Genomic DNA, 111,719 nt, shown 5'->3' on the forward strand with positions numbered 1-111,719 from the left:
CCCGACATCGGGTCCTGCTGATGGATCACGACAAGATCGGTCGCTCGGCCCTGTACCGGATGGGCAGCGTGACCCTGTTCGACACGATCATCACCGACAACCCCCTGCAGCCCGACGAGATCGAGACGGCAGAGAAACTGGGCGTCGAGATCGTGGTGGCTTGATCGCGGCGGCGCGGCAACGTCAGCCGAGGGCACGCCAGAACAGGCCTTATGGCACCGGTCTGGCCGGTGCCGGCGGGCGGGCACCACAATGGCACGCCAGAACCTCCGCCAGCCGAAGCGTCAGGTGCGATACCGGACCACGTAGCCTTTGCAGCCGCTCGGCAGCACGCGCAGCCCGAAGCCAGGGATCTCGCTGTCCCAGATTAAGTATTCGGCGGGGCGTTTGGTAATCTTCGGCATGGCGCTCTTCGGTGGTTCTGTCGAAGTTCCACAGTACCGAAGTGTGGGCGGCAGTCAGCTAACAAATTGAAAATGCAAGTAAAAATAAAATTTCGCGCGTTCCCGCGCAAGGCGTTTCGGCGCGCTGGATGGTCGCTCACCGCCGCCTGATGGTCGTGTGACGGGAAAATCGGGTCTCGGCCCTTTGGAAACACTATGGAAGCACGAGGCCAAAAAACGCTGCGCAATGCCGACAGATCGTGCGCAGCGGGGTCGCTTCGCCGGGATCGGCAAGTGTCTGAAACTGCGCAAGAACTCGCGTTACGGCGCAATCGTTCATGGTTCGCTCGGCGCAACTCAAAACCTGAAGGTCACAGGTTCAAATCCTGTCCCCGCAACCAAATTCATACAGTAACAAAAAATACTTACCTCCCGCCAAAAGTGGGGCATTTCTTTACCTGACGGTTGACTCAACACCGACTCAACAAAACCAGGCTGCGTCGGTGATCCGGGTCCTAGGCCGAGGCGCAGCCGGCGATTGACCTGACTGCCCGAAATCCCAGAATGGAACGGAACCGATAAGCCGGGGTTCCACCGTGTCCGGTGCAGCATTTTGGCGGTGGAGTGACCGCAGTGCGGGACAAAGGTTGGACTGCACTTCGAGGTTGTCGCCTGCGCCGGAACAGAGGCGGGCATCGAACGTGTTAACAGGCATCCCTGCCAACCAAAGGTCTTCGTCCGGATGCGCTGCCCGACGATCCGGACCTCGTTCCCACCCGGAGAAGCTGCGCGCATGGACGATCTTTGCATCCGCCACGCGCCAATAGATTCGAACCCTCTTGGCTTCAATAATATCGGCGCGCTCATCGCGTTTGGCCCGATCCTATGAAGAGCGTCATCCGCCGTTCGCTAGCAACCGCAAGGCAGCGACAACAGGAACGGTGAAGACGATTACGTTTGCGATCTTCACCAATTCAAATGTCACGATCCTCGCGCCAAGCTTTGCGCCAACAAAGTTGCCGATTGATAGCAGGACGGCTATAGGCCAGTTTAAGAAACCCATACTCACGAGTATGGAGAGCGAAACAACGTTGACCGCCAACATGATCGGCTTGGTCCTGACAATCGCGTCGCGAAGCTCTGAGCGATAAAAGAAGCGATCCAGCGCGATCAAAAACGGGCCGGTGCCGATGCTGATCGAGCCGCCATACACACCTGCCACTGCCCAGATGGGTGCACCAACACGCCACTTGGAACTTGAGACTTCGCATGATTGAGACCGTTGCGGCAATATGGAATAGACGGCCACTGCGATCAGCACATAGGGCAGGATGGCCATCAGCAGACCTGTTTCGGCCATGTCCTTCAGAGCAAAGACGCCAAAAGCAGCTCCAATGCCCGCGAGGATCAAAAAGGGAAGGAGAATTCTCCAATCCAGCTTTTGGCTTGCGTTGAAGTAGCTGATCGCGGCAACGGTGCCGACGGTATTCTGGAATTTGTTGATCGCGATGGCGTTGATGGGAGGTACACCGGTCAAAACCATCATTGGGATCAGAACCATCCCTCCGCCACCTGAGATCGCATTTAGTATTCCTGCGATAAACGAGCCGCCCAGGAGGATACCCAATTGGACGGCGGAGAAATCATCAAAAAGAAGCATCAACGGTGGGCCGTATTCGTTGGAAACGTGTCTGCGATGCTCAGGCGCAGCAGCAGTCGGTTCGGATCGTTGAACGCCTTTCTGGAATGCAGCGCCCGCCAATTGTTCACGATCAGGATTTGACCGCGTCCCAGGCGTACACCGCGCCCGTTCAAGTGTTGTTGGATAAAGTCGTTCAGCGCTTCGACCGCTTCAATCTTCTCTGGTGACGCAAGGTCCGGGCGGCGGCGGAAGCCTTCGCGGAGGGCCTTGATTTGAAACCGGACAATGCCACCGTCCAACAATACCGGGCCGCATTCCAAGGGAAGGTCCTTTTGCTCGTCTTTGTTGTGGAATGTCGGGGGCATGCCGAATGGGAACGTTTCCCGTTTCAGAACTTCAATAGCCGCACAGCCTGCTGCGCCGTTTGAAAATTCCGGCAACCTGTCAGGTATGCTGAACACCTGGTTTTCTCCGCCAATCTCAGCTGGTCGCACGGCAAGAAAGACCAGGTACTTCATCGGATTCGGATAATAGCTCGCGTCGGTGTGGAAAGGGGCGACATCATTGCTTTCGGAGTATGACTTGGGTGAGCCATCCGATTTCTTCGGCTCTACGTGCCATATTGGTGAGGAGCCGCCGCCTCGAATCTGAACTTCGCCAAGACGACGCCCGAACGCGATAAATTTCTCGTATCTATCACCGTTACGCTCATTCAAGATGCTACCGTCACGAAAGGTGACAGCCCCGCAACCCGCGTCAAGCTCATGGCGGATCGCTTGGTATTTGATGTTGTTGATCGTTTCCCAGCCACCACTCAAGGGTGACGGCATTTGACGTACATCAAAAATCGTTTCCGACGCGCTTTTTGCGCCTAGTGTCGCTTGGTTCAGCATTTTGGGTTTTCTTTCTCGACATGGCTACGGACTCGCGGCTCCGTTGTTTGTTCGATTTGGCGCAGCATGGTTAGAGCGTTGCCGACCCGCTCTTGGTAAGCCCGCAAGTTCTCGAAGGTATCCGCGTTGCCGCTGGTCTCTTGGAGGGCAACAAGCGCTCTTTCGATCTTTGAGAATCCGACGGTGAGTTCGGCCTCACCCAATACGATGCACTCGGCGATGTCCTTCAAGTCGGGATCGGTCGACGTCAAAGACCTTTCAATGAATGGATCTCTGGCACACTTTAGGCCCACGGCATCTTTGCGATGGGCGGCCAATCGGTCGCGTGAGAAACGAGTTAAGTTCCGAGGTTTTCCTGCCTGAGCACTTGCTGATTTCATAACGCTGCTTTCGTTGCACGGGGGGCGCGAATGCAAATTTATCGCTCGGCCTGCATATTCACTATTCCCTTTGAGGTGCATTTGTCATATCTTTTAGGTATGGCTGACGTCAGGCTGATCAGATACTTCATAGCTGTTGTGGAAGAACGCAACATTACCCGCGCGGCGGAACGCTTGGGCATCCAACAACCACCGCTCAGCGTTCAATTGAAAAAGCTGGAGCAGATTGTTGGGGCACAGTTGCTTAAACGCATCCCTGGAGGTGTCGAGCCGACGGCTGCCGGGTTGGTCCTCTACTCTGACTATCGTGTAATTCTCGAACAGCTTCAGGTGGCCGAACAAAATGCCAGGCGTGTTGATCGAGGGTTATCTGGGAGACTCGTCCTGGGGGTAACTCACTCAACAATAAGCCATCCGCTGGTCAAGGAGCCCATCCGGAAATTCCTTGAACAGTACAGCGATGTGACGCTCGAAATCAAAACAGCTGGATCGCGCGAAGTATATCTCGGCATTGCCGAAAATCAGTTGGATCTTGGTTTTGTAAGACCTTTGAATTGGCATAGCGCGGAGGTTCGGGAAGATCATATCGTGTCTGAGCCAATGGTTGTTGCTTTGCCTCAATCGGCACCTCACGAACCCAGGTGGGCGACTGACGGGCTTAGCTTGCAGGAGGTCTTGCAGTTCAAGCTGATTATGTATCGCGACTCCGCTGAACCTATGCTTTTTAATGCGACCACGGAGGCATTTTCGAAACAAGGTCTTAACTTGGACGATGTTCAACTATGTCCAACTGTGAACGCCAGCCTGGAACTGGTCTCAACCGGATTGGGGGCGGCAATCGTTCCGTCCTCCATGGCCGCTCGCATAATTCCGGAAGTCAGTTTCTTTAAGTTGAACGAGGTCGACCATGTGCCTTCAGAAATAGCCTTGGTGCGCCACAAAGCAGCATCGAGTATTGTGGCTAAAAATTTCCGAAGAATGGTCTTGGACCGCGTGAGCAGTTGAAAATTCTTAGGGTGGCGTTGTTTTACAACTCTGACCCCGGACGATTCACATCGTGAAGCCATGCGGTTAGACGGGGCACATGAGCAAGCCTACACCCGCCCGCTACCGCACGACGAACTGGTCCGGCTACACCGCCTCGCTTGGCAAGCGAGGTCCGCTGTCGATCTGGTTGGACAAGGACATGACCTTGCTTGCGCCGCATGACGGTGGCCCCGGTCGCCCTGCGGTCTACTCTGATGCGGCAAGGCGAAGACATCGGCACGGTGACTGCCGACGGCGCCTACGACACGCGCCGCTGCCATACACGATCGCGAGGCTACTCCGATCATCCCCATCTGCAAAAACGGCCGACCGTGGAAAGAGGACTGCCAAGCAGCGATTGCCCGAAACCAAACCCTGCGCGCCACCGGGCACTATGGCAGAGCGTTCTGGAAGCGCTCGACCGGATACCACCTCCGAAGCCGGATCGAGGCGAAGATGCGTTGCCTCAAGGCCTTTGGCGAACGCATCGCCGCAAGAGACCCGGATCGCCAGACCGCTGAAATCCAGATCCGCATCGCGCTGATGAACCGCTTTGCGGCCCTCGGAGCAGCCGAGATCGTTCGCGTTGCCTGAAATCGCCTGTTCTCCAGACACGGTGTTGCCGAATGAACCATGGGTCTAGCATAGCAAGTGCCGACCCAGTGAAACCCTGCTCATTCTACCGGTTCTCGCTTGGGTGACGGGTCAGTTCGTGACTAGAAGGCGCCGTGGATACGTGGTGATCCGTTCCACGCCAGTCTTCGAGACGAGGATGGTTTCAGACATTCCGAATCCACGCGCCAGCACATAAGTGTGGAAAACCATGCCCTCCTCGAATGTCCACTCGGCTCCCGGGTGCGCCTCAAGCGGTTCGCCTCCATTCGGCTGAAGGATCAAGCCGACCGAATAAAACGTCTTGTTGGTGTAGGTTTCACGCAGTCCAGCGGAAAGCACGCCGTCGCGATAAATTGCATCGGGCACTGTGGCTGGGACGCCCGGTGCGACTTCCGCAATGGCGCGGTCCTGGATCTCGATGAGTGTTTCTGCCAGCCGATAGTCCTCGTCCTGTGCTTCGGCCACCCGGATCGGCCGCATGAAACGGGCGTGGTAGTGATGGTTATTCGGCGTGACTTCCAATTGAACGATGTCGCCTCGCTCCAGAACTCGGTTCGAATATCCGCCGTGGAGGTGATAGGCCCGCTCCCCCGACGAGAGGACGCCTGGGCCGGGAAGATCGGATCCCGAACGGATCATCGCTGCGCAGATCTCGGCAGCCATCTCACGCTCACTGACGCCCACACCAGCGGCATCCAGACCGGCCTGCATGCCTGCCTCGGCGGCACGGGCAGCGACGCGCTGATAGGCAATCTCGGCATCCGACTTGATCAATCGCATCCCTGCGACGAGGTCGGTCTCGTCTGAAAACATGCAGTTGGGCATCGCAGTGCGGATCGCTTCCCAGCGGAGAGCGTTCAGCACCCAGGACCCCATCTCGACTCCAATGGCCGAGGCTTTGCCGATGCGGGACGTGATCGCCTGTACCGCTACTGCGGTTCGGTTGTCGCTGTCGGTCCACATGACCCGATCCGAAAAGACGCAGGTGCTGTCGAGGTAATATTCTTCTACATCGCGACAAAAGAGGGTCGGTTCGCCCTCGGCGGGAATGATGGCAAACTGGAAAGTGCCGTAGGCGCGGGTGAAATAACCGGTAACCCAGGTCACCGTCTCCGGTTGGAAAGCCAATAGCGCATCCAGGCCCCGAGCCCGCAGCTTTTCTTGCACACGCGCCAGCCGGGCGCGGTATTCCGCTGGCTTGAACCAATATTTCGTCTCGACCATGGGGAATCCTTTCTGCGTCAGCCTTGCCGAACCATCTCGGCAAAGCGGGTGAGCATTGACTTGGCCTCTTGGGCCTCGTGGGCGCTGGCGATCAGATCGGATATCTCGGCGCCGTCCTTCTCCATCCGCTCCCGGTTCTGTTCAAACCAAACCGGCGCTTGTTCCTTCGTCACTTCGGGGTGCCCCTGGATACCCCAGGCCGGCGCCTTGGCGTAGCGCCATACCTGGTTCGGGCAGAGATCAGAGGAGGCCAGGATCACCATGTCGGGATGCTCGGCGCGCACCTCGTCATTGTGCCAGACGAACATGCTCACTGTGTCCTTCCATTCCGCGGCCAACGGGTCCGTGGCGCAAGCATCGGTGACCGCGAGATCCTTGTAGCCGATTTCACAGAAAGACCGCCGGAAGACCTGATCCCGTCCGCAAAGTGCCGAGGCAAGGATTTGGCTGCCGAAGCAGATCCCGAGCATCGGGATTTCCCTTTCCGCCGCTTCCCTGATCAGATCGTGCTCGCGATCGATGAAGGGGATGTCTTCGTAGGCGCCATGCGGGCTGCCTGAGAGGAATATTCCATCATAGCCATCGAGGTTTTCGGGGAACTGCATGTCGTATGCCCAGTAACGATCGACGGCGAGTCCCCAGCCTTCGAAGCGCTCGTCGAGCTTTGCCACCGTTTGAAGACTGCGGCCATTGCCAAGGTAAAGAAGACGTTTGGGGGACATTTGGTTTCCTTGAAATTCTGGTCATTTTCGGTTTGACCACCCCATTTTCGGGGCAGCGTCGCGCGTCTGTGAGGAACGCACGGGTATCAGTCAGGTTCAGGAGGACCCGACCAGCTTTCGCACAGAGCGCAGAGCAGGCGCGCCGCCTGTGCGAAATCATCAATATCCATGGACTCATCCGGGTTGTGGCTGCCGTTGCGGTTGCGAATGAAAAGCATCGCGGTTGGAATTCCTTGCCGCGCAAAGACGGCGGCGTCGTGGCCCGCGCCACTGGCCATGCGCCGAGCCGGGATGGCGAGCGCATCAGCGAGTTGCTCCATCTGGGCGAGAATGGCTTTGTTCATACGCGCGGGGTCGGATCCGGTTTCGTCTCCGAGATCAAAATTCGTGCCAGTTCGGAGTTCGATCTGTGCGACTACCCGGCGGAGTTCTGCGCGCATCATGTCCAGGGTGGTGTCACATTCGCTGCGGATGTCGAGAGCGAAATCGACCCTACCGGCTACCTTGGAAAAGGCCGCTTCCTCGGCAACGGTATTGACCTGCCCAAAGGTTACGGAAAGATCGTGTCCTTCTGTCTCCAACCGGGCCCAAAGCTCGTCGAGTATCGAGACAAGTTCAGCCGTCGCCCGAACGGCGTCGCGCCGAGTTTTGCGCGGTGTCGCACCGGAATGAGCGTATTCGCCGAAGCAGGCGGCATGACGGTGGCGAAAACTTCCGCGGATTCCTGTCACGAGGCCGACCGGCAGCCTTTCGTCAATCAGCACCGGGCCCTGTTCGATATGGGTCTCGACAAAGAGGGCGACGCGCGCGGGATCGAGCGCTCTGTCACCGCGCCGCAGCGCATTTGGATCGCCGCCTGCCTGCTCTATCGCTGCTCCGAGTGGAATTCCGGTATCGGACCGGCAAACGCCGTCGAGTTCCTCATCTGTAAGTGTGCCGAATGCAGCGCGGCTCCCGATATAGGACGCTCCGAACCAAGTGCTTTCTTCCGCTCGGATGGCTGTTACGACCAGGTCAACCGGTGGGCGCTGCCCAGCACGGTGAAAGCCGGAAGCGACCGCCAAACCGGCCAATACCCCGGCAGCACCATCGAAGTTCCCGCCTGAAGGCACGGAATCCAGATGCGAACCGATCATGATTGCAGGGCCGTCGCCGCGCCCCCTCATCACCATATAGAGGTTGCAGGCCGCATCGGTATGACATTCCATACCGATCTTCTCTGCTTCCATGCGAACAAGGTCATGGGCGAATTGCTCGCCCATGCCATAGGAATCCCGGGTAATTCCAGAGGAGTCGCCGGTCTTTGCGCCCAGTTCGTCGAAAAGACGTTCTGTAAGGGCGATGTCCGGCACTATTTGGAAAGCAATGCAGGTCATCGGCGCGTCAGCCTCTGAATAATACTGTCGCGCACCTTGTCGAGGTGGTCGCGCATGGCGTCACGGGCGGCATCGACATCGCTGGAGGAAAGCGCCTCGACAATGCGGAGATGCTCGTCACAGGTGTCCGCCAACCGCTCCGGCATTGCGCGCAGGTCGAACATCTGGGTCTGCCGGCGCAGGTTCCGAATGATCTGACCCAACTGCGGGTTTCCGGCGGCCTCCGCGATCATGTCGTGCAAATCTTCGTCGACGCTGCGGACAGTGGCGCGGTCGGCCCGTGCGCCGAGTTCTGTCGCACGCAGCGACTCGAGCCGGGCGCGGATACTCGCAAGTTCCTCGGTTCGAATCCGACCTGCAGCCATTCGGGCCATTTCCGGTTCGAGCAGCGACCGGATCTGGAGCGCATCCATGTAATCTTCTATGTGCATCTGCCGGACTTGGAGCCCACGACCGTGGCGCATGAGCAACCCTTCGCCTTCTAGAATGAGCAGGGCATCCCTCACTGGCGTTCGCGTCATCTCCAGCAATTCGGCCAGGCGGCGTTCGTTTACGAACTCACCGGGGCGAATCTCTCCCTTCTGAATCAGTTCGAGAATCTGCTCGTAGGCTTGCAAAGCGAGCCGTTTGTCCGGGATATTCAGCAATTTTCCGTCTCCCCGCTGCAACTGTTGCTCAAGTTTTGAGCGTTCACTCCGGATCTTCGCTCAGGAGGCAATCAAAATCCAAAAATGTCGACGCTTGGCATTTATTGGGTTGATGGCTGGTATACTGAAATCTAACGTAAATTCAAATCGAGATTTCATCCATTTCCGCCACGTCGAACGGCGCGCGGAAAACCGAATGAGGAACGCCGGTGAGCATCACAGCCGAAGCCCTTCTGCCATTCCCGCGCGAGGAACATCTTGCCCGGCAGGAGCGGCTGCGTGCCGCCCTGCGCGAGCGTGGCGTCGACGCGATGCTGGTTTTCTCCCAGGAAAGCCTGTTCTGGCTCACCGGTTACGATTCCGGCGGCTTTGTGTTTTTTCAATGCGCGGTGGTCACAGCTGGCGATCGCCCTATCGTCCTGCTGACGCGAAAGCCGGACCTGCTGCAGGCGCAGATGACCTCCACCATCCGCGATATCCGGATCTGGTGGGATAGCGACGACGCGAACCCGGCAGCCGATTTAAAGGATATCCTCTCCGAACTCGGCCTTGCCGGTGGGCGTGTCGCCATCGAACTCAATACCCACGGGCTCACCGGCTGGAACCTCTGGCGTTGCCAGCAGACTTTTGGCGACTGGTGCCAGCTCGAGGATGATGGCCATCTTATCCGCAAATTGCGGGTGGTGAAATCTTCTGCCGAACTGGACATCATGCGGGAGGCGGGCAAGATCCTCGACCGTTCTCTCGAAGCAGTGATCGCCGCCGCCGCGCCCGGTCGGCTCGACAGCGACCTAAAGGCTGCCTACCTCACCTCGATCCTTGGCGACGGGGCGGACATGCCGCCCAACGCCCCGATCTTCAATTCTGGCGAGCGCGCGGTCTTCGGGCGCGGGGTCACCAAGCCCCGCAGGCTGGAGGCGATCGACCAGGTGCTCGTCGAGTACCCGGTGGCCTTCCGGCACTACAACGTGAAGACCGAGTGGACGATCCTGCTTGGAAACGTTCCCGACCAGCAGCGCCGCATGTACGACGTCGCGCGCGAGACACTGACCCGGATGACCGACCTTGCGCGCCCCGGCATATCGCTCGGCGAGATTTTCGATGCCTATGCCGATGGGCTCGACCGGGCCGGCTTTGCGAAATCGCGATATGGCGCAACGGGTTACTCGGTGGGAATTTCCTATGCGCCGACCTCGATGGACGTACCGCCCATGATCTACGCCGGAAATGCTACAATCTGCGAACCGGGAATGACCTTGTTCTATCATGTGATGAACGGGGACGGAGACAGCGGCCTAACCATGGGGGTAGGGCATACGCTCGTCGTCACCGAGGGGGCGCCGGAGATCCTGACCGGACTTCCGGACGAACTGACCGTCATCACCTGAGCCACTCCATCCATACCCTACACGACCGCGTTCATCGCAAGCCCAACCGCCCGCCGCAGCGAACAGCGGCGACATCCAGCAAGGAATTGACCAAATGTCCTATTTCACCCTGACACGCCGCCACGTCCTCATGGGCATGGCCGCAGCTGCGACGCTCCCGTCCGTGTCCTTCGGCCAGAGTGGAACGCCGATCTCCGGCGGCACGCTCAAGATCAGCCATTCCACCCGGATCGCCACGCTGAACGTGCTCTCGCTCTCGGGCCCGGCGGAATACCCCTGTATCGACATGCTCTATTCCGGTCTCACCCGGACCGGTCTGGACAACCAGCCGCATCCCGATCTCGCCACCTCCTGGGAGGCCAACGAGGATGCAACCGAATTCACCTTCTACCTGCGTGATGGCGTGACCTTCCATGACGGCACCCCATTCACCTCCGCGGATGTCGTTGCCACTTTCGAGGCGATCCTGAACCCCGACATCGCCTCCTCGGCCCGCTCGGTGCTGACCATGGTGGACAAGATCGAGGCGGTGGACGACCTGACGGTGAAGTTCATCCTTTCCGCGCCTTTTGCCGACCTGCCGTACTCCACCTCGCATGCCAACGCGCGCATCCTGTCCAAGGCCGCGCTCGAGGGCGATCTGTCCGCGCTCGATACCACTGCCAACGGCACTGGCCCGTTCAAGCTGGAAACCTATGACAGCGCGCGGATTGTTCGTCTGGTGAAGAACGAGAACTACTACAAGCCCGGCCAGCCCTATCTGGACGCGGTGGAGATGATGCTCTTCCCCGATCTCGCCGCCGAGACTGCGAATTTCCTCTCCGGCACAACCGACGTGATGCTTACGGTGCAGCAGGCCGCCTATGCACGTATCGCCGAAAGCGCGGGGATCGAGGCGCAGCGCGTGAGTTCCGGCCGCTATGTCTGCATCGTGATGCGCCAGGATCAGGAACCCTGGAGCGACGTCCGCGTGCGCCAGGCTCTTGGGCTTGCCATCGACCGTCAGCTTCTGGTGGACATCATCCTCGAAGGTCTCGGGCGTCCGGCCTACGACTCGATCGTCGCGCCGGAAATCGAGTACTACACCGACAAGCCCGAGATCATGTACGATCCCGAAGGCGCCAAGGCACTGCTGGCCGAAGCTGGTTATCCCGACGGGATCAAGGCCACGATTGTCGCCTCGGACCGCCCCGCGATCCGTGCCCAGACCGCCATCGCACTTCAGCAGACCGCGGCCGCAGCCGGCTTCGATCTCGAGATCAAGACCATGCCGCATGACACCTACCTCGCCGAGGAATGGATGAAGGGCGATTTCTACATCGGCTACTGGGGCATGCAGCCGACGATCGACGCGACCTACAACCTTCTTCTCACCTCGGAGGCGTCCTACCAGGACACCGAATGGAAGAATGCCGAGTTCGACTCGCTCGTTGCCGAAGGCCGCGCCACCATCGACCCGGCCAAGCGGGCCGAAATCTATGCCAAGGCGCAGGAGCTGGAGCTGGCTGACAAGCCCTATATCGTTCCGTTCTTCGAGGATGTCCTGACAGCCTCCAGTGAAGCGACGAAGGAGTGGAAGATCGCGCCGATCTCGCGCTTCTACTTCGTCGAAGACGTCTGGCTGGACAAAGCCTGAGGTCCTGACCAGTGAGCCTCGCCTATCTTCTTCGCCGCCTCGGAGCGGTCCTGATCGTGCTTTGCGTCGTGTCTGTCACGGTGTTCGCGATCACCGCCGTGCTGCCGGGGAATGCCGCCCTGATGATCCTTGGCGAAAACGCCTCCGCCGAGAACCTCGCTGCAATGGAACGGCAGCTCGGTCTCGACCGGCCTGTGGTCGTCCAATATTTCGACTGGATCTCAGGTGTGGTTCAGGGAGATTTCGGCACGTCGCTGCGTTTGCAGCTGCCGGTTTCCCAAGTGGTGGGCGAGGCTTTCTGGAACTCCATGTCCCTTGCGGTCATCGCCCTTGTGGCGGTGACCCTCATCGCCATTCCGATGGGCACCTTTGCCGCGCTCAAGCGCGGCTCTATCTGGGACCTGTTCATCGGGCTCTTTTCCTATGTGGGAACGGCCTTGCCGGAGTTCGTGACCGCGACTCTGCTGCTCGTCTTCTTCGCCGCGCCGTCGCGGCAATACCTGCCGGCGGGCGGCTTCGTCGCTCCGGGCGAGGACCTTTCGGGCTTTTTCGTTCACGCGATCCTTCCCGCTACCACGCTCGGTCTGATCTTGATGGCGCATATCTCGCGGCAGGTCCGTAGCGAACTGGCGGACGTCCTGTCCTCGGATTTCGTTCGCGCAGCGCGTCTCAAGGGCATTCCCGAAGGCCGGGTAATCCGGCGCCATGCTCTGCCCAACTCCCTTACTCCGGCCATTGCCGTCATCTCGCTCGATATCGGCTACCTGCTCGGAGGCATCATCGTGGTCGAAGAGATCTTCGCCTGGCCCGGTCTCGGGCGGTTACTGATCTATGCGCTTCAGAACCGAGACCTGCCCGTGATCCAGGCCGTGACCCTGTTGTTGGCCGTCGTCTATGCGTTGTCGAACCTCGTTGCCGACATCGTTATCGCCAAACTCGACCCGCGGGTGCGTTATGCCTAGAGCCCTGAAATCTCCGACCGGGCTTATCGGCACGGTCCTGCTTCTCATCGTCTTTACCGCAGCCCTGTTCGGGCCGCTCATCGCCCCCTACGATCCACAGTTGTTTCATGTCCAGGCCCGCCTTCAGGGGCCGAGCAGGGAATTTTGGCTCGGCACCGACCAATATGGCCGCGACCTGCTTTCGCGTTTGCTGAACGGCGCCCCGGCGACGGTTCTTTTCGGCCTCGGCGCGACGGTTCTCGGTGTCGGTGCGGGCTCGATCATCGGCGTGATCGCGGGCGTTGCCGGCGGCCGGACGGACAGCATCGTCATGCGCATCCTTGACGGGATGCTGGCGATGCCGGAGCTACTATTCACGCTGTTGATCGTAAGTTTTCTAGGTGGCGGTACAGCCCAAGCCATGCTCGCGGTCGCAGTGACCTTCACGCCGGGCATGGCACGGATTTCCCGCTCGGCGGTCCTATCGGTGCGCACGCGCGAATACGTACTTGCCGCGCAAGCCCGGGGCGAGAGCCAAGCCTGGATCGTCGGTCGCGAAGTGCTTCCGAATGCTGTCGCTCCAATAATCGTCGAGGCAACGATCCGGGTGAGCTTTGCGATCATGATCGGCGCAACCCTCGGCTTTCTTGGCCTCGGTGCACAGCCGCCCTCCACCGAGTGGGGGCTGATGGTGGCGGAGGCACGCCAGTTCATGTTCCGAAATCCCTGGTGCGTTGCGGTGCCCGGCCTTGCCATCGCCATCACTGCGATGGGCTTCAACCTGTTCGGCGACGCCTTGCGCGACGTCTTCGACCCGAAGAGGAACCACTGATGAGCGCCCTCATCCGGCCTGTCCTCGAGATCCATAAGTATTCACTCTCCTATCGCACGGATGCCGGCGAGGTCATGGCGCTCAAGGACGTCGACCTGAAAATTCAGAAGGGAGAGACGCACGCCCTCGTCGGTGAAAGCGGCTCAGGGAAATCATCGCTCGCTTGGGCAGTCACGCGCTACTTGGCCGAGAATGCAAGAGATGCCGGCGGCGCAATCCTGCTCTCGGGCGAGGACATGATCGGCAAGTCCCGGGCCGAACTGGAAGCTCTGCGCGGAAAGCGTATCGCGATGGTGTTTCAGGATCCGGCCTCTTCACTAAACCCCACAATGCGGCTCGGCGAGCAGCTTGCCGAAGTGCTGATCCGCCACCGTGGTCTGTCCAAGGCCGAGGCATGGAAGGAAGGCGAGGCCGCGCTCTCGCGAACCGGCATCGCCAAGCCCGCGCAGATGATGCAGCGGTTCCCGCACGAAGCCTCGGGCGGCGAGAAACAGCGGGTCGTCATTGCGGCGGCCTATGCCTGCAACCCGGAACTGATCATCTTCGACGAGCCCACGACTGCGCTCGACATCCTCACCGCGAACCAGATCCTAGACCTTTTCGTCAAGCTGCGGGAGGAAACCGGCGTCGCCGCGCTCTACATCTCCCACGATCTCGGGCTTGTCTCCCGGATCGCGGATCGGGTCTCGGTCATTCACAAGGGAAAGATCGTGGAAACCGGCCCCGTCGAGGAGGTGTTCCACCGCCCGCAGGATCCCTATACCCGTCGTCTGCTGGCGGCCCTGCCGCGCCCCGAGGACCGGCTTGCGGTGTCGGCGCCGAGCACCGATGCCGCGATATTCAGGGCTGAGGGTATCACTGTCGAATACGGCAAGCCCGGTTTCCTGACCCGGTTGCTGGACAAGAATGCCGCCGCTCATGTCGGCGCACGGGATATCTCACTGAAAGTGCGGCCCGGTGAATTGCTGGGGATTGTCGGCGAAAGCGGCTCGGGCAAGTCGACCATTGCCAAGGCTGCCACGGGGCTCCACCCCTTCGCTGGCGCGGTGGAGTTCGATGGCCGTCGCTTCAATCGACGCGAGGATTTCGACCGGGCCTACCGGCGGGACGTGCAGATTGTTTTTCAGCACCCGGATGCGAGTCTCAACCCGCGCGAGACCATCGGCGGCATCCTTTCGAGACCTCTCAAGCTCTACAACATCGTACCGCGCGCGGAAGTCGCCAAGAGGGTGGCGGAACTGCTCGAGATGGTGCTGTTGCCACGGGAATTTGCGCAGCGCTATCCGCACCAGCTCTCAGGCGGCGAGAAGCAGCGCGTTGCCATCGCCAGGGCCTTTGCTGCCGAACCGAAACTGGTGATCTGCGACGAGATCACGGCGGCGCTCGACGTTTCCGTTCAGGCCGCGGTGGCGCGGCTACTCGTCGATCTGCAGGAACGGTCCGGCGCCGCCTGTATCTTCATCACCCATGACCTGAACCTGATCCGCCAGCTTGCCCACCGTATCGTGGTCATGCAGCGCGGTGAACTGGTCGATACCTTCGACGTCGAAGAGGCCGAAAGCCCGGAACGCGCACCCTATACCCGCGCGTTGCTCGACGCCTTGCCCGTTCCCCATGACGTGACCGAAGTGGATCACCAGGCACGTGATTTCCTTACTGAAGGCCCAACCGCATGACCGACACCCTTTCGCTCGCCCGTTCCATCGACGAGGCGGCTTGCTTGGAAACTCTGGCCGACATGGTCCAGCACAAGAGCTACAGCGAGACGCCGGGCGAGCGGGCGCTGGCCGAGCATATGGTCGAGATCATGCGGGATATCGGTCTCGATGAGGCGTATTTGATGCCGGTCGAAGGAGACCGCGTGAACGCCATCGGCGTCTGGCGCGGCACGGGCGGCGGTAAGAGCCTGCTCTTCAATGGCCATCTCGATACCAACCCCGTGACCGAGGGGTGGACGGTGGACCCCTGGGCGGGGCTCATCGACGAGGAATTCATTTACGGTATCGGCGTGTCCAACATGAAAGCCGGCGATGCCGCCTATCTGTGTGCGGTCCGTGAATTGATCCGGAAGGGCGTCCGGCTCAAGGGCGATGTGATCCTTACCTTCGTCATAGGTGAGTTGCAGGGAGGCGTCGGTACGCTCGCGGCGGTGAAATCGGGCCTGCGGGCGGATTACTTCATCAATTCTGAGCCATCGGACCTTCAGGCCATCACCATGCATGCCGCGGCCTTCACCTTCGTGATCGAACTGGAGGGCATCACGCGCCATCTGTCGAAACGCGAGGAAGCGGTGGACGCGATCCGCGCGGCCTGCGACCTGATCCCGGAACTGACCGACCTCACATTCTCGGACGCCCCGACCGAAGAACACCGCTCGATCAACCGCGTCCATGTCGGCGTCATCAAGGGCGCACTTGGACGTGAGCTGCACGATTGGCGCCCGCCGCAGGTGGCTGATTTCGCGGAGTTGAAGGGGTCGGGGCGCTACGGTCCCGGTCAGACCGAAGAAAACGCCCTGGCGGATCTGCGCGTCGTCCTTGACCGGTTGATGAAACGCTGGCCCGGGCTCAAGGCAACAATCCGGACAGAAAAGGCCGCAGGCCGCCCGATCATGCCGGCCTTCGAAGTTTCGAAGGAGAGCCGTATTGTTAGCTCGATCAACGCTGCCTACAAGGCGCTGCGCGGCGTGGATCAGCCCACCGGGGCGATCCCGCCGCCCGGCTATTTCGGCACCGATGCCGGCCATCTCTATGCCGAGGGCGGCATGGAGGGCGTTGTCTGCGGGCCGGGCGGAAAATTCAACACCATGCCCGATGAACGGGTGGAGATCACCGATTACCTCGATTGCGTCCGGCTCTACCTCATGACCATCTGCGATATCTGCGAGGCGCAATGATCGACCTGGCCCAGGAGTATTCTGGCGCGACGCGCTCGGGGCGGACCGTCGCGCTCCGCTTTCCGGAGAGCGAGTATCGTGCGCGCCTTGCCAGGACCCGTACGCTAATGGTCGAACGCGGGCTCGATGCGCTTCTCGTTTTCGCGCAGGAGAGCCATTTCTACCTGACCGGTTTCGATACGGCGGGATACGTTTTCTTCCAGGTTGGCATTGTAACGGCAGACGACAGCCCGACGACAGTCCTGACGCGGACGCCCGACAAGCGGCAGGCCGAGACCAACTCGCTCTACGATGATGTGCGGATCTGGCTGAACACCGAGGATGCGAACCCGGCGGAGGATCTGCGCGGGATCTTGGCTGAAAAGGGTCTTGCGGGTGCGAAGATCGGCGTGGAATTCGCCACTTATGGCCTGACAGCCGCCAATGGACGGATGGTCGAGGCGGCGATGGTCGGGTTCTGCCAACTGGAGGATGCCTCGGACATCGTGCGTGGCCAGCGGCTGGTGAAATCCCCGCTGGAACTGGACTACACGCGCGCCGCGGGGGACCTCGCTGATGTCGCGACAATGGCCGCGATCGAGGCGGCGAAGCCCGGCGTCTACGATACCGCCCTGTCGGGAGCCGCCGTGACGGCGATGCTGTCGAAAGGGGCCGACATGCCCTCCGGCGGGCCGCTGGTCAACGTCGGCCCCCGAGCGCTCTACGGACGTGGCATCGGGGGCGCGCGGGCCATCGAACCCGACGATCAGGTACTGATCGAGCTCGCGGGCTCTGCCTGCCGGTATCACGTGGTGATCGAGCACACCGTTTCGATTGGCCGCACCGACCCGCGGCAACTTAGCCAGATGGGTGTCGCCATCGAGGCGCTGGAACGGATCAAGGAGGCCGCCGTGCCGGGCGAGCGGCTTGGTACGCTCGACGACATTCACCGCAAGGTGCTCGACGATGCCGGTTTCGCCAAGGCGCGCTACGCGGCCTGCGGCTATGCGCTTGGCTGTACCTTCAAGCCGACATGGATGGACGTGCCTCCGATGATCTACACAGGGAACCCACTGGTTCTCGCACCCGGCATGGTCTTCTTCGTCCACATCATGATTCCGGATGGAGATACCGGTCTGGTCGCTGGCGTTGGGCAGACCTTCGCCATCGGCGAAGCGGGCAGGGGGGTAGAGACCTTCAGCGCTCTGCCACTGCAACTTTGGACCGTGTGATCGGGGTTTACGCTCCCGTGATTCCCACGCCGCGTCGTTACGATGCGAATGCGTGAGACACGGGAGCCCGCGCCTGCGACAGAGCCTCAGGCGCGGTATCTGTCCAGAAGCGTCGTCAAACGATCGACCGCAGCCACGGCGGCGTCGTGGTCTTGCGAGAAGTTGAGGCGAATGCTGTCGCCCGTATGAGGGCTGAACTCGGTTCCCGGCGTTACGATGACCCCGGCTTGCAGCCTCAGTGCCCGAACGAAGTCGGTAGGGTCTATGGTCAATGGAGGCAGTTGCGGGAACAGGTAGCTGCCTGCTTCCGGCATGCGCGCAGCGCAACCTCCAATTGTCCGAAAGCGAGTCAGAAGTTCATCCCGGATCGTTTGATGCTGGCGCGTCCTTTCGGTCATCCAGCCGTCGGGCTCATTGAACCATGTGTGCAGGACTGCCTGGGAATATCCGCTCGCGCGGAGCGAGACGATGGCCTGAAGCTGCTCCATGCGGGAGATGATGGCACTCGAACCGAAAGCGACGCCGAGGCGAAAGCCGCTCAGCGATTCCGTTTTCGACGGACCCATGATCGTCACGACCTTCTCGGGATCCACGTCCGACGCTCGCAAATGCGTGTAGCGTACGCCCTCGTAGCAGAGGCGGGAATAGAGCTGGTCCACGATCACTGTCGCCCCGTAGCGCGTGGCGAGCGCCGCGATCTGGCCGATCTCCTCCGGCGAATAGACAACTCCAGTCGGATTGTTCGGGTTGGAGAAAAGGAAGGTCTTCACGCCGGCGCGAAAGACATTCTGCAGTTCATCGAGGTCGATCCCCGCCGTCCCGGATGCCTGTTCGCCATAGCGCAGCTGAACTGGATGGATCTCGGCGCCAAGGAATACCGCGAGTTTTCGGTTGGCGAAGTAATCCGGCTGCACGATGGCAATCTTGTCGCCCGCGCCCACGGTGGCGGCAACTGCCAGGAACAGGGCTCCCTGCGTTCCGGGGGTGACGATCAGCCCGTCGCCGGCATCGACTGTTGCTCCGGTGAATTCCGCCAGACGGACGGCAAGCGCGTCACGAATGCCCGCATCGCCCCGGTATTCCGTGTAGGCTTGCGCGCCGCCGCGTTCAAAACCGTTCACGAACGCACCAAGCGCGCCCGGTGTCGGCGCATGCGCATCGACGTCGCCATGCGAGAAATCGACCGGCCTCCCGGGAAGGGGGGGACCCTTGAGAAACGAACTGGCGTCCGCTGATGTCTGGCGGCTTTCCTGCCCCGGTGCGTTGTCCGTCGCAAGCTCTGCGAATTTCTCCAGGATCGACATGTTTTTCCCGTCCTTTGTCCCGACTGTCTCGACAACGGTCCTAGAACTGCTGAACCCAAAAAAAAACTGTTTTTATGCTTCTTCAGACAGTAGAGAATCTATCTTATGGAGATCCGGAATCTCGAAACATTCCTGGAAGTCGTCGAGCGTGGCTCGGTCGCCGAGGCTGCCCGAAGGATGAACCTGACACCGGCCGCGCTCTCGCAGCGTCTGCTCGTTCTGGAACAGGAGTTGGGCCAAACGCTCGTGACGCGTGTCGGGCGCACGATGCAGCCAACCGAGGAAGGCCTCGCCATGCTTGCCGCTGCGCGCAGGGTCGTTTCCGGTGCGCGGGACCTTCGCGCTATCGCCGCCAATGGGGAACCAGCGGGACAACTTCGGCTGGGCGCCATCGCGACTTCAGTCACCGGCCTGCTGCCGGAGGTGATCGTCAACCTGAGCCAGGCGCATCCGTCCATCGAATACTTTGTTCAGCCCGGTTCTTCTGCGGATCTCTACCAATTCGTCATGGACGGCGATCTCGATGCTGCGATCATCGTCCGGCCCAACTTTGCGCTGCATAAGTCGTTGCACTGGCAGCGGCTGCGTACCGAACCGCTCGTCTTCCTTTCTCCCGAAGAGAGCGCTCCGGCGGACCCGCACGACCTGATGCGCGCAAAGCCTTTCATTCGGTATGATCGAAATTCGTGGGGTGGGAGGATCATTGACCGTTACCTGCGCGCGCATGGCCTGGTCGTTAAGGAGTTCCTGGAACTCGACGGTCTCGAAGCGATTGCGGCCATGGTCAACCGTGGTGTGGGCGTCGCGCTCGTGCCGGATTGGATGCCGCCGTGGCCGGCGGGATTGCGTCTGCGCAAGACCATTGTGTCGGTCAGCGACAGTCGGGAAATTGGCGTTGTCTGGCGATCTGCTGGTGCCCGGAATGCCGCTGTCGGTGTATTCGTCGAAGCCTGCACGGCAGTAGTTGCTGATGCGACCTCACGCCTCTAGGAACGTGTCTGTGTTGACCATTTCGCAGTGAGAACAAACCGCCTCAGCGCGGATGAAGATACAAGGGGGCAATCATGAGTGCGGATCTGAAAGTCGGCATCGCCGGGCTTGGCGCAATTGGCCTGCCGGTGGCGCGTTGGCTCGACGCGGGAGTGCCCGGGCTCAGGCTCGCTGTCGTTTCTTCCTCCTCGATCGACAAGGCGCGGTCGCTGACGGAAAGTTTCACCAATCCACCCGAGGTCGTTGCGCTCGAGGAATTGCCCCGTCACGCAGACGTCGTGATCGAGGCACTGCCGCCGGATCGTTTCCGATCATTGGCAGTTCCGGCGATCGAGGCCGGGTCCACACTTGTCGTGGTCTCGCTCACGCAACTCCTTGCGAACATGGATCTCGTAGACCGGGCGCGTCAGACAGGCGGCCGGATCATCGCCGCCACCGGCGCCATCGCGGGACTGGACGCGGTCCGCGCCGCTGCGAAGAGCAACCTCATCCGCGCCGTGATGCGCACCCGAAAGCCTCCGGCGAGCCTCGCGGGGGCAGCATTTGTCCGGGAAGCGAATATCGATCTTTCGGAATTGACCGAACCGCTTTGCCTTTATAGCGGAACCGTCACTGAAGCGGCGCAGAAATTCCCGGCAAATGTGAACGTTGCGGTCGCCCTATCGCTGGCCGGATGGGGGCCTGAACGCACGGATTACGAAGTCTGGGCCGATCCGGGCATTGACCGCAACACCCACGGCATCCTGATCGAAACGGATGCGATAAAGCTGGAGATTTCCGTCGCCAATGTGCCGAGTTCAGAGAACCCGGCGACTGGCAGGATTACACCGCTTTCCGTGATGGCTGCGCTCGAGCGTCTGGTGTCGCCTCTTACAGTCGGCTCCTGAGTCAAGGGCCGCCCCGACGTGAGCGGGGGCGGCCGCATTCTTCATCGACTGTGGGCATGCGTTCATGCCCTGCCTGCTATAGGCTGCGGACCAGTCCGCCATCGACCCGAAGGCTGGTGCCGGTGATGTAGCCTGCTTTGCTGGAGCAAAGGAAGGCCGCGGCATCAGCGAATTCCTGTGGATCGCCGTAACGCCCGGCCGGGATCGTCGCCAGTGAGGCCGCGGCGACTTGCTGCGGTGTCTTTCCGGTCCGCTTTGCCGCCGCAAGGTCGAGTTGATCCACTCGGGCGGTATGAATGCGACCGGGGATCAGGCCGTTGACGGTAACGCCGTCGCCTGCGACTTCGGCCGAAAGCGTCTTCATCCATCCGACCAACGACAGGCGAAGCGTGTTGGAGAGCCCGAGGTTCGGTATCGGCTGTACGACTCCAGAAGAAAGAAGCGTCAGGATACGCCCCCATTTCCGTTCGCGCATGCCGGCCAGGAGAGCCGTGGCAATACGGATTGGCGATTCGACCATCGGACGCACCAGTGAAACGAGATCGTCCGTTTCGAGCTGTGCCATCGGCCCAGGCTTTGGCCCGCCGCCGTTCAGGACAACGATATCAACCTGATGATCCGCTTTCAGCGCGATGATCGCCCGGTCCACGGAAGCTGCATCCGCGAGGTCGACAGGCATCGCGGTAAGGTTGCCGTCGCTCTGCGGCTGCAGGCGGGCAACCGTTGCCTCAAGAGCATCGCTATTGCGCGCAGCCAGGATGACATTCGCGCCCTCTCTCGCAAGGGTTTCGGCGATTGCTTCGCCCAGCCCACTGGAGGCGCCGAGAACGAAAGCTGTTCGCCCTTTCAGTCCAAGATCCATTTTCTTCTACCTTTCCGTAGGTTAGGCGGCCAGCTTGGCTTCGAGGCGACGCATCAGGCGATCGATCTCTGCAGCGTCGATGGATGAGAGGCGTGGGCCGGGCGCGCGAGCGCCGGCATGGGCGATGGCCCCACGCTTCATCAGGATGTATTTACGGATCGCGAGGCCGAGGCCGATCTGTTGCTCGTGCCGAAGGATCGGGATGTAGCGGTCGAAGAGATCTTCAGCGGCGTCCGGATTACCTTGTTGATGCATCGCCACGGTCTGAACAAGTGCTTCCGGATACGCAAAACCTGTCATGGCTCCGTCCGCTCCACGCTGAAGTTCTTGTGGAAGGTAGAGGCCGCCATTTCCGCAAAGAATCGAAAGGCGTGGCGTCTCCCGTTCGGCCTCGTCCTGACGAAGCCGCGTAAGCTTCGGCATCCCTGGCCAGTCCTCATGTTTCAGCATAACGATTTGGGTCAGATCCTCGGTCAGTTTTCGGATCAATGCGGGAGAAACCGGAACGCCAGTTGACAGGGGGAAATCCTGGAAGACGACAGGAACGTTCGTTCCGATCTGGTCGCAGACGGCATGGAAATAGCCTTCCACGCGATCCTCCCGCGCAGGACCGCGGGTTGGCGCGATCATAACGCCCGCGGCACCCTTGTCCATGGCGTAGGAGGTGAGTGCGGACAGGCCAGTCAATCCAGGGTTGGAAACGCCGACGACGACCGGGAGGTCGCCCGTGTGTGCGAGAACCGTGTCGATCACACCGCGCTGTTCATCGGCATCGAGCTTGTCGGCTTCGCCCATCATGCCGAGAATGGTCATGCCAGTGACTCCGTGCCCGATATAAAAGGCGACGAGGCGAGCCAGGCTGTCGTGGTCCACTGTGCCATCTTCTTTGAACGGCGTTGCGCAAATGACGAAAACGCCGTTGGTCTGTCTATCGATTGGCCGTGACAAGGCTGATCTCCTGTTGGTCATGAGCTGATTCCGCTTCGGTGCCGCCGCTCTCAATTGGCGTTCCCGCGATGCCCGCTCCGATTTCTCTCAAATGGCGCCTGCCGAGTGTGCCAAGCCCGGTATTTTGTGCATAAAAAATGTGCAAAGTGATGGACGGACCGCAAATTTCTCGGCTAAGCTTACATATGGGATACTGTTGGTATACTGAAAATGCAAGCGACAACGGGCTTCCAAAGCACACCAACCAGAAAGAGATCTGCGATGAAACAGAACTTGAAATTTGCAGCGGCGACGGCGGTCGCGTTCGCCATCGGAGCGACCGCGGTGTCGGCCCAGGTCAGCTGGGACATGTCTGTTGTCTGGCCAGAAGGCAATTTCCACACCAAGAACGCGATCCAATTTGCTGAAAAGGTGCGCGAGGTGACGGATGGCGAGGTGAACATCACCGTGCATTCCGGCGGTGCGCTTGGCATCAAGGGGCCCGAGGGTATGGCGGCCGTGCGCGACGGTTTGGTTCCGATCGCCGATATCCTGATGAGCCAGCAGGTCGGTGAGAACCCGGCCTTCGGCGTCGAGACGCTGCCGTATCTCGCGCCGACGCTTCCCGATCTTGCGCTTCTGCACAAGTTCTATCGCCCGATGATCGAATCCATCGCCGAGGAGATGAACCAGAAGCTGCTCTACATGGTGCCATGGCCGGGACAGGCTGTCTATTCGCCAAACAAGATCGAGACCCTTGCCGACCTTGATGGTCTGACGATCCGTGTGGTCGATGCCAATGGCAACGCCTTCTTCGACGCTCTTTCCGCTGCTCCGCTGCAAATGCCCTGGGGCGAGGTGGTGCCTTCGCTGGCGGCCGGCACGATCAAGGCTGTGACAACCTCGTCTTCCTCTGGTGTGGACGGTGCCTTCTGGGAGTTCATGGACAACATTAGCACCTTCAACTGGCAGGCTTCTTCCAACATCGTGACCGTGAACCTGGACGCTTGGAACGCACTGTCCCCGGAAGATCAGATGGCAATCGAGAATGCCGCGGCCTCCCTCGAGGGGCAGTTCTGGCTGAATTCCGCCAATGAGGATTCGGCCAAGATCGCCACGCTGGAAGAGAATGGCATGACCGTTTCCGTGCCCTCGCCGGAACTCAAGGCAGAACTGATCGAAAAGGCCATGCCGCTTTGGGAAGCGTTCAAGGAACGTGTTCCGGAAACTGCGCCGGTCATCGACTCCTACCTCGCGGTACGCGGCAAGTGAGTGTTCGTGGTGCGTGAGAGTTGGTCGTCACGCACCAATCCCGACCGGCATCGCACAGCTTCCTTTTTCTCCCGGGGACGCGGTGCCGGTCATCTCCAAGGAGACGGCAATGGTCAAAGTGAACGAAGAATACGGCCCCTACCAGCGCCTGATCGCGGCAATCGACAGGTTGTCGGCCTTTGGAAACTACGTCGCTGGCCTGTCGTTGCTGGCGATATTGGTGATGATGTCTGGCGAGGTCCTGTCGCGAAATATCCTCGGGGTGTCGCTTGCCTTTTCATGGGAGTTCTCGGCCTATGCCATGGGGGCTGCCTTCATGCTGGCATCTGCCGGAGCAATGCGCGCGGGCGCCCATGTTCGGGTGACCGCAGTTCTCGAGGCGGTGCCCACGCCGGTCGCGCGACTTTTGGAATTCGCTGCCTGCATTGCCGGCGGGCTGGCTTGCCTGGCTCTGGCCTGGTCACTGTGCGAAATGACCTGGCTTTCCTTCCAGCGCGGCTCGACATCTTCGACAGTTATGCGCACGCCACTTGTCTGGCCTCAAGGCGTCGCTGCGTTCGGAGCTATTGTGCTCGTGTTGCAATGTCTCGCGCAATTCCTGCGACTGCTCCGCGGCGAAAGAATTGCCGTCGGCGTGGCGCTTGAATGATTGCCGGTCAAACCCGGCAATCAAAGCAATGAAAGACAATAGATGACAAAGACCGCACTAACCCTCGTCGGCCTGATGGTGTTGCTGCTCGGTTCCGGCGTCTGGATCGGTGCCGGCCTGATTGGCAGCGGTGCCGGGATTCTGGCAATATTCCGCCCGCAAATGCCTTTCCTGAAGCTTCTGGCGCAGCAGGCGTGGAACGTGCTCTCCAGTCCGGAATTGCTGGCACTGCCGCTTTTCATCCTGATGGCCGAGGTCTTGTTCCGGACCGACATCGCCAAGTCGCTCTTCACCGGCTTGTCGCCCTGGTTGCGGCGTGTGCCCGGACGGCTCTGCCATATCAACGTGCTCGGGTGTACGCTTTTCGCGTCCGTATGCGGCTCGTCGGCGGCGACGACGGTGACCGTCGGCCGGATCACCGCTGGTGAATTGCTGAAGCGCGGCTACGACCGGAAACTGGTCATCGGATCGCTTGCCGGGGCAGGGACGCTCGGTTTCCTGATCCCGCCTTCGACCATCATGATCATCTACGGCGTCATGGCGGAGGAATCGATCCTGCGGCTTTTCATCGCCGGCATCCTGCCCGGCCTGCTGCTCGCCGGGGCCTATATGGGCTATATCGGCGTTCGTGCCCTGATGGAACCCGATCACGTGGGAACCGCACCAGCTTCGACGACGCTGCGCGAGAAGATGGCCGCACTCGTAGGCCTCGGACCGCTGATACTGCTGATCCTTTTCGTTATCGGTTCCATGTATGGAGGGATTGCCTCGCCCACGGAAGCGGCCGCGGCGGGCGTTCTCGGTTCCATCGTCATCGGCGTCGCTCAACGCAAGCTCGATCTTCAGGGCTTGATCCTCGCGGCGCGTCAGGCCGCGGAAAACTGTGCCATGATCGGGCTTATCATCATCGGCGCGATGTTTCTTTCTACGGCCATCGGATATCTCGGACTGCCGCGCCACATCGCGCAGGTTATCGAGGGGTGGGGCCTCACGCCGCTGATGCTGATCGCGGTCCTGCTAGTGTTTTATATCCTGCTGGGGATGGTGATGGAAGGGATGGCGATCATCGTCATGACGCTGCCCATCACGTTGCCACTGGCGCAGGCCGCGGGTTACGACAAGATATGGTTCGGTATCTTCATCGTTATCGTGGTGGAAATGGCTCAGATCTCGCCACCGGTGGGGTTCAATCTGACGGTTATTCAGCGCCTGACAGGGGAGAGCATTGGGAGCGTGACCCGCGCTACGATGCCGTTCTTCCTGATCATGGCCGCATTCGTTCTGTTGATTGCAGTCTTTCCGGGTATTGTGAGCATCGTGCCCGATCTGATGCGCAACTGATCGGCTGAGAAAACGAAACGAAAGACGCCCGCCCTTCGAAGGGCGGGCGTCTTTCGTCGCGCCTCCAGAAAACTCCAAAAAAAACGCCCGGTCGGTATGGCAGTTCCTCGGACTCGAAACCCCATGGGTTCCCGGTCGCGGTCAGCGAAGAGTCATCTGACGGGGAAGACTGGACAGGGTTTCTGCACCCGACGGCGTCACGATGACCGTCTCCGAAACGCCCACGGTGAACTGGCCGTAATCTCGTAATGTTACTGGCAGGTGGAATACCATGCCCGGCTCCAGGCGCCGCGTGACGTCGGAGAAGAGAGACAGGATTGCACCCTCTCCCCAGTCGGGGGCGAAAGCGACCCCCATGGAATAGCCGACGCGTTTGCGGAAGGCAGCGGTATACCCATCGGAATCGATCACGGCCTGGGCCGTGTTGTGGATTTCCGCACAGGGCACATCGGGTTTCATTGCGGCGAGTGCCGCATCCAGGGCCCTTTCGGCGCAACTCATCATGCGCCGGGCAGCTTTGGGCGGTTGCCCGATCCAGGCCGAGCGCATCAATGCGGCGTGATAGCGGTCGTGGCTCGCGGCCAGTTCGAGGAAGATGCCGTCGCCGTCCACGAGTTCGCGACGTCGCCACGTGGCGTGGGGTATGCCCGAACGCGGACCGGAGGACACCAACGGTTCCATCGCCATTGCCTCGGAGCCGGCCGCGATCGCACCCGCCATCATTGCGGCTGCGACGTCGTTCTCCGAAACACCGGATGCGCAGACAGCTATGGCTGCTTCCATCCCTGACTGTGCGTAGGATGCCGCCTTTCGGATTGCGTCGAGTTCGCGTGGCGATTTCACTGCTCGCAGATCTTCCACCCAGCCGGAGCCATCCACCAGCGCGATGCCGGAGAGTCCCCGGGAGAGACGTTCCGACATTTCCGGGCTGACGAACCAGCCCTGTCGTTCCAAAGCGAGACGCTTCGGTGCCAAGCTGCGCAACAGGGCGGATAGTGCCGTGGCGGGGTGTTCGCCATCTTGGTAGGCGCGGATATCTGTCAGCCAGGTCGATGCGCGGGCGCCGGTGGTCTCAAGCTGGCGAACCAGCAAGACCGGTTCGCCGCCGGAGGGCACGACCAGTGCCTGGAATGCGAAATAGCCGGCGGTCTGGCGACCGCACGCCCAGAAGATGTTTTCCGGGCCAGTAAGCAGAAGGGCGTCGGCCCCCTCGGCCACGATCCGTTTCTGCAGAGCTGCAATTCGGGCTGCGAATTCGGCCTGGGGAAAGACGGCTTCGCGGCCCGCTCCAAGAAAAGCGCCGCTTTCGATCAAATCTGACATGGGCCTGTCAACCTCTGGAAAACGTACTGAGGAAGCGTTGCTTCACATGGTCGAAGTGGCGCGACATGGCATCCCGTGCGGCGTCCGGATCATGGCGTTCGATTGCGTCGATGATCTCGACATGTTCGCGTGCCTGGTCGGTGAAGGTGTCGTATGTCCGGGTGAGGGTGCATCGCCGCGCAATGGCCCGTTGTTCTTCGAGGATCCGTGGGAGCAGGGTGAGCCTCGCGGCGAGCGCGACCTCCATGTGAAAGCGCTCGTCGGCCTTCCAGAATGCATCGAAGGTGGTATCACTTGCCTTGACGATTTCCTTCATTTCGGAGCGGATCGCCTCCAGTTCTTCGGTCAGGCCGAATTCCGCCGCCCGCGCCGCGGCGGCGCTCTCGAGCTTCTGGCGGAGCTTCACGATTTCCAGCAATTGTTCGATATTCACCGACCGCACGAGGATGACTCCATTCTGGAGCCGGTCGATCAGCCCTTCCTGTTCAAGACGTGAAATGGCCGTGCGCAGGGGCGTTCTGGAAATGCCCAGATCTTCGGACAGGCCGCGTTCGGAAAGCACGGATTCCGCTGTGACGCGGCCATCGAGGATCTGTTCCTTGAGTTGGCGGTAGGCCGAATTCGAGAGGGTTTCCCCGGTCATGAAGTCGCTCCTGCGGCTATGGACAAGAAGACCGCCTCGGCAGCGGCCGCGAGGTCGGCCTCATTCATGGCTTCATCCGGGCAATGACTGCCGTTCCAGTTGCGGATGAAAACCATCACGCTCTTCCAGTCGGCCGTGGCAAAAGCGGCTGCGTCGTGCCCGCCGCCCGAGAGCATGCGTCTCGGCTTGTCGCCCCGCAGTCCCGCGCCGCGATCAACGAAATCGGCCATCTCTGATGAGAGCTTCGCAGGTTTCGAGCGGCTTTGCGTGCCAAGTGCGAACCTTATGCCTCGATGAGCCTCCTCGATCTTCGCGATCTCGGTCTTGAGTTCGCGATCCGCATGTTCGAGCACGGCTTCGTCGTCGGAGCGCATATCGAGGCAGAAGCCCGCTTCCCCAGCGACCTTGGCCATGGCGTGCTGGGGAGAGGCTGCGTCCACCTTGCCGAAGGTCACGGTGAGATCCGCGCCTGTGGAACGGATGCGATCCCAAACCTTGTTCATGGCGACGATCAGTTCGGCCAGCGCAACGACCGCATCGGCCCGGCCTTCTCGTGGCGCCGCGCCGGAATGCGCCCAGGTGCCGTGAACTTGCGCCGCGCGGTACCGCATTCCACCGCGTATTGCCGTGACGATGCCGTAGGGCTCGCCGGCTTCGTACAGCATCGGTCCCTGTTCGATATGGAATTCGAGAAATCTTGCCGGGGAAGGTGGCGTCTGCGCGAGAACCTCATCGGCCCGGTAACCTTGTTGCGCCATGTGCTCGGCCAGCGTGAGACCGGTATCCGCACGCTTCGCCTGAAATTCCTCGGCCGTCAGTAGCCCTAGCGCAGAGCGCGAGCCGACATAGGAGACAGGAAACCAGACGCTCTCTTCGGCGCGGGTCACCGTGAGCACGATATCCGTCGCCGGGGTGATTCCTTCTGCACGGATAGCAGCCAGAATGGCGAGCGCCCCGGCCACGCCGGCCTGTCCGTCATAGGCGCCGCCCTGGCTCACCGTGTCCAGGTGCGATCCCATGTAGAGGGCGGGGGCGGTGCGATCGGAGCCTGCCATGCGGGCAAACAGATTGCCCGCAGCGTCGCGACTGATCTCAAGCCCAAGCTCAAGGGCCTCGTCCTCAATTATCAGGTGTGCCTCGGACTCCAGGTTGCTGTAGGAAGGACGGGTCCAGCCCGGTCCATCCTCCGAAAGCGTGTTCACCCGGGAAATGACACGAGCGATAGTTTCCCGGATTGTCGCTGCGGCATGGTCGCTTACGCGAACTGCGCAAGGGGACAGCGTTTTCATGCTGGCGTCCTTCGAATTTCGGGGTTGAGCGTGGTATCGGGCAGTCTGCCCGCAAGCGCCGTAAGAACGTGGCCTGCGGCCCCCAGAGCTACTCGGCTCAGCGCCTCCTCGGTGGTGGCTCCGAGATGTGGAGTAAAGATCACATTCGGGAATTTCGCCAGCGGACCCATCGGTGCCTCAGGGCTGTAGACATCCAACGCAGCGCCGCCGAGATGACCGCTTTCCAGAGCGCCGAGCAGCGCGGTCTCGTCGACAAGCCCGGCGCGGGCAACATTGATCAGGAACGCGCCGGGTTTCATCGCTGCAAAGCGCTCGGCGTTCATCATGTGCCGGGTTTCGGGACGCATCGGCGTGTGAAGAGTTACGAAGTCCGCTTCGGCCAGCCCAGATTCCAACGAAGCTACGCGCTCGAAACCATTCAGGTCCGGCGCGTTCGGTGAATGGACGAGCACATTCATGCCAAATGCGGAATCTGCCATCCGTCCGAATTGGCCACCGATCGCGCCCCAACCGACGACCAGCGCGGTTTTTCCGTCAAGTTCATGAAATGATGCGGATTCGCGAAAGTTCGGCCGGCCGGACCGTTCGGCCCGATCGGCCGCAGGGATGCCACGGCCGAGCGCCAATGCCAGCCCGAGTGTCAACTCGGCGACCGAACGCGCATTGGCTCGGGGCGTGTTCGCAACCAGCACACCTTTTGCGGCCGCGGCTTCCTTGTCGACTGCGTCATGCCCGGTGCCATGAACGACCACAATCTGAAGTCCGGCGGCGGCCGCGAACGCAGCCGCGGGAAAACCGGCATCCCGGGTGATGACGGCATCGCAACCGGGGATCATGCGGACCATCGTCTCCACATCAGGGCTTGGGCACAGGATGGGCTCAACCCCCTTGCTTCTCAGCAACGCGTAGCCGTCCTCATGCATCGGTTGGACGATCAGACATTTCATCTGTCTTGTTCCTCCACAGTCTGAAAACCGTCCAGGCGCTTGAGGATTGCATCCCGCGCATTCTCCAGATGGTCGCGCATCTTTTCCGAAGCAGCTGCCGTGTCGTTCCGGCGCAATGCATCAATGATCTCCAGATGCTCTTCGCAGCCTTTCAGAAACCGCTCCGGGACCACCCGATGGTCGAAAATGCAGGTCCGCCTGTGCAGGTCCGAGATGACCTTCGCGACCGTTCGATTGCCAGCGGCGTCCGCGATCATGGCGTGGAACTTGCCGTCAATATGCCATTGTCTGTCGCTCTCGCCGGGCCCTTCGCGCATTATCGCGCGGGTGAGAGCTTCTATCTCGTCGAGTGCTTCCGGCGGGACCGCACTTGCCGCGTTGGCACAGTCCGGCTCGAGCGAGAGACGAATGAAGAAGATTTCTTCCACCTCTTCGGGTTCAACGCGTCGCAACCGGGTAAAACGCCCTTGCAGTTCCGCCAGACCCTCACTTTCGATCCGCTTGATTGCCTCGCGAACCGGCGTGCGCGACACGTCCAGAAGGTTGCCCAAAGCCGCCTCCTGCAGGATCTCGCCGGGTTTGAGTCTCCCGTCGATGATCATGTCGAGTATCTTGGAATAGGCCTCTCTGGCCAGGTTGGAAGAGGTCATATCGTTGAAAATCCATTCATCGATTAGTCGTCACCGATTATTTGTTCAGGAGTTGAGAAGCCACCGATCAGATCGCAGGAGAGCAGGTAGTCCGCAGACAGCGCACAATCCGATTTGATCACCAGGTTGCCGAGCATCCGATTGAGCCGGGCCGCTTCCTCAATTGCGATCTCTTCGGCCGTGTCGCGGTCCACCACGGCGAAACGGAACTGCGTTCCTGTGACCATTTGGGCCAGGCGGGGTAGGTCGGCCGAAATGACTGTCGCGATCTTGGGGTAACCTCCGGTCGTCTGCGCTTCGGCCATTAACACCATGGGCTGTCCCGAACCCGGAACCTGGATCGCCCCGGCGATTGTCCCGTCGGAGACGATGTCGTGGCCACGTTCAGCGGGCAGGGGCGGGCCTTCGAGCACGGTTGCCATTCGGTCCCGCTTCGGAGTGATCGAGAATGCTTCTTCTGTCAGGCGCGCCTTCACTTCGTCGCTGAAGTATCCGTCCTGTGGGCCCAAAACAATGCGGATGGGACGGTCACTGCACGACGAATCCACCATTGGCGCGTTCAAACGCAGGCAAATCTGTTTCCTTGGCGGCGGTCCCAACGGAAGGCGGTCTCCTGCCCTGAGCCTACGACCTTCGTGCCCACCCAATCCGAAACGCAGGTGGGTGGCGCGCGCATTCAGAACTTCCGGCACGTCGATCCCGCCGGAAATAGCCAGGTAGCCCCAGGTTGCGCCGCGAAGGAAACCTAGCCGCAAATCCTCGCCTGGTTCCAGGCGGTGGCATTCTCCGGTCGGACGATACCGGTTGCCCACCTTGATCTCGCAATCGCCGCCAGTGACTGCGAAGTGGATCGGGCGGTTGGCACGAAAGCTTCCCCCGGCGCCTGCGAATTCCAGCCCCGCAGCTGCGGTCGGGTTGCCGCAGAGCGCATTGGCCAGAGCAAGCGAGGGGGCATCCATCGGTCCCGCGGCGGACACGCCAAAATGCCGCAAACCGGACCGGCCCTGGTCCTGGACAGAAAGCATCGGGCCTGTGTCGATCACTTCAAGCGTCATGGCGTGTCATCTGGCCTTGCTATGTCTTCGCCCGCAGCGATGCGCCCGGCCATCTCCTGAGCCTCTTCGATCGAGACCGGGGTGAATTGCACGCGATCTCCAGCCTCAAACAGGAACGGGCGAGGGCGATTGGGGTCGAAAGCGCGCCACGGTGTCCAGCCGAGGAAACGCCAACCGGAAGGGCCGGGAACCGAGTTGATGCTAGCCTGCTGACCACCCAGGCCAATTGCCCCGGCGGGAATCGCCTGGCGCGGCTGCGGCAGGCGCGGCGTGTGCAACGCTCTGGGGACCCCGCCCAGATAGGCAAAACCCGGCGCAAAGCCGATCATGTAAACTCGGTATTCGGCGCTTGAATGGAGCATGATCAACTCGGCTGTCGTCATGCCCTTCGTCTCGGCAAGTTCCTCCAGATCCTGTCCAATCTCGCCCCCGTAGGCAACCGGCACCCGCCAGCGCCGCGCAGGCCGTTCCGCCAGTTCGATGCTGGTCAGTCTCGCCAGGACTTCGCCTTCCAGCACCAACCCTCGCAGTCGCGTTGGGTCGTACAGGATTTGCAGCGAGCGGTAAGTCGGCACGACTTCCGTCACCCCAGATACCGGCATGGCTTGGAAACTGGCGCCGAGGGCGATGACGTGATCATTCGCGGTTGCGTCAACTTCTTCGCTGAACTCAACCACGAGCGCTCGGTCGCCAAGAGGATGAAAGGTCGGCTTCATTTTTTTTTAGCTTCCCGGCGCGCACTGCCCGTTCATGGGCGGTCGTTGATCGCGGAGAAATTCCTTTCTGTCTGTTCGTCCTGCGTCCATCAATTGGATCTGCGAGCGATCGTGTTCGAGAGGCCGCTTGCCATTTCAGTATACCACCTGTATTCGGAAGTGAAGCGTCAAGGTGGCAGATTCCGAAACTGGCTGACTCTGAAGACGAGAAAACAAGCGACTACAGACTTCTGCCGCACCCTCTTAAGCATCTTCTTGAAAGGATCGAGTTGATGACCCGAACACTGGATTTCAATTGCGACATGGGCGAGAGCTTCGGTGCATGGACGATCGGCGATGACGCAGCCATGCTAGAGCTTGTCAGCACGGCAAACATTGCCTGCGGTTTCCATGCCGGCGATCCGGCGGTGATGCGCCGGACGATCCGCATGGCAAAGGCCAATGGCGTCTCAGTCGGGGCGCATCCCTCTTTCAACGATTTGTACGGCTTCGGCCGCCGCCGCATCTCTGGCGAACGCCCGGAGGATCTGGAAGCACAACTGATTTACCAGATTGCTGCTGTGCAGGGGATGTGTGCTGCCGAAGGGCACACCATGACCCACGTCAAGACCCACGGCTCGCTCGGCAATATGGCGGCCGTGGATCCGGACCTTGCCAGGCTCTGCGCGCGAGCCGTCAAGCTGGTTGACCCGTCGTTGGTATACGTGTCGCTTCCCTATTCGGAGACCTATGCTGCTGCAGAAAAGGCGGGCTTGCGCGTGGCCTGCGAAATCTATGCCGACCGCAGCTATACGGACGCGGGCGAGTTGACCCCAAGGAACGAACCCGACGCGGTGATTCACGATCCACAGGAAAGCTTGGATCAGGTGTTGGAGATGGTGGTCAACGGTGTGATACCCACCACCGGCGGGAAGCGTCTGCCGGTAGAACCGGCAACCCTCTGTGTTCATGGCGACACGCCCGGTGCCGCCATCATTGCTACCCGCCTGCGCAAGGCACTGGAAGAAAACGGTGTGGTTATCGCGCCCTTTGCGAAAAGTTGAACATCTGATGTCACGCATTGTCTATCTGAACGGCGAGTGGCTGCCGGAGGCCGAGGCCAAGGTTTCCGTCTTCGACCGCGGGTTCCTGATGGCGGACGCCATCTATGAAGTAACCTGCGTGCTCGACGGAAAACTGGTTGAATACGCCGGGCACGCCGCCCGACTGCAGCGTTCGGCACGCGAACTTAAACTCGCACTGCCTCTGGATGATGACGAACTTCTCTCTGTTCACCGTGAAATCGTCGCGCGCAACAGCGTCGATCAGGGAATGATCTACCTCCAACTAACGCGCGGTGTTGCTGAGCGGGACTTTGTGTTTCCACCTGAAGGCACGCCGACGACACTGGTACTGTTCACGCAAACCAAGAACGTGCTCGTGAACCGCGCGGCGGAGACAGGCATCTCGGTGGCGCTCCTCCCCGATCTTCGTTGGGCGCGTCGTGACATCAAGACGGTGCAGCTTCTCTATCCGTCCATGGCGAAGATGGAAGCAAAGGCCCGAGGCGCCGATGATGCGTGGCTCTACGAAGATGGCATGGTCACCGAAGGAAGCGCAGCGACCGCACATATCGTTACTTCCGACGGTCGGCTAGTAACACGGGATCTGTCTCGCGCGTTGTTGGCTGGTGTTACCCGCGCATCCATTCTGGAGCTCGCAAAGGCCCACGGAATGATTGTCGAGGAACGGGCGTTCTCTCCCCAGGAAGCTCTTCAGGCGAGGGAGGCATTTATCACGTCTGCCACGAATTTCGTGGTGTCAGTCGTGAAGGTCGACGATGCAACCATTGGCGATGGCACTCCGGGGGAATTCGCGCGGGTACTTCGAAATCACTACGTGGAAACTCGCCGGGCGGCGGCGATCTGAGATAGGGAACATCCGGTCTGGCTCAGACCCCTGCCGCTTCCACAGCGGCCGGATCCTGCAGCGAGTTGGGTGTTCCGAAAATCCAGAGCCGGGCGCTGCTCACTGCTGGGGATCTGCAACCCAAGGCGCGGACCCGCGGACCCAAAGTGCGGACCCAAAGTGCGGACCCAAATTGCTTCTCTGTCACTGGCGGACTTGAGGGCAAAAGCCCCCCGCATAGCGTGACCGGCCGCGAAGGACCCAAGCACGGAGAGGGGATCGGGCGCCGGGAGCCTCGCATCGGCCTCCCTCCCGATCATGCCATGAATATGCCCGCAATATGCATGAGCGTACCTGACAGAGACGCATCTCTGCCGTTCGCCGCGAGAGCACGATCTAGGTGCGAACTCAGTGTTCGCGTGCGGTCTGAGCGACTTGCAGCGATGGCCAAATGTTCAAAGCCCTATCCGCTAGCGCCTCGCCTCTCTCCCTGATTTGGTCCTCGTTCCAGTCGTCCCTCTTCAGGAACCATTTGTTCAGAAACAGGCCTGTGTGCTCTTCCAGCTTGCCACGCTTTTCGATGAAACCTTTGTTTCCAGAAGAGATATTCAGGCTACCCGTCAAAAGGGTAAGGTTCCCGAGGGTGTGAAGAACCCTGTTTCGGGTTTCAGATTTGGCGTCGTTCGACCAACGTTCGACGAACTCGCCATCCGCAAAAGGCCACTCCTCAGTCCAAGAAACCGGCAAGACATGCTCGGTCCACAAGCCTGAAGGCATGGCGGTCTTCTCCGAAAACTTCGTCCGGCTGGCTTCTTCCAGTTCCCACAAGACGTCCTTGATCCTCGTCTGCGGTGCCAGTGTGTAGGCCGGCTTGGATAGTATCCCCTGACGGAATTCTTCGTTGCCAGGAAAGCGGGTACTATCGCCTGTGCGCTGCGCAAAATAGCTTTCCATCGCTTCGACTGAGGGGCCGGTCTCTAGGAAGACCTGCGAAAGGCTCTGAAAGACTCGGTTGAGGTTCTTGGCGGTCAATCCTGACAACGCCCGGCGCACGACGTAGGAATAGACAAGCCTGTAAAGCTTTCTTTTTGCGTCCGCATTCATCTCGGCTGCGTTGATTTGCATGGCGACGGGATATGCAGTCGTGACTTGCCAAGCCGCCAACTTGCGCCCGAGCCAGTGCAGATCAGGATCTTCTTCCAAGCGGCCTTCGAGCGTCTCGTAGAACGGTGAGTACTTGCCGAGCAGTTGAAGCTCATCTTCGACCTTTTCAAAGCGCGGCTTGCCTCTAGGCACAGCGAATGCTCGATATTCGGCATAGAGCTCCCGCATCGAGATTTTCTGGCCAGTCTCGGCGGCAAGCACATGTGTTAGGAAATGATCAATCCGGGGTCTCGTGGGACGGGCGAAAGGAGCGGGCTCCTTCCACCACGCATGATCGAAGGGGTCCCAAAGGTCATGGTAGAGGTCTTCGACCTCGGCCTCCTCCTTCTCCGCCCGATAGAAGATGTTGTTGCGCACGAGATCCATCGCAAGCAGCGGCTCACCCTTGGAGTTTAGTGTCTCGAAAATTACTTGCGCGTCGTCGTCTTCGCCCAAGGTGATGACAACAAGCTTCATTCGATTCAGAAGCGCTGTCAGCATGGCCTCCAAACGTTCTCGGATCGCCTCGCCGGTATCGGTCTCGTCCGAGATGGTTGGCATTTCGCCGTCCACCTCATCATCCTGGCTCAATTCGGCCGAACCGAATTGGGCGAAATGGTCGATGAGGCCATAGAACTCCTCGTAGGCGCGCAAAGCGCGAAACTGGGTGTTCTTCGGAACACGACCACCCCAATAGTGCTTGCCGTATCGGTTTCTGATCGTGCTGTGCTCCGCCTCCAAGATGTCGTGGAAGATCTCTTGATCCGAAGGCGTTGGGGTTAACTTGAAGCGGGTTAGCTTGATCTCAGCATCCAAGGCCTCGATTTGATCGTCGAGCTGGGCGAGCGTTGCGGTCAGGACCTTCAGTGAGGCCCGTGCCGTCGTTGGCAGATCCGACTCGTCGTCCGCGACCAACGCAATCAGGCGCCGGGCATTCGTCGCGCCCTGCGGCACGACCTGACCGTATTCGGTGAGGTGTCCGCGGAGCGCGTTGATGGCCTGGGTGCGCTGCCGGATGAGCAATTCTCGGACGCGGAAGACGCTGGCCGCCCCCTGCGCTTCTTCGCTCTTCACGGGCACGAAGCGCATGTTCGGTCTCTGCGCAGCTTCGCAGATCGCCTCCGCGTCAGCCGCATCGTTCTTTTGCCGCTTGACGAACGGCTTCACGTAGGCGGGCGGGATTAGCCTGATGTCATGGCCGAGCCGTGCCAGCTCCCGCCCCCAGAAATGGGTGCCACCGCAGGCTTCCATCGCCACGAGGCAGGGCGGCAGCTTACTGAAGAACTCCAGCACCGCGGACCTTCTGAGCTTCTTGTGAAAGACCACGCCGCCTCTGGCGTCAGCACGTGGACCTGGAACACACTCTTCGCGAGATCCAATCCGACCGTGGTAATCTCCGACATGACCGCCTCCCAAATGGGTTGTTGCGATCCCACCTTGGCACGTTGATGCCGTCGGGGGGCGGTTACAGCATCAGAGCCCTCCCGCTCTACAATAGTAGGGCAGCGCGCTGTCTGGGCTGTCACGTAGACCCATCTGCGCCATTGTGGTCCCCAGTTACCGAATAACTGCCGTTTCGTGCTCCGGGGGCTCCGTTAGGGCATTTTTCGAGGTGCTCAAGAGTGGACTTCAGCCAGTCGATAAAACGGCGCACCTTGCGGCGGTTCAGGTGGGGGCTGGGGCAGACCAGCCAGAGAGACTGCTGCCAGACGTTCTTCAGGCCCGGCCTCATTGGGCAGATCAGCCTGCCGCTTGCAAGCTCCGCCGATGCGGTAAGCCGGGATTCAAGTGCAATGCCGAAACCGCTTGCAGCCATGTCGATTGACATATGCGCCCGGTCGAACAGCGTTCGGCGAAGCGGCTTGCCCGGTTCGAAGCCCTGTATCTCAAACCACCTTGCCCATTGCGTCACGTTCTTCACCGAGTGAATCAGCCGATGGTCCGGTAGGTCCTCGATATCAAGGCTTGCAGGCGCGGCATATTCCGGCGCGCAAAGCACTTGCACCGGTTCATCGGCAAGACATTCCACATACATGCCGCGCCAATCCCCAGCTCCGTGGCGGATTTCGAGGTCGATATTCTCGCGCGCAAAGTCCGGTGGATCATTGGTTGCATCGAGACGAAGCTCAATATCAGGGTGCTTTTCGATGAAATCAGGCAGACGTGGTAGAACCCACTTGTTGGCGAAGGTCGGCGCCACGCGGATGTTCAGCACAGTGAATGAGTTCAGACCGCGCATCTGCTCGGTCGCTACGGTGATGCGCTCGATCTCGTCCCGGATCAGTTCATAATAGCGTTCGCCCGCTTCGGTCAGCACCACTTTACGGCCGGTGCGGCTGAACAGTCGGACCCCGATATGCGCCTCGATAGCATGGATCTGTTGGCTGACTGCTGAGGGGGTCACGCCCAGCACCTCCGAAGCCCCCTGCATGCTGCCGGTTCTGGCGGTGGCGTGAAAGGCGGTTATGGCACGGAACGGAGGATGCATACGGTTAAGGTAGACTAATGATTCATGAGGTAAAAGTCGTTTGAACTTTATCGTCATGGGAGCTTACGGTGCCATCATGCCACCGATTATGGCTTCGGAGGAGAAAGCCAATCGGTGGCCATTTATCAACGCCCGTCCGGGCGCTTTGGGAGGAAATCAATGAAACTCAATTATCTGGCGCTTTCTGCGGTGTCTCTTGTTATGTCCACAGCCGCGGTGCACGCCCGCGAAATCCACCTTGGTCACGCATCGGCGGAAACCAACCCGCGCCACGATGCCGCACTCTTCTTTGCCGAGAAGGTTGAAGAGCTGTCCGGCGGCGAAATGACCGTCTCGGTCGCCTCTAACGCCCAGCTTGGCGACGATGCCGAGATGATGACCGCTCTGCGCCTGGGCACGCTCGACATGTCGATCTCCAGCCAGGGCGCTATGGCAAGCATCATCGAAGAAGCCACCGTCGTCGGCCTTCCCTTCCTCTTCGACAGCGCCGACGCGGCCTGGTCGGTGATGGATGGTGAGGTCGGGGATATGCTGACCGACCGCGCCGAGGAAAAGGGCGTGATCGTTCTGGGCTACTGGGACAACGGAATCCGGCTAATTACCAACAATGTTCGTCCCATCATCGAGCCGGCCGACCTTCAGGGGCTCAAGATCCGTATTCCGTCGGACCCCATGGCGAATGACATCTTCTCGACGCTCGGCGCGAACCCGGTGCCGATCCCCTTCGCGGAAACGTACGTGGCGCTCCAGCAGGGCGTGGCCGACGGGCAGGAAAATCCCGCCGTGAACATCGAAAGCCAGAAGTTCCAGGAAGTGCAGGACTATATCTCGCTGTCCTACCACAAGTGGGAGTTCCTGCCGCTGTTGGCCAGCAAGGTGACCTGGGCGCAGTTCACGGAGGAGGAGAAGGGCTGGCTGTCCGAAGCCGCGACCGCCGCGACCGAGTACCAGCGCAACAATGCCAACGAAGCCAACGAGACATCGCTCGCGATCATCTCCGAAGCTGCGGAGGTAAACGAGATCGACACCGAGGCGTTCCGCGAAGCGACCGCCCCTGTCTATGACAAGTGGCGCGAGAAATACGGCGATTTCGTCGATGCCTTGGTCAGCCAGTCGCAGGCCTATTCCTCCGCGGCCGTGTCGCAATGACCGACCGCAGCGCGGCCTGTCCCGGCGCGCGTGATCCGGGCATTGCCCGAATCACGTGGCGTCTCGCCGAAGGAACGGACGCGATCATCACGCGCCTGACCCAGATCACCGGTATTCTTTCCCTGGTCGGACTGTTCGTGGCCATCTTCGCCGGGGTCGCGCTGCGCTATCTGACTGAACAGGGGGCGGGCTGGGTGAACGAGGTTCCCTATCTCCTGTTCCCCTGGCTCTGCGCGAGCGCCTTCGTGCTCGCGGCCCAGGCCGGTGGCCATATCTGCGTCGAAGCGATGCAGTCGTCTTTGCCGCGCCGCGCCGCCGCGCTCATGTCCCTGCTTGTCCACGTGATCGCCATGCTGCTTTTTGCCTGGCTGACCCGCGCGGGGCTGACGGTGATCGAAGTGACCATGTCCGAGTTCTATCCGATCCTGCGCATCCCAACCGCATGGGGCTATGGCGGGCTGACCGTGGCCTGCGCGCTACTTTCCCTGACTGCCCTGACCGGCATCATGCGAACCCTCCTGACCGGTGAGGATGCCATCCAGCAACGCCGCGACATTGCCGCCGGCACCGAAACGGAGGTGACGCTGTGAGCATTGCCCTTCTTGTCGCCTTCGGGCTTCTCATGCTGACCGGTCTGCCTATCGGCTTTTCGCTGATCCTTGCCGCCGCCATCGCCCTTGTCGGGTTCGGCGGCCTGCCGGACACCATCGTCATGCTGCGCTTCTACCAGCCGACGCAGAATTTCGTGATGATCGCCATTCCGTTCTTCATCCTCTCGGGGATGCTGATGATGACCGGTGCGCTCGGGCAGCGACTGATCGACTTCGCCACGCGGCTGGTGGGGCGATTCCGCGGGGGGCTCGGGCAGGTCAACGTCATGGGCTCGACCCTGTTCGGCGGGGTCTCCGGCTCTGCGGTGGCCGATGCCTCGGCCATGGGCGGGATGATGATCCCCTGGATGACTCGCGAAGGCTATCCGGCGGCGTTCTCGGCGGCGATTACCGCGTCGTCTTCGATCATCGCCGTGCTCATCCCGCCCTCTATCCCGCTGATCCTATTTGCCACCGTCTCGAATGAATCCGTGGCCGACCTGTTCACCGCCGGGGTGGTGCCCGCGCTGGCGCTGTCCTTCGGACTGATGTTCACCTGCTGGCTGATCGCCAAGCGCCGGGGCTTCCAGGTTTTCGAGGGCGGTGCCGATGGCCCGGCCATCGGGCGGGTGATCCTCGCGGCGCTTCCGGCGATCTCGCTGCCGGTGCTGATCGTGATCTCGCTGCGCTTCGGCATCGCCACCCCGACCGAGGTCAGCGTCCTGGCGACCGGCTACGCCCTGCTGCTGCGCGCGGTTCTCTACCGCGACTTGACATGGGCCTCGATCGCGGCGGCGCTAATCGGCACGGTGATCACCACGGGCGTCGTCATGTTGGTGATCGCGGCATCGAACCTGGTGAGCTTCGTGCTGGCCTTCGACAACGTGCCGGGTCAGATTGCCGACTGGGCGACCAGCAACTTCAGCGAGCCCTGGCAGATCATCCTGCTGATGAACGTCTCGATGCTTGTCGTGGGCATGTTCATCGACCTCTCGGCAGCCATGCTGCTCATGGCGCCGCTCTTCGTCGCGCTGGCCAATGCCATCGGTCTCAACCTTACCCAGCTGGGCGTGATGATGACCATCAACCTCGGGATCGGCCTGTTCACCCCGCCGGTGGGAACGACGCTGTTTATCTCGTCCGCCATTGCGCGCGTTCCAGTCGGATCGGTCGTCCGCGAGATGTGGCCCTTCTACTTGGTCGCGGCCTCGGTTCTTGGCCTGACCGCCTTTGTCCCTGCCTTCACCGTCTTCTGAGGAGAATAGACATGAACCTTTATACCAAACTGATGCAGCGCCAGAACGACGGAAACCCCGTGCGCGTTGGCCTCATCGGGGCCGGCAAGTTCGGCTCGATGTTCCTGAGCCAGGTGCGTCACATTCCCGGCATGCACCTCGTCGGCATCGCGGATCTGTCGGCCGAGCGGGCCCGCAAGGCGATGGTCAACACTGGCTGGGATGCCGATGCCGCGATCACGAAGGATCTTGGCGATGCCATGAACACCGGCAGGACCTGCCTGACCGAAGACAGCTCCGCGCTGATCGCGACGCCGGGTCTCGACGTGGTGATCGACGCGACCGGCAGTCCCGCCGCTGGCATCCGCCACGCGCTTCTGGCAGCCGGGAACGGCTGCCACATGGTCATGGTCAATGTCGAGGCCGACGTTCTGGCCGGCGCCTACCTCGTGCAGGAGTTCGACAAGGCGGGCCTCGTCTATTCGATGGCCTATGGCGATCAGCCCGCGCTGGTCTGCGAACAGATCGACTGGGCGCGCACCTGCGGCTTCAAGGTCGTCGCGGCGGGCAAGGGCACCAAGTATCTGCCCAAGTTCGCCGCATCGACCCCTGACACCGTGTGGGACTACTATGGCCTGACCCCGGAAGAGGCGGCCGAGGGCGGAATGAACCCGCAGATGTTCAACTCCTTCCTCGACGGCACCAAGTCGGCGCTGGAGATGGCGGCGATTTCGAACGCAGCGGGTCTGCTCGCGCCACGCGACGGGCTGCTCTTCCCGCCCGCCGGCACCCATGACTTGCCCGAGGTGCTCAAGCCCAAGGCTCATGGCGGAATACTGGAAGAGGCGGGCATGGTCGAGGTGGTCTCGAGCCTCGAGCGCGATGGCCGTCAGGTCATCGGCGATCTGCGCTGGGGGGTTTATGTGACGCTCGAAGCGCATGAAGAAAGCGGCCTCGGTGCCGACTACGTGCGCCGCTGCTTCAAGGAATACGGCGTGACCACCGACAGCTCGGGGCGCTATGCCACGCTCTACCGTCCGTCGCACCTGATCGGGCTCGAGCTTGGCGTCAGCGTCGCTAGCGCCGCGCTGCGCGGCGAGCCGACGGGCCGCACCAATGGCTTGACCTCGGACGTGGTGGCGGTGGCCAAGAAGGCCCTGAAGCCCGGCGAAATGCTCGACGGCGAGGGCGGCTTCACCGTCTGGGGCCGGATCGCCCGCGCCGAGGATTCCCTGAAGAACCACGGTCTGCCCATCGGCCTGGCCCATGGCATGAAGCTCAAGCGCGACGTTGCGGAAGGCGCCATGCTGACCTGGGACGATGTCGAAGCCACGGACAGCCAGGCGGTGACCGTACGCCGCGCTATGGAACACATGTTCCGAGCGCGGCTGAAAAGCGCAGCCTGATACCTATTTCCGGCACCCGTGACGCGGGTGCCGCCCCCTCGGAGACGCCCCCATGATCCACCTCGTTGCCATGCAACTTGCCCGCCCCGGCTATGAAGACAAGCTGCGCCAGTCGTTGAAGGACCTCATCGAACCGACACGGGCCGAGGCCGGCTGCGTGCAATACGACCTGCATGAATCCAGCGCCGAGCCGGGGCGTTTCCTGTTCTACGAGATCTGGGAAACCCAGGCGCATCTCGACGCCCACGCGGCCTCGGACCACCTGACCGCCCAAATCGAGGCAAGCCGGGACTGGGCCGCACAAACAGAACTGCTGCCGCTCGACCTGATCGGCTGAGAAAGGAGAGACTGTTGCTTCTGGGCTGCATCGCCGATGATTTCACCGGGGCGAGCGACCTTGGCAACACGCTGACCCGCGCCGGTCTTCGCACCACGCTGATGACCGGGCTGCCCGCAAGCCATGATGCTGTGGATTGCGAGGCGGGCGTCATCGCGCTTAAGACCCGGCCGATCCCGGTGGCGGAGGCGCTGATGCAGGCGCTCGGCACCGACCGCACCGTGTTCGTCCCCACATTCCCAAGCACTGGGCGGAGGGTGTTCATGGGGCATCTCTTCGTCAATGACACGCTGCTGAACGAATGCGGGACGCAGGACCATCCGCTAACTCCCATGAAGGATGCCGACATCCGCCGGGTTTTGGCCTCCCAATCGAAGGCCGGCGTGGGGCATCTGCCCCTGGCCGACCTGCGCGCCTGCGCAGCGGCGGACCGTCTTGGCGCCGAGGCCAGGGCCGGTCGCCCGCTGATCGTCTGCGACGCCATCGAGGACAGCGACCTGATCGGCATTGCCGAAGAGGTGGCCGACTGGCCACTGATCACCGGGGGCTCCGGTATCGGGCGCGGGCTCGCCGCGAATTTCCGCAAGACCGGGGTCGCCACCTCTTCGCCTCCAATCCGTCCGGCGGAAAACGGGCCGGCGGTGGTGCTTTCGGGGTCGTGTTCGCGCATGTCGAACCTGCAGGTGGCCCACGCGCCGAGGCACATGCCGGGCTTTGCCATCGACCCTACTGCGCTGATGTCGGTTGCGCTGGATCTCGACAGCGTCAAGGCCTTCGTGCGCGCCTCCGGCGACGGGCCAAAAATCATCTATTCCACTGCGGACCACGATGGGCTGGAAACCGGCCGCGCCTCTTATGACCACGCGGAGTTGGCCAAGAAGATCGAAGATTTCTTCGGTGATCTCGCCCGGGACCTGGTTGCCGAGGGGCATCGCAGGATCGTCGTCGGCGGGGGCGAGACCTCGGGCGCGGTGGTCGGTGCACTGGGTCGCGAACAGTTCGATATCGGTCCCGAGATCGACCCCGGCGTGCCTGCTCTGGTGGCGCGCGACGGGTTGCGTATCACTTTGAAAAGCGGAAATTTCGGTCAAGAAGATTTCTATGACCGCGCCCTTCGCGTCTCGGAAACCGCATGACAGAAGACCAGCTTCGCGCGGATATCGTCCGCTTCGCCAAATCCCTGTTCGACCGCAGCTACACCGCCGGGTCCTCGGGCAACATCTCGGTCAAGCTCGAGGACGGGTTCATCGTAACCCCGACGAATGCCTGCATGGGCTTTCTCGACCCGGACTGCCTGACGCGGCTGGACAAGACCGGCACGCCTCTGTCCGGCGACAAGCCCACCAAGGAATTGCCGCTGCATTTCGCCATGTACAAGGCGCGTCCCACCGCCCGCGCCGTGGTGCATCTGCATTCGACGTACGCCACGCTTCTGTCCTGCCTCGAAGGCACCGATCCGGGCAGGACCCTCGCGCCGATCACGCCCTATGCTGTGATGCGGCTTGGCGATGTACCTATGGTGCCGTACACGAGACCGGGTGCCGATACGGAGATCCCCCACATCGAGAAGGCCGAGGAAGAGCATCCGGCCGTCCTGATTGGCAACCACGGCCCCGAGGTCAGCGCAGACAGCCTCGAAAAGGCAGTTTTCGCCTCCGAAGAACTCAAGGACACCGCGAAGCCGATCGTCCTTGCCGGGGACCGCCCGGTGCGCCTCCTAGACCAGGACGACATCGACGAGTTGAATGCAACCTTCCGTCTGAGGGGCTGATATGAAAAGACTTTCCGCAAATCTTGGCTTTCTCTGGAACGAGCTGGACCTGCTCGACCGGATCAGGGCCGCGGCAGACGCAGGCTTCAAAGCTGTCGAACTGCACTGGCCCTATGATGTCCCGGCCCAGGACATCCTGCGCTGCTGCCAGGATACCGGCGTTCGGCTCCTGGCGATGAACTCGCCGCGGGGCGATCTGTCGAAGGGCGAAAACGGTCTGGCGGCGCTGCAAGGCCGCGAGAGAGAGTTCCGCGAGGGCCTTCTGCGTGCCGCCGAGTTCGCCATCACCGCTGGCGCACAGCGGATGCACATCATGGCTGGGGTAACGCCCAATACGCCCGCAGCACGGGCAACCCTTGGCGAAAACCTGCGCTGGGCCGAGGCGACGGTTCCCGAGCTGAGATTCCTTCTTGAGCCCCTGAACAATTTCGACGCGCCGGGCTATCTCTATCATCTGCCAGAACAAACCGTCCGAGTCATCGAAGAGGAGAGGCTGGGACGCACGCAACTCATATTCGATATCTACCATGTGGGGCGTGAGGGGCTAAGCCCCGCGAAAGAATTCGACCGCTTCCGCGAAAATGTGGGCCACGTCCAGATCGCCGCCGTCCCAAACCGGACCGAACCACATGCGGGCTCCGTCGACATCGCGGCTACCCTAAACCACCTACTCCGCAGCGGTTACTCGGGTTGGATCGGCTGCGAATACAAGCCTGAACGCACGGTTTTGGCCGGTTTGCCCCACCTGATTCAGCTTATCTCCTGCCTTGGCGCAGATCCTGGGAAGGCGGCACCAAGCTCATGATCTCTTGATTCGGCATTCGCCATATATGGTTAGTTCACAGAGAATGTACGGAAATGATATCAGAATCTTATACGCTAGTGTTTGGGTTCTCAATAATAGAAACGTAGTTGTGAAATATCTAGAGAAGAGCATCATTTATACGAGTTTGCCACCCGGGGCCACCGGATCGAAAGTGTTCCACGACGTCCGGATCTCGCCGCAGAGTTGTCGAAACCTTCGGTGATGGATGTTCTGGCCGTGGCCTGACCGCTTTGGGAGATGAGGTCTGTAAGCTGGTTCACGCTCCTGAGCCCCGACTCTCCTCCGATCTTTCGGAGAGTCCGCGGGTTGAATTTCTGGGGCTACGCGACGCGCCTCTCCAGCCCCTTCTTTGCCATGAACTCGGCTGGCGGGATGTTCCCGAGGCCGGAGTGCGGGCGGTGGTGGTTGTAGTCGTGTTGCCAGGCGCGGATCGTCTCCCGGGCCTCGCCGAGCGTCGAGAACAGGGTCTCGTTCAACAGCTCATCGCGGAGCCGGCCGTTGAAGCTCTCCACGAAGCCGTTCTGCATGGGCTTGCCCGGCGCGATGTAGTGCCATTCGACGCCGGTCCGTTGGCACCATGACAGGATCGCCATGGAGGTCAGCTCCGTGCCGTTGTCGGAAACTACCATGGTAGGGCGCCCCCTGCGGGCGATCAGGCTATCGAATTCCCGAACGACGCGATGCCCTGATAGCGACGTATCGGCCACCAGTGCCAGGCATTCCCGGCTGTAGTCGTCTACCACGGCCAGAACGCGGAACCGGCGCCCGTCCGTCAGCGCGTCGCTTACGAAGTCGAGGCTCCAGCGGGTGTTGGGCGCAACCGGGAGCAACATCGGGCGACGCGTGCCGAGGGCCCGCTTGCGGCCGCCCCTACGGCGCATCTGGAGCTTCTCCTCGCGGTAGAGCCGCCTCAGCTTCTTGAGGCTCATCACAATCCCCTGCCGTTCGAGCATGACGTGGATGCGCCGGTATCCGAAGCGACGGCGCTCGGCGGCCACCGCCTTCATCGCGGCCCGAGCTTCACCGTCGTCCGGGCGCACGCTGCGATACCGCACGCTCGACCTGTCTATGGCCAGAGCCTTGCACGCCCGGCGCTGGCTCACCCCGTGGGCCTCCACGACATGCGCCACCGCGTCCCGCCTTGCGCCGGGCGCTACCATTTTTTTGCCGCCACATCCTTCAGGATCGCGTTGTCGAGCATCGCTTCCGCCAGAAGCTTCTTGAGCCTGGCGTTCTCGTCCTCGAGCGCCTTCAGCCGCCGGGCCTCCGAGACCTCGAGCCCGCCATATCGGGCCTTCCACTTGTAGAACGTCGCAGAACTCACGCCGTGCTTCCGGCACACATCGGCCGTCGCCATCCCGGCTTCCTGTTCCTTCAGGATGCCGATGATCTGCTCATCGCTGAACCTCGATCGCTTCATCGTCCGTCTCCTCGTTGGAGCGGACTCTACCAAAAACTGGAGGAAGATACGGGGCTCAGGTCATCGCCATTGGTCCGGGCGACAATGGCGACTGCGTGAAGCGCGACGCGGTCGCGCATCCGAGGTCCCTGCTCGGGTTCTCGGAAAGGCGGGCGGGTTTACCGGGGCAAGCGACATTCAAGCTCGAAAGGAGCCAGTTCGTCGCAGAGTGTAAGCGCTGAATACTGCGGATCCCATCCGGGACTTCCGTGAACGATCCCACGGGGCAGCGGCACGGTGTTTGCGCGCTGCGATGACCCGCTTGCCTACGCGCAATTCCCGCACACGCACCTGACCCGAGTCGGTAGGTTCCGCTAATATATTGAAATATTGCGTGAAATTGTGCGCCACGCCGGGTGATGATGAGAACTATGTCTACGCCATAGCCCTCTAAATTCCAGCAGTGTTTCTGAGGACAACACATTGGAATAAAAAGTAATTCTATCTCGTTGGCGGGTAGGTGACATTTCGAGCCGTTGCTGGCCGCCAAGGTGCGGCAGCCAGACCCCATGGACTCTCGATACAGTATGGAGGGCCAAAGCCTCCATCTGTCGACGACGGCGCTCGCACGGCCGCACGTTTGTGATCGGCGATTTTGGGGCCGGGAGCCGTCGGCCCGCTTGTGGAACGTAACGGGCTGGAAGTGGACATTCCGCCCGTCGAGAAGAGGTCTTCTCCATGCTCGCTATATCGGCTGCCGCAGAATAGGCTGAGAGAACGGTCACCGCTTTATATGGTACGAGCTCTCATGATGGTCACGATTGACGCTTCCCCAGCAGCGCAAGACCGTGCTGCCTTTGGCAACGAGTTGCGCGCGAAGGCAATCGGGGATGCCGCCACACAGGCGACCATGCAGCCTTGGGTTGCCATGAAGTGCTATCAGCTCAGTCGCGGCGGTCGGGTGTCGCAGATGCATACTCTGGACCTGGGAAGCCAGCAGATCGTTCAGGAGCACCAGTTTGCTGCCGTCCAGAAGCTAGGCTCCACTCCTGCGAATTTCTGCACAATTTCATACTCTACGCCGAGTATGGCGTTCCGTTTTTCCGACCACGCGACTAGCTGTTCGGAGAGCATATTCTTTATGCCTGAGCGAACCGATTTTGACATCTACGTGCCCGCAGGCACTCAGACGGCCTATATAGGGTTCTCACAACGGGAGTTCCTTGAGGCTGCGCGAGCGCTTAATCCCGCGGCGTGGGACTTGCCGTCGAGACAAGTCTCTCAGTTCCAATGTGCACAACTTGGGGAGCTCAAAGCAGCCGTGGCTCACTGGCTTTGCGCCGCGGAAACGGCTGCGAGCGCAGGAGACATACTGGCCCCTGAGGTCCTGCGCGCCATTATCCTTGAGACCGTGCTGCGCGTCTTAACCGCCAGCGCAAGCGACAAAACTATCCTATCCCCGTTGTCCGCGAGGTCCCGCGCCGTAAAGATCTGCCGCATGGCCCGAGAATATGTTGATGAGCGTTTGGCAGCGCATGAGATGCCAACCATCGTGGACATCTGCGTGTCGCTCTCGGTTTCGGAGCGAGCGCTTCTCTACGCATTCCACTCATATGTCGACATGTCTCCCCAAGCCTATCTGCGTCTCTGTCGCCTAAACCACGTCCGCACAACCTTGCTGGCGGGAAATCCGACGACTACGACGGTGACGCATGCCGCCATGCAGATGGGTTTTCTGCATCTCAGTCGATTTGCTGGCGACTACAGGCAAGTCTTCGAAGAAACGCCCAAGGTAACGCTCGCGCGGCGCTCGTAGCTCCATTGGGAAGGGCCATACTCAGTATTTGCGGATATCGGATAGCGGGGGCGATTCTTCGCGTTTAAGTTGTCCAGACGGCGAGAACGTGAGCCTTAGAAAGGGCCCGTTCCCTTTGCTCCAAGCGGCAATGATCCAGCCGGCCGCGCTGTATGCGTCCGACTGCAACAGCGGCAGACAGAAACACTTTTTGGGAGAATGCGCATGTGCCAAAATTGCCCGACGGGAACAGTTAGTCGGCGTGGCCTCATCGCCGGGGGGCTCGCTCTCACTTTAGCGTCGCCCTTGATTGTATCGGCCGCCGCTCAGGAGAGCGTCGAGGCCGCGCCTGTCTCACCTGAGGCGGCGCTGCAGCGTCTGATGGATGGCAATGCGCGCTATGTCGACAATGCGGCGGTCAATGCGGATCACTCCGTCACACGTACGGCCCGCACCCAAGGGCAGCAGCCTTTCGCAGCCATTGTCACTTGCTCGGATTCCCGCGTGGCGCCTGAGCTCATTTTTGATCAGGGGCCAGGAGAGCTTTTCATCATTCGCGTGGCGGGCAATTTCATCAGCGAAGAGGGTCTGGCGACGCTCGAATACGGCGTGGCTGTACTGGGTATCAAGACCATCGTGGTGCTTGGCCATACAGCGTGCGGCGCAGTTGAGGCTACGATCGCTTCAATCAACAACCGTGAACTCCCCCCGGGCCACCTGCCCAGTCTCGTCAACGCGATCCGACCGGCCGTCTATGAGGTGATGGACAGCGCACCCGATGACCTGCTGGCAGCGGCGACGGCCCAAAACGCCAGGCGCAACGCCGAACTCGCAAAGACAGAAGGTCCGATCCTGTCGGAAGCCTATGCCGCCGGCACACTCAACGCCGTGGCCGGAATCTATGACATTGCCACTGGCAGGGTGACAATGCTCTAGGTTGCTCTGATAGCATCGCCGCTCATACCCAAACCCCGGATTGACGATGAAACTGTTCTGTGCCGCTGCCGCCGTTGCGATTCTGGCCGCCACTCCGACATCCGCGGAGGATGCACTGCTGAACGAGACGGTGGCGTTCACCGGCCAGATATTCCATCTCGACAGTGGCGTTCCGGGGCTGGTCATCGCCGCAGTGCGAGACGGTGAGTACGCGGTCTTCGGCTTCGGCGAGGTCAGGAAAGGCAGCGGCCGGGAGCCGGACGGCGACACACAGATCGGCGTCGGCTCTATCAGCAAGACTTTCACCGGTCTCGCGCTCGCCCATACGGTCGCCGCCGGCAATGCCGCTCTGACCGATCCCGCCGGACCGCATGTCGGGATCGTCGAGGCTTTACCCGAGCGCGAAGGGCGCGAGATCCGCCTGATCGACCTCGTCACCCACTCCAGCGGGTTGCCGCGCGAACTCGTGCCGGTCGCGGGCGTCGCGCGCTACAGCGACGAATCCTTTGCGGCCAACCTCGCGGGCGATCCGTTGCTGTTCCCCCCCCAGACCGGCATCCTCTATTCCAACATCGGCTTCGATGTGCTGGCGATGGCGCTCTCGGGACTGTCCGGAATACCCTATTCCGACCTCCTTCAGGAGACGGTGCTCGGTCCGATCGGCCTTGAGGCCACTGGATTTCCCCGGCCCCGCGGAGACAATGTCATGACGGGCTATGACTGGAACGGCGTCGAAATGGATCCGGGCGAGCCGATCCCGAACCGCTTCGGCGCCTCGTCGCTGCACACCACGGCCAACGATATGGTCAAATATCTTCAATGGAACCTCGATCGCTTCGGGCAGGATGGCGCCGAGGCCCGCGTCCTCAGCCACGCCGCCTGGCTGATGCGGGACGGACTGGTTCCGGTCTCAGGCATGGATGAATCCGGGCATATGGACGCCATGGGGCTCGGGTGGGTAATCATGATGCCGGACGGCGACCGTCCGCTGGTGATCCAGAAGGCAGGTGGAACCGACGGCGTATTTAGTTACATTGCTTTCGCTCCCTCACATGGCGTCGGTGTGTTCATCGCCATCAACCAGTTCGACTTCTCCGCGGCAACGGCAATGGCCCGTGTTGCAAATCGGCTGATTGCTACGCTCGCCCCTCGCTAAGCAGCGGCGCAGTGCCTGCAGGCGCGCCAAGGACATCGCCGCGGGGTCATGGACCAAACGGGAACGGCAGGGTCTGCGATCCGGAAACACGTCACTGAATGGCGACAATGAACCGGCCCGGGTTTGCCGGAGGCTGGTTGAGATGAGCTACGCGGCCATGGTTTGAGTTTCCAGAGCTGCTGAGGTGCCCCTAGTTTCCTGGACACCTGCCTCGTTCAGTTTCTGCTGTCTGATTTCGAAGTCAACGGGCGACAGCATGCCGTTGTTCGTATGTTTGCGTTTCGGGCTGTAGAAGAGTTCGATGTATTCGAGCACGTCCTGCCTTGCCGCGCCGCTTCTCTGGTCGGATAGGTGCGACGTCTGACCCGCTCCCGTTTCAGCAACTGGAAGAAGCTTTCGGCGACCGCGTTGTCATGGCAATTGCCGCGCCGGCTCATGCTGGGTTCGAGGCCGTGCTGACGGAGGAAGGTCTGCCATTCGCGGCTGGTGAACTGGGAGCCCTGGTCTGAATGCACCATGACCCGGTCAGCCGGCTTTCGTCGCCAGATGGCCATCGGAAGCGCTTGGAGCGCCAGGTCCGTCGTCATGCGGGATTGCGCGGACCAACCGACGACACGGCGGCAGAACAGGTCGATGACGACACAGAGATACAACCAGCCTTCATGCGTCCGCAGAACTGAACGAGGCAGGTGTCTAGGAAACTAGGGGCACCTCATCGCTCATTTCTTCAGGCGGTGGTGGGTAGCGGATCGGTACCCTCGTTGAGGATGGTCAGATAGGCGCGATAGCTAAAAACACGCCCTCGCTTTCGCCCAGTAATCTCCTCAAGGATTCCGAAGCGTTCGAGGTCGGCGAGCGCTGCATTGACCGTTGGCGCCGACAGACCGGTGTGCTCGACCAGCTGGTTCGCGTTCAGGAACGGGTGCTGCTGGAACAATTCATGGATGCGCAGTGACGAACCGGCGCGGTCGCTTTCTGCTGTGATGCGCTCGCGATCCTCCTTGAACAGGTCGACAATCCGTGTGGCGGCATCGAATGCCCGGTTCGCCGTTTCGGCCACGCCGGCAAGGAAGAAGTCGAGCCAGGCTTCCCAGTGGCCGTGCTCGCGCACCTCTTGAAGGAGCTGGTAATAGTCAGCGCGGTGCGTCTTGAGAAACAGGCTGAGATAAAGCAGCGGCTTTTGCAGCACGCCATTGACGCAGAGATACAGCGTGACCAGCAGGCGGCCGATGCGGCCGTTGCCGTCGAGAAACGGGTGGATGGTCTCGAACTGGACGTGCAACAGCCCGGCCTTGATGAGCGCCGGAAGGCGAGACTGATCCTCGTGCATGAAGCGTTCAAATGCGCCGAGGCATTCGTCCAGTTCGGTGACCGGTGGCGGCACATATAGCGCGTTGCCCGGACGTGTGCCGCCGATCCAGTTCTGCGAGCGCCGAAATTCACCGGGGTCCTTGGTGCCGCCACGCCCGCTTTGCAGCAGGCGCGCATGCATCTCGCGGATCAGTCGCAGGGACAGCGGCAGTTCCTGCAGCCGTTCCAGTCCATACATCATCGCATCGACGTAATTCGAGACCTCGCGGATGTCGTCGATCGGCTGACCGGCCTGTGCTTCGGTCTCGAAGCGCAGCAGATCGGTCAGTGTCGATTGCGTCCCTTCGATCTGCGAGGAAAGCACCGCCTCCTTGCGGACATACATATAGAGAAACAGTTCCTGACGCGGCAGCAGCATCGTGATGCCGTCCAGCCGCCCCAGGGCGCGCTCTGCAAGGCTGAGACGGTCCAGAAGTACCAGCACGTCGATCGTCGGCACCGGCGGTAGAGGCGGAGGCACGAAAGCGCGCACGGTCTCCCCCGCAACGGGTGTTTCTATGAAGCGGCCAAGGCGTTGGTTGGGGTCGGAATCGCTCATGCCCCATTATGATGTCCAACGCTTATTTAAGCAATACGGGCTTCACTTAAATAGCGGACGGGCTAAGATAAGCGGGCTTAACTAGCGAATTGAGGGTCGTATGAGCGGGTATACTCAGCGGGTTCGTGACAGCATCCTGCCGCTCTCCGTAGTCGGAATCCTCCCCGATGCTTTCGCGGAATGGTCATTTACAGAGAATACCATCGATCACGAAGCGCCGGTCGAAACCTGTCAGCTCTGCGGACAGCAGGAGCTACGCTATCATTTCGAGATCGCCAATGCCTACACCAATGGTCGGCTGTGGGTCGGGTCGCACTGCATTCTTCAGTTCGACGTCGCCGTGCTGGAGGATGGACGCCGGCTATCCCCGACCGAAGCGAAGCGCCATCTTACCAAGCTCACGCAGAAGATGCAGATGGAGTCCTGCATCCGCGCGCTGGAGCAACTCGCACGGTCCGAAAACAATCCGATCCTCTCGGGCGCCCTCGATTACTACCGGCGAAAGAAAAAGCTGACGCCGAAATATGCCGCCGTGGTCTTTTGGAAGCTCCAGGCTTTCAACATCGATCATCACCCGTCCTTCTTCCAGGTCGAGCTACGACGGGCCCAGCATATCGCGGATCTCCGTCAGATGCCGACATCGCGCGTACCCCGGTTCTGGAGCGCATTGTCGACAGCACAACGCCGAAAAGCAGTTGAGCTCGGTCACCAGCCGCCCACAGGATGACCACCAATATCGGCTGACTGAAAGTCAACGCGCCGCCAATTGGAACTTCACAGACCGATTTCTGAAGGATCGGGAGGGGAATGCCTTCCCCTGCGGCCGAGCCTGTAGTCTCGGCCGACCCCTTCGAGGCGGGGGATCCCGCGACCACGCCTCGGCGCGATGGTCCTTGCCCTGCGCGTCCCGGAACCGCACCTCGTGGGTGCCGCTGGACTGCACCTCCGCCACGACCTTGGCGATGGTCGTGCCGTCATCCTCCGCCAGGCGGTCGACGCACCTCCGGACCAGGAAGCCGGTACCGAGTTCCTCGGCCAGGAAGTAGAGCTCGTAGATGTCGCTCTCGCGGTCGCCGACATGCACGCAGCCCCCCCGCGCGCCCGCCATCTCGGTGGACAGGCGCAGATTGTCGAGCCAGCGCGTGCTTTCCTTCAGCTCAATGGGCACGCGGGTCGGGTTGATCCTGCGTGACCTGAGCCCCGTAACTTCCTCCAGTTTTTGGTAGAGTCCGCTCCAACGAGGAGACGGACGATGAAGCGATCAAGGTTCAGCGAGGAGCAGATCATCGGCATCCCTCCCGATCATGCCATGAATATGCCCGCAAAACCGGCGGTTTGTCGCGCCGTTTGTGCTGCGCGCTGCGCCGTCCGAGCGACGGATCGGACCCACGCAGAGCCGTCGAAGCGGCGGCCGAATCCGGGGGCTCTCGGCCATGGCGCTGAGCAGATCATCGTTTCTCCTCTGTCGAAGCTTGCCGTTCGGAGTCTCCGCGAACCGTACCGATCGGCGGCGGAAGCAGGACCGTGGCTGTGATGCCCGGGAGATCGTGCAGGGCATCGAGGCGCGAGATGTTTTTGGCGAAGGTGACGGCTAGGTCTGCGCGTCCATGGCGTGAGAGGGCGTTCGGGCCGCGAAGCCGCCAGTCGACGGATCGGGCCCACGCCTGTGTCAGGCCCGCTGGCTCCAGACCTTCTGAAACGGCGAGGAGCGCCGGAGCAGGATTGTATCGGGGAGAGATTCCGTTGGAAACAATTGCGGCCTGCAAGTCCCGCCAAGCCGGGGTCCAGGGCAGGTCCCTAAAGGTTCGAAGGGAGCGCAGATCTTTCACGTAGCATTGCATCTGATTGTTATGACGGTTCCAGTCGAGCGCTTCCGGAACAAGGCGAAGAAGTCCCTCAAGAGTCGCCTGGTTCTGGCCGCTATCAACTGCCACCTCTGCGAGTGCCCGAACGGCCATGCGAGCCGCACGTTTGCTGCTGTCGGCGCCCCCGCGGAGTGACAGAAGCCACTCGAGGTCCCGGGCCACGCAATCCGTCAGGTCCCCGGCGTTCCGTCTACGATCCGGCAGGCGGCGCAAGGGCCGGAGCGGCAGAAATGGTACGAGTTTCGGGTCAGAACGCATTTCGTTCATGAGCCGGAGCGCCAATGCGATCTTAGTCCCGTCTGACCGGCTGGCTTTGTCACGTAAGGCCAGAATGCGGGCTTGGTCCAACTCCGTTGGGGCGAGCCCAGCGTTGAGGGCCGCCGACTTCAATGCATAGAGCGGGTGCAGCTGCGTGACGCGCAGGTAGAGGGGATCTTCCGGCGTGGCCGCTGCGACCGCCCGTTCCACGCGTCGGTAGGAGAGGGCAACGGGGGCAGGTTTGCACCCGAGGTCGGCGGCGGCCTTGAGGATCCGGTTCAGACCGTCCCGGTTGCGCTTGATGGTCCGCAGGGTCAACCGCGGTGTGAGCCGCTCTGACAACAGCGCGCGCTTCTCGGTGTCGGAGATGTGGTTCATGCCCCGGATCTGCTCGATGATCTCGGCATCGGCGCTGTCTGCATCGGCGATCTCGTCGTTCTTGGTTCGCTGGTACTTCGACGGATCCATCGGTGCGGTTCGGCAATAGCGGTTCTTTCCATGGCTCTTGCCATGTTTCTTGGGAAGCCGGGCCATCCAGACGAAGAATGCGTCCTGGTCCTTTTCGGTGATCGCCGAGACCGGGATGTCGCCGAAGAAGGCGACCAGAAGCTGCGCGGGTGCGTCGATGTTCCCCTTCATGCTCTTTGTCGGGTAGAGTTCGAGCGTCCGCTTCCAGGCTGCAGAGATCAGCACCGGTTCGGCGACGAATTCCTCGACCGAGGCGCCCGAATGACGTTCGACGACTGTCGCAGCAACGCTGCGAACGTCTCCTCCGTCGAGCACATGGGCCTCGAGGTCCAGAATCTCTCGGGCCAGGTCGATCGCGCGCCGACCGATGGCCGGGGGCAAGGGGGCTTCGAGCGGTACACCGACGGCCATGGCCGCGTCCACAACTTGCTTCTCAACCTGTGAGAAATCATTCCGTCGGGCCGCGCGCCGCTGTTGGCTTGAGGCTGTTTCGAGCCCCTCGATTCGGGTGTCGATCTCCTCGTCGGTTCGGGCGATTGCCATGTCCTGCTCGTGCAGGATCCGGGCGAGTTCTCTCCGGAGCACTTCCGCCAGGATCGTGGTTGCCTTCTCTTCCGTGAGCGTCTGGTTGTTCAGATCTTGCATCAGTTTCGCCTCTTCGCGTTGCCAGGCGGCGAGAAGCCGGGAGGCCCGGCCCATCGCCCCCGCGCGGAGAGGGGTTCGAAGCGAAAGACAAAAGAATTCTTTCGTGCAGTTTCTTGCGATGACGTTGGGTAAGCGCTTTCGGAAATAGAAGATGTCGCCCCGGCGAAGCAAGTAAGGGCCGGCTGGACGACGCCGGCCGAAAGAGCGGGCTGACTGGCGCGCCGCGGGCCGGTTCGGCAGGGCATGTGTCACAGTTTGTGTCACACTCTGGTCGGGTTGTGACAAACCCAAATCAGGCCCCGAGATGGGGCTATGATTTGGTTGTATTTTTTGGATTGTGCGCGGTTTCCTGGCTGGGGTGGTAGGATTCGAACCTACGGTACACGGTACCAAAAACCGCTGCCTTACCACTTGGCTACACCCCAGCAGCGGAGCGGTTCATACTGGCAGGACGGGGGGGCCGCAAGTCCCTTCGGTCAAAATTCCGTCACGAATGTCCCTGCGCGGGCGGCAGGCGCAGAGGATGCGCCTTGGCCAGCCGGTCGAAAGCCATCAGCGTTTCAACAAGTGCGGGCATTTCCGACAGTGGGATCATGTTCGGCCCGTCCGATGGCGCGGTGTCCGGCGCTTCGTGGGTTTCGATGAAAACCGCCGCGATGCCGAGGCTGACGGCGGCGCGTGCCAGCACCGGTGCGAATTCGCGCTGACCGCCGCTCGCCCCGCCAAGCCCGCCCGGCTGCTGCACCGCGTGGGTCGCGTCCATGACCACGGGGAACCCGGTCTGCGCCATCCTTGGCAGCCCGCGCATGTCGGTCACCAGCGTATTGTAGCCGAAGGAACTGCCGCGTTCGGTCAGCAGGATCCGGCGATTGCCGGTGCTTTCGACCTTGGCCGCGACATGGTCCATGTCCCAGGGCGCCAGGAACTGGCCCTTCTTGATGTTGACGACCGCGCCGGTTTCGCCCGCCGCGACCAGCAGGTCGGTCTGGCGACACAGAAAGGCGGGGATCTGCAGGATGTCGACCGCCTCGGCCGCGATGGCGCATTGTTCGGGCGAATGCACGTCGGTCAGAACCGGGCAGCCGACAGCCTCGCGAACGGCGGCAAGCATCTCGAGCCCCGCCGCCACGCCGGGGCCGCGCCGTCCGGCGACCGAGGTGCGGTTCGCCTTGTCATAGGAGGCCTTGAACACATAGCCCGCGCCCGCCGCGGCGCAGGCCTCGGCCATCGCGCGTGCGATCATCAGCGCGTGATCGAGCGATTCGAGCTGGCAGGGACCGGCGATCACGGTCAGCGGACGCGCGTTGCCGATCGTCACCTTGCCCACATTGACATCCGTCATCGCATCCTCCTGTCGCGGTCCTGCCGGCCCTCGCCGGTGCGGGCGTGACGATAGCGTCATCAGCGGCGAATGCCAGTGGACTTGCAGGCGGGGCTTTCGTTCCGGCGGGCCATCGGCCTAAAACCCTGGGATGACCGACGATCTGGCGCACCGCATCGCCGCCTGCCGGCTTTGTGCCGACCGCTTTGCCGCAACCGCGACGGCCCATGCGCCGCGCCCGGTGGTCTGGTTCCGCAAGGACGTGCGGATCCTGATCGCGGGTCAGGCGCCCGGGGCGCGGGTGCATGCCGCCGGGATCCCGTTCCACGATCCCTCGGGCGACAGGTTGCGCGACTGGCTGGGGCTGTCGCCCGAAGTCTTCTATGACCGCGATCGGGTGGCGATCGTGCCGATGGCCTTCTGCTTTCCGGGATATGACGCCAAGGGCGCCGACCTGCCGCCGCCGCGGCTCTGCGCCGAGACCTGGCATGACGCGGTGATGGCAGAGCTGGGCGAGGTCCCGCTCAGGATCCTCGTTGGCGGCCACGCCCATCGCTATCACCTTGGCGCGCTGTCGGCGGGCGGTGTAACGCGGACCGTGGCGCGCTGGCGCGACCTTGCGCCCGCGGTCTTCCCCTTGCCCCATCCGTCCTGGCGCAATACGGCGTGGCTGAAACGGAATCCCTGGTTCGAGGCCGATCTGGTGCCGCGGCTCAGGCAATGTGTGGCAGAGGTGATGGCATGAGCGAAGACCCGACCATCCTCGATCAGGCGCGACGCGCGATGGAGGCATCCCCCGACGATGCGGGCGCGCGTCTGCGATTCTATGAACGCCTCGCCGACGGCGAGCTGTTCTTGCTGCTCGAATCCGAATCGGATGGCGACAGCATCACGCCGCAGGTGTTTCCGATGGACGCCGGCAATGTGGTGCTGGTCTTCGACCGCGAGGAGCGGTTGGCGGCCTTCCTTGGCGGGCCGGCGCATTTCGCAGCTTTGTCGGGCCGGCATGTGGTGCGGATGCTGGCGGGGCAGGGGATCGGGCTTGGCGTCAATTTCGGCGTCGAGGGCGTCGAGATCGCGATCCCAGCCGAGGCGGTCGACTGGCTGGCCGAGACGCTGGCCCATCGGCCCGAAGTGGCCGAGGAGATCCCGCGTGAGGTGTCATCCCCGGGCGAGGTGCCCGAACGGCTGCTGATCGGGCTCGATGCCAAGCTGGCAGGGGCCGCGGGTCTGGCCCGCTTCGCCTATCTCGCCGGGGTCAGCTATGACAGCGGCCGCCGTGGCCATCTGCTTGCGTTCATCGACGCCTTGCCCGGCGCCGAGGATTCCCTTGCGCTCGCGGCTGGCGAGGCGCTGACCTTCTCGGGGCTGGAAGCGGGCGAGATCGACGTCGCCTTCTTTGCCGCAAGCGATGCCATTGCCGGGCGGCTTGCCAAGGTCGGGCTGCGCTTTGATCTGCCCGACCTGCCGCGGCAGGAGATGACCGAGGTCAAGGCCCCGGGCATGGACCCGGACGAGCCGCCGATCCTGCACTGAGCGGTTCCCTGTGACCGGGTTGCCCCCGGAGCCGGAGATCGTTCCTGTTTCGATACCGCGGGCGGGCGTTTTCCCCGAAAGCAGGCGGTGCAAAGCCGCCCGGCGCCGCTGCCGCCGGTCTGGCGGCGAGGGCTGCGCCTTGACATCCCCGCCCCCGCGCGCTTTCTCGGCGCCGACCGTGATACCGCCGAAAGGGCCCCCGACATGCACGCCTATCGCAGCAAGACCTGCGCCGATCTGACCCGCGCCAATGTGGGCGAAACCGTTCGCCTGTCGGGTTGGGTGCACCGCGTGCGAGATCACGGCGGGATCCTGTTCCTCGACCTGCGCGACCACTACGGTGTGACCCAGGTGCTAGCCGATCCCGACAGCCCGGTCTTCGCCGAGATCGAAAAGGTGCGCTCGGAATGGTGCATCCGGATCGACGGCGAAGTGAAGGCGCGCGATGCCGCCCTGATCAACCCCAAGATCCCGACCGGCGAGGTCGAGGTCTTCGTGCGCGATATCGAGGTGCTGGGCGCGGCCGAGGAACTGCCGCTGATGGTGTTCGGCGATCAGGAATACCCCGAGGAAACCCGCCTGCGCTATCGTTTCCTCGATCTGCGCCGCGAGGCGATGCAGGAGAACATGAAGCTGCGCTCGGACGTCGTCGCCTCTATGCGCCGCCGGATGTGGGATCAGGGGTTCCGCGAATACCAGACGCCGATCATCACCGCGTCGAGCCCCGAGGGCGCGCGCGACTTTCTGGTGCCGTCGCGGCTGCATCCGGGCAAGTTCTATGCCCTGCCGCAGGCGCCCCAGCAGTTCAAGCAGCTGATGATGGTGGCGGGCTTCGACCGCTATTTCCAGATCGCGCCGTGTTTCCGCGACGAGGACCCGCGCGCCGACCGCTCGCCCACCGATTTCTACCAGCTCGACATGGAGATGTCCTTTGTCACCCAGCAGGACGTGTTCGACACGATCCAGCCGGTGCTGTCGGGCGTTTTCGAGGAATTCGGCAAGGGCGCGAAGGTCGATACCGACTGGCCGCAGATTTCCTATCGCGATGCGGCGCTCTGGTACGGCACCGACAAGCCGGACCTCAGGAACCCGATCAAGATGCAGGACGTGTCCGAGCATTTCCGTGGCTCGGGTTTCGCGATCTTCGCCAAGCTGCTGGAGCAGGAGGGCACCGAGATCCGCGCCCTTCCCGCCCCCAAGGGCGGCAGCCGCAAGTTCTGCGACCGGATGAACAAGTTCGCCCAGGAACAGGGCCTGCCGGGGATGGGGTATATCTTCTGGCGGGAAACGAATGGCGAGATGGAGGCCGCAGGCCCCCTCGCCAAGAACATCGGCCCGGAACGCACCGAAGCCATCCGCCAGCAGCTTGGCCTCGAGGTCGGCGACGCGGCCTTCTTCCTTGGCGGCAAGCCCGCGGCATTCGAGACCGTCGCCGGCAAGGCGCGCACGGTGATCGGCGATGAACTGGGCCTGACCGACAAGGATCGCTTTGCCTTTTGCTGGATCGTCGATTTCCCGATCTACGAGAAAGACGCCGAGACCGGGAAGATCGACTTCGAGCACAACCCGTTCTCGATGCCCCAGGGCGGCATGGAGGCGCTGGAGGGCGATCCGCTGAAAGTGCTGGGCTTCCAGTACGACTGCGCCTGCAACGGCTACGAGATCCTGTCGGGTGCGATCCGCAACCACCGCCCCGAGATCATGTTCAAGGCTTTCGAGATCGCGGGTTACCCGAAGGAAGAGGTGACCAAGCGTTTCGGCGGCATGGTCAACGCCTTCCGCTTTGGCGCCCCGCCCCACGGCGGCTGTGCGGCCGGGATCGACCGGATCGTCATGCTGCTGGCCGACGAGGCCAACATCCGCGAGGTCATCCTGTTCCCGATGAACCAGCGGGCCGAGGATCTGATGATGGGCGCGCCGTCCGAGCCCACCAACGAACAGCTTCGCGACCTGTCGCTGCGGGTTGTCCTGCCCGACTAGGCGCGACAGCCCTGGGCGAGCCTCAGAACGGCCCGGTGCCGGTCAGCCGGGTCTCGACAAGGCTTGCGACGTGTCCCAGCGCGTGGTCGAAATCTGGCCCGCCACCGATGCCGCGCAGCGCGGTGGCGGCCTCTGCCAGCCGCTCGTCGCGTGCGGCATGGGCGACCGAGGACAGGAATTGTGCGGCATAGCCCAGTCGCGTCCGGTCGACCGGGCCTGCGAGGATCGAAGCGACCTGGCTCAGATCGTCCCGCAGCGCCAGCAGATCGGGCGTGATCTGATCGGACGTGACGGCGCGCGGGCCGGCCGGGCGTACCTCGACCGGCAGATGTTCGAGGATCGCGTGCTGGAATCCGGCCAGCGTCGGCACTGGCTTGCCGATAAATCCGTGGGCACCGGCGGCAATGGCCTGCGCCTCGGCCTCCGGGCTGCCGCTGGTGGCAAGGATCACGGGCACCGCCGCGTCGGCGCGCGCAAGCTCGGCAATCAGATCCGTGCCGGAGCCGTCGGGCAACCCCAGATCGACGATCGCCACCGAGGGGCGATAGGTTGCAAGGTGACGCCGCGCCGAGGCGAGGCAGTCGGCCCGCCGCAGCCGGGCGCCGGAGCGCAGGCAGAGCAGCCGGAATGCCTCGCAGGCATAGCGGCTGTCCTCGACCAGCAGGATCGTCAGGCCCTGCAGCGGGCGCTCGCGCGTCGGCCGGTGCTGGGGGGGAAGGGAAGCGAATTCTTCGTTCATCATCCGTCCTTTCTAGCTTTGCGTCAAATTTGCGGCGAATCAGGCTAACGGTCGGTAAACGGTCCATGCGTCGCACGAGGCGGCCTTGCCCAGCCCCTCCGACGGCGCGATAACCGCGCGCGAATGATCAGGCACAAGGAGCCCCAGCATGATCGGTCGTCTCAACCACGTCGCAATTGCCGTCCCCGATCTCGAGGCGGCCTCGGCGCAATATCGCTCGACGCTCGGCGCCGAAGTGGGCGCGCCGCAGGACGAACCCGATCACGGGGTGACGGTTGTCTTCATTCAACTGCCCAATACCAAGATCGAGTTGCTCTATCCGCTGGGCGAAAACTCTCCGATCACAGGCTTTCTGGAGAAAAACCCCTCGGGCGGCATCCATCACATGTGCTTCGAGGTCGACGATATCCTCGCCGCTCGCGACAAGCTGAAGGCCGAGGGCGCACGGGTGCTGGGAAATGGCGAACCGAAGATCGGCGCCCACAAGAAGCCGGTCCTGTTCCTGCATCCCAAGGATTTCAACGGCTGCCTGATCGAACTCGAGCAGGTCTGAGCCATGCCGATAGCTTCGGCCCTGGTCGTTCTGGCGGTCATCTGGTTTTTGGTGCTGTTCATCGTGCTGCCGCTGCGGTTGAAAACGCAGCGCGAGGCAGGCGAGGTCGTACCGGGCACCCCGGTTTCCGCCCCGACCGATCCGCAGCTTGGGCGCAAGGCCAGGATCGTCACGCTGATCGCCCTGCCGATCTGGGCGATCATCTGTGCGATCATCATCAGCGGCGCCATCACGATCGACGATATCGACATATTCCATCGCCACGGGATGGTGTCGACGGCGCCGCTGCCTGCCGCGAACGGGGTGGGCATGGCCGATCCTGCGGCGGTGTTCTGCATCGCACAGGGCGGCGAATTCCTGACCCGCGAGACCGAAGCGGGCAGCCAAGGACTATGCCGGCTGGCGGACGGGCAGGAGGTGGACGCGTGGGAGAATTTCCGCGCCAACCACCAGAGCAGGGGCGACTGACCGCCGGGCGGTGCGGTTCAGCCGCGCCGCGGCGTGCCGGATTCCAGCCGGTGATAGAGATGGGTGAAGGTCGCGGCGCCCAGGATCGGCACGAACAGGTTGAGGATCGGCACCGACAGCGGTGCCACCATCAGCACGCCCGCGAGCCAGATCTGCCCGGCGTGACGCCGTCGCGCCGCCCGGGCGCCGGCCGGGCCGACCCGGCGCAGTGCAACGAGTTGGAAGTATTCCCGCCCCAGCAGATAGCCGTTGACGACCCAGAACAGGATCGGCGCGAAGGGCCCGACGAAGAAATACAGGATCAGCGCCACCAGGTTGACCGCGATCACCACGCAGAGGAACCCGAGCGCATCGCGCAGGGTCACAACGAAGGGTGTGCCGGCAACCGGGGCGAGCCAGGGATAGTGCCGCGCCTCGACCGCCTCGGCCACATCGTCCAGGAAGATACCGGTGAAGGCCGCCGCGACCGGAACCATCAGGAACACCGACAGCCCGAGAACCGCCAGCACCGAGGCGATCGAGGCCACCGCATCGAGATGGCCGAGCGACAGACCGAAGGGCAGGGCGACGCTGTCGGGCACCAGCCACTCTACCAGCCAGACGAAGCCCGCCGTGACCGCGATGAGCAGCAACACGGTCAGCCCCAGCCCGAGCAGCAGCACCCGCAGGAACCGCCGGTCGGTCATCTGGCCGATGGCCTTCGCGAAATCCGACAGGATCATCAGGCGCGTACCCATTCGGTGATCTGGTCGAGCATCGGCCGCGGCCGTTCGGGCGGGGCAATCGTCTCGGTGCCGATGTGCAGGAAGCCCGCAACGAATTCGTGCGGTTTCAGGTTCAGCCCGGCTTCCAGGAACGGTCGGTCGAAGGCGGGCCAGCCGCTGAGCCAGTTCGCCCCCCAGCCGGCCGCCAGCGCCGCGGCCAGCAGGCCGTAGCAGACGGCGCCCGCCGAAAGCACCTGTTCGATCTCGGGAACCTTGTCGGAGGGCTTCGGGCTTGCCACCACGGCGACCACGAGATCGGCATCGGCGAATTCGCGAACGGTCTTTTCGACCCGCTCGGGGTCGAGCGCCAGCGCGAGCCCGCGGTCGCGCACCTCGCCTGCCAGCCGTTCGAGTGCGGGCTTTTCGATTACCAGAAAGCGCCATGGCTCGAGCTTGCCGTGGTCGGGGGTGCGGGCGGCAATGGTCAGCAGAACCTGCAGGGCCTCGGCGTCGGGCACCGGACCCGCAAGCGTCCGTGCCGGACGCGAGCGGCGGGTCTGCATGAAATCGAGGGCGGCCTGGTTCGGATCGGGCATGGGGGTTCCTTCCTGGTGTCGCCGCTTTATGTAGGCGGTGCGGCACGAATGCTCCAGATCGGATCTTCGGGGATGGCGTGCGGGCCGGAAGGTCAGGGGCGGAACGGCAAGGGGGCGGCGATGGCACGGGCGGAACTGGCGGATATGGCAGTGCCAGGGGCAGAGATCGCGGTGCGGGTGACACCTAAGGCCTCGCGCAATGCGGTCGAGGCGGGCGAGGGCGGTCTTCGCGTCTATGTCACCACCGTGCCCGAGGGCGGCAAGGCCAACGAGGCGGTCAGAAAGCTGTTGGCGAAGGCACTTGGCATTGCAAAGACCCGCCTGGTGCTGGTGCGGGGCGAGACGGCACGCGACAAGGTGTTCCGGATCGAGGGCTGAGAGCATAGTGGGGGCGCTGCCCCCGTCCCGGCGTGCCGCCGGGACTCCCCCGGGATATTTTTCGAACAGAAGAAGGATCAGGGAAGGGGCAGGGGTGTGACGTGGTTCACATGGCCCATCTTGCGGCCGGGGCGGACCTCGGCCTTGCCATAGAGGTGGAGGGCGAGGTTGGGGGTGGTGGCGAGTGCGGGCACGCGGTCCATGTCGTCGCCGATGAGGTTTTCCATCACGACGTCGGCATGGCGCCGGCCGTCGCCGAGGGGCCAGCCGGCGATGGCGCGGATGTGTTGCTCGAACTGGTCGACGACGCAGCCATTCTGGGTCCAGTGGCCGGAATTGTGCACCCGTGGCGCGATTTCGTTGACGACAAGGCCCTGCGGGGTGACGAAAAGCTCGACCCCGAGCACGCCGACATAATCGAGCGCGTTCAGGATCCGGCCCGCCAGCAGGATGGCATCGGTGCGCAGACTGGCCGGGATCGGTGCCGGGACAGTGGTGCGGCGCAGGATACCGCCGTCGTGCAGGTTCGCGCCCGGATCGAAGCAGGCGACCTCGCCCGAAAGCCCGCGGGCGGCAATCACCGAGATCTCCATCGAGAAGTCGACCCAGCCTTCGAGCAGCGCCGGCGCGCCGGCCATCGCGGCAATGGCCTCTGCGGTCTGGTCCGCTGCCCTCAGCCGCACCTGGCCCTTGCCGTCATAGCCAAGCCTCCGGGTCTTGAGGATCGCAGGGCAGCCGAGGTCGGCGAGCGCCCTTTCGAGGTCGTCCCCGGTGTCGACCGGGGCGAAGGGCGCGGTGTTGAGCCCGAGGCCTTTCAGGAAGGTCTTTTCCTCCAGCCGGTCCTGGCTGATGGCAAGCGCCCGGCGGTTCGGGCGGATCGGTACCAGCGCCTCGATCCGGTCGAGCGACCGGGCGGGCACGTTCTCGAACTCGAAGGTCACGACGTCGACCGCGCGGGCGAAGGAGTCGAGCGCGGCCGTGTCATCGTAGGATGCCTGTGTCACCACCGCGGCGACATCGGCCGCGGGGGCGGCACCCGGTTCAAAGATGTGGCAGCGCAGCCCGAGCCGGGACGCGGCGACCGACAGCATCCGGCCGAGCTGTCCGCCGCCGAGGATCCCGATTGTGGCGCCGGCCGGCAGTGGCCTTGTCTCAGTCATCGCTCGGCACCTCGGGGATCGAGGCCGAAAGCGCGGCGCGCCAGGCGTCGAGCCGCGCGGCAAGGGCCGGGTCCTCGTTGGCGAGGATCGCAGCGGCCATCAGCCCGCCGTTTGCTGCGCCTGCCGCGCCGATTGCCATTGTGGCGACCGGAAACCCCTTGGGCATCTGGACGATGGAATAAAGCGAGTCGACGCCTGACAGGGCGCGGGTCTGCACCGGCACGCCGATCACCGGCACCCGCGTCTTCGAGGCCATCATGCCCGGCAGATGTGCGGCCCCCCCGGCGCCTGCGATGATTGCCTTCAGCCCGCGGGTGGCGGCGGTCCGGCCATAGTCCCACAGCCGGTCCGGGGTGCGATGCGCCGAGACGATGCGGGTCTCGAAGGGGATTTCCAGCGCTTCGAGGATCTCGGCGGCCTCGCGCATGGTGGCCCAGTCCGACTGGCTTCCCATGATGACGCCGACCTTGGGGTCTGACATGCGCGCTCCTCCTTGCTTTTTGGGGATTGACGGGCTCGGGCCGGTTGCCCGGGGCTTGCGGGGTGCGACCGGCGGTATCCCGATGCGGTCGGGGGCGGACCATAGCAGCCCGGCAGTCGGTGGCAATCGGCGGTCGCGGGTCAGGCGATGATATCGGGGGTGATCTGGTCCTCGATCTGCGCGATGCGGTCCTTCAGCGCCAGCTTCTGTTTTTTCAGCCGGCGCAGGGTGAAGGTGTCGGCGGTGCCCGTTGCCTCGAGCGCATGGATCGCATGGTCGAGATCGCGATGTTCGCGCGCCAGCACCTGATGCTGCACGCGCAAGACCTCCAGCAGATCCATTTCGGTCGGAGCGTTCATGCCTGCCTGATGTCGGTTTGGGTCGTCATTGTCCGGAACATACAGCCGGTGCTGCGCTGCGCAAAGGCTGAACCTTGCGCAGCGCCGCGGCAGGACCCATATTTTCATCGGGTGCCCGGGCTCGGGGCCCAGAATTGCATGGTCGCTTCGTGAAAGGACGTGCCGATGACCAAACTAGCCTTGGGCGCTCACCCCTTCCTGCTGGGGTTCGAGCAGCTGGAGCGCCTCGTGGAACGCACCGCGAAAACGGGGAACGACGGCTATCCACCCTACAACATCGAACAATCCGGCGATCGCAGCTATCGCATCACGCTGGCAGTGGCGGGCTTTGCCGAAACAGAGTTGTCGATCACGGTCGAGGACCGGCAACTGGTGATCCGCGGCCGCCAGTCCGAGGACGGCGATGGCAGGATCTTCCTGCACCGTGGCATCGCCGCGCGGCAGTTCCAGCGCAGTTTCGTGCTGGCCGACGGGGTCGAGGTGACCGGCGCGACAATGGAGAACGGGCTGCTGCACGTCGATCTGCGCAAGGCCGCCGCCGACACGGTCGTGCAGACGATTCGGATAAACCAGAGTTGAGGATGAGCAGATGAACAACGAACACGCCATTGGCGAAACCGCAGGCGAGGGCATCAATCCCATCGTCTATGTCCGTCCGGTCGATCGATCGGACCTTCCTGACGATATCCGGTCCCAGACCGAAGGGGTTGAGGATCTGTTCGCCGTGCACGATGCCGACGGGCAGCGCCTGGCGCTGGTCCGCGGCCGCAAGCTTGCCTTCCTGCTGGCGCGGCAGAACGACATGACCCCTGTCAACGTGCACTGAGCGGGTCCGGCGCAAAGCCGGGCTCGGCCCCCTTGTCTCGGACGAGAAACAGGGCCGGATGTTTGCCTTGTGATCCGGGACGGCAAGCGGCTTGGCGCTGAAACCGAGGCACAGGTCGCGGCCTCTGGCTTTTCCGGGGCGGTGGCCAGACGAAGGTCGGGCGAATGCGGGACGGTCGTCCGGTTCGGAGGGTGGCTTGGCGATGCGGCCGGCGTTCAGTGAAGGCCGCAAGAAAAACGCCCCGCCGAAGCGGCGGGGCGTCAGATCTGCTAACGCGCGATGTGCAGGCCGGGATCAGGCGCCGATCAGGCCCATGCTTTCCAGCTTCAACAGCACCTGCTGGGCGCAATAGTCCACATCGACGGATTCGGTCTCGAGCCGCAGTTCGGGGTTCTCGGGCACGTCATAGGGATCCGAGATGCCGGTGAACTCCTTGATCTTGCCTTCGCGGGCAAGCTTGTAGAGCCCCTTGCGGTCACGCCGTTCGCATTCCTCGATCGTGGTCGCGACGTGGACCTCGACGAAGGCGCCATAGGCCTCGACCATCTCGCGGACGGCACGGCGGGTCGCTGCATAGGGCGCGATCGGCGCACAGATCGCGATGCCGCCGTTCTTGGTGATCTCGGACGCGACATAGCCGATCCGCTTGATGTTGATGTCGCGGTGTTCCTTGCTGAAGCCAAGCTCGCTCGACAGATGCTTGCGCACCACATCGCCGTCGAGCAGCGTCACCGGACGGCCGCCCATTTCCATCAGCTTGACCATCAGCGCGTTGGCGACCGTCGACTTGCCCGAGCCCGAGAAGCCGGTGAAGAAGACGGTAAAGCCCTGATTGGCCCGCGGCGGCCGGGTCTTGCGCAGTTCGGCGACGACATCGGGGAACGAGAACCATTCGGGGATCTCGAGGCCCTCGGCCAGACGGCGGCGCAGTTCGGTGCCCGAGATATTGAGGACGGTCACGCCCTCTTCGATCTCGTCGGCGGGCTCGTACTGGGCGCGTTCCTGCACATAGACCATGTGTTTGAACGGCACCATCTCGATGCCCATCTCGGCCTCGTACTCCTTGAACATCTCCTGGGCGTCGTAGGGACCATAGAAGTCCTCGCCCTTGGAGTTGTTGCCGGGGCCGGCGTGGTCGCGCCCGACGATGAAATGGGTCACGCCATAGTTCTTGCGGATCAGCCCGTGCCACACCGCCTCGCGGGGGCCGGCCATGCGCATGGCAAGCGGCAGCAGGCTCATCGCCGTCGTCGCGGCCGGATACTTGTCCAGCACCGCCTCATAGCAGCGCACGCGGGTGAAGTGATCGACGTCGCCCGGCTTGGTCATGCCGACCACGGGGTGGATCAGCAGGTTGGCCTGCGCTTCCTTGGCGGCGCGGAAGGTCAGTTCCTGGTGGGCGCGGTGCAGCGGGTTGCGGGTCTGGAACGCCACGATCTTGCGCCAGCCCATCTTGCGGAAATAGGCGCGCAGCTCGTTCGGAGTGTCACGGCGGGCGCGGAAGTCATAGTGGATCGGCTGCTGGATGCCGGTCACCGGACCGCCCAGATAGACCGGGCCTGCGACGTTGTGCAGATAGTTGACCGCAGGGTGGGCAAGGTCGTCGGCGCCAAAGACCTTCTCGGCCTCTTTCGCCTTGTTCGGGGTCCAGCTGTCGGTCACCGACATGATGGCAAGGATCACGCCTTCCTGGTCGCGCAGCGCAATGTCCTGACCGGGTTCGAGGCTGTCGGCGAAGGCCTGGCTCACGTCCAGCGTGATCGGCATCGGCCACAGCGTGCCGTCGGCAAGGCGAAGGTTCTCGACGACGCCGTCATAGTCCTCTTCGCTCAGGAAGCCCTTCAACGGGCTGAAACCGCCGTTCATCAGCAACTCGAGGTCGCAGATCTGGCGCGGCGTCAGGTCCCAGCTCGGCAGATCTCCAGCTTCGATCTTCAGCTTCTGGGCACTGTCGTACGAGACAAAGAGCTCCTGAATAGGAGCAAGGTTGGATTTCTGCATCTGGACTCTCGATGTTCTTGCTTCATTCAAACACGCCGGCCTCCCCACCCGGACCGCGCAGTGCGGCTTTAGCCGGTGTGGTCCGATATGTGCAAGCGCTGACAGTGTCCGGGTCGGAGGTGAGGTGAAAAGGCCGCGTTGAGTTAAGGATTTAGCAGGCCGATAGGCTGATTTTCGCGTGTTTCGACCGTTCCTGAGGCAACGGAATGATGAGCGAGGCCGCAAAGTGATTGCCGCAAGGGGAACCGGAAGCGGCACCGTGGCCCGGAATGTTGCTGCAATGCAGCACGAAAGGGTCCCGGCTGCGGATGTCTCCGTCCGGTCGATCGGATCGCCGTTGCGCAGCAGGTTCGCGGCGCCAGAATCGAGGTCCCGGCGAAACAGGGTCAGACCCGCCATCGGCAGGTCGGTGCGGGAGGCAAAAAGGATGACGTCGACCGCAAGCGCGCGGCCCCTGTCACGGATCTGTCCCGTCGCCCCGGGTTCGCCTTTGCCGCGAAACTCCGTCCGGTCGACGGTCTGGTCCGTCGTGCCCGCGAAGTGTTTCGTCGCCGCGATGAAGCGCAAGCAGGGCCCTGCGCTTCACTTGCACGCTGCGGGACCGTATCGCGCGCCGGGCCGCCACCCCGCGCGCGGGGTGCGACCTCCGATTCCTCGGGTCAGTCCGCCCGGTTCACGCGCTTTGCGATATCGGGACAGCCTCGTCTTCGTGTTCGGCCAGGAATCGCTCGGCTTCGAGCGCCGCCATGCAGCCCATGCCGGCACTGGTTACCGCCTGCCGATAGACGTGGTCGGTCAGGTCGCCGGCGGCGAAGACACCGGGGATCGAGGTTGCAGCCGAGCCTGGAGTGGTCACCACATAGCCGCCGTGATGGGTTTCGAGCTGGTCCTTGACAAGTTCCGACGCCGGCGCGTGGCCGATCGCGACGAAAAAGCCGTCGCAGGGCACGACAGCCTCGGTGCCGGTCGTCACGTGCTTCACCCGAACGCCGGTCACGCCGAGCGGCGCTTCGGTGCCAAGGATCTCTTCGACCGTGTGGTTCCACAGAACCTCGATCTTGGGGTTCTTGAACAGCCGGTCCTGCAGGATCTTCTCGGACCGCAGCGAATCGCGGCGGTGCACCAGCGTCACCTTGTTGGCGAAGTTGGTCAGGAACAGCGCTTCCTCGACCGCGGTGTTGCCGCCGCCGATCACCACAACCTCGCGGCCGCGATAGAAGAAACCGTCGCATGTGGCACAGGCCGAGACGCCGAAGCCCTTGAATTTTTCCTCGGACGGCAGGCCGAGCCAGCGCGCCTGCGCCCCGGTCGCAAGGATCAGCGCATCGGCGGTATAGGTCGTGCCGCTGTCGCCTTTCGCGGTGAAGGGGCGTTTCGACAGGTCTATCGATGTGATGAGGTCCGAGACGATCTCGGTGCCGACCGAACGGGCGTGGGCTTCCATGCGCGCCATCAGGTCGGGTCCCTGCACCTCGATGTCGCCGGGCCAGTTCTCGACCTCGGTGGTGATGGTCAGTTGTCCGCCGGGCTGCATCCCCTGGATCAGCACCGGGTTCAGCATCGCCCGGCTGGCATAGACCGCCGCGGTATACCCGGCGGGGCCGGATCCGATGATCAGGACTTTGGAGTGTTGCGAACTGGACATGGCAGAACTTTCGACGGCAGGGATCGTTGTTTGTGACCCCGTCCGATATAGGTGGGCGGCCGCAAAACGGAAACCCCTTGCAGAGCCAGGGCCGACCCGGACGCTATGCCGGGGTGGTGGAAGCGAAAGTTGCGCGAATTGGAAATAAAGTTGCGCACGGCGGGGTATCTGACTAAGGTTTGCGAAAAATCAGGAGGCTGCAAATGGCCGGGGCAAAGCTTGATCCCATAGACCGTCACATTCTTGCCGAACTTCAGGCGGACGGGCGAATGACCAATGTCGAGCTCGCGCGCCGCGTCGGGATCTCGGCGCCGCCCTGTCTGCGCAGGGTGCGGACGCTTGAGGAATCGGGCTTCATTCGCGGCTATCATGCCGATGTGAACCCCCGCGAGCTGGGTTTCGAGGTTCAGGTCTTTGCCATGGTCGGGCTTTCCAGCCAGGCGGAGGCCGATCTGTCGGCCTTCGAGCAGAAATGCCGGGAGTGGCCGCTGGTCCGCGAATGCCACATGCTGAACGGCGAGATCGACTTCATCCTGAAATGCGTCGCCCCCGATCTGTCGACCTTCCAGACCTTCCTGACCGAAGAACTGACCGCCGCGCCCAAGGTCGCAAGCGTCAAGACCTCGCTGGTGATCCGCGGCGCCAAGAACGAACCCGCCGTGCCCTTCGAGGTGCTCGAGGAACGGTTGAGCCGGTCGGCGTAAGAGGGCGCGCCCTTTGAACCGGGACCGGTCTTAGGCAGGTTTCGTTTGAACGGGGCGATGGATGCGCCGATTTGCGCCCCCGCCTGTCTCAACTCCCTCGCACATACCGGAACGCTGCCGAGGCGCCCCAGCCTGCGGCAATGGCGATGGCGAGCGACAGCACGCCATAGGCCAGCGCCTGTTCCTGGGCGAGGCTGTAGATCCAGCGTTCCATCCCGACCTTCTGGACCCCGAGGACATCGTCGAACTCGGCCACCACCTGCTTGTTGTGGGTCAGCAGGATCCGGGCGTGATAATTCCCCTCGACCAGGTTCGACGGCAGGTCGATATCGGTGCGAAACAGCGTCCCTTCCTGCAGGCTGACCCCGCCTTCGTGGATCTGGTAAAGCCCCTCGTTCTCGCGGATCCGGATCAGCGCCTCGGTAAAGGCGGGGGCATCCTTGACCGCGGCCGTCAGCCCGACGGCCCGGATCGCCCGCGGGATCGAGACCGAATGGCGCAGGTCCTCGGTCTCGGACAGGATCTGGTCCAGGGGCGCTGTGGTCGCGATCTTGTAGAGCGTGGGGGCCGATCCGATGGTGACGGCGGCATCGTTGATCCAGATCCCCGCGATCCGGTCCTTGCGCCGCACCGTCACCGGCTCGAGCGGACCCGAGACGGTGACGATCACGTCATAGGGCACACCCACCCCCGCGGGCCCCGGCCGGATCGCGCCGAAGACCAGGATCTGCAGGCCGGAATAGCGCGCGGTGATCGACACCCGGCTCTGGCTCAGATCGGCGATCACGTCCTGCGCCGCGGCCGGTGCGGCAAGGAACAGCGCGAGCAGCAGGGCGGACAGGCGCCTCATTCCGGGCCCCCCGCTGTGGTGATCGAATAAACCTCGCGGGGCTCGATCAGCAGATCGGCGGCAAGCTTGACGCAGACCAGCAGCACCAGCGTCGCGAGCAGGACGCGCAATTGCTCGGCCTTCAGCCGGGCGCCGATCTGGGTTCCGAACTGTGCGCCGACCACGCCACCGACCAGCAACAGCACCGCCAGCACCATGTCGACGGTGTGGTTGGTGACCGCGTGCAGCAGGGTGGCGAAGCCGGCGACGAGGATGATCTGGAACAGCGAGGTTCCGATGACGACCTTGGTCGGCATGCCGAGGATATAGATCATGGCCGGCACCATGATGAAGCCGCCGCCAACCCCCATGATCGCGGCCAGCACGCCGACAGCCATGCCGACCATGATCGGCGGGATCACCGAAATGTACAGCCCCGAGGTCCGGAACCGCATCTTCAGCGGCCATGTATGAACCCAGTTGCGTTGCCGCCGCTGCGGCCTTGGGGCGTCGGACTGCTTGCGCGACCGGCGCAGCGCCACCACCGATTCGATGAACATCAGCGATCCGACGGCGCCGAGGAAGACGACATAGCTGAGCGTGATCAGTAGATCGACCTGACCGAGCGACTTCAGATAGTTGAACAGGACCATGCCGAGGGCCGAGCCGATCAGCCCGCCGACCTGCAGCACCACCCCCATGCGGATGTCGACAGCCTTGCGCCGCCAATGGGTCAGCACCGCCGAGAACGACGAGGCGACAATCTGGTTCGCGCCGGTCGCCACGGCCACCACCGGCGGCACGCCGATGAAGAACAGCAGTGGCGTGATCAGAAACCCGCCGCCGACCCCGAACATGCCCGACAGCACGCCAACCAACCCGCCGAGTCCCAGCAGCAGATAGGCGTTCACAGAGATTTCGGCGATCGGAAGATAGATCTGCATGGGTCACTTTGACGCCCGGCAAGGCAGATGGCCCGGCCGGACGATCAGCGCTCCTTCACATAGGGTTGGCCGCCCGCCCGCGGCGGGATCGCCTTGCCGACGAATCCGGCAAGAATGACGACGGTCAGGATGTAGGGCATGCTGTCGAGCAGTTGCACCGGCATTCGGAACGGAAAGATCGCCTCGACCACATCGGTGCGCAGCGCCAGCGCCTGCAGCAGGCCGAACAGCCAGCACGCGCCTAGCGCATGCCACGGCCGCCATTTGGCAAAGATCAGCGCAGCGAGCGCGATATAGCCGCGTCCCGCCGTCATCTCCTTGACAAAACCGGCCTGCAGCCCGGTGGCGAGATAGGCCCCCGCGATGCCGCAAAGCACGCCTGCGATGCCGACAGCGGCATAGCGCAGCCCGACGACCGAGACGCCCGCGGTATCGACCGCGGCCGGGTTTTCGCCCACCGCCCGCAGCCGCAGCCCGAACCGGGTGCGAAACAGCAGCCACCAGGTTGCCGGCACCGCCAGCAGCGCAACATAGACAAGAACCGAATGGCCCGACAGCAGGTCCGAATAGATCGGACCAACGATCGGCACCCCCGCCACCGAACCGGCGAAGGGCAGGTCGATCGGTTCGAACCGCGCGCCGCCGATCAGCGAGGGCGTGCGCCCGCCCTGTTTGAACCAGCTTTGCGCGATCAGCACGGTCATGCCCGAGGCGAGGAAGTTCAGCGCCACGCCCGAGATCAGCTGATTGCCGCGGAAGGTGATCGAGGCGAGCCCATGGATCCCGGCGAAGACCAGCGAGGCCGCGATCCCCGCAAGCAGCCCGATCCAGACCGATCCCGTGGTATAGGCGACCGCGGCCGAAAAGAACGCCGCGACCAGCATCTTGGCCTCGAGCCCGATGTCGAAGATCCCCGAGCGTTCCGAGAACAGCCCGGCAAGGCAGGCCAGCAGCAAGGGCGTCGACAGCCGGAGCGTCGAGTCGAGGACCTGGATGACGGTGTCGAATCCCATCGCCCTAACCCTCCGTCCGGCGCCGGCGCAGGGCCAGGAAGACCCGCTCGATCGGCATCCGCACCATGTTGTCGAGCGCGCCGGTGAACAGGATCACCAGCCCCTGGATCACCACGATCAGATCGCGCGGGATCGAGGTCCAGAGCGCCAGTTCGGCGCCGCCCTGATAGAGAAACCCGAAGAGGATTGCCGCAATGAGCACGCCCAAGGGATGCGACCGGCCCATCAACGCCACAGCGATACCGATGAAGCCTGCGCCCTCGACCGAGTTCATGACCAGCCGTTCGGCCTCGCCCATCACGTTGTTGATCGCCATCAGGCCCGCCAGCGCACCCGAGATCAGCATGGCCCCCATGATGATCTTGAAGGGCGAGATCCCGGCATAGACGGCGCCCGACTCGGACCGCCCGAAGGCGCGGATCTCGAACCCGAAGCGGGTGCGCCACAGCAGCAGCCAGACCGCGACGCAGGCGACAAGCGCGATCAGGAAGCTGACATTGGCGGGGGCCGATTTGGAAAAGTTGATGCCGATCGGCGCCAGAAGCTCGTGCAGCGTCGGAAGATGGGTGGCGGGCGGAAAGTTGGCGGTGGCCGGATCCATCGACCCTTCGGGGCGCATCACGTTGACCAGAACATAGTTCAGCAGCGCCGCGCCGATGAAGTTGAACATGATCGTGGTGATCACGATATGGCTGCCGCGCCGGGCCTGCAGCCAGGCCGGGATCGCCGCCCAGGCCGCGCCGAACAGCGCGCCGCCGATCATTGCCGCGGGCAGCGCCAGCGCCCAGTGCGGCCACGGCACGGCCAGGCAGACGATCGCGACGCCAAGGCCACCCAGGGTCGCCTGCCCCTCGCCGCCGATATTGAACATGCTGGCGTGATAGGCGACCGCGACCGCCAGACCGGTGAAGATGAAGTTGGTGGCGTAGTACAGCGTATAGCCCCAGCCATAGCTCGACCCTAGCGCGCCCTGCACCATCATCTTCAAGGCCGCGACCGGATCCTCGCCGATCAACAGGATCACCAGCGCAGAGATCGCCATGGCGAGCAACAGCGAGATCACCGGCACCAGGATCACGTCAGCCCATTTCGGCATTACATCCATCAGGTGGCCCCCTTGCCGTCGCTCACACCGGCCATCAGCAGGCCCAACTCGGCCTCGGTGGTTTCGTTGGGCAATCTTTCGCCCATGATGCGGCCGTCGAACATGACCGCGATCCGGTCGGACAGCCCGAGGATCTCGTCAAGTTCGACCGACACCAGCAGGATCGCCTTGCCGGCATCGCGCAGCTCGACGATGCGCTGGTGGATGAACTCGATGGCGCCGATGTCGACGCCGCGGGTCGGCTGGCCGACCAGCAACAGGTCGGGATTGCGTTCGATCTCGCGCGCCAGAACGATCTTTTGCTGGTTGCCGCCCGAGAAGTTCTTGGCCGCGAGCGCCGGATTGGGCGGGCGGACATCGAAGCGTTTCATCTTGCCCTCGGTGTCGCGACGCAGCCCGGCATTGTCCATCAGCCAGCCGGAGGCATAGGCCGGGTCGTTCTGATAGCCGAAGGCCACGTTTTCCCAGGCGGCGAAGTCCATGATCAGCCCCTCGCGCTGGCGGTCCTCGGGGACATGGGCGATGCCGCGGGCGCGTCGGTTGCGGCCGTTGCAGGCCCGCCCGGTCAGTTCCAGCGCGGTGCCGTTCAGCTCGACCCGGCCGGTGGCCGGGATCATGCCGCCGAGAACCTCCAGCAACTCGGACTGGCCGTTGCCGGCGACACCGGCGATGCCGAGGATCTCGCCTGCACGGACCTCGAAACTGATGCCCCGCAGGCGCTCGACCTTGTCCTCGTCCACCACCCGCAGGTCCGCGACCTTCAGGATCGTCTTGCCGGGCGTCGCGGGGGCCTTGTCGACGCGCAGCAGCACCTTGCGGCCGACCATCAGTTCGGCCAGTTGCTCGGGGTTGGTCTCTGACGTCGTCAGCGTCGCCCCCATCTCGCCGCGCCGCATGACCGAGACGGTGTCGGTCACCTCCATGATCTCGCGCAGCTTGTGGGTGATCAGGACGATGGTCTTGCCCTCGTCGCGCAGCCCGCGAAGGATGCGGAACAGGTGGTCGGCCTCTGCCGGCGTCAGCACGCCCGTGGGCTCGTCAAGGATCAGGATGTCGGCGCGGCGGTACAGCGCCTTCAGGATCTCGACCCGCTGCTGCATCCCGACCCCGATCTCTTCGATCAGTGCGTCGGGATCGACGTTCATCTCGTATTCCTGCGCCAGCTGGGTCAGCAGCTTTCGCGCCTTGGCCAGCGACGGTTTCAGCAGCCTGCCTTCCTCCGCGCCAAGCACGACGTTTTCCAGCACGCTGAAGTTCTCGACCAGCTTGAAATGCTGGAACACCATGCCGATGCCGGCGGCGATGGCGGCCTGGCTGTCGGGAATCTCGGTCGGATGGCCGTTGATCAGGATCTCGCCTGCGTCCGCCTTGTAAAAACCATAGAGGATCGACATCAGCGTCGATTTTCCGGCGCCGTTCTCGCCGATGATGCCGTGGATCGTGCCCTTGGCGACCTTCAGCGAGATGTCCCTGTTGGCCTGCACCGGCCCGAACGCCTTCGATATGCCGCGCAACTCGATCGCGGGAGCGGGGCCCTGCGCCACGGCTGCGGCGCCCGAAGTCTCGGCAAGGTCTGTCATCAGGCGATCGGTGTCCCGCTGTGAGCAGGGGCCGCGTCGCGCCGGGCGACACGGCACCTTTGGGTCATTTCCGGCCAGTCGGCATCAGAAGTTGATGACCGGGCAGGTATTGTCGGACATGTAGTCGTGCACCGTCAGCTCGCCGCTTGCGATCTTCGCGGCCGCCGCATCGACCGAGGCCTTCCATTCCGGCTTGATCAGGGAGTCGTTGTATTCATCCAGCGCATAGGCCACGCCACCGTTCGACAGCCCCATGACCATCATGCCGCTGTCCATGCCGGGGCCGTCCTTGAACGCCTTCTCGACGGCGTTGTCGACCCGCTTGACCATCGAGGTCAGCACCTTGCCCGGGTGCATGTGGTTCTGGTTGCTGTCGACGCCGATCGAAAGGATGTTGGCATCTGCGGCCGCCTGCAGCACACCCACGCCGGTGCCGCCCGCCGCGGCATAGATCACGTCCGCGCCCTGCGAGATCTGGGCCTGCGTCAGTTCCGAGCCCTTGACCGGGTCGTTCCAGGCCGCGGGGGTGGTCCCGGTCATGTTGACGATCACATTGGCGTCGGGATTGACCGCCATAACGCCCTGCGCATAGCCGCAGGCAAACTTGCGGATCAGCGGGATGTCCATGCCGCCGATGAAGCCGACCGTTCCGGTCTTCGAGGCTTCGGCTGCCATCATGCCGACCAGGTAGCTGCCTTCCTGTTCGGAAAACACCACCGACCGGACGTTCGGCAGATCGACCACGGCGTCGATGATGACAAAGTCGGTGTCGGGATAATCCGGCGCGACCTGTTCCAGAACGTTGCCAAAGGCAAAGCCCGTCATCACGATCGGGTTCGATCCGCTTTCGGCCAGCCGTCGCAGGGCCTGTTCGCGCTGCGCCTCGGACTGCATCTCGATCTCGCGGAACTTGCCGCCGGTCTCTTCGGCCCACCGCTGTGCGCCGGTAAAGGCGGATTCGTTGAATGACTTGTCGAACTTGCCTCCCAGATCGAAGATGATCGCAGGATCGGCCATGACGGCGCCGGCGGTCAGGGCGAGGCCCGCCGCTGCGCCGAGAATGCTCCGCATGAGGGTCATGAAGTTTCTCCCGGTTGGTCTTGTTGGGCGATGGGCCGGAATGGCCCGAACCGCGGCAGAAGGATCTCTTTGTGGGATCGCGCTCGAATAAGGCCGCAGCCCGATGAGGGGGTCAACTGGTTTCTGCCCGGCCGTGCCGCCGGTCGGGGTCAGTCGGCGGCCGAAAGGCGCAACGCCTTGGAATATATCGCGGCATCGACATAGCGCCCGCCCGCTGTGCGGTAGTAACCCTTGCGCAGGCCGTCCTGGGAATAGCCCGCGGATCGGTAAAGGCCGATCGCGGCAGGGTTGTCGATGGCGACCTCCAGAAAGCCCCGGACGGCCCCGCGCGCGGTCGCTGTGTCCTCGAACCGGCCGAGCAGGGCGCGACCGAGGCCGCTGCGCCGGGACTGCGGCAAGACCGCGATGGTCAGAAGCTCGGCCTCGTCCAGAACCACGCGGCCAAGCGCAAAGCCCGCCGGTTCCGCGCAGAGAAAACAGCCCGGCGTTTCCAGAAGCCCCGCGATCTCGGTCTCGGTCCAGGGGCGCGGGGTCTCGAACGCGGCGGCATGGATCCCGGCCAGCGCCGCGGGGGTCATGGCAGGATCACCGGGGGCGGGTCGGCGGGAGGGGCCGCATCTGCCGGACGCAGGTACAGCGGGGCCGGCCGCGGCTGCGGCGTGCCGAACCGCCGGGCTGCGACCCTGGCGATCGCCTCGGCAAAGGGAAATTGCGGGTCGCGTACCTGGCCGCCCGTCTGCCCGGCCAGCACCGCCGCATCGGCGCCGATGACGTCGAGCCCGCTGTCGCGGAACGGCTCTGGCAGGTTGTCGGGCGAAACGGGGTCGGGGAACGGCCCGTCGGGACCTGCCAGCCAGATCTGGCCGCGCGGGGCAGCGACCGAGGTCAGGACAGGGTCGGGGCTTCCTTCGGCGAAGGCGTCGAAGCTGGTGACGCCAATCGCAGGGATCGACCGCGCCAGCGCCAGCCCGCGGGCGGCGGCGACCGAAATCCGGATGCCGGTGAAATTGCCGGGTCCGATGCCGACGGCAATGGCATCGAGTGCCGCCACCGGCGTTCCCGTCTCGGCGAGCATCTCCTGCAGCAACGGCATCAGCCGTTCGGCCTGACCGCGGCCCATCGCCTCGAGCCTCGAGGCAAGAACCCGGTCGCCCGAAAGCAAGGCGGCCGCGCAATGCGCGGCCGACGTATCGAAAGCAAGCAGAACGGGGTCAGAGATCAACCGGACGAACCTCGGTCACCTCGGGGATATAGTGCCGAAGCAGGTTCTCGATCCCCATCTTCAGGGTCAGGGTCGAGGACGGGCAGCCAGCGCAGGCCCCCTGCATGTGCAGATAGACCACGCCGCGGTCAAAGCCGTGGAACGTGATGTCGCCGCCATCCTGGGCCACCGCCGGCCGCACCCTTGTGTCGAGCAAGGTCTTGATCTGATCGACGATTTCGCCATCCTCGCCCGAATGGGCGGCATGACCGCCAGCCGAACTGGCGGTATCGCTTCCCATCACCGGCTGGCCGGACTGGAAATGTTCCATGATCGCGCCAAGGATCGCGGGCTTCACATGCTCCCACTCGATCGATTCGGCCTTGGTCACGGTGACGAAGTCGTTGCCGAAGAACACTCCGGTCACGCCGTCGACGGCGAACACGCGTTCGGCCAACGGCGAGCCGGAGGCTGCGTCGGCGCTGGAAAAATCGGCGGTGCCGGCCTCGAGCACAGTCTGCCCGGGCAGGAACTTCAGCGTCGCCGGGTTCGGCGTGGATTCCGTCTGAATGAACATCCCAGATACCTCTTTGGAGGGGTCACCTCTATATGCGCTTCCGGGTGGGGTAAGTCAATCGGTTAGAATGGTTCTAAATGCTGGTCCGGCGGGCGCTTCAGGTGATGGCCTCAAGCTGTTCTTTGGACAGGCTGCCCGGAACCACGGTGATCGGAATTGGCAGCGTTCCGGCGGTCTTCGACAATTGCGATACCAGCGGTCCGGGTCCGGACTTGCCGGTTCCGGCGCCGAGCACGAGGATGCCGATCTCCTTGTCGTCGCGGATCTGGGTCATCAACTCAGGCACGGGTTCGCCCTCGCGGATCACCAGATGCGGGTCGACCCCTTGGCGATCACGCATCCACTTGGCGAAAACCTGGAAATGGGCTTCGATTCGCTCTCGCGCCTCGGCGCGCATGATGTCGGACACCCCGATCCAGTGCTGGAATTCGTCCGGCGGTATGATCGCAAGGATCTCGACCCCACCGCCGGTCTTGGCGGCGCGCATTGCGGCGTACCGCATCGCGTTCAGGCATTCGCGTGAGTCGTCGAGGACTACCAGGAACTTGCGCATTTGCGAACCTCCACACTGCTTTCTGGCATGTCCACGGGGGTATGTGCAATCGGCGGTGTGTCGGACGGGGCGCGCGTTTGGCGACAGGCCGTCCGTGGGCCGCCGCCCGCCACCGGCCGGGGGGCAGTCGGGGCGGACGACGTTCGACTGGAGTGAGCCGCTGGGCTCTGCACGTATCTTCCTTGCGACCGTTCGGCTGGGCCGTCACAGACGCCGCGCGATTGGGGGAATCGAAACCGCGGACGCCGGAGGAAGTGCACGCGGCGAAGTGTGGAGGCGATTCGCGACAGCTTCGTGTCGGATCGGTATCATCTGTGTGAAATCACGCGGCCGCGACCGGCACCGGAGGTCCGACTGCGGCGCGCGTCTGACGGATCTGGTGGCGCGACGGTCTGCCGGCGGCATTGCCGCCGCCGGACGAGCGTTTCCGGTGCCGCGATCAGGACCTGACGAGGCCCACGATCCGATAGGTCTCGCGCAGAATCGGTTCGGCGACGGCACGGGCCTGTTCGGCACCATGGGCAAGAATGCGGTCGATCTCGGCCGGGTCGGCCATCAGCCGGGCCATCTCGGTCGAGATTGGCGCAAGCTTCTCGACCGCCAGATCGGCGAGCGCGGGCTTGAACCGGCCCCAGCCGGCACCCGCGTATTCGGCGATCACCTGCGCATCGCTCAGCCCCGACAGACCGGCGTAGATATCGACGAGGTTGCGGGCCTCGGGCCGGCCCTGCAGCCCCTCGACCGTTTCCGGCAGCGGCGCGGGATCGGTCCGGGCCTTTTTCAGCTTCTTCGCGATGGTGTCGGCATCGTCGGTCATGTTGATGCGTTCCATGTCGCTTTCGCCCGACTTCGACATCTTCTTGGTGCCGTCGCGCAGGTTCATCACCCGCGTCGCAGGGCCTTCGATCACCGGTTCGGTTTCGGGGAAGAAATCGACCTTGTAGTCGTGGTTGAACTTCTGCGCGACATCGCGGGTCAGCTCGACATGCTGCTTCTGGTCCTCGCCGACCGGGACGTGGGTCGCATGATAGAGCAGGATGTCGGCGGCCATCAGCGCGGGATAGGCATAAAGCCCAAGGCTGACCGCCTCGGCATTGGCACCGGCCTTGTCCTTGAACTGTGTCATCCGGTTCATCCAGCCGACCCGCGCGACGCAACTGAGGATCCAGCCCAGTTCGGCATGGGCCGAAACCTGGCTCTGGTTGAACAGGATCGACCGGTTCGGATCGACACCCGAGGCGATGAAGCCTGCCGCAACCTCGCGGGTCGCGGCGTGCAGCGTGGCGGGATCCTGCCACACGGTAATCGCGTGCAGATCGACGACAGAATAGATCGTCTGGTGGGTTCCCGCCTCTTGCCAGTCCACAAAGCGTTTGATCGCACCGAGGTAATTGCCCAGCGTCAGCCCGCCCGAGGGTTTGATCCCCGAGAAGACGCGAGGCGTGAACGTGGCAGTGGTGTCGGACATTTCAGACGCTCCGGGTGGTCAAAACCGATAGGCTCGCTTACCCATGGCGGCAAATGGCGTCAACCGGAGGTGGGAATGAAGGCCGAACAACACGACAGCCCCTTCAACGCGCTGCCGCCCGTTGTGGTGGCGCTGGTCGCAGTCATCATGGGGATCGAGATCGCCTTTCAACTGGCGCATGCCGGGTTCATCGGCGGCACCCGGGGTGGCGACGACTGGCGCGTCGCCGCGATCCAGCAATATTCCTTTTCGGGCGAGATCCTGAACTGGATGATCGAGACCGGGCGCTGGACGCTGCAGAACGTGGCGCGCAGCGTCACTTATCTGTTCGTGCACTACAATATGACCCACGCGGTCTTCGTCAGCGTCTTCGTCCTGGCGCTTGGCAAGATGGTGGGCGAGACCTTTTCACAAGGTGCTGTGGTGGCGGTGTTCTTCGGATCGGGGATCGTGGGGTCGCTAGCCTATGGGCTTGCCATGAACGACCCGCACCCGCTGGTGGGCGGCTATCCCGGTGCCTACGGGCTGATCGGCGCTTTCACCTATATCCTCTGGGTCGGCTATGCCAAGGCGGGCGAGAACCGATACCGCGCGTTCCGGCTGATCGCGATGTTGATGGGGATCCAGTTGCTGTTCGGGCTGGTGTTCGGCGCAAACCGCGACTGGGTGGCGGAACTTGCGGGCTTTGCCACCGGCTTTTTGCTGTCGGGCGTGCTGCGGCCCGGCGGCTGGGCCGAGATCCTGCGCAACCTGCGCGAACGCTAGACGTGGGGTCGCCGCCGGGCAGGGCCCGGGCGGCGGCGGCGCCGCCGCTGGCGCGGCGCGGCGGCCTGACTGCGTATCAGCCGCCGCGTTTGACCGACCGGCGGATCTCGGAGAAACTGGCGGCACCGACGGCCTGGGCCGCAGCGAAATAGCTGACGATCCCGACGCCGATCAGCAGCAGCAGTGCCGGATACCGCAGTCCGGGGCTGTAGAGCGCGTCCCCCAGCAGTGCCTCGGTACCAAGCAGGCAGCCGGCCATGATCAGGCAGGCGAGCATGATCCGCCCCACACGCCGCTTCAGCCGCGCGTCGACCCGCACCTCTTCACCCATCCCGCGCGACCCGCGCCAGAGCTGCACCAGCATCGCCCATCCGGCCAGTGTGGTGGCCCAGGCGGCGGCGACATAGCCGATCAGGAGGGCACCGCCAAAGGCGATGACGGCATTCACCACCATGGCGACAAGGGCATAGTAGAATGGGCTCCGCGTGTCGTGGCGGGCAAAGAACAGCGGTTGCAGCACCTTTTGCAGCACGAAGGCCGGCAGACCCGCGCCATAGATTGCGGTAACGACGGCGGTGGATGCGGCGGCCTTCGGGCCGAAGGCGCCGTGCTGGAACAGCACCGAGACGATCGGATGCGCGATCACGACCAAGGCGACGGCGGCGGGCATTGTCAGCAGCAGCGCGAATTCGGTCGCCCGGTTGAAGGCATTGCGCCCGCCGGTTGCGTCGCCTGCGGCAAGCCTGCGCGACAGGTCGGGCAGCAGAACGACCCCGATCGCGATCGCGACGACCCCGAGCGGAAGCTGATAGAGCCGGTCGGCGAGGTTCAGATACTGGATCGCGCCGTCGAAATAGCTTGCCACCTGGCGGCCGACCACCAGGTTGATCTGTACCACCCCGCCGGCAAGCATCGCCGGCCCGGCAATCCGCGCCAGCCGCTTAATGTCCGGGGTGATCCTCGGCCGCGAGAACGTCAGCCGGAAACCTGCGCGAGAGGCCGCGACCCAGACCATGGCCATCTGCGCGATCCCCGCGACCGGCACCGACCAGATCAGGAAGGCACCGAAATCGTCGGTTCCCATGCTTTCGGCAAGGATGGTCGAGCCGAGCAGCACGCCGTTCAGAAGCGTCGGCGCCGCCGCCGCCGCAACGAAGCGGCCGCCCGCGTTCAGAACCCCCGACAGCAGCGCGGTGAGCGAGATGAAAAAGATATAGGGAAACGCAATGCGGCCATAGGAGACGGCAAGCGGGAACCTCTCGTCGCCGACAAAGCCCGAGGCCATGGCCAGCACCAGCCAAGGCATGATGAGATGGGCAATGAAGCTGAATACCACCAGCACCGAGGCCAGCCCCGAGAAGGCGTCCTGGGCAAAGGTCTTCGCGTCGCCGCCTGCCTCGAGCTTTTTGGCAAACATCGGCACGAAGGCCATGTTGAAGGCGCCTTCGGCAAAGAAGCGGCGAAACATGTTGGGCAGGCTGAAGGCGACGACAAAGGCCTCGGCCACCGGGCCGTCGCCAAGTTTGGCGGCAATCACGATGTCACGGGCAAAGCCCAGCACGCGCGACAACAGGGTCCAGACGCCGACCGTCAGGAACCCCGACATCAAGCCGATGGGTTTCATGCGTTGCGGGCCCTCTCGACGCCGGCATCGATGGCGTTGACAAGTTTGCGTTCCAGCGTCCGCTGCTTGCCCTCGGAGAAGATCTTCAGACCGAACATGTCCTTGACATAGAAGGTGTCGACAACCTGGGCGCCATAGGTCGCGATCATCGCCGAGGCGATGTAGATATTGGCAGAGGCCAGGGTGCGGGTCAGGTCATACAGCAGCCCCGGCCGGTCGCGGGTGTCGACCTCGATCAGGGTATAGATCTCGGACGCCTCGTTGTCGAAATGGATCGACGTCGGCACGCTGAAGCCGCTTTCGCGGCGTTTCTGCTTGTCGCGGTGTTGCAGCGCCTCGCGCGGGATCACCTCGCCCATCAGCGTCTTGTGGATCATCTGGCTCAGCCGCGGAAGCCGGTCGAGTTCATAGGGCGCGGCCTCGGAATCCTGGACCCAGAACACCGCCGTCGCATAGCCGTCCTTGGTGGTATAGGTCCGCGCATCGACGACGTTGGCGCCGACCAGCGCCAGCGCGCCCGCGAGCCGCGAGAAGATGCCCGGATGATCGGCCAGCGCAAAGCAGGCCCGGGTCGCGTCGTGGCCCGGGTCCGGGGTCAGGTCGATGCGGATCTCGTCGTCGGGAAGATCCTTCAGGAGGCGAGCGAAGACCACCTGGGCATCGGTGTGCAGCCCCTGCCAATAAGGGTCATAGTGGCGCTCGATCTCGGCCTCGATCCGTTCGGGCGGCCAATCCCCCAGGGCCGTGCGCAGCGACTGCAGGGCATCCTCGCGGAGGTTCTCGCGGTTCAGCTCCTCGAGTCCGTTTTCCAGCGCCGAAGCGGTCTGGCGGTAGAGCGAACGCAGCAGCTGCGCCTTCCAGTTGTTCCAGATGTGGGGACCGACACCGCGGATGTCGCAGACCGTCAGTACCGTCAGCAGGTCGAGCCTTGCGCGGCTTTTGACGGCCTTGGCAAAGTCGCGCACGGTGCGCGGGTCCGAGATGTCGCGCTTCTGGGCCATATCGGACATGACAAGATGGTTGCGCACCAGCCATTCCACGGTCTCGACCTCGTCCTTGTCGAGCCCGAGGCGCTGACAGACCGGCCGGGCGATGCGTGCGCCGAGGATCGAATGATCCTCCTGCCGGCCCTTGCCGATGTCGTGCAGGAACACGGCAAGGTAGAGCACGCGGCGGTTCACCCCGCGTTCGAGGATGCGCGAGGCGATGGGCAGTTCCTCGACCAGTTCGCCATGCTCGATCTCGGCCAGGATGCGGATGCACTGGATGATGTGCTCGTCGACCGTATAGGCGTGATAGAAATTGAACTGCATCATCGCCACGACCGGTTCGAATTCGGGGATGAAGGTTCCCAGCACGCCAAGTTCGTTCATCCGGCGCAGTGAGCGTTCGGGATTGCCGTGGTCCAGCATCAGCCCGAGGAAGATCCTCGCCGCCTCGGGGCTCTGGCGGGTGGCGGCATCGATCCGGTCGAGGTTGGCCGAGATCAGCCGCATTGCGTCGGGATGGATCAGCGTGTCGGTGCGCAGCGCCTCGTCGAACAGCCTCAGGATGTTCAGCGGGTCGGCGAGGAACGCCTTGTCGTCTTCGATGCCAAGCCGGCTGCCCTTCAGAACGAAGCCATCGCTCAGCTTCTTGCGCCGGTTGCGCAGCCAGCTTGCCAGCACCGGCTTGCGCTTGACATGGGCATCCTCGAGCTTGGTGAGGAAGATCCGCGTCAGCTCTCCGACCTGGGTTGCATGGCGGAAATAGTCCTGCATGAAATGCTCGACCGCAAGCCGCCCGCCATGGTCGGAATAGCCGAGCCTCTCGGCCACCGGCACCTGCATGTCGAAGGTCAGCTGGTCCACCGGGCGCCCGGTGACAAGGTGCAGATGGGCACGCGCGGCCCAAAGGAAGGTCTCGGCCTGTTCAAAGGCCCAGTATTCCTCGGGCATGAAGACGCCAAGCGCCACCAGATCCTCGATGCGGTTGACGTGGTGGACGTATTTCGCGATCCAGAACAGCGATTGCAGATCCCGGAGCCCGCCCTTGCCTTCCTTGATGTTGGGTTCCAGCATATAGCGCTGGCCGCCCTGCTTCTCGTGCCGTTCCTTGCGCTCCTGCAGCTTCGCCTCGACATAATCCTTGCTCGAGCCGCGAAACAGATCGTTCCACAACCGGTCGACAAGATCGCGGGTCAGCCCTTCGTTGCCGTCAAGGTGGCGCAGTTCCAGCAGCGAGGTGCGGATCGTGAAGTCCTTGCGCCCGAGGTTCAGGCAGTCGCGGATCGTGCGGGTGGCGTGGCCGACCTTCATCCGCAGATCCCACAGGATATAGAGCATCTCCTCGACGATGCGCTCGATCTCGGCAGGAATGCTGTCGCGGCACAGGAACAGCAGGTCGACGTCCGAATGCGGCGCCATCTCGCCGCGGCCATAGCCGCCGACGGCGATCACCGCCAGAAGGTCCTTCTGGGCGCGGGCACCGCGGGGCGCGAGCAGTTCGACCGCCGTCCAATAGGTCGTCCGCACCAGGCAATCGGTCAGCCAGGCATAGGAATGCACCAATGGCCGCGCGGCGCGCGGCGATTGGGCAAAGGCCGCCTCGATCGCGCTGCGGCCGTGCGCCTGCGCTTCGGCCAGGATCGCGGTTGCGCGGTTGCGCCGCCCCGTGCCCTCGCCCCCCTTGACGGCCTCCGCGAGCCGCAGATGCAGTCCGCGGGCGTCAAAGATCTCGTCTGGCGGACAGATCAGGTCGCTGGGCGGTGGCGGGACGATAACGCCGGCGAGCGGATCAGAAGCCAAATCCGCCGAAACTTTTGGGCGCGGGGTCAATGATGATCACCTGATTGTTCTTGATTTCGGCGACCGCAAGGCCGCGCTGGTTGGTTCCATCGGGCATCAGCCGGAAGATGCCGTTGACGCCGACGAAGCCCGAGCTTTGGGTCAATGCGTTGCGGGTCAGGGCGTTGGACTTGCCACTTCCGACCAGCGCTCCGATGGCGGCGATACCGTCATAGGACAGGCCCGCCAGCGGATGCGGCTGGCTGCCAAAAGCGGCGGCATAACGGGCGTTGAAATTTGCCGTCAGCGACGGGGAGGGCAAGGCAAGCCAGGCGCCCTGCAGTCCGGGTTGCGACAACGCCTCGGGCGGAATGTCGAGCCGCTGCAGGCCGATGAACTGCTGGGTGGCCGACGAGACGCCGTTTTCGGGCAGGAACTGGGCCAGATAGGGTATGGCGTCGGCATTTCCCGAGGTGAAGAACACCGAATTGGCGCCAGAGGCCTGGATCTGCTGGGCAATCTGCGGCACCGCGGCCGAGATCCCCTGTTGGGACATCTCGAACGACCCGGTGCCGGCCAGTCGCGCGCGGCTGCCGGAAATCGCCTTGGTGATCGCGTTGCGGCCGATCTCGTCCGAGGTCGTGCGGGCGTTGACGATGAAGATGTCGCCGCGGCCCCGGGCGGCGGCATAGCGCACCAGCCGGTCCGCGGTGTTCTCGAAGGTGCTGCCGAGGACAAAGACGTTGCCGCCGGCGATGCTCGAATTGTTCGAGAACGACAGCACGTTGATGCCCTTCTTGGCGACAGCGAGGCCCGCCGCGTTGGCGGCCTCGGAATAGAGCGGACCGAGGATGATCTTGGCGCCCTCTTCGGCGGCGCGGGTTGCCGCCGCCGAGGCGCCGCCGCCGTTGCCGCCGGTCTGATAGACCCGCAGGTCGATCTGCACCCCGTTGAGGTCGCCGATCGCAAGCCGCGCGGCATTCTCGAGGTTGCGCGAGACGATGGCGTCCCCTTGCGTGCCGCCGCCCGGGATCAGAAGCGCCACGGGCACGGCGGCGCCAGGATCGATCGAGGGGCCGCCAGAACCGCCGGTGGGCAATCCGTCGCAGGCGGCCAGCGTCAGAAGGCCGATAACGGCCAGCACCCGACCAATCGTTGCACGGGAATTTCTCAGGGCAGAAAACATCTGTTAGGTCTCGCTATTCGGATCGTCCGCGGGGCAAGGTCGAATGGGTATCGGCGCGACCGACCCTAGGACGGGAAAGGCGGCAAGTAAATGACACAGACCGGCACGGCGGGGCCATTCCGCACCGAGGCGCTGGCGCCCGGGATCTACTTTGTGGCGACCCCGATCGGGACCGCGCGCGACATTACCTTGCGCGCGCTCGACATCCTCGCCTCGGCGGATGTGATCGCCGCCGAAGACACACGAACCACCCGCCACCTGATGGAGCTGCACGGGGTGCCGCTGCGAGGCCGGCCGATGATCGCCTATCACGACCACAACGGCGCGGCGCAACGCCCGAAACTGCTGCGCCTGGTCGAGGAGGGGCAATCGGTGGCTTATGCCTCCGAGGCCGGAACGCCGCTGGTTGCAGATCCGGGCTTTCAACTTGGACGCGAGGCGACGGCCAGGGGGCTGAACGTGACCTGCGCCCCGGGGCCATCGGCGGTGCTGGTGGCGCTGACCCTCTCGGGGCTGCCGAGCGACCGGTTTCTCTTTGCCGGCTTTCCGCCGGCAGGCGGAGGCGCGCGACGGACATGGCTGCAGGGGCTCGCGGGCGTCGAGGCAACCCTCGTCATCTTCGAATCGCCCAAGCGCGTTAGCCGATTGTTAGGTGAAATGGCCGATACCCTGGGACAGGAGCGGCAGGCGGCGGTCTGCCGCGAATTGACCAAACGATTCGAGGAAGTGGTGCGCGGATCGCTTTCGGATCTGGCCCGGCGTTTCGACGGAACGGCGCCAAAAGGCGAGATCGTTGTGGTGATTGACCGTGCCGGCGGGCCCATCGCCCCCGGCCCGGAGGAACTCGAGACCGCGATCCGGGCGGCCATGGAGCGGCTGCCCACCAAGGCCGCAGCGTCCGAGGTTGCGACGCAATTCGGGTTGAAGCGGCGCGATGTCTATCAGGCCGCGCTGGGGTTCAGGATGGAAGGGGACGAAGAGGAATGAGCGGTTCGGTATCCTATCATGGCGGTTTGCGCGCCGAAGAGATCGTCGAGCGTCACTACGCCCGAAACGGTCATCCGGTCTCGGACAGACGCTGGCGCGGGGCAAGCGGCGAGATCGACCTTGTCGTGCAGGATGGCGACGGCCTTGTGTTCGTCGAGGTCAAGAAATCCCGGGATTTCGCGCGGGCGGCCGAACGGCTGACGCTGCGCCAGATGCGGCGGATCTGCGGGGCGGCGTCGGAATACCTCGGCCGCATGCCGCTCGGCCAGTTGACCATAGTGCGATTCGACGTCGCCCTGGTCGATAGCGTCGGGCGGATCGAGGTGCTCGAAAACGCCTTCGGCGCCTGACACGGGCTGTTGCACCCCGCTGCAGCATCGGCGATGAAGTCGCAAAGCGACGAGGGATGCCGATATGCCGTTGAAGATTGCCTTCCAGATGGACCCGATCACTGCGGTCAACATCGACGCCGACAGCACGTTCCGGCTGGCTGAAGAGGCTCAGGCGCGCGGGCATGAGATGTATTTCTACACCCCCGACAGCTTGACCTGGCGTGACGGGCGGGTGCAGGCCCGGGCGCAACGCATGCAGGTGCAGCGGGTTCAGGGCGATCACGTGCGTCTCGGTCCGCAGGAAGTCGTCGATCTGGCGCATATGGATGTGGTCTGGTTGCGCCAGGATCCGCCCTTCGACATGGGCTATATCACCACGACCCACATCCTCGAACAGCTGTCACCGGGCGTTCTTGTGGCGAACGACCCGTTCTGGGTCCGCAATTCGCCCGAAAAACTGCTGGTCCTGGAATTTCCCGATCTGATCCCGCCGACCATGATCGCCCGCGATCTGGCGGATCTGCGGGATTTCAAGGCAGAGCACGGCGACATCATTCTGAAGCCTCTCTATGGCAACGGCGGTGCGGGCGTGTTCCGGCTCGATCCGAATGACCGCAACCTGACCTCGCTGCACGAGCTTTTCGCCTCGTTCAGCCGCGAGCCGCTGATCGCGCAGAAATTCATCCCCGACGTCGCGAACGGCGACAAGCGGATCATTCTGGTTGACGGCGAGCCGGTCGGTGCCATCAACCGGGTGCCCGCGGTTGGCGAGACGCGCTCGAACATGCATGTCGGCGGGCGGCCCGAGAAGACCGCGATGACCGACCGGGACCTCGAGATTTGCGCCGCCATCGGTCCGACCCTGCGCGAGCGCGGGCAGATCTTTGTCGGCATCGACGTGATCGGCGACTATCTGACCGAGATCAACGTCACCTCGCCCACCGGCATCCAGGAACTGGAACGTTTCGATGGCACCAACAGCGCCGCGCGGATCTGGGACGTGATCGAGACAAAGCGCGGCCTCTGACCGCCGGTCGCCTCAGATTATGCGCCCGATTGCCAGCCGGAAGTTCACCGCCTCGGCGATATGCGGCCGGCTGATGCCGGCGATGCCCTCGAGGTCGGCGATGGTGCGGGCGACGCGCAGCACCCGGTGATAGCCGCGGGCGGTCAGACCGAAGCGGTCGGCGACCTTCAGCAGCAACGCGCGCCCGTCGGCGTCGGGTTCGGCGATCTCCTCCAGCAGGGCCCCTTCGGCATCGGCGTTGACGCGCACCTCGGCGTGGCCGGCAAAGCGGCGGTCCTGGATCGCGCGGGCCGCGGCAACGCGGGCAGCGATCTCGGCGGTGCCGTCCGCCGAGGGCGGCAGGTCGAGGTCGGTGAAGCGGATCGGCGGCACCTCGATCCGTATGTCGATCCGGTCCATCAGCGGCCCCGAGATGCGCCCGAGATAGTCCTCGCCGCAGGTCGGCACCCGGGCGCAGGCGCGGGCCGGGTCGCTCAGGTGGCCGCATTTGCAGGGGTTGGCGGCCGCCACCATCAGGAACCGGCAGGGATAGCGGACATGGGCGTTGGCGCGGGCGACCACGACCTCGCCGGCCTCGATCGGCTGGCGCAGGGTTTCCAGCACCGGCCGCGGAAATTCCGGCAGTTCATCCAGAAACAGCACGCCATTGTGCGCAAGCGAGATCTCGCCCGGCCGCGCGCCGCGCCCGCCGCCGACAATCGCAGCCATCGAAGCGGTGTGATGCGGCTCGCGGAACGGGCGCTCGCGCGAGATCCCGCCCTCGTCGAGCAGGCCGGAAAGCGAATGGATCATCGAGGTTTCAAGCGCCTCGACCGGGCTGAGCGGCGGCAGGATCCCGGGCAGCCTTGCGGCGAGCATCGACTTCCCGGTGCCGGGCGGGCCGACCATCAGCAGATGGTGGCGCCCGGCGGCGGCAATTTCGAGCGCCCGCTTGGCCCGTTCCTGTCCCTTCACGTCGCGAAAATCCCGCAGGCTGCGCGGCGCCGCGACCTCGCCCGGCCGGGCGAGGGGCAGCGGCGTCTGCCCGGTCAGGTGACGCACCGCCGCGGCAAGCGTGTCGGCTGCGATCACCGGCGTCGCGCCGACCCAGGCGGCCTCGGGTCCACAGGCCCGCGGGCAGAGCAGGCTGCGGTCCGATGCGGCGGCCGCCATCGCCGCGGGCAGCGCGCCGACGACCGCGACGAGCCCGCCGTCGAGGGACAACTCGCCGAGAGCTACGGTGCGGTCGACCTCTTCGGCCGGTATGATCTCCAGCGCCGCAAGCAACGCGAGCGCAATCGGAAGGTCGAAATGAGAGCCTTCCTTGGGCATGTCGGCGGGCGAGAGGTTGACGGTGATCCGCCGGGACGGCAGCGCGATCGACAATGCCTGAAGGGCCGCGCGCACCCGCTCGCGCGCCTCGCTGACCGCCTTGTCGGGAAGGCCTACGATGGCAAAGGCCGGGATACCGGCCGAAATGGCGCATTGCACCTCGACGGGGCGCGCCTCGACCCCCTCGAAGGCCACCGTATGGGCCCGCGCCACCATCCCGCCCGCCTTTCCGCACCCGTTCGTCGCGGTTAACCCTTGGGCGGGATTGGTTTAAATCTGGTAAATGGCAGCAACCTCGGGCCAGGCCTCCGGGTCGGCGACCGACTTGTCGCGGCAGAACGGGTTGCAGAACCCGATCACCTTGCCGCCGATTTCGGCGAAGTCGGTCACCGGGTCGCCGGAAAACGGGCAGGTGTCGTTCACCGAAGGGCCGGCCGCGACCGCGCGGGCCGGGATCGGCGCGGGGCCGGGCCAGGGCCGGTGCGGCAGATCCTTTTCGTACCAGGGAAGGATCACGCCGCGGGCGACCGACATGGCCCGCCAGCGCCGGAACGCGCCGTCGGCAAGATGCGCCTCGACATAGGCCTGCGCCTCGGGCGGGACCTTTAGCCCATAGGTCGCGATCCGGGTCGCGACCGGGGCAAAGAAGGCGTCCGCCGCGCTGTAGTCGCCGCAGAGCCATGGCCCCGCACCGCCGCAGACCCGCCGGGCATGGGCCCAGATCGTGGCCAGACGGTCGAGATCGGCCTGCACCGCTGCAGAGGGCGTGACCTTCTCAAACGCCACGCCGATGTTCATCTGGCATTCTTCGCGCAGCGCGCCGAATCCCGCGTGCATCTCGGCCGCGAGGCTGCGCGCAGTGGCGCGTGCTGCCGGGTCCGTGGGCCAGATCCCGGCGTCGGGATGGCGGCTGGCCAGTTCCTCGGCGATTGCAAGCGATTCCCAGACCACTGTCCCGTCTGGCAGGCGCAGACAGGGAACGGTGCGCGCGGGCGGCACATTGCCCAGCTGGTCCGCGACCTTGGCGTTGAGGAAATCGACCCAGGTCATCCGCGCCGGGATGCCAAAGCGTCGAAACAGCAGCCAGCCCCTGAGGGACCAACTGGAATAGCGGGGTTCGCCGATGAAAAGTTCGTATGTCATGGCCGAATCCTAGCCGGGAGATGAGATCCCGACCAATGCCTGTTTGTCGCGGCGGCCATCACGGATGGTGATTGACCGCACGTTCCTGCCAGGCAGTGCCGTCCCAGTGCAGGCAGGTGACGCTCAGGGGGTCGATCTTCTGGGCGAGGGCAGCCTCGGCCGAACAGCCGCGGGCGCGCCGGATCTGGGTCAGGATCGGGCCGAAATGGGCGACGGCGATCACGTGCGGGGCCGAGGGCACCAATCTCAGCAGCCTGTCGGCGGCCTTTGAGGTTCGCGCCGCCAGGGCATCCCAGCTTTCGCCATCGGGCGGGGCGACCGACCCCGGTGTCGAGAAATACTGGCGGCAAAGATCGGGGTCCTCGGCGTCGATCTCGGCAAAGCTGCGCGCCTCCCATGCGCCGAAATTGATCTCGCGCAGCGCCGGGTCGTGGGGCAGGCGGCGGCGGCTGCCCTGGATCGCGTCGGCGGTGGCGACGGCGCGGCAAAGGTCGGACGACACGACGACCGCTTCGGCGGGCAGATAGCGGGCCAGTCGTGCCAGCCGCGGGCTGTCCGACAGATCGGCCGGCGCATCGGTCCAGCCGATCATCTCCCGGCAATGCGTCGGGCCGTGCCGGACCCACCACAGCGTCACCACGACAGCGCCGCGGGCAATTGCCCTTTCAACACCAGCGGCAGGCCGGCCATGACCGCGACCACCAGATCGGCATTCGCCGCGATCTGCTGGTTTACCCGGCCCTGCACGCTGCGGAACCGGCGGGCGAGTGCGTTTTCGGGCACGATCCCGGCGCCGACCTCGTTGGTGACCACCACAACGGGCGCCGGGCAGGCGGACAGGGCCGCACAAAGTGCGGGCAGCTCTGCCGCGGGGTCCGCCCCGGCCAGCAGGCGGTTGCTGAGCCACATGGTCAGGCAATCGAGCAGAACGGCCGATCCGGGTGCGATGCCGGCCAACGCCTCGGCCAATGCCTCAGGCGCCTCGATGGTTTGCCAGCCATCGCCGCGGGCGGCCCGGTGGGCGGCGATCTTGGCGGCCATTTCGGCGTCAAAGGCCTGCGCGGTTGCCAGATAGATCCGGCTGTCGGACAAGGTGCGGGTCAGTGCCTCGGCCCGGGCCGATTTACCGGAATTTGCGCCGCCGATCACGAGTGTCAGATGTGGGGTCATGCGGCCTGCCTAGCAGAGCCGGAGGGGAGAGCAAATGCCGGGGCAAAGCGGCTGGAGCAACCGGCCCGAGGGCGCTAGGTGTTGAAGCCAAAGAGGGGACAGCCATGAAACTCTGGTGGGGTCTTTGCGCGGCACTTGCGGTCGGAAATGCGGCCTCGGGCGCCGAAATCGCCGATCCGGCGCTGATTGCGGCACGCGGGGCACAGATGATCCTGCTGGGCGAGACCCATGACAACCCCTGGCATCATCAGAATCAGGCCGCAGCCGTCGCCGCCATCGCGCCCGCCGCGCTGGTGTTCGAGATGCTGACGCCCGAACAGGCCGGGATCGCCAACGCGACCGAGCGCAGCGAGGCGGGCGCAATGGCCACGGCGCTTGACTGGGACAAGAGCGGCTGGCCCGATTTCGCGATGTATCACCCGATCTTTCTGGCAGCGCCTCAGGCCCGGATCTATGGCGCGGCCGTCCCATATGACGATCTCAAGGCCGCGATGTCGGATGGCGCCGCAGCGGCCTTTGGCGATCAGGCCGAACGCTTCGGGCTGGCTCCGCTGGCAGCCGAAGACCAGGCGGCGCGCGAAGCCGAGCAGATGGAGGCGCATTGCAACGCGCTGCCCGAGGAAATGCTGCCGGGGATGGTCGAGGCGCAACGGCTGCGCGACGCAAGGTTCAGCGAGGTCGCGCTGCAGGCGCTGGCGGAAACCGGCGGGCCGGTCGTGGTGATCACCGGCAACGGCCACGCACAGCGCGACACCGGGATGCCGGCCTATCTGGCCGTCGCGGCTCCTGACTTGCGCCTGCTGAGCCTTGGCCAGTTCGAGGCGCCGCCGCAGGACCCGGGGTCGGTGCCGTTCGATGACTGGATTGTCACCGCGCCGGCCGAGCGAGAAGACCCCTGCGCCAATTTCGCGCCCCGCTGATCCCGACCGCCGATCCTGCGCCGCTTGCTTGCCAGCCCCGGGCGCGCTGCGTAGACCGGGGGGCAGGCAAGGCAGCGGTGGGCGGCATGATCTCTTCGAAACGGATCCTTCTGGTAATTGGCGGCGGAATCGCGGCCTACAAGTCGCTCGACCTGATCCGGCGGCTGCGCGACCGTGGCGCCGAGGTGACGCCGGTCCTGACGCAGGCCTCCGAACACTTCGTGACCCCGCTCAGCGTCTCGGCGCTGGCCTCGCAAAAGGTCTACCGGGATCTGTTCGATCTGACCGCCGAGGCCGAGATGGGCCATATCGAGCTGTCCCGCGCCGCCGATCTGGTGGTGGTGGCACCCGCAACGGCCGATCTGATGGCCAAGATGGCGGGCGGGCATGCGAACGATCTGGCCTCGACCCTGCTGATGGCGACCGACAAGCGGGTGCTGATCGCGCCCTCGATGAACGTGCGGATGTGGGAGCATCCCGCGACGCGGCGCAATCTGGCGAGGCTCAAGTCCGACGGCATCCTGACCGTGGGGCCGGACGAGGGGCCGATGGCCTGCGGCGAGTTCGGCTTTGGCCGCATGGCCGAGGTGCCGCAGATCATCGCGGCGGTCGAATCCGCCCTTGGCGCCGGGCCGCTGCAGGGGCGCCATGTCGTCGTCACCTCCGGCCCCACGCAGGAACCGATCGACCCGGTGCGCTATATCGCCAACCGCTCGTCCGGGGCGCAGGGCACGGCGATTGCCGCAGCCCTCGTGCAGCTTGGCGCGCGGGTCACCTTCGTCACCGGCCCGGCCAGCGTGCCGCCGCCCGCGGGCGTGCGGGTGGTGGCGGTCGAAACCGCGCGGCAGATGCGCGATGCCGTCTTCGATGCGCTGCCGGCGGATGTTGCGGTCTTTGCCGCCGCCGTGGCCGACTGGCGGGTGGCCAATGCGGCCGACCGCAAGATGAAGAAGGACGGCAGCGGCCGCGCGCCCGCGCTCGAATTCGCCGAAAACCCCGACATTCTGGCCGAGGTCGCGCATCTTGCGCCGGACCAGCGGCCGCGCCTCGTGGTGGGGTTTGCCGCCGAGACCGACGATGTGGTGGCCCATGCGACCGCCAAGCGGGCGCGCAAGGGCTGCGACTGGATCCTCGCCAACGACGTTTCGGAGGGCACGGGGATCATGGGCGGATCAGAGAACGAAGTGACGCTGATCTCGGCGGAGGGGGCCGAGCTTTGGCCGCGGATGGCCAAGGACGAAGTGGCGCGCCATCTGGCGCAGCGTATTGCCGGGGTGGTCGCATGAGCGTGGTGATCAAGGTGGTGCGCGAGGATTGGGCCGACCCCGAGATTGCCCTGCCGGTCTATGAGACCGCCGGCGCGGCCGGGGCCGACCTGCGCGCCAACCTGCCCGAGGAGACACGGGCCGAGGGATGGCCGCTGTCGCCTCTGGAGCGGCGGGTCGTGCCGACCGGGCTGCGGGTCGAGATCCCCGCAGGCTTCGAGATGCAGATCCGCCCGCGTTCGGGTCTGGCGCTGAAACACGGGATCACCCTGCCGAACACGCCCGGCACCATCGACAGCGACTATCGCGGGCCGCTTGGCGTGCTGCTGGTGAACCTCGGGACCGAGCCCTACCGCATTCACCACGGCGACCGGATCGCGCAGGCGGTCGTTGCCCCGGTGCTGCAGGCGCGGTTCGAGATCGCGGCGGACCTCGGCGACAGCCGGCGCGGCAGCGGCGGCTTTGGTTCGACCGGACGGCGCTGATGCTGCTGGTCTTCTTCCTTTGCGGAATGATCTGGCTGGCGGGCTGGCTGGTGGGCGCGCCGCCGCGGCTGCGCGGCTATATGGTGGCGGTGCTGTTTCTGGCTGTGCTGGCCGAACAATTGCTGCTGCCCGACGGCCATCCGCTGCGCGAGGCGACCGGCCGGTCGCCGATGCTTTGGCTCATGCTGGGGGCCTTTGCCGCGCTGGCGGCGATCTATGGCCGTGGTCTGGCCTGGCTGCGCGCCCGTGCCAGGCCGCTGGACGAACCGGCATCCGTGACGGCTGCCACGGCGGCCTCGCCTGCGGGGCGGTTCTCGGAGGCCGAGCTTGACCGCTATTCCCGCCACATCATGCTGCGCGAGATCGGCGGGCCGGGGCAGAAACGGCTGCGCGCGGCGCGGGTTCTGGTGCTTGGCGCGGGCGGGCTCGGCTCTCCGGCGCTGTTGTACCTTGCGGCGGCGGGCGTGGGCAGGATCGGGGTGATCGACGACGACGCGGTCGAGAACGCCAACCTGCAGCGTCAGGTGATTCACCGTGACGAGGACATCGGCCTGCCCAAGGTGTTCTCGGCCGCAGCAGCGATGCGGGCACTCAACCCCCACATCGAAATCCGGCCCTATCACCGCCGGTTCGAGGCTGAAATCGCGGCGGACCTGCTGGAAGACTACGATCTGATCCTTGACGGCACCGACAATTTCGAAACCCGCTATCTGGCCAACCGGGTGGCGGTGGCGGCGGGCAAGCCGCTGATCTCTGGCGCGCTGGCGCAATGGGAGGGGCAGATCAGCGTCTTCGATCCGGCCCGGGGCACGCCCTGCTATCAATGCGTCTTTCCGCAGGCCCCGGCCGAGGGACTGGCGCCGTCCTGCGCGGCCGCGGGCGTCATGGGGCCCTTGCCGGGCGTGATCGGGTCGATGATGGCGGTCGAGGCGGTCAAGCTGATCGCCGGGGCGGGCGCGCCGCTGCGCGGGCGGATGCTGATCTTTGATGCGCTTTATGGCGAAACCCGGGTGATCGGGCTGCACCGGCGCGCGGATTGCCCGGTCTGCGGGGCGGAGGCCAGGGGCCAGGGCGAGCAGTAGCCCGTCCCGACGTTTCGAGACGCGCAGACGGACCAGACGGCCCAGCGATCCCCGTCGCGCGACCGATCCCGGCACGGGCGACACCCCGAAGCTGCCGGGATCGGTCTGTTCGGCCGGCTTGACACCAAACGCAGCGAAACCCTAGAAGGCGCGCAGGTATCGGACACCTGCCGCCTGCTGACGAAAGTCACGGTGAAGCCCGACAAGACGACGACGCTCCCTCCTCGAAGCATTTCGCAGGTGGATAATGCAGGCCCCCATCCGGAACGGAATGCATCGCTCAAGGAGTGCATGATGTCGTTGCCAAGCGCATCCGATAACCGATTCCTGACCGCCCCGCCGGGGCGGCTGTTCGTTGCCAATGCGGTACCGATGATGGTCCTCATGATGATGGGCGGCCTGCAGAGCGTCGTCGATGCGGTGTTCCTCGGCCATTTCGTGGGCGCCGATGCGCTGGCCGCCGTCAGCATCGTCTTCCCGGTCCTGATGATCACCGTCGCGCTGTCGACCCTGGTCGGTGGCGGCATGTCCAGCCTGCTGGCCCGGCACCTTGGGGCCGGTGCGCACGCCGAGGCAGAGGAGGTCTTTGCCGAGGCCCATGGGCTCGCGCTGGTGCTTGCCGCGGTGGTGATCGCCGGCTTCCTGATCGGGGGCCGTTTCGTCACCGGCGGGCTGGCGGGCGACCGGCCCGAGATCGCGCGCATGGCGCACACCTATCTGGCCATCGTCATCGCCGCGTTGCCCGTGCAGCTGTTCCTCGGGATTCACGCCGATGCGTGGCGCAACGAGGGCCGCGCCGGTCTTGTGGCTGTGATGTCCGTCGCCATCACGCTTGGCAATATCGCGCTGAACTACCTGCTGATCGTGCGGCTCGACATGGGCGTTGCGGGCTCTGCCTGGGGAACGGCGGTCGCCCAGGCCCTGGGACTTGCCGTGCTGGTCGGCCTGCGATGCCGCGGCGGCGTGTTGTCCATCGCCGCGCTCGGCAGGTCCCGCTGGATCGGCGGCTGGCGCGAGATTCTGGCCCTCGGCGCCCCCGTCAGCCTCAGTTTCATCGGGATCGCCCTTGTTTCGGCAACGGTGATCGCGATCCTGCGGCTGACCGCGGGCCCCGGCTATGCCGACATCGTTGCCGCCTATGGGATCGTGACGCGGATCCTCGGTTTCACCTTTCTGCCGCTGATGGCCATTGCGCTGGCAAACCAGAGTATCGTCGGCAACAATGTCGGCGCGAAGCTTTATCATCGGTCGAATGCCGTTCTGCGCATCGCGCTTGCCACGGCCTTCGCTTATTGCCTCGTCGTCGAGATCACCTTGCTGGCCGGGCATCGCTGGATCGGCGCCGGATTCGTCGGCGACCCGGCCGTGGTGGCGCAGGTCGGCGACATCCTGCGGCCGATGGTGGCGCTTTACCTGTTCACCGGGCCGGTGCTGGTGCATGCCTTGTATTTTCAGGCCATTGGCCAGCCGCGACGCACCGCTGCCCTGATCTTGCTGAAGCCCTTCGTGCTCAGCCCGCTGCTGATCGCCAGCCTTGGCGTTTTTGTTGGAGCGCGCGCGATCTGGCTTGCCTTCCCTGTTGCGGACGGAATCGTGGCCGTCCTCGCCGTTGGAATTGCACTTGCAAGCCGATCTGACCGACACGGAGGCATTGGCGCCGCGCTGACGGAGCGGCAGCAGATGCCGATGCCGTGAAATCCCTGGCGGAGGCCAGGTCGTCGGCCGAGGCCCTGCGCGCCGCAGCGCAGGGCACCCAGATCCGCGCCGCATGAGCCTGTGCTGGACAGTCCGGCTGCCAGAGGCATACTGGCCGGGATTGTTTGTCCCGTGACACTTGCGGAGTGACCTGATGAGTCTGCTGAAATCCCTGACCGCGCTTGCTGCCGTGCTGAGCGCTGCCGGCCCTGCAACCACCGCGCTGGCCGACATGCCCGACCTTGGCGGACGCGAGGTGACGATCGTGACCGAAAACACCTATCCGCCGCTTCAGTTCATCGATCCCGCGACCGGCGAGGCGATTGGCTGGGAATACGATGCGGTGGCCGAGATCGCGCGGCGGATCGACATCACGCCTGTCTACGAGAATGCCTCGTGGGACGCGATGATCCCGGCAATCTCGGAAGGCCAGTACGACATGGCGATGAATGGCATCACCATTCGCGAGGACCGCGCCGGCCAGGTCGATTTCTCGGACCCCTATCTGCGCTCGGAGATGTTGATGATCGTACGGGGCGACGAGACGCGGTTCAGCGACGAGAAGGGGTTCGCCGCCGATCCAGACCTGCTGGCGGCGGCCCAGCCCGGGACGACGCCCTTCTATGTTACCGTCTACGAGGTGCTCGACGGCGACGAGTCCAACCCGCGGATCAAGCTGTTCGAGACATTCGGCGCCGGGGTCCAGGCGCTCAGGACCGGCGATGTCGATCTGGCGCTGAGCGACAGCACCGCAGCACAAGGCTATGTCGCGGCAAGCGAGGGCGCGCTGAAGATCGTCGGCGGGCCGCTCGGCTCCGAGGATTTCGGGTTCATCTTTCCCAAGGGCTCCGATCTGGTGGCGCCGGTCAACGCAGCCCTTGCCGCGATGCGGGAGGACGGGACGCTGGATACGCTGAACAGGAAGTGGTTCTTCGACTACAAGATCGGCAACTGAGCCGGTCTGCAGCTGCCCGCCGGGTGCGGCGGGGCAGCCGTGGCAGGGCCGTCGTTGCGGGGCAAGATCCCGGCGGCGCGGCGGCGGCGGTGGCGGGAGCCTCCGGCGGGGATATTTTTGAACAGAAGAAGAGGCCGCGTGCGGGCGTGATCGGGGCCCGTGCCGACGAAGGGGCCTGATGCTGCCACCGAAACCAGACGAGACCGAGGACTTTCCGTGGTGGCTGCTGTTTGCCTGCGGGATCGGCGGTTTTTTCCTGTACCAGATCGTCAGCGACGAGTTTTACGCCCAGGTTCTGACCACCTTGTCGAAGGGTGTCGGGATCACGCTGTTCGTGACCGTCGTGGCGTTTTCGGCGGCCTGTGCGATCGGTCTGGCGCTGGCGGTTGCCTCGATGTCGGGCGGTCTGGTGCTGCGGCAGGCTTCGCGGTTCTATGTCGAGATCGTGCGCGGGCTGCCGATTATCGTATTGCTGCTCTATGTGGCCTTCGTGATCGCGCCTGCGCTGGTCGTGGCAGTGAACTGGGTGCTTCAGGGGTTGGGCGTCGAGGCGATCCGCACCCGCGACTTTCCACTGCTCTGGCGTGCGATCCTGGCGCTGACCATCGGCTATTCGGCGTTTATTGCCGAGGTGTTCCGGGCCGGGTTGCAGGCGGTCGACGCAGGCCAGATCGAGGCCGCGAAGTCGCTGGGGCTGACTGGCTGGCAGCGATTCCGGCTGGTGGTGTTTCCGCAGGCGATCCGGATGATCCTGCCGCCGCTTGGCAACGATTTCATCGCCATGATCAAGGACAGCTCGCTGGTTTCGGTGCTGGGCGTTCTCGACATCACCCAGCTTGGCAAAGTCACGGCGGCGGGGAATTTCCGCTATTTCGAGACTTACAATGTGGTCGCGTTCCTCTATCTCACCATGACGGTGACGCTGTCGCTGCTGCTCAGGCGGTTCGAGCGAGGCATGCGGCGGTCGCGATCCTGAGCGGCGCGGGCGGGGGCAACCTCGTCTCCTGCGGCCAATGCGGCGCACTCTGTTATTTTCCGGCCGGCGCCACTAGGTAGGCTGAAAACACCCTGGGAGCCCGTCATGACCAATCCGCTGATTGCCGATCTTTCGACGCCCTTCGATCTGCCCGATTTCCGGGTCATCGAGGATACCCATTTCGAGCCTGCCTTCGACATCGCGCTGGAGGCAGCGCAGGCCGAGATCGCGGCGATTGCCGAATGCCCCGAGGCGCCGAGCTTTGCCAACACGATCGAGGCGCTGGAACTGGCGGGCAAGGAACTGAGCGACGTGCTGGCGGTGTTCTATCTGCTGGCTTCGGTCGATGCGAACGACACCCGCGACGCGCTGCAACGGGCGTTTTCGCCCCGGCTGGCCGAGTATTCCACCGACATTTCGCTGAACCGGGCGCTGTTCGAGCGGATCGAGGCATTGTGGCAGGGGATCGAGGCGCTGGAGCTGACCGAGGAGCAGGCCCGGGTGCTGGAACTGACGCGGCGCAATTTTGTCCGTGCCGGCGCGGCATTGGACGAGGCCGGGCGGGGCCGGCTGCGCGAGATCAACACCCGGCTTGCAGAACTTGGCACCGCATTCGGCCAGAACGTTCTGGCCGACGAGCGCAACTGGTACATGGAACTGGCCGAGGCCGATCTGGCGGGGCTGCCGGCGTTCGTGGTCGAGGCGGCCCGGGCCGCGGGTGCGGAAAAGGGTGTGGCGGGGCCTGTGGTGACGCTGTCGCGGTCGCTGATCGTGCCGTTCCTGCAGTTCTCGCCGCGCCGCGATCTGCGCCGCAAGGCCTTCGAGGCCTGGACCGCGCGTGGCATGAATGGCGGGGCGACCGACAACCGGGCCATCGTGACCGAGACCCTGCGGCTGCGCCACGAACGCGCGCAGTTGCTCGGCTATGACAATTTCTCGGCCTACAAGCTTGAAACCGAGATGGCGAAGACGCCGGAGGCGGTGCGCGGGCTGCTGATGGAGGTCTGGGCGCCGGCACGCAAGCGTGCCGAGGCCGACAGCGCCTGGCTGGAGCGCGCGCTGGTCGCAGACAACGGGGACATGCCGTTGCAGCCCTGGGACTGGCGCTACTATTCCGAAAAACGCCGCCGGGCCGAACATGACCTCGACGAGGCGGCGCTGAAGCCGTTCTTGCAGCTCGACCGGATGATCGAGGCGGCATTTGCCTGTGCGAACCGGCTGTTCCGGCTGGAATTCGCGCCGCTCGACCTGCCGCTGCATCATCCCGATGCCCGCGCCTGGGAGGTGACCCGCGACGGCCAGCACATGGCGGTCTTCATCGGCGATTATTTCGCCCGCTCGGGCAAGCGGTCGGGGGCCTGGTGCACGGCGCTGCGCAGCCAGCAGAAGCAGGCGGGCGATATCCGGCCGCATGTGATCAACGTCTGCAATTTTTCCAAACCCGCCGCCGGGCGGCCGGCGCTGTTGTCTTATGACGACGCGCGTACCCTGTTTCACGAATTCGGCCATGCCCTGCACCAGATGCTGAGCGACGTGACCTATGAAAGCATTTCGGGGACATCGGTGCCGCGGGATTTCGTCGAACTGCCAAGCCAGCTTTACGAGCACTGGCTGGAGGTGCCGCAGGTTCTGCAGGAGTTCGCCACCCATGCCACGACCGGCGAGGCGATGCCCGAAGATTTGCTGAACCGTTTGCTGGCGGCCGCGACCTTCGACATGGGGTTCCAGACCGTCGAGTTCATCGCCTCGGCACTGGTGGATCTGGAATTCCATGACGGCCCGCCCCCCGCGGATCCGATGCAGAAGCAGGCCGAGGTGCTGGAAGCTATCGGCATGCCCGAGGCGATCCGGATGCGCCACGCCACGCCGCATTTCGCGCATGTCTTCTCGGGCGGCTATTATGCCTCGGCCTACTATTCCTACATGTGGTCCGAGGTGATGGATGCCGATGCCTTCGCGGCTTTCGAGGAAGCGGGCGACCCGTTCGACCCCACGGTCGCGAGATCGCTGGAGGACAACATCCTTTCGGCCGGCGGATCGAAGGACCCCGAGGTGCTTTATACCGCCTTCCGTGGCCGGTTGCCCGGCGTTGCGGCGCTGCTGAAGGGGCGGGGGCTGGAGACGGCGGGGTAGGGACCGCGCGGCGAGATTGCCGAATCGAGAGACAGGGGACCCGGTTGGTGCGGACCGCGCCTGCCGGGGTCTCGGCTCAGTACCGGACCGGGTCGTGGTGGATGATCACGTCGGTCTGTGGATAGCGGTCGAGGATCGCATGGCGCAGGCCCGCGCCGATATCGTGGGCGATGGTCAGCGGCAGGCGGCCGTCGATCTCGACATGGATGTTGACGAAGATCTTCGATCCGGCCGTGCGCGTGCGCAGGTCGTGGAAGCCTTCGATCCCGGGCCAGCTGCGGGCCAGATCCTCGATGCCGCGGATGATCTCGGGGTCGGCGTTGCGATCCATCAAGGCGTCCCAGGCGCCGCTGCCGATATTGATCGCGCCGACGGCAAGGATCCCGGCGGCGCCGATCGCGACCACGCTGTCGATGGCGCCGAGGCCAAAGCGTTGTGCCGCCCACAGCGAGACGATTGCGCCGATATTGGGGATCAGGTCGCCCACGTAGTGCAGCGAATCGGCGCTGACCACACGGCTGCCGGTGCGGCGCGCGACATAGCGTTGCCAGACCACCAGCGCCAGGGTCAGCAGGATCGAGATCGCCATGACCAACATGCCGCGGCCTTCGGCGGCAAGTTCGGGGGGCGTGTCAGACAGCAGACGACGCGCCGCGGCGGTGCCGATCACACCCGCGGCGATCAAGATGAACACCGATTGCCCCAGTGCCGCCAGATCCTCGGCCGAGCTGTGGCCAAAGGTATGGTCGTCGTCGGGCGGGCGGGCGGCATAGATCATGGCGGCAAGCCCGGCGAGAGAGACCATGAGATCGAGACCGCTGTCCACCAGCGAGGCAGCGATCGACAGCGCACCGGTCTCGGCCAGCGCCCAGAGCTTGAGCGCGACGAGCGTGAGGGCGACAGAGGTCGATGCAATGCCTGCGGTGATGTTCAGACGGGTCAGTTCGGTGGTCATAAAAGGCGCCCCGGCGGCGAGGGAGAAGCCCCTTCACCTAGGCAAGCCGGGGGGCAAGCACAAGCACTTCGGAACCGACCGGGCGGACGCTTTCGGCGGGGCGGCGCCGGTTGGATGAAGCGCGGTGCAGGGGGCGGTCAATGGGCGAGGGCCTGTGTGCCGGGGCGCCGGAAATCCCGGCTCGGCCGGGTTCCCGATTGCACGCGCGCCAGTCCGGTCGCCTCCGATCTGCCGCCAAACCCATTGCCCCCGGGGGGCAACATGCCCAAATTCAGCCCCGACAGCAGATCGGGCCGGTCCCCGGTCCCGCGCAAGGAGGGCACATGAAGATACTGGTCGCCGAAGACGATGCCCAGACCGCCGACTATCTGCGCCGTTCGCTGATCGCGGAGGGCCACAGTGTCGATGTCGTCGATGACGGGCGCGATGCGCTGACCTATTGCCTGTACAACCGCTGCGACCTGATGGTGCTCGACCGGATGCTGCCGGGGATGGACGGCATGGCTGTCCTGAAGGCACTTCGCGCCGGCCGGAACACCCTGCCGGTGATCTTCCTGACTGCCATGGCCGATGTCGATGCCCGCATCGAGGGGCTGAAGGAGGGCGGGGATGACTATCTGACCAAGCCGTTCCACTTTGCCGAGCTGTCGGCGCGGATCGGTGCCATCGCCCGCCGCCCCGTCGCTGCCGAGGCCCGGACCTGCCTTCGCGTCAGCGATCTGGAGCTTGACCTGCTCCGGCGGACCGCCGAACGTCAAGGGCAGGTGGTCGACCTCCAGCCCAAGGAATTTGCCGTACTCGAGGTCTTGATGCGAAACGCCGGCCACATCGTCACCAAGACGATGCTGCTGGAACAGGTCTGGGGCCTCAGCTTTGATCCCGGCACGACAGTGGTTGAGACCCATATCAGCCGGCTGCGCACCAAGATCGACAAGCCCTTTGACGCCAAGCTGATCCATACCAGCCGCAATTTCGGATATTCGATCCATGCGCCGCGCTGACATCCTGTCGGGCTATGCGTTTCGCAGCGCGCTGCTCGCGGTCGCGATCATGGCCGTCGCCTTCACGGCGGCAGGGGCGCTGGCCTATCATACGGTTCGCCGCGCCATGCAGTCCGAGCTTGAACGCGAACTGGTGGCCGAGCTGCTGTTGCTGGACGAGGTCTATCAGACCGGCGGCGAGACGGCGCTGATCCAGGCGGTGCACAAGCTTGAACGCCCCGAACTGCGGGGAAACCGCTATATCGCGCTGATCGACGCCCATGGCGTCCGTCTGGCCGGCAATCTCGATGTCGCGCCGGACCTGCTCGATTTCACGCGCAGGGTCCAGATCCTGCCGATGGCGGACGGCACGACCATTGCGGCCAGCGCAAGGCGATACGAGACCGTGCGGCTTGTCGTCGGCCGCGACACGACGCTGATCGACGTCACGCTCCGCACCTTGCTCTATGCCCTGCTCGCCGCCTTCCTGCTGATCTTCGTTGCCGCGGTGATGACCGGCTGGGTCTTGTCGAAACAATCGCTGCAAAAGCTGATGCACATTGCCGATGTGCTGGAACGGGTCGGCCGAGGCGACAGCGCGGCGCGGATCGGGCCGATGCGCGGCGACGGTCAGATCGGCCGCATCGCCGGGCTGATCGACCTGTCGCTTGGCCGGCTTTCGGCGCTGACCGAAAACTCGCAGAACACGATCCGGGCCATTGCCCACGACCTGCGCACACCGCTGAACCGCACCGTGATCCGCCTTGACGAGGCCGCTGCCGCCGAAAGCGACCAGGGCGCGCTGATTGCCGCCGCGCAGGAGGAGTTGCAGCGGCTCGGCGATACCTTCGATACCGTCTTGCGGATTTCGACGCTGACGACCTCGTTCGACCGCAGCAACTTTCGCAGCGTCGATCTGGCATCCATCGTGGCGGAGACCGTGCCGCTGTTCGACGCCGACTTTGCCGACAGGTCCCAGCCGGTCGAGGTCGCGGCCGATACGCCGGTTTACGCACGCGGCGACGAACAGGCCCTGCGTCAGCTTCTGGTCAATCTGCTGGCCAACGCGAACCGTCACACCGGGCCGGGGACGTCGATCCGGGTCGGCGCGCGGTATGACCAGGGCAGTGCCGTGCTCGAGGTCTGCGACACCGGCCCCGGCATCCCGGCCGATCAGCGCGCGGCGGTGTTGCAGCCCTTCACCCGGCTCGATTCCAGCCGTTCGGTCGCCGGAACCGGCCTTGGCCTGGCGCTGGTGCATGCGATCGCGATCCGCCACGGTGCGGCGATCGAGATGGACGACAATGCCCCGGGGCTGTGCGTCCGCATCCGCTTTCCCGGCTGAAATATGGTTCTGACGGTCGGAGGCAGCCCAACGGCCAACGGGATCTTTGCCCGTTCGCACATCTCTGTGCGCCCCGTGGACCGAACCTTACAAAAGTATATAGTCCAGGCCAGACAAGCGTAAGCACGAGGCCCTATCTGGAATGCATCAGACCGATGGGTCCGATGAGTTCAAGCGAAGATAAGGACGTTAGTCATGAGAACCCGCACGAAACTCGCTGCCCTGGGCGTTGTCAGCGCACTCGCCGTGGCGCCCGTTCTGAACGCTGCCCACGCCGCCGGGACCGTGGCGCCGGTCAAGACCGACACGGCCACCGCGCAGACGCCTGCCGCCACCACAACCGCCAGCACGGATCAGGCCGCCAAGATCCTGCAGACCTCGGACGAGATCCTTGGCGCGATGCACGATGTGCGCGCGGCCCGGCTTGCCATCTACAACGGAGAGGTCGATCAGGCCAAATCCATGACCGAAAAGGCCGCCAGCGCGCTGCAGATGGCCCGGAACGACGCCAGCAGCATCAGTGTCCAGACCGCAAAGGCGACCGAGGCCGGGGACGCCTATCTGCCCTTCGACACGTCGATCTCGTTCGCCGAAGGCTTCCAGCCGACCGCGGACAAGGCCGGCAAGATCCAGGAGGCCAACCAGCAGCTTGCCAGCGGCGACCAGCAAAAGGCGGTTGAGACGCTGAGGCTGGCGGATGTCGATATCGTCGTCAACGCAGCGCTTCTGCCGGTCAACGCCAGCCTCGAACACGTCGATGCGGCGGCCAAGCTGATCGCCGACGGCTCGTATTATCAGGCCAACCTGGCTCTGAAGGCCGTCGAAGACGCGGTGGTGCTTGACACATACGCGATCGACGGCATCCCTGTGCAAGGCGCCGCCGGCTAGGCCCGCAGCAGGGTCGGCGGCCGGATCGCCCTTCCTCCAGGGGGCGTCCTTTCCCAATTCCGGCCGCCGCACTGTCGCGCCCGAGCTTGCACCCGCATGATGAGACCCGAGAGAGGTTTGAGGATGAACATTCAGAACGCACCCGCCGCCGGCGTGCAGAACGGGCAGCCTGCCATCGAGGGGCTGCGCAATTTCATGAACGCGCACATCGTCGGGCAGACGGTGTTTGTCGACCGGCTGCTGATTGCGTTGCTCGCCGATGGCCATGTGCTGCTGGAAGGCGCGCCGGGCCTCGCCAAGACCAAGGCGATGACGACGCTTGCCTCGGCCATCCGGTGCGACGAACGCCGCATCCAGTTCACGCCCGACCTGCTGCCCACGGACCTGACCGGCACCGATGTGTTCCGGCCCCACGAGGGCACCTTCGAATTCGTCGAGGGGCCGCTGTTTCACAACCTCGTGCTGGCGGACGAGATCAACCGCGCACCGGCCAAGGTGCAATCTGCGCTGCTGGAGGCGATGGCCGAACGCCAGATCACGGTGGGTCAGCAGACCTATCCGCTGCCGAAACTGTTCATGGTGCTCGCCACCCAGAACCCGATCGAACAGGAGGGCACCTATCCGCTGCCCGAGGCACAGCTCGACCGCTTCCTGATGCATGTCCGCGTCGGCTATCCCGATCTCGAATCCGAACGCCGGATCCTCGAGATCGTGCGCGGCGAGGCGATGACCGGGCCTGCGGCCCCCGAAATCACGGTCGATCAGCAGACCATCTTCGGCTGGCGCGAGGCGGCGTTGCAGACCTATGTCTCGCGGGCGCTCGAGGATTATATCCTGCAGTTCGTCTTTGCCACCCGCGATCCCGGCCGCTATGGCGACGATCTGGCCGGCATGATCGCCTATGGCGCCAGCCCCCGCGGCACCATCGCGCTCGACCGTACGGCACGGGTTCATGCCTGGATGCGCGGATCGGAATTCGCGACGCCGCTTGACGTTCAGGCGGTTGCCCATGACGTGCTGCGCCATCGCCTGATCCTGAATTTCGAGGCCGAGGCAGATGGCGTCACCAAGGATCAGGTCATCGACGAACTGCTGAAGCGCGTTCCGGTGTCCTGAACCCCGAGCGCAGGGAAGACCCCGATGAAAGACATCCCCCAGGACGACGGCACCACCGTTTCTTTGGCGACGCTCGTGCAATGCCGGCCCGACCGGCGCACCACCGGCTTCGCGCCGGGCGGCAAGGTGCGCACGCATCAGTTCGGCACCAAGCGGTCGATCTTTCGCGGGCGCGGCATGGAGTTTGACGAGGCGCGGATCTATCAGCCGGGCGACGATGTGCGCGCCATCGACTGGCGGCTGACCGCGCGCACCGGCGAGTTGCACACCAAGCTGTTCCACGAAGAGCGCGAGCGTCCGGTTCTGATCCTTGCCGATCTGCGCGCCGCGATGCAATTCGGCACGCGGGTGCGGTTCAAATCGGTGCTGGCCGCGACCATTGCGGCCGAACTCGCCTGGGTCGGGATCGACGGCGGCGACCGGGTCGGGGGATTCCTTCTGCGGCCGGGCGGCAGCGACAGCTTTCCCGCCACCCGCAATACCGCGGCCATCCTTCGGTTTCTCAAGGCGCTGAGCGCGGCCACCCAGCCCGCCGCGGCGCAAGAGGAACCGCCGCTTCACACCGCAATCGACCGGCTGCGCCACGTCAGCCGCCCCGGAACGCTGGTATTCCTGATCAGCGACTTCGCCGATTATGACGAGCGCACCGAACGGGCGATCAAGCGGCTGTCGATGCACGCCCATGTCAGCAACCTGCTGATCTATGACCAGCTTGACGCGATGCTGCCGCACGGCGCGCAGCGGATTTCCGACGGCGAGGCGGTAACGCTGCTGTCGGCGCTGCCGCGGGCGGCGATCGAGGCCCATGCGAGCGCCTTCGAGGCCCGCAAGGCGCGGATCGAGACTCTGAGCCGCCAGCGCGGGATGGCCTTCCTCGCGCTGCCCACATCGGCCCCGCCCGGGGCCGCGCTTTCCCCGCATCGCCGCAAGGCGCGGGGAAGGAGCGCCGCATGACCCCGCAGATCCCGACCCAACCGCCAATTCAGCCACCGGTTGCGGCCCAGACCCCGGCGCTGTCGCCCGACATCGCGGCCGGGCTCGACCAGTTGCGCGATATCCACCTGCCACCTGCGGTCTCGTGGTGGCCACTGGCCCCCGGCTGGTGGGTACTGGCGGGCCTGATCGTCGCGATGGCGGTCGGTCTGGTGCTGGTTGTTCGTCACCGCCGCCGCACCACCCGCCACCGCGCGCTTGGCGAGCTGAAGGCGCTGCGCCGCAACGAGGCCCTCGCCGTCGTGCCGCTGGCCGAACGTATCGACGTGTTGCTGAAGCGTGTGGTGCTGCAACGCGATGACGCCAGACAGCTTGTCGCCGCCCATGGTGCGCCCTGGATCGCCCGGCTGACCGAGGCCCCCGGGGCAATGCCGGTCGACATCGCCCGTTTCATCGCCACGGCGCCCTATGTCGATGCCGGGCGGATCGGCCCGGCGCCCGACCGCGTCGCCCTCATCACCGCAGCCGAGGGCTGGATCCGGAGGAACGCCTGATGCATTTCGCCTGGCCGCTGGCCTTTCTGTTGCTGCCGTTGCCGTTACTGCTGCGCCGGTTCGCGAAACCCGCCGCGGTGCCGGCGGCCGGCGCGCTGAAACTGCCGTTCTATCGCCAGCTTGCGGCCGGCGGCCAGTCTGGTGCCGGTATTCGCCCCGCCAACTGGCCGCGGCTGATCGTGGCCAGCCTGATCTGGCTGTTGCTGGTTGCATCCCTTGCCCGCCCGATGCTTGTCGGTCCCGAAACTCCGCTGCCGGTGGAGGGTCGTGACATCATGATGGCCATCGACCTGTCGGGCAGCATGGGCGAACAGGATTTTGCCCTCGACGGCCGTGCGACCACCCGTCTGAACGTGGTCCGCGAGGCGGCGCAGGATTTCATCGCCCGGCGCGCGGGCGACCGCATCGGGCTGGTGCTGTTTTCCGACCGCGCCTATCTGCAGGCGCCGCTGACCTTTGATCGCGAGGTCGTGGCGACGCTGTTGAACGAGGCTCAGGTCGGTCTGACCGGCCAGAAGACCGCCATCGGGGATGCCATTGCGGTCAGCGCAAAGCGGCTGAAGGATCGCCCGAAAGACAGCCGCGTGCTGGTCCTGCTGACCGATGGTGCCAGCAACGCAGGTGCGGTCGACCCGTTGCAGGCCGCGAAACTTGCCAAGGACTATGGCATCCGGATCTATACCATTGGCGTCGGCGCCGGCCCCATGCGCGTTCAGACAGCCTTTGGCCCCCAGATCGTCAATCCCTCGGCCGGTCTGGACGAGGCGACGCTGAAGAATATCGCCGACGAAACCGGCGGCGCCTATTTCCGCGCCCGCGATGTCGAAGGGCTGGCACAGGTCTATCATCAGATCGATCGGCTGGAGCCGGTGCTGGACAAGCCCCGGATGATCCGTCCCAGCGTCGCCCTGTTCTATTGGCCGCTTGGCGCGGCGCTGGTTCTGAGCTTTGGCCTGGGGGCAGCAATCACCACCCCCTGGCGCCGCCGCATTTCCGCGCGATCCCCCAAGACTGCCGGAGCCTGACCCATGCCCCTGAACGATTTCTTCTTCCTCCGGCCCCTGTGGCTGCTGCTGCTGATCCCTTCCGCCTGGCTGATCGCCGAGGCGCTGCGCAAGCGGCGCGCAACGACCGACAGCGCCTGGAGCAAGCTTGTCGATCCCCATCTTCTGGCCGCGCTGACGGTCGGCGGCGGTGACGGGAAGCGGTCGCGCTGGATGCCCGCCGCACTCGGTGCCGGGCTCTTGGCCGCGACCCTTGCCATGGCCGGACCGACCTGGACAAAGATCGAACAGCCGACCTTTCAGGCCAAACCCCCGGTGGTGGTGGCGCTGAGCCTTGCACAGTCGATGAACGCCGACGACATCAAGCCCTCGCGCCTGACCCGGGCCGGGCA

At 63.8% G+C, this 111,719-nt stretch carries 108 protein-coding genes, 1 tRNA gene and 5 pseudogenes (1 of these 114 running past the window's edge); 57 read left to right on the forward strand and 57 right to left on the reverse strand.

What is annotated here, in order from left to right:
- Positions 1-284: 284 nt before the first annotated feature.
- The 4 genes from DQG17_RS21890 to DQG17_RS20540 form a co-directional block, all read right to left on the reverse strand.
- Entirely contained in the window at positions 285-404 is a 120-nt protein-coding gene (locus DQG17_RS21890; RefSeq protein WP_116134791.1) for an Arm DNA-binding domain-containing protein, read from the reverse strand.
- 874 nt (positions 405-1,278) lie between these two features.
- Entirely contained in the window at positions 1,279-2,043 is a 765-nt protein-coding gene (locus tag DQG17_RS20530; protein ID WP_116134793.1) for a sulfite exporter TauE/SafE family protein, read from the reverse strand.
- Complete coding sequence (locus DQG17_RS20535) at positions 2,043-2,918, reverse strand: TauD/TfdA family dioxygenase (protein WP_116134795.1); 876 nt, start codon at positions 2,916-2,918, stop codon at positions 2,043-2,045. The genes DQG17_RS20530 and DQG17_RS20535 overlap by 1 nt, the downstream gene beginning before the upstream one ends.
- On the reverse strand, positions 2,912-3,298 hold the full coding sequence (locus DQG17_RS20540) for a hypothetical protein (protein WP_157973703.1): 387 nt from the start codon (positions 3,296-3,298) through the stop codon (positions 2,912-2,914). Before DQG17_RS20540 ends, DQG17_RS20535 begins: the two co-directional genes overlap by 7 nt.
- A 30-nt stretch (positions 3,299-3,328) precedes the next feature.
- Between DQG17_RS20540 and DQG17_RS20545 the strand changes: the two genes are divergently transcribed.
- Both DQG17_RS20545 and DQG17_RS20550 read left to right on the forward strand, forming a co-directional pair.
- Positions 3,329-4,303, forward strand: coding sequence for a LysR family transcriptional regulator (locus tag DQG17_RS20545; RefSeq protein WP_116134799.1), 975 nt, complete (start codon positions 3,329-3,331; stop codon positions 4,301-4,303).
- Positions 4,304-4,382: 79 nt separating this feature from the next.
- Positions 4,383-4,918, forward strand: a pseudogene (locus DQG17_RS20550) (transposase).
- Positions 4,919-5,029: 111 nt separating this feature from the next.
- Here DQG17_RS20550 and DQG17_RS20555 read toward each other — a convergent pair.
- From DQG17_RS20555 to DQG17_RS20570, 4 genes are all read right to left on the reverse strand, one after another.
- Positions 5,030-6,163: a Xaa-Pro peptidase family protein gene (locus tag DQG17_RS20555; RefSeq protein WP_116134801.1), complete on the reverse strand. Its 1,134-nt coding sequence runs from the start codon at positions 6,161-6,163 to the stop codon at positions 5,030-5,032.
- 17 nt (positions 6,164-6,180) lie between these two features.
- Positions 6,181-6,885, reverse strand: a complete 705-nt coding sequence (locus DQG17_RS20560; protein ID WP_116134802.1) for a type 1 glutamine amidotransferase — start codon at positions 6,883-6,885, stop codon at positions 6,181-6,183.
- 86 nt (positions 6,886-6,971) lie between these two features.
- A complete protein-coding gene (locus tag DQG17_RS20565; RefSeq protein ID WP_116134804.1) occupies positions 6,972-8,261 on the reverse strand; it encodes a hydantoinase/carbamoylase family amidase in 1,290 nt (429 codons plus the stop codon).
- Complete coding sequence (locus tag DQG17_RS20570) at positions 8,258-8,908, reverse strand: GntR family transcriptional regulator (RefSeq protein WP_157973704.1); 651 nt, start codon at positions 8,906-8,908, stop codon at positions 8,258-8,260. The genes DQG17_RS20565 and DQG17_RS20570 overlap by 4 nt, the downstream gene beginning before the upstream one ends.
- A gap of 209 nt (positions 8,909-9,117) precedes the next feature.
- On the opposite strand from DQG17_RS20570, the gene DQG17_RS20575 reads away from it, so the two are divergent.
- From DQG17_RS20575 to DQG17_RS20605, 7 genes are all read left to right on the forward strand, one after another.
- Entirely contained in the window at positions 9,118-10,296 is a 1,179-nt protein-coding gene (locus DQG17_RS20575) for a Xaa-Pro peptidase family protein (RefSeq protein WP_116134808.1), read from the forward strand.
- A 94-nt stretch (positions 10,297-10,390) separates the two neighbouring features.
- Entirely contained in the window at positions 10,391-11,932 is a 1,542-nt protein-coding gene (locus tag DQG17_RS20580; protein ID WP_116134810.1) for an ABC transporter substrate-binding protein, read from the forward strand.
- An 11-nt stretch (positions 11,933-11,943) separates the two neighbouring features.
- Complete coding sequence (locus DQG17_RS20585) at positions 11,944-12,894, forward strand: ABC transporter permease (protein ID WP_116134812.1); 951 nt, start codon at positions 11,944-11,946, stop codon at positions 12,892-12,894.
- Entirely contained in the window at positions 12,887-13,705 is an 819-nt protein-coding gene (locus DQG17_RS20590; RefSeq protein ID WP_116134814.1) for an ABC transporter permease, read from the forward strand. Before DQG17_RS20585 ends, DQG17_RS20590 begins: the two co-directional genes overlap by 8 nt.
- Positions 13,705-15,381: an ABC transporter ATP-binding protein gene (locus DQG17_RS20595; RefSeq protein WP_116134816.1), complete on the forward strand. Its 1,677-nt coding sequence runs from the start codon at positions 13,705-13,707 to the stop codon at positions 15,379-15,381. The genes DQG17_RS20590 and DQG17_RS20595 overlap by 1 nt, the downstream gene beginning before the upstream one ends.
- Complete coding sequence (locus tag DQG17_RS20600) at positions 15,378-16,601, forward strand: M20 family metallopeptidase (protein WP_116134818.1); 1,224 nt, start codon at positions 15,378-15,380, stop codon at positions 16,599-16,601. The genes DQG17_RS20595 and DQG17_RS20600 overlap by 4 nt, the downstream gene beginning before the upstream one ends.
- Positions 16,598-17,812 (forward strand): Xaa-Pro peptidase family protein, encoded by a 1,215-nt coding sequence (locus tag DQG17_RS20605; RefSeq protein ID WP_116134820.1) that lies wholly within the window; start codon positions 16,598-16,600, stop codon positions 17,810-17,812. Before DQG17_RS20600 ends, DQG17_RS20605 begins: the two co-directional genes overlap by 4 nt.
- Positions 17,813-17,898: 86 nt before the next feature.
- Here the strand turns inward: DQG17_RS20605 and DQG17_RS20610 are convergent, their stop codons facing one another.
- Positions 17,899-19,116: a pyridoxal phosphate-dependent aminotransferase gene (locus DQG17_RS20610; protein WP_116134822.1), complete on the reverse strand. Its 1,218-nt coding sequence runs from the start codon at positions 19,114-19,116 to the stop codon at positions 17,899-17,901.
- Positions 19,117-19,221: 105 nt separating this feature from the next.
- Here DQG17_RS20610 and DQG17_RS20615 point away from each other — a divergent pair, with 105 nt between their 5' ends.
- Positions 19,222-20,106 (forward strand): LysR family transcriptional regulator, encoded by an 885-nt coding sequence (locus DQG17_RS20615; RefSeq protein WP_116134824.1) that lies wholly within the window; start codon positions 19,222-19,224, stop codon positions 20,104-20,106.
- A gap of 74 nt (positions 20,107-20,180) precedes the next feature.
- Complete coding sequence (locus tag DQG17_RS20620) at positions 20,181-20,993, forward strand: aspartate dehydrogenase (protein WP_116134825.1); 813 nt, start codon at positions 20,181-20,183, stop codon at positions 20,991-20,993.
- 76 nt (positions 20,994-21,069) lie between these two features.
- Here the strand turns inward: DQG17_RS20620 and DQG17_RS20625 are convergent, their stop codons facing one another.
- Together DQG17_RS20625 and DQG17_RS20630 are read right to left on the reverse strand one after the other, a co-directional pair.
- Positions 21,070-21,855: an SDR family oxidoreductase gene (locus tag DQG17_RS20625; RefSeq protein WP_116134827.1), complete on the reverse strand. Its 786-nt coding sequence runs from the start codon at positions 21,853-21,855 to the stop codon at positions 21,070-21,072.
- A 21-nt stretch (positions 21,856-21,876) separates the two neighbouring features.
- On the reverse strand, positions 21,877-22,824 hold the full coding sequence (locus DQG17_RS20630; protein ID WP_369908093.1) for a dihydrodipicolinate synthase family protein: 948 nt from the start codon (positions 22,822-22,824) through the stop codon (positions 21,877-21,879).
- A gap of 240 nt (positions 22,825-23,064) precedes the next feature.
- Here DQG17_RS20630 and DQG17_RS20635 point away from each other — a divergent pair, with 240 nt between their 5' ends.
- The 3 genes from DQG17_RS20635 (at position 23,065) to DQG17_RS20645 (ending at position 26,044) form a co-directional block, all read left to right on the forward strand.
- A complete protein-coding gene (locus DQG17_RS20635; RefSeq protein ID WP_116134831.1) occupies positions 23,065-24,054 on the forward strand; it encodes a TRAP transporter substrate-binding protein in 990 nt (329 codons plus the stop codon).
- Between the two features lie 82 nt (positions 24,055-24,136).
- On the forward strand, positions 24,137-24,703 hold the full coding sequence (locus tag DQG17_RS20640) for a TRAP transporter small permease subunit (protein ID WP_232829523.1): 567 nt from the start codon (positions 24,137-24,139) through the stop codon (positions 24,701-24,703).
- 42 nt (positions 24,704-24,745) lie between these two features.
- Positions 24,746-26,044: a TRAP transporter large permease gene (locus DQG17_RS20645; protein WP_116134835.1), complete on the forward strand. Its 1,299-nt coding sequence runs from the start codon at positions 24,746-24,748 to the stop codon at positions 26,042-26,044.
- Between the two features lie 141 nt (positions 26,045-26,185).
- Here DQG17_RS20645 and DQG17_RS20650 read toward each other — a convergent pair whose 3' ends face one another.
- Genes DQG17_RS20650 through pxpB form a run of 7 tightly spaced genes read right to left on the reverse strand, consistent with a single transcriptional unit; the run spans position 26,186 to position 32,667 of the window.
- Positions 26,186-27,367, reverse strand: a complete 1,182-nt coding sequence (locus DQG17_RS20650) for a Xaa-Pro peptidase family protein (protein WP_116134837.1) — start codon at positions 27,365-27,367, stop codon at positions 26,186-26,188.
- A gap of 7 nt (positions 27,368-27,374) precedes the next feature.
- The gene (locus DQG17_RS20655) at positions 27,375-28,010 is read right to left on the reverse strand and encodes a GntR family transcriptional regulator (protein WP_116134839.1); all 636 of its coding nucleotides are present in this window, start codon (positions 28,008-28,010) and stop codon (positions 27,375-27,377) included.
- Positions 28,007-29,299: a hydantoinase/carbamoylase family amidase gene (locus DQG17_RS20660; protein ID WP_116134841.1), complete on the reverse strand. Its 1,293-nt coding sequence runs from the start codon at positions 29,297-29,299 to the stop codon at positions 28,007-28,009. Before DQG17_RS20660 ends, DQG17_RS20655 begins: the two co-directional genes overlap by 4 nt.
- Entirely contained in the window at positions 29,296-30,246 is a 951-nt protein-coding gene (locus tag DQG17_RS20665) for a hydroxyacid dehydrogenase (protein ID WP_116134843.1), read from the reverse strand. Before DQG17_RS20665 ends, DQG17_RS20660 begins: the two co-directional genes overlap by 4 nt.
- Positions 30,243-30,896 carry a GntR family transcriptional regulator gene (locus tag DQG17_RS20670; RefSeq protein ID WP_116134845.1) on the reverse strand — a complete coding sequence of 218 codons (654 nt, stop codon included), beginning with the start codon at positions 30,894-30,896 and terminating at the stop codon, positions 30,243-30,245. Before DQG17_RS20670 ends, DQG17_RS20665 begins: the two co-directional genes overlap by 4 nt.
- 23 nt (positions 30,897-30,919) lie before the next feature.
- A complete protein-coding gene (locus DQG17_RS20675; protein ID WP_116134847.1) occupies positions 30,920-31,951 on the reverse strand; it encodes a biotin-dependent carboxyltransferase family protein in 1,032 nt (343 codons plus the stop codon).
- Complete coding sequence (gene pxpB, locus DQG17_RS20680) at positions 31,948-32,667, reverse strand: 5-oxoprolinase subunit PxpB (protein ID WP_116134849.1); 720 nt, start codon at positions 32,665-32,667, stop codon at positions 31,948-31,950. The genes DQG17_RS20675 and pxpB overlap by 4 nt, the downstream gene beginning before the upstream one ends.
- Positions 32,668-32,939: 272 nt before the next feature.
- On the opposite strand from pxpB, the gene DQG17_RS20685 reads away from it, so the two are divergent.
- Together DQG17_RS20685 and DQG17_RS20690 are read left to right on the forward strand one after the other, a co-directional pair.
- Complete coding sequence (locus DQG17_RS20685; protein ID WP_116134850.1) at positions 32,940-33,710, forward strand: LamB/YcsF family protein; 771 nt, start codon at positions 32,940-32,942, stop codon at positions 33,708-33,710.
- Positions 33,711-33,717: 7 nt separating this feature from the next.
- Complete coding sequence (locus DQG17_RS20690) at positions 33,718-34,575, forward strand: D-amino-acid transaminase (protein WP_116134852.1); 858 nt, start codon at positions 33,718-33,720, stop codon at positions 34,573-34,575.
- 387 nt (positions 34,576-34,962) lie between these two features.
- Here DQG17_RS20690 and DQG17_RS21895 read toward each other — a convergent pair whose 3' ends face one another.
- The 3 genes and pseudogenes from DQG17_RS21895 to DQG17_RS20700 form a co-directional block, all read right to left on the reverse strand.
- Complete coding sequence (locus DQG17_RS21895) at positions 34,963-36,513, reverse strand: DUF262 domain-containing protein (protein WP_232829531.1); 1,551 nt, start codon at positions 36,511-36,513, stop codon at positions 34,963-34,965.
- Positions 36,499-37,100 (reverse strand): annotated as a pseudogene (locus DQG17_RS21900) (IS110 family transposase); the annotation flags it as partial. The pseudogene DQG17_RS21900 and the gene DQG17_RS21895, both read right to left, overlap by 15 nt.
- A 119-nt stretch (positions 37,101-37,219) precedes the next feature.
- Positions 37,220-38,242 carry a LysR substrate-binding domain-containing protein gene (locus DQG17_RS20700; protein ID WP_232829524.1) on the reverse strand — a complete coding sequence of 341 codons (1,023 nt, stop codon included), beginning with the start codon at positions 38,240-38,242 and terminating at the stop codon, positions 37,220-37,222.
- A gap of 102 nt (positions 38,243-38,344) precedes the next feature.
- On the opposite strand from DQG17_RS20700, the gene DQG17_RS20705 reads away from it, so the two are divergent.
- The 8 genes from DQG17_RS20705 to DQG17_RS20740 are packed head-to-tail and all read left to right on the forward strand — an operon-like array spanning position 38,345 to position 45,478.
- On the forward strand, positions 38,345-39,334 hold the full coding sequence (locus tag DQG17_RS20705; protein WP_116134854.1) for a TRAP transporter substrate-binding protein: 990 nt from the start codon (positions 38,345-38,347) through the stop codon (positions 39,332-39,334).
- On the forward strand, positions 39,331-39,924 hold the full coding sequence (locus DQG17_RS20710) for a TRAP transporter small permease (RefSeq protein ID WP_116134856.1): 594 nt from the start codon (positions 39,331-39,333) through the stop codon (positions 39,922-39,924). Before DQG17_RS20705 ends, DQG17_RS20710 begins: the two co-directional genes overlap by 4 nt.
- Positions 39,921-41,180, forward strand: a complete 1,260-nt coding sequence (locus DQG17_RS20715) for a TRAP transporter large permease (RefSeq protein ID WP_116134858.1) — start codon at positions 39,921-39,923, stop codon at positions 41,178-41,180. Before DQG17_RS20710 ends, DQG17_RS20715 begins: the two co-directional genes overlap by 4 nt.
- An 11-nt stretch (positions 41,181-41,191) precedes the next feature.
- Positions 41,192-42,565, forward strand: coding sequence for an NAD(P)H-dependent oxidoreductase (locus DQG17_RS20720; protein ID WP_116134860.1), 1,374 nt, complete (start codon positions 41,192-41,194; stop codon positions 42,563-42,565).
- A 52-nt stretch (positions 42,566-42,617) separates the two neighbouring features.
- Positions 42,618-42,902: a putative quinol monooxygenase gene (locus DQG17_RS20725; RefSeq protein WP_116134862.1), complete on the forward strand. Its 285-nt coding sequence runs from the start codon at positions 42,618-42,620 to the stop codon at positions 42,900-42,902.
- A 14-nt stretch (positions 42,903-42,916) separates the two neighbouring features.
- Positions 42,917-44,038 carry a four-carbon acid sugar kinase family protein gene (locus DQG17_RS20730; RefSeq protein WP_116134864.1) on the forward strand — a complete coding sequence of 374 codons (1,122 nt, stop codon included), beginning with the start codon at positions 42,917-42,919 and terminating at the stop codon, positions 44,036-44,038.
- On the forward strand, positions 44,035-44,673 hold the full coding sequence (locus DQG17_RS20735) for an aldolase (protein ID WP_116134866.1): 639 nt from the start codon (positions 44,035-44,037) through the stop codon (positions 44,671-44,673). Before DQG17_RS20730 ends, DQG17_RS20735 begins: the two co-directional genes overlap by 4 nt.
- Before the next feature lies 1 nt (position 44,674).
- Entirely contained in the window at positions 44,675-45,478 is an 804-nt protein-coding gene (locus DQG17_RS20740) for a hydroxypyruvate isomerase family protein (RefSeq protein ID WP_116134868.1), read from the forward strand.
- A gap of 118 nt (positions 45,479-45,596) precedes the next feature.
- Here the strand turns inward: DQG17_RS20740 and DQG17_RS20745 are convergent.
- Together DQG17_RS20745 and DQG17_RS20750 are read right to left on the reverse strand one after the other, a co-directional pair.
- Positions 45,597-45,710 (reverse strand): annotated as a pseudogene (locus DQG17_RS20745) (BrnA antitoxin family protein); the annotation flags it as partial.
- Between the two features lie 109 nt (positions 45,711-45,819).
- Positions 45,820-46,919, reverse strand: a protein-coding gene (locus DQG17_RS20750) for an IS3 family transposase (RefSeq protein ID WP_116134870.1) whose coding sequence is annotated in 2 segments (ribosomal slippage) — positions 45,820-46,670 and positions 46,670-46,919 — 1,101 coding nt in all. Because the reading frame shifts where the segments join, the coding sequence is not laid out codon by codon here.
- A gap of 787 nt (positions 46,920-47,706) precedes the next feature.
- On the opposite strand from DQG17_RS20750, the gene DQG17_RS20755 reads away from it, so the two are divergent.
- From DQG17_RS20755 to DQG17_RS20765, 3 genes are all read left to right on the forward strand, one after another.
- Complete coding sequence (locus DQG17_RS20755; RefSeq protein WP_157973705.1) at positions 47,707-48,714, forward strand: helix-turn-helix domain-containing protein; 1,008 nt, start codon at positions 47,707-47,709, stop codon at positions 48,712-48,714.
- A 285-nt stretch (positions 48,715-48,999) separates the two neighbouring features.
- The gene (locus DQG17_RS20760; protein ID WP_232829526.1) at positions 49,000-49,629 is read left to right on the forward strand and encodes a carbonic anhydrase; all 630 of its coding nucleotides are present in this window, start codon (positions 49,000-49,002) and stop codon (positions 49,627-49,629) included.
- Between the two features lie 46 nt (positions 49,630-49,675).
- Complete coding sequence (locus DQG17_RS20765; RefSeq protein ID WP_116134874.1) at positions 49,676-50,785, forward strand: serine hydrolase; 1,110 nt, start codon at positions 49,676-49,678, stop codon at positions 50,783-50,785.
- A gap of 147 nt (positions 50,786-50,932) precedes the next feature.
- On the opposite strand, the pseudogene DQG17_RS20770 reads toward DQG17_RS20765, so the two are convergent.
- Together DQG17_RS20770 and DQG17_RS20775 are read right to left on the reverse strand one after the other, a co-directional pair.
- Positions 50,933-51,459 (reverse strand): annotated as a pseudogene (locus DQG17_RS20770) (IS3 family transposase); the annotation flags it as partial.
- Positions 51,460-51,512: 53 nt separating this feature from the next.
- Complete coding sequence (locus DQG17_RS20775; protein WP_116134877.1) at positions 51,513-52,694, reverse strand: Fic family protein; 1,182 nt, start codon at positions 52,692-52,694, stop codon at positions 51,513-51,515.
- 100 nt (positions 52,695-52,794) lie between these two features.
- On the opposite strand from DQG17_RS20775, the gene DQG17_RS20780 reads away from it, so the two are divergent.
- Positions 52,795-53,421 (forward strand): hypothetical protein, encoded by a 627-nt coding sequence (locus DQG17_RS20780; protein WP_116134879.1) that lies wholly within the window; start codon positions 52,795-52,797, stop codon positions 53,419-53,421.
- 24 nt (positions 53,422-53,445) lie between these two features.
- Here the strand turns inward: DQG17_RS20780 and DQG17_RS20785 are convergent, their stop codons facing one another.
- The 5 genes and pseudogenes from DQG17_RS20785 to kdsA form a co-directional block, all read right to left on the reverse strand.
- A complete protein-coding gene (locus DQG17_RS20785) occupies positions 53,446-53,862 on the reverse strand; it encodes a hypothetical protein (protein ID WP_198666231.1) in 417 nt (138 codons plus the stop codon).
- A 280-nt stretch (positions 53,863-54,142) separates the two neighbouring features.
- Positions 54,143-55,930: a hypothetical protein gene (locus tag DQG17_RS20790; RefSeq protein ID WP_116134881.1), complete on the reverse strand. Its 1,788-nt coding sequence runs from the start codon at positions 55,928-55,930 to the stop codon at positions 54,143-54,145.
- A 24-nt stretch (positions 55,931-55,954) separates the two neighbouring features.
- A pseudogene (locus tag DQG17_RS22185) lies at positions 55,955-56,194 on the reverse strand (DUF6538 domain-containing protein); the annotation flags it as partial.
- An 86-nt stretch (positions 56,195-56,280) separates the two neighbouring features.
- Positions 56,281-56,355, reverse strand: a tRNA-Gln gene (locus DQG17_RS20795).
- Between the two features lie 62 nt (positions 56,356-56,417).
- Entirely contained in the window at positions 56,418-57,272 is an 855-nt protein-coding gene (kdsA, locus tag DQG17_RS20800; protein ID WP_116134883.1) for a 3-deoxy-8-phosphooctulonate synthase, read from the reverse strand.
- Between the two features lie 130 nt (positions 57,273-57,402).
- On the opposite strand from kdsA, the gene DQG17_RS20805 reads away from it, so the two are divergent.
- From DQG17_RS20805 to aspS, 3 genes are all read left to right on the forward strand, one after another.
- A complete protein-coding gene (locus tag DQG17_RS20805) occupies positions 57,403-57,996 on the forward strand; it encodes a uracil-DNA glycosylase family protein (RefSeq protein WP_116134885.1) in 594 nt (197 codons plus the stop codon).
- The gene (locus DQG17_RS20810) at positions 57,993-58,787 is read left to right on the forward strand and encodes an SseB family protein (RefSeq protein WP_116134886.1); all 795 of its coding nucleotides are present in this window, start codon (positions 57,993-57,995) and stop codon (positions 58,785-58,787) included. Before DQG17_RS20805 ends, DQG17_RS20810 begins: the two co-directional genes overlap by 4 nt.
- Positions 58,788-58,991: 204 nt before the next feature.
- Positions 58,992-60,767 carry an aspartate--tRNA ligase gene (gene aspS / locus DQG17_RS20815; RefSeq protein ID WP_116135001.1) on the forward strand — a complete coding sequence of 592 codons (1,776 nt, stop codon included), beginning with the start codon at positions 58,992-58,994 and terminating at the stop codon, positions 60,765-60,767.
- Between the two features lie 22 nt (positions 60,768-60,789).
- Here the strand turns inward: aspS and DQG17_RS20820 are convergent, their stop codons facing one another.
- The gene (locus tag DQG17_RS20820) at positions 60,790-61,506 is read right to left on the reverse strand and encodes a response regulator (protein ID WP_116134887.1); all 717 of its coding nucleotides are present in this window, start codon (positions 61,504-61,506) and stop codon (positions 60,790-60,792) included.
- Between the two features lie 148 nt (positions 61,507-61,654).
- On the opposite strand from DQG17_RS20820, the gene mce reads away from it, so the two are divergent.
- Both mce and DQG17_RS22190 read left to right on the forward strand, forming a co-directional pair.
- Positions 61,655-62,059, forward strand: coding sequence for a methylmalonyl-CoA epimerase (gene mce, locus DQG17_RS20825; protein WP_116134889.1), 405 nt, complete (start codon positions 61,655-61,657; stop codon positions 62,057-62,059).
- 3 nt (positions 62,060-62,062) lie between these two features.
- Positions 62,063-62,527 carry a DUF1467 family protein gene (locus DQG17_RS22190; RefSeq protein WP_116134890.1) on the forward strand — a complete coding sequence of 155 codons (465 nt, stop codon included), beginning with the start codon at positions 62,063-62,065 and terminating at the stop codon, positions 62,525-62,527.
- A 17-nt stretch (positions 62,528-62,544) separates the two neighbouring features.
- Here DQG17_RS22190 and DQG17_RS20835 read toward each other — a convergent pair whose 3' ends face one another.
- Both DQG17_RS20835 and DQG17_RS20840 read right to left on the reverse strand, forming a co-directional pair.
- A complete protein-coding gene (locus tag DQG17_RS20835; protein ID WP_232829527.1) occupies positions 62,545-63,264 on the reverse strand; it encodes an EI24 domain-containing protein in 720 nt (239 codons plus the stop codon).
- Positions 63,249-63,827: a nitroreductase gene (locus DQG17_RS20840; RefSeq protein ID WP_116134892.1), complete on the reverse strand. Its 579-nt coding sequence runs from the start codon at positions 63,825-63,827 to the stop codon at positions 63,249-63,251. Before DQG17_RS20840 ends, DQG17_RS20835 begins: the two co-directional genes overlap by 16 nt.
- A 120-nt stretch (positions 63,828-63,947) precedes the next feature.
- Here DQG17_RS20840 and DQG17_RS20845 point away from each other — a divergent pair, with 120 nt between their 5' ends.
- Complete coding sequence (locus DQG17_RS20845; RefSeq protein ID WP_116135005.1) at positions 63,948-64,205, forward strand: DUF167 domain-containing protein; 258 nt, start codon at positions 63,948-63,950, stop codon at positions 64,203-64,205.
- 77 nt (positions 64,206-64,282) lie between these two features.
- Here DQG17_RS20845 and DQG17_RS20850 read toward each other — a convergent pair whose 3' ends face one another.
- The 3 genes from DQG17_RS20850 to DQG17_RS20860 form a co-directional block, all read right to left on the reverse strand.
- Complete coding sequence (locus tag DQG17_RS20850; protein ID WP_116134893.1) at positions 64,283-65,365, reverse strand: 5-(carboxyamino)imidazole ribonucleotide synthase; 1,083 nt, start codon at positions 65,363-65,365, stop codon at positions 64,283-64,285.
- Positions 65,358-65,846, reverse strand: a complete 489-nt coding sequence (gene purE, locus DQG17_RS20855; protein WP_116134895.1) for a 5-(carboxyamino)imidazole ribonucleotide mutase — start codon at positions 65,844-65,846, stop codon at positions 65,358-65,360. Before purE ends, DQG17_RS20850 begins: the two co-directional genes overlap by 8 nt.
- A 140-nt stretch (positions 65,847-65,986) precedes the next feature.
- On the reverse strand, positions 65,987-66,205 hold the full coding sequence (locus DQG17_RS20860; protein ID WP_116134896.1) for a YdcH family protein: 219 nt from the start codon (positions 66,203-66,205) through the stop codon (positions 65,987-65,989).
- Positions 66,206-66,370: 165 nt separating this feature from the next.
- On the opposite strand from DQG17_RS20860, the gene DQG17_RS20865 reads away from it, so the two are divergent.
- Positions 66,371-66,784 (forward strand): Hsp20 family protein, encoded by a 414-nt coding sequence (locus DQG17_RS20865; RefSeq protein WP_116134898.1) that lies wholly within the window; start codon positions 66,371-66,373, stop codon positions 66,782-66,784.
- 10 nt (positions 66,785-66,794) lie between these two features.
- Positions 66,795-67,031 (forward strand): DUF1150 family protein, encoded by a 237-nt coding sequence (locus DQG17_RS20870; protein WP_116134899.1) that lies wholly within the window; start codon positions 66,795-66,797, stop codon positions 67,029-67,031.
- Positions 67,032-67,325: 294 nt separating this feature from the next.
- Here the strand turns inward: DQG17_RS20870 and DQG17_RS20875 are convergent, their stop codons facing one another.
- Positions 67,326-69,032: a bifunctional sulfate adenylyltransferase/adenylylsulfate kinase gene (locus tag DQG17_RS20875; protein WP_116134900.1), complete on the reverse strand. Its 1,707-nt coding sequence runs from the start codon at positions 69,030-69,032 to the stop codon at positions 67,326-67,328.
- A gap of 673 nt (positions 69,033-69,705) precedes the next feature.
- A complete protein-coding gene (gene trxB, locus DQG17_RS20880) occupies positions 69,706-70,677 on the reverse strand; it encodes a thioredoxin-disulfide reductase (RefSeq protein WP_116134902.1) in 972 nt (323 codons plus the stop codon).
- A gap of 203 nt (positions 70,678-70,880) precedes the next feature.
- Here trxB and DQG17_RS20885 point away from each other — a divergent pair, with 203 nt between their 5' ends.
- Positions 70,881-71,381 carry an Lrp/AsnC family transcriptional regulator gene (locus DQG17_RS20885; RefSeq protein ID WP_116134904.1) on the forward strand — a complete coding sequence of 167 codons (501 nt, stop codon included), beginning with the start codon at positions 70,881-70,883 and terminating at the stop codon, positions 71,379-71,381.
- 88 nt (positions 71,382-71,469) lie between these two features.
- Here the strand turns inward: DQG17_RS20885 and DQG17_RS20890 are convergent, their stop codons facing one another.
- From DQG17_RS20890 to trpS, 11 genes are all read right to left on the reverse strand, one after another.
- The gene (locus DQG17_RS20890; RefSeq protein WP_116134905.1) at positions 71,470-72,231 is read right to left on the reverse strand and encodes a TIGR02186 family protein; all 762 of its coding nucleotides are present in this window, start codon (positions 72,229-72,231) and stop codon (positions 71,470-71,472) included.
- Positions 72,228-73,154 carry a sulfite exporter TauE/SafE family protein gene (locus DQG17_RS20895; protein WP_116134907.1) on the reverse strand — a complete coding sequence of 309 codons (927 nt, stop codon included), beginning with the start codon at positions 73,152-73,154 and terminating at the stop codon, positions 72,228-72,230. Before DQG17_RS20895 ends, DQG17_RS20890 begins: the two co-directional genes overlap by 4 nt.
- A gap of 44 nt (positions 73,155-73,198) precedes the next feature.
- Positions 73,199-74,167, reverse strand: a complete 969-nt coding sequence (locus DQG17_RS20900) for an ABC transporter permease (protein WP_116134908.1) — start codon at positions 74,165-74,167, stop codon at positions 73,199-73,201.
- A 4-nt stretch (positions 74,168-74,171) separates the two neighbouring features.
- Positions 74,172-75,272, reverse strand: coding sequence for an ABC transporter permease (locus tag DQG17_RS20905; RefSeq protein WP_116134910.1), 1,101 nt, complete (start codon positions 75,270-75,272; stop codon positions 74,172-74,174).
- A complete protein-coding gene (locus DQG17_RS20910) occupies positions 75,272-76,852 on the reverse strand; it encodes an ABC transporter ATP-binding protein (RefSeq protein WP_116134911.1) in 1,581 nt (526 codons plus the stop codon). The genes DQG17_RS20905 and DQG17_RS20910 overlap by 1 nt, the downstream gene beginning before the upstream one ends.
- An 84-nt stretch (positions 76,853-76,936) precedes the next feature.
- On the reverse strand, positions 76,937-77,932 hold the full coding sequence (locus DQG17_RS20915; protein WP_116134913.1) for a BMP family protein: 996 nt from the start codon (positions 77,930-77,932) through the stop codon (positions 76,937-76,939).
- A 149-nt stretch (positions 77,933-78,081) separates the two neighbouring features.
- Positions 78,082-78,510 carry a ribosomal protein S18-alanine N-acetyltransferase gene (gene rimI / locus DQG17_RS20920; RefSeq protein WP_116134915.1) on the reverse strand — a complete coding sequence of 143 codons (429 nt, stop codon included), beginning with the start codon at positions 78,508-78,510 and terminating at the stop codon, positions 78,082-78,084.
- Positions 78,507-79,154: a tRNA (adenosine(37)-N6)-threonylcarbamoyltransferase complex dimerization subunit type 1 TsaB gene (tsaB, locus tag DQG17_RS20925; protein ID WP_116134916.1), complete on the reverse strand. Its 648-nt coding sequence runs from the start codon at positions 79,152-79,154 to the stop codon at positions 78,507-78,509. The genes rimI and tsaB overlap by 4 nt, the downstream gene beginning before the upstream one ends.
- On the reverse strand, positions 79,144-79,710 hold the full coding sequence (locus DQG17_RS20930; RefSeq protein ID WP_116134918.1) for a NifU family protein: 567 nt from the start codon (positions 79,708-79,710) through the stop codon (positions 79,144-79,146). Before DQG17_RS20930 ends, tsaB begins: the two co-directional genes overlap by 11 nt.
- A 97-nt stretch (positions 79,711-79,807) precedes the next feature.
- On the reverse strand, positions 79,808-80,263 hold the full coding sequence (locus DQG17_RS20935; RefSeq protein ID WP_116134920.1) for a universal stress protein: 456 nt from the start codon (positions 80,261-80,263) through the stop codon (positions 79,808-79,810).
- Between the two features lie 439 nt (positions 80,264-80,702).
- On the reverse strand, positions 80,703-81,731 hold the full coding sequence (gene trpS / locus DQG17_RS20940) for a tryptophan--tRNA ligase (RefSeq protein WP_116134922.1): 1,029 nt from the start codon (positions 81,729-81,731) through the stop codon (positions 80,703-80,705).
- 75 nt (positions 81,732-81,806) lie between these two features.
- Here trpS and DQG17_RS20945 point away from each other — a divergent pair, with 75 nt between their 5' ends.
- The gene (locus DQG17_RS20945) at positions 81,807-82,496 is read left to right on the forward strand and encodes a rhomboid family intramembrane serine protease (protein WP_116134924.1); all 690 of its coding nucleotides are present in this window, start codon (positions 81,807-81,809) and stop codon (positions 82,494-82,496) included.
- Positions 82,497-82,572: 76 nt separating this feature from the next.
- Here the strand turns inward: DQG17_RS20945 and murJ are convergent, their stop codons facing one another.
- From murJ to DQG17_RS20960, 3 genes are read right to left on the reverse strand one after another with little or no spacing between them, the layout of a single operon-like run.
- A complete protein-coding gene (gene murJ / locus DQG17_RS20950; protein WP_116134926.1) occupies positions 82,573-84,120 on the reverse strand; it encodes a murein biosynthesis integral membrane protein MurJ in 1,548 nt (515 codons plus the stop codon).
- Positions 84,117-86,906: a [protein-PII] uridylyltransferase gene (locus DQG17_RS20955; RefSeq protein WP_232829528.1), complete on the reverse strand. Its 2,790-nt coding sequence runs from the start codon at positions 86,904-86,906 to the stop codon at positions 84,117-84,119. Before DQG17_RS20955 ends, murJ begins: the two co-directional genes overlap by 4 nt.
- Positions 86,896-88,071 (reverse strand): ABC transporter substrate-binding protein, encoded by a 1,176-nt coding sequence (locus tag DQG17_RS20960; protein WP_116134930.1) that lies wholly within the window; start codon positions 88,069-88,071, stop codon positions 86,896-86,898. The genes DQG17_RS20955 and DQG17_RS20960 overlap by 11 nt, the downstream gene beginning before the upstream one ends.
- A 90-nt stretch (positions 88,072-88,161) precedes the next feature.
- Between DQG17_RS20960 and rsmI the strand changes: the two genes are divergently transcribed.
- The 3 genes from rsmI to gshB all read left to right on the forward strand — a co-directional run bounded on the left by rsmI (position 88,162) and on the right by gshB (position 90,417).
- Complete coding sequence (gene rsmI, locus DQG17_RS20965) at positions 88,162-89,058, forward strand: 16S rRNA (cytidine(1402)-2'-O)-methyltransferase (RefSeq protein ID WP_116134932.1); 897 nt, start codon at positions 88,162-88,164, stop codon at positions 89,056-89,058.
- On the forward strand, positions 89,055-89,408 hold the full coding sequence (locus DQG17_RS20970) for a YraN family protein (protein ID WP_116134934.1): 354 nt from the start codon (positions 89,055-89,057) through the stop codon (positions 89,406-89,408). The genes rsmI and DQG17_RS20970 overlap by 4 nt, the downstream gene beginning before the upstream one ends.
- A 64-nt stretch (positions 89,409-89,472) precedes the next feature.
- Positions 89,473-90,417, forward strand: a complete 945-nt coding sequence (gshB, locus tag DQG17_RS20975; RefSeq protein ID WP_116134936.1) for a glutathione synthase — start codon at positions 89,473-89,475, stop codon at positions 90,415-90,417.
- A 12-nt stretch (positions 90,418-90,429) separates the two neighbouring features.
- On the opposite strand, the gene DQG17_RS20980 is transcribed toward gshB, so the two are convergent.
- The 4 genes from DQG17_RS20980 to cobU are packed head-to-tail and all read right to left on the reverse strand — an operon-like array spanning position 90,430 to position 94,041.
- Positions 90,430-91,944 carry a YifB family Mg chelatase-like AAA ATPase gene (locus DQG17_RS20980; RefSeq protein WP_116134938.1) on the reverse strand — a complete coding sequence of 505 codons (1,515 nt, stop codon included), beginning with the start codon at positions 91,942-91,944 and terminating at the stop codon, positions 90,430-90,432.
- Positions 91,945-91,998: 54 nt separating this feature from the next.
- Complete coding sequence (locus DQG17_RS20985) at positions 91,999-92,871, reverse strand: glutathione S-transferase (RefSeq protein WP_116134940.1); 873 nt, start codon at positions 92,869-92,871, stop codon at positions 91,999-92,001.
- Between the two features lie 58 nt (positions 92,872-92,929).
- On the reverse strand, positions 92,930-93,511 hold the full coding sequence (locus DQG17_RS20990) for a histidine phosphatase family protein (protein WP_116134942.1): 582 nt from the start codon (positions 93,509-93,511) through the stop codon (positions 92,930-92,932).
- On the reverse strand, positions 93,505-94,041 hold the full coding sequence (cobU, locus tag DQG17_RS20995) for a bifunctional adenosylcobinamide kinase/adenosylcobinamide-phosphate guanylyltransferase (protein WP_116134944.1): 537 nt from the start codon (positions 94,039-94,041) through the stop codon (positions 93,505-93,507). Before cobU ends, DQG17_RS20990 begins: the two co-directional genes overlap by 7 nt.
- A 104-nt stretch (positions 94,042-94,145) precedes the next feature.
- Here cobU and DQG17_RS21000 point away from each other — a divergent pair, with 104 nt between their 5' ends.
- From DQG17_RS21000 to DQG17_RS21035, 8 genes are all read left to right on the forward strand, one after another.
- On the forward strand, positions 94,146-94,961 hold the full coding sequence (locus tag DQG17_RS21000) for a ChaN family lipoprotein (protein ID WP_116134946.1): 816 nt from the start codon (positions 94,146-94,148) through the stop codon (positions 94,959-94,961).
- Positions 94,962-95,047: 86 nt separating this feature from the next.
- A complete protein-coding gene (gene coaBC, locus DQG17_RS21005; protein ID WP_116135007.1) occupies positions 95,048-96,247 on the forward strand; it encodes a bifunctional phosphopantothenoylcysteine decarboxylase/phosphopantothenate--cysteine ligase CoaBC in 1,200 nt (399 codons plus the stop codon).
- On the forward strand, positions 96,244-96,711 hold the full coding sequence (gene dut, locus DQG17_RS21010; protein ID WP_116134948.1) for a dUTP diphosphatase: 468 nt from the start codon (positions 96,244-96,246) through the stop codon (positions 96,709-96,711). The genes coaBC and dut overlap by 4 nt, the downstream gene beginning before the upstream one ends.
- Complete coding sequence (locus tag DQG17_RS21015) at positions 96,711-97,793, forward strand: HesA/MoeB/ThiF family protein (protein ID WP_116134950.1); 1,083 nt, start codon at positions 96,711-96,713, stop codon at positions 97,791-97,793. The genes dut and DQG17_RS21015 overlap by 1 nt, the downstream gene beginning before the upstream one ends.
- 294 nt (positions 97,794-98,087) lie before the next feature.
- Positions 98,088-99,488: an MATE family efflux transporter gene (locus DQG17_RS21020; RefSeq protein WP_116134952.1), complete on the forward strand. Its 1,401-nt coding sequence runs from the start codon at positions 98,088-98,090 to the stop codon at positions 99,486-99,488.
- Between the two features lie 154 nt (positions 99,489-99,642).
- Positions 99,643-100,443, forward strand: a complete 801-nt coding sequence (locus tag DQG17_RS21025; protein ID WP_116134954.1) for a transporter substrate-binding domain-containing protein — start codon at positions 99,643-99,645, stop codon at positions 100,441-100,443.
- 178 nt (positions 100,444-100,621) lie between these two features.
- Complete coding sequence (locus DQG17_RS21030; RefSeq protein WP_116134956.1) at positions 100,622-101,419, forward strand: amino acid ABC transporter permease; 798 nt, start codon at positions 100,622-100,624, stop codon at positions 101,417-101,419.
- A gap of 105 nt (positions 101,420-101,524) precedes the next feature.
- Entirely contained in the window at positions 101,525-103,552 is a 2,028-nt protein-coding gene (locus DQG17_RS21035) for a M3 family metallopeptidase (protein WP_116134958.1), read from the forward strand.
- Positions 103,553-103,628: 76 nt separating this feature from the next.
- On the opposite strand, the gene DQG17_RS21040 is transcribed toward DQG17_RS21035, so the two are convergent.
- Positions 103,629-104,507: a cation diffusion facilitator family transporter gene (locus DQG17_RS21040; protein WP_116134960.1), complete on the reverse strand. Its 879-nt coding sequence runs from the start codon at positions 104,505-104,507 to the stop codon at positions 103,629-103,631.
- Positions 104,508-104,830: 323 nt separating this feature from the next.
- Between DQG17_RS21040 and DQG17_RS21045 the strand changes: the two genes are divergently transcribed.
- The 8 genes from DQG17_RS21045 to DQG17_RS21080 form a co-directional block, all read left to right on the forward strand.
- The gene (locus tag DQG17_RS21045) at positions 104,831-105,508 is read left to right on the forward strand and encodes a response regulator transcription factor (protein ID WP_116134962.1); all 678 of its coding nucleotides are present in this window, start codon (positions 104,831-104,833) and stop codon (positions 105,506-105,508) included.
- Positions 105,495-106,832 carry a HAMP domain-containing sensor histidine kinase gene (locus DQG17_RS21050; protein WP_116134964.1) on the forward strand — a complete coding sequence of 446 codons (1,338 nt, stop codon included), beginning with the start codon at positions 105,495-105,497 and terminating at the stop codon, positions 106,830-106,832. The genes DQG17_RS21045 and DQG17_RS21050 overlap by 14 nt, the downstream gene beginning before the upstream one ends.
- Before the next feature lie 195 nt (positions 106,833-107,027).
- Positions 107,028-107,720 (forward strand): YfdX family protein, encoded by a 693-nt coding sequence (locus tag DQG17_RS21055; protein ID WP_116134966.1) that lies wholly within the window; start codon positions 107,028-107,030, stop codon positions 107,718-107,720.
- Positions 107,721-107,843: 123 nt separating this feature from the next.
- A complete protein-coding gene (locus DQG17_RS21060) occupies positions 107,844-108,836 on the forward strand; it encodes a MoxR family ATPase (protein ID WP_116134968.1) in 993 nt (330 codons plus the stop codon).
- Between the two features lie 24 nt (positions 108,837-108,860).
- Complete coding sequence (locus DQG17_RS21065) at positions 108,861-109,790, forward strand: DUF58 domain-containing protein (protein ID WP_116134970.1); 930 nt, start codon at positions 108,861-108,863, stop codon at positions 109,788-109,790.
- Positions 109,787-110,323 carry a DUF4381 domain-containing protein gene (locus DQG17_RS21070; RefSeq protein WP_116134971.1) on the forward strand — a complete coding sequence of 179 codons (537 nt, stop codon included), beginning with the start codon at positions 109,787-109,789 and terminating at the stop codon, positions 110,321-110,323. Before DQG17_RS21065 ends, DQG17_RS21070 begins: the two co-directional genes overlap by 4 nt.
- On the forward strand, positions 110,323-111,348 hold the full coding sequence (locus DQG17_RS21075; protein WP_232829530.1) for a VWA domain-containing protein: 1,026 nt from the start codon (positions 110,323-110,325) through the stop codon (positions 111,346-111,348). Before DQG17_RS21070 ends, DQG17_RS21075 begins: the two co-directional genes overlap by 1 nt.
- 3 nt (positions 111,349-111,351) lie before the next feature.
- Positions 111,352-111,719 carry the beginning of a VWA domain-containing protein gene (locus DQG17_RS21080; protein WP_116134975.1) on the forward strand. Its footprint extends 1,681 nt past the window's final position, so 368 of the gene's 2,049 nt are visible here — the first part of the coding sequence; the start codon lies at positions 111,352-111,354; its stop codon lies off the right edge, out of view.

This window comes from Tropicimonas sp. IMCC34043 (genome assembly GCF_003390845.1).
Taxonomy (GTDB): Bacteria; Pseudomonadota; Alphaproteobacteria; order Rhodobacterales; family Rhodobacteraceae; genus Tropicimonas.

Excerpts from the sequence above, each read along its gene's own strand:
- mce (WP_116134889.1), top strand. The coding sequence starts at position 61,655 with ATGATCGGTCGTCTCAACCACGTCGCAATTGCCGTCCCCGATCTCGAG.
- DQG17_RS20900 (WP_116134908.1), bottom strand. The coding sequence starts at position 74,167 with ATGGGATTCGACACCGTCATCCAGGTCCTCGACTCGACGCTCCGGCTG.
- DQG17_RS20775 (WP_116134877.1), bottom strand. The coding sequence starts at position 52,694 with ATGAGCGATTCCGACCCCAACCAACGCCTTGGCCGCTTCATAGAAACA.
- DQG17_RS20655 (WP_116134839.1), bottom strand. The coding sequence starts at position 28,010 with ATGACCGGGGAAACCCTCTCGAATTCGGCCTACCGCCAACTCAAGGAA.
- DQG17_RS20870 (WP_116134899.1), top strand. The coding sequence starts at position 66,795 with ATGAACAACGAACACGCCATTGGCGAAACCGCAGGCGAGGGCATCAAT.
- DQG17_RS20905 (WP_116134910.1), bottom strand. The coding sequence starts at position 75,272 with ATGGATGTAATGCCGAAATGGGCTGACGTGATCCTGGTGCCGGTGATC.
- DQG17_RS20620 (WP_116134825.1), top strand. The coding sequence starts at position 20,181 with ATGAGTGCGGATCTGAAAGTCGGCATCGCCGGGCTTGGCGCAATTGGC.
- DQG17_RS21890 (WP_116134791.1), bottom strand. The coding sequence starts at position 404 with ATGCCGAAGATTACCAAACGCCCCGCCGAATACTTAATCTGGGACAGC.
- DQG17_RS20595 (WP_116134816.1), top strand. The coding sequence starts at position 13,705 with ATGAGCGCCCTCATCCGGCCTGTCCTCGAGATCCATAAGTATTCACTC.
- DQG17_RS20690 (WP_116134852.1), top strand. The coding sequence starts at position 33,718 with ATGTCACGCATTGTCTATCTGAACGGCGAGTGGCTGCCGGAGGCCGAG.
- kdsA (WP_116134883.1), bottom strand. The coding sequence starts at position 57,272 with ATGACGGATGTCAATGTGGGCAAGGTGACGATCGGCAACGCGCGTCCG.
- DQG17_RS20635 (WP_116134831.1), top strand. The coding sequence starts at position 23,065 with ATGAAACAGAACTTGAAATTTGCAGCGGCGACGGCGGTCGCGTTCGCC.
- DQG17_RS21040 (WP_116134960.1), bottom strand. The coding sequence starts at position 104,507 with ATGACCACCGAACTGACCCGTCTGAACATCACCGCAGGCATTGCATCG.
- coaBC (WP_116135007.1), top strand. The coding sequence starts at position 95,048 with ATGATCTCTTCGAAACGGATCCTTCTGGTAATTGGCGGCGGAATCGCG.
- DQG17_RS20985 (WP_116134940.1), bottom strand. The coding sequence starts at position 92,871 with ATGACATACGAACTTTTCATCGGCGAACCCCGCTATTCCAGTTGGTCC.
- pxpB (WP_116134849.1), bottom strand. The coding sequence starts at position 32,667 with ATGAAGCCGACCTTTCATCCTCTTGGCGACCGAGCGCTCGTGGTTGAG.
- DQG17_RS20725 (WP_116134862.1), top strand. The coding sequence starts at position 42,618 with ATGATCCACCTCGTTGCCATGCAACTTGCCCGCCCCGGCTATGAAGAC.
- DQG17_RS20675 (WP_116134847.1), bottom strand. The coding sequence starts at position 31,951 with ATGACGCTTGAAGTGATCGACACAGGCCCGATGCTTTCTGTCCAGGAC.
- DQG17_RS20875 (WP_116134900.1), bottom strand. The coding sequence starts at position 69,032 with ATGCAGAAATCCAACCTTGCTCCTATTCAGGAGCTCTTTGTCTCGTAC.
- DQG17_RS20705 (WP_116134854.1), top strand. The coding sequence starts at position 38,345 with ATGAAACTCAATTATCTGGCGCTTTCTGCGGTGTCTCTTGTTATGTCC.
- DQG17_RS21045 (WP_116134962.1), top strand. The coding sequence starts at position 104,831 with ATGAAGATACTGGTCGCCGAAGACGATGCCCAGACCGCCGACTATCTG.
- DQG17_RS21055 (WP_116134966.1), top strand. The coding sequence starts at position 107,028 with ATGAGAACCCGCACGAAACTCGCTGCCCTGGGCGTTGTCAGCGCACTC.
- DQG17_RS20860 (WP_116134896.1), bottom strand. The coding sequence starts at position 66,205 with ATGAACGCTCCGACCGAAATGGATCTGCTGGAGGTCTTGCGCGTGCAG.
- DQG17_RS20555 (WP_116134801.1), bottom strand. The coding sequence starts at position 6,163 with ATGGTCGAGACGAAATATTGGTTCAAGCCAGCGGAATACCGCGCCCGG.
- trpS (WP_116134922.1), bottom strand. The coding sequence starts at position 81,731 with ATGTCCGACACCACTGCCACGTTCACGCCTCGCGTCTTCTCGGGGATC.
- DQG17_RS21035 (WP_116134958.1), top strand. The coding sequence starts at position 101,525 with ATGACCAATCCGCTGATTGCCGATCTTTCGACGCCCTTCGATCTGCCC.
- DQG17_RS21060 (WP_116134968.1), top strand. The coding sequence starts at position 107,844 with ATGAACATTCAGAACGCACCCGCCGCCGGCGTGCAGAACGGGCAGCCT.
- DQG17_RS20980 (WP_116134938.1), bottom strand. The coding sequence starts at position 91,944 with ATGGTGGCGCGGGCCCATACGGTGGCCTTCGAGGGGGTCGAGGCGCGC.
- DQG17_RS21015 (WP_116134950.1), top strand. The coding sequence starts at position 96,711 with ATGCTGCTGGTCTTCTTCCTTTGCGGAATGATCTGGCTGGCGGGCTGG.
- DQG17_RS21050 (WP_116134964.1), top strand. The coding sequence starts at position 105,495 with ATGCGCCGCGCTGACATCCTGTCGGGCTATGCGTTTCGCAGCGCGCTG.
- DQG17_RS20765 (WP_116134874.1), top strand. The coding sequence starts at position 49,676 with ATGAAACTGTTCTGTGCCGCTGCCGCCGTTGCGATTCTGGCCGCCACT.
- DQG17_RS20605 (WP_116134820.1), top strand. The coding sequence starts at position 16,598 with ATGATCGACCTGGCCCAGGAGTATTCTGGCGCGACGCGCTCGGGGCGG.
- dut (WP_116134948.1), top strand. The coding sequence starts at position 96,244 with ATGAGCGTGGTGATCAAGGTGGTGCGCGAGGATTGGGCCGACCCCGAG.
- DQG17_RS20545 (WP_116134799.1), top strand. The coding sequence starts at position 3,329 with ATGCAAATTTATCGCTCGGCCTGCATATTCACTATTCCCTTTGAGGTG.
- DQG17_RS20650 (WP_116134837.1), bottom strand. The coding sequence starts at position 27,367 with ATGTCAGATTTGATCGAAAGCGGCGCTTTTCTTGGAGCGGGCCGCGAA.
- DQG17_RS20970 (WP_116134934.1), top strand. The coding sequence starts at position 89,055 with ATGAGCGGTTCGGTATCCTATCATGGCGGTTTGCGCGCCGAAGAGATC.
- DQG17_RS20630 (WP_369908093.1), bottom strand. The coding sequence starts at position 22,824 with ATGACCAACAGGAGATCAGCCTTGTCACGGCCAATCGATAGACAGACC.
- purE (WP_116134895.1), bottom strand. The coding sequence starts at position 65,846 with ATGTCAGACCCCAAGGTCGGCGTCATCATGGGAAGCCAGTCGGACTGG.
- DQG17_RS20530 (WP_116134793.1), bottom strand. The coding sequence starts at position 2,043 with ATGCTTCTTTTTGATGATTTCTCCGCCGTCCAATTGGGTATCCTCCTG.
- DQG17_RS20540 (WP_157973703.1), bottom strand. The coding sequence starts at position 3,298 with ATGAAATCAGCAAGTGCTCAGGCAGGAAAACCTCGGAACTTAACTCGT.
- DQG17_RS21030 (WP_116134956.1), top strand. The coding sequence starts at position 100,622 with ATGCTGCCACCGAAACCAGACGAGACCGAGGACTTTCCGTGGTGGCTG.
- DQG17_RS20865 (WP_116134898.1), top strand. The coding sequence starts at position 66,371 with ATGACCAAACTAGCCTTGGGCGCTCACCCCTTCCTGCTGGGGTTCGAG.
- DQG17_RS20625 (WP_116134827.1), bottom strand. The coding sequence starts at position 21,855 with ATGGATCTTGGACTGAAAGGGCGAACAGCTTTCGTTCTCGGCGCCTCC.
- DQG17_RS20945 (WP_116134924.1), top strand. The coding sequence starts at position 81,807 with ATGAAGGCCGAACAACACGACAGCCCCTTCAACGCGCTGCCGCCCGTT.
- DQG17_RS20565 (WP_116134804.1), bottom strand. The coding sequence starts at position 8,261 with ATGACCTGCATTGCTTTCCAAATAGTGCCGGACATCGCCCTTACAGAA.
- DQG17_RS20845 (WP_116135005.1), top strand. The coding sequence starts at position 63,948 with ATGGCACGGGCGGAACTGGCGGATATGGCAGTGCCAGGGGCAGAGATC.
- DQG17_RS20780 (WP_116134879.1), top strand. The coding sequence starts at position 52,795 with ATGAGCGGGTATACTCAGCGGGTTCGTGACAGCATCCTGCCGCTCTCC.
- DQG17_RS20755 (WP_157973705.1), top strand. The coding sequence starts at position 47,707 with ATGATGGTCACGATTGACGCTTCCCCAGCAGCGCAAGACCGTGCTGCC.
- DQG17_RS20720 (WP_116134860.1), top strand. The coding sequence starts at position 41,192 with ATGAACCTTTATACCAAACTGATGCAGCGCCAGAACGACGGAAACCCC.
- rimI (WP_116134915.1), bottom strand. The coding sequence starts at position 78,510 with ATGACCCCCGCGGCGCTGGCCGGGATCCATGCCGCCGCGTTCGAGACC.
- DQG17_RS20685 (WP_116134850.1), top strand. The coding sequence starts at position 32,940 with ATGACCCGAACACTGGATTTCAATTGCGACATGGGCGAGAGCTTCGGT.
- DQG17_RS20835 (WP_232829527.1), bottom strand. The coding sequence starts at position 63,264 with ATGGGTACGCGCCTGATGATCCTGTCGGATTTCGCGAAGGCCATCGGC.
- DQG17_RS20580 (WP_116134810.1), top strand. The coding sequence starts at position 10,391 with ATGTCCTATTTCACCCTGACACGCCGCCACGTCCTCATGGGCATGGCC.
- DQG17_RS20670 (WP_116134845.1), bottom strand. The coding sequence starts at position 30,896 with ATGACCTCTTCCAACCTGGCCAGAGAGGCCTATTCCAAGATACTCGAC.
- cobU (WP_116134944.1), bottom strand. The coding sequence starts at position 94,041 with ATGACCCCACATCTGACACTCGTGATCGGCGGCGCAAATTCCGGTAAA.
- DQG17_RS20740 (WP_116134868.1), top strand. The coding sequence starts at position 44,675 with ATGAAAAGACTTTCCGCAAATCTTGGCTTTCTCTGGAACGAGCTGGAC.
- DQG17_RS21075 (WP_232829530.1), top strand. The coding sequence starts at position 110,323 with ATGCATTTCGCCTGGCCGCTGGCCTTTCTGTTGCTGCCGTTGCCGTTA.
- DQG17_RS20645 (WP_116134835.1), top strand. The coding sequence starts at position 24,746 with ATGACAAAGACCGCACTAACCCTCGTCGGCCTGATGGTGTTGCTGCTC.
- gshB (WP_116134936.1), top strand. The coding sequence starts at position 89,473 with ATGCCGTTGAAGATTGCCTTCCAGATGGACCCGATCACTGCGGTCAAC.
- DQG17_RS20790 (WP_116134881.1), bottom strand. The coding sequence starts at position 55,930 with ATGCAAGATCTGAACAACCAGACGCTCACGGAAGAGAAGGCAACCACG.
- DQG17_RS20930 (WP_116134918.1), bottom strand. The coding sequence starts at position 79,710 with ATGTTCATTCAGACGGAATCCACGCCGAACCCGGCGACGCTGAAGTTC.
- DQG17_RS20735 (WP_116134866.1), top strand. The coding sequence starts at position 44,035 with ATGACAGAAGACCAGCTTCGCGCGGATATCGTCCGCTTCGCCAAATCC.
- DQG17_RS20915 (WP_116134913.1), bottom strand. The coding sequence starts at position 77,932 with ATGACCCTCATGCGGAGCATTCTCGGCGCAGCGGCGGGCCTCGCCCTG.
- DQG17_RS20895 (WP_116134907.1), bottom strand. The coding sequence starts at position 73,154 with ATGCAGATCTATCTTCCGATCGCCGAAATCTCTGTGAACGCCTATCTG.
- trxB (WP_116134902.1), bottom strand. The coding sequence starts at position 70,677 with ATGTCCAGTTCGCAACACTCCAAAGTCCTGATCATCGGATCCGGCCCC.
- DQG17_RS21025 (WP_116134954.1), top strand. The coding sequence starts at position 99,643 with ATGAGTCTGCTGAAATCCCTGACCGCGCTTGCTGCCGTGCTGAGCGCT.
- DQG17_RS20820 (WP_116134887.1), bottom strand. The coding sequence starts at position 61,506 with ATGAACGAAGAATTCGCTTCCCTTCCCCCCCAGCACCGGCCGACGCGC.
- DQG17_RS20560 (WP_116134802.1), bottom strand. The coding sequence starts at position 6,885 with ATGTCCCCCAAACGTCTTCTTTACCTTGGCAATGGCCGCAGTCTTCAA.
- DQG17_RS20660 (WP_116134841.1), bottom strand. The coding sequence starts at position 29,299 with ATGAAAACGCTGTCCCCTTGCGCAGTTCGCGTAAGCGACCATGCCGCA.
- DQG17_RS20910 (WP_116134911.1), bottom strand. The coding sequence starts at position 76,852 with ATGACAGACCTTGCCGAGACTTCGGGCGCCGCAGCCGTGGCGCAGGGC.
- DQG17_RS20600 (WP_116134818.1), top strand. The coding sequence starts at position 15,378 with ATGACCGACACCCTTTCGCTCGCCCGTTCCATCGACGAGGCGGCTTGC.
- DQG17_RS20700 (WP_232829524.1), bottom strand. The coding sequence starts at position 38,242 with ATGACGATAAAGTTCAAACGACTTTTACCTCATGAATCATTAGTCTAC.
- DQG17_RS21070 (WP_116134971.1), top strand. The coding sequence starts at position 109,787 with ATGACCCCGCAGATCCCGACCCAACCGCCAATTCAGCCACCGGTTGCG.
- DQG17_RS20665 (WP_116134843.1), bottom strand. The coding sequence starts at position 30,246 with ATGAAATGTCTGATCGTCCAACCGATGCATGAGGACGGCTACGCGTTG.
- DQG17_RS20710 (WP_116134856.1), top strand. The coding sequence starts at position 39,331 with ATGACCGACCGCAGCGCGGCCTGTCCCGGCGCGCGTGATCCGGGCATT.
- DQG17_RS21000 (WP_116134946.1), top strand. The coding sequence starts at position 94,146 with ATGAAACTCTGGTGGGGTCTTTGCGCGGCACTTGCGGTCGGAAATGCG.
- DQG17_RS20810 (WP_116134886.1), top strand. The coding sequence starts at position 57,993 with ATGAGCGAAGACCCGACCATCCTCGATCAGGCGCGACGCGCGATGGAG.
- aspS (WP_116135001.1), top strand. The coding sequence starts at position 58,992 with ATGCACGCCTATCGCAGCAAGACCTGCGCCGATCTGACCCGCGCCAAT.
- DQG17_RS22190 (WP_116134890.1), top strand. The coding sequence starts at position 62,063 with ATGCCGATAGCTTCGGCCCTGGTCGTTCTGGCGGTCATCTGGTTTTTG.
- DQG17_RS20610 (WP_116134822.1), bottom strand. The coding sequence starts at position 19,116 with ATGTCGATCCTGGAGAAATTCGCAGAGCTTGCGACGGACAACGCACCG.
- DQG17_RS20935 (WP_116134920.1), bottom strand. The coding sequence starts at position 80,263 with ATGCGCAAGTTCCTGGTAGTCCTCGACGACTCACGCGAATGCCTGAAC.
- rsmI (WP_116134932.1), top strand. The coding sequence starts at position 88,162 with ATGACACAGACCGGCACGGCGGGGCCATTCCGCACCGAGGCGCTGGCG.
- DQG17_RS20890 (WP_116134905.1), bottom strand. The coding sequence starts at position 72,231 with ATGAGGCGCCTGTCCGCCCTGCTGCTCGCGCTGTTCCTTGCCGCACCG.
- DQG17_RS20850 (WP_116134893.1), bottom strand. The coding sequence starts at position 65,365 with ATGACTGAGACAAGGCCACTGCCGGCCGGCGCCACAATCGGGATCCTC.
- DQG17_RS20615 (WP_116134824.1), top strand. The coding sequence starts at position 19,222 with ATGGAGATCCGGAATCTCGAAACATTCCTGGAAGTCGTCGAGCGTGGC.
- DQG17_RS20590 (WP_116134814.1), top strand. The coding sequence starts at position 12,887 with ATGCCTAGAGCCCTGAAATCTCCGACCGGGCTTATCGGCACGGTCCTG.
- murJ (WP_116134926.1), bottom strand. The coding sequence starts at position 84,120 with ATGAAACCCATCGGCTTGATGTCGGGGTTCCTGACGGTCGGCGTCTGG.
- DQG17_RS20805 (WP_116134885.1), top strand. The coding sequence starts at position 57,403 with ATGACCGACGATCTGGCGCACCGCATCGCCGCCTGCCGGCTTTGTGCC.
- DQG17_RS20885 (WP_116134904.1), top strand. The coding sequence starts at position 70,881 with ATGGCCGGGGCAAAGCTTGATCCCATAGACCGTCACATTCTTGCCGAA.
- DQG17_RS20840 (WP_116134892.1), bottom strand. The coding sequence starts at position 63,827 with ATGCCCGATCCGAACCAGGCCGCCCTCGATTTCATGCAGACCCGCCGC.
- DQG17_RS21065 (WP_116134970.1), top strand. The coding sequence starts at position 108,861 with ATGAAAGACATCCCCCAGGACGACGGCACCACCGTTTCTTTGGCGACG.
- DQG17_RS20960 (WP_116134930.1), bottom strand. The coding sequence starts at position 88,071 with ATGTTTTCTGCCCTGAGAAATTCCCGTGCAACGATTGGTCGGGTGCTG.
- DQG17_RS20535 (WP_116134795.1), bottom strand. The coding sequence starts at position 2,918 with ATGCTGAACCAAGCGACACTAGGCGCAAAAAGCGCGTCGGAAACGATT.
- DQG17_RS21020 (WP_116134952.1), top strand. The coding sequence starts at position 98,088 with ATGTCGTTGCCAAGCGCATCCGATAACCGATTCCTGACCGCCCCGCCG.